General features: G+C 56.5%; 106 protein-coding genes, 1 tRNA gene, 2 rRNA genes and 9 pseudogenes (1 of these 118 running past the window's edge). 48 read left to right on the top strand and 70 right to left on the bottom strand.

Annotated features, from left to right (window positions below):
* A protein-coding gene (hemH, locus tag ACR3FC_RS10585; protein WP_480474782.1) for a ferrochelatase crosses the window boundary here: on the top strand, nt 1-922 show its 3' portion. 128 nt of this gene lie to the left of the window's left edge; 922 of the gene's 1,050 nt are visible here — the last part of the coding sequence; the start codon falls outside the window, past its left edge; it ends in the stop codon at nt 920-922.
* Between the two features lie 161 nt (nt 923-1,083).
* Here the strand turns inward: hemH and ACR3FC_RS10580 are convergent, their stop codons facing one another.
* Nucleotides 1,084-1,266: a hypothetical protein gene (locus tag ACR3FC_RS10580; protein WP_480474781.1), complete on the bottom strand. Its 183-nt coding sequence runs from the start codon at nt 1,264-1,266 to the stop codon at nt 1,084-1,086.
* A gap of 139 nt (nt 1,267-1,405) precedes the next feature.
* Nucleotides 1,406-2,005: a L,D-transpeptidase gene (locus tag ACR3FC_RS10575; protein WP_480474779.1), complete on the bottom strand. Its 600-nt coding sequence runs from the start codon at nt 2,003-2,005 to the stop codon at nt 1,406-1,408.
* A 169-nt stretch (nt 2,006-2,174) separates the two neighbouring features.
* Here ACR3FC_RS10575 and dalA point away from each other — a divergent pair, with 169 nt between their 5' ends.
* A complete protein-coding gene (dalA, locus tag ACR3FC_RS10570; protein ID WP_209507204.1) occupies nt 2,175-2,690 on the top strand; it encodes a divisome-associated lipoprotein DalA in 516 nt (171 codons plus the stop codon).
* A 53-nt stretch (nt 2,691-2,743) separates the two neighbouring features.
* On the opposite strand, the gene ACR3FC_RS10565 is transcribed toward dalA, so the two are convergent.
* The 7 genes from ACR3FC_RS10565 to ACR3FC_RS10535 form a co-directional block, all read right to left on the bottom strand.
* Nucleotides 2,744-3,208, bottom strand: a complete 465-nt coding sequence (locus ACR3FC_RS10565) for a PTS sugar transporter subunit IIA (protein WP_267363095.1) — start codon at nt 3,206-3,208, stop codon at nt 2,744-2,746.
* 57 nt (nt 3,209-3,265) lie between these two features.
* Nucleotides 3,266-3,829, bottom strand: a complete 564-nt coding sequence (hpf, locus tag ACR3FC_RS10560; protein WP_480474777.1) for a ribosome hibernation-promoting factor, HPF/YfiA family — start codon at nt 3,827-3,829, stop codon at nt 3,266-3,268.
* A gap of 252 nt (nt 3,830-4,081) precedes the next feature.
* Complete coding sequence (lptB, locus tag ACR3FC_RS10555) at nt 4,082-4,840, bottom strand: LPS export ABC transporter ATP-binding protein (RefSeq protein WP_480474775.1); 759 nt, start codon at nt 4,838-4,840, stop codon at nt 4,082-4,084.
* A complete protein-coding gene (locus ACR3FC_RS10550) occupies nt 4,840-5,331 on the bottom strand; it encodes an LptA/OstA family protein (RefSeq protein ID WP_480474773.1) in 492 nt (163 codons plus the stop codon). Before ACR3FC_RS10550 ends, lptB begins: the two co-directional genes overlap by 1 nt.
* Nucleotides 5,332-5,334: 3 nt before the next feature.
* Nucleotides 5,335-5,934, bottom strand: coding sequence for an LPS export ABC transporter periplasmic protein LptC (gene lptC / locus ACR3FC_RS10545; protein WP_267363092.1), 600 nt, complete (start codon nt 5,932-5,934; stop codon nt 5,335-5,337).
* Nucleotides 5,935-5,945: 11 nt separating this feature from the next.
* A complete protein-coding gene (locus tag ACR3FC_RS10540) occupies nt 5,946-6,914 on the bottom strand; it encodes a KpsF/GutQ family sugar-phosphate isomerase (RefSeq protein ID WP_480474771.1) in 969 nt (322 codons plus the stop codon).
* Entirely contained in the window at nt 6,911-7,525 is a 615-nt protein-coding gene (locus ACR3FC_RS10535) for a ribonuclease D (RefSeq protein WP_480474769.1), read from the bottom strand. Before ACR3FC_RS10535 ends, ACR3FC_RS10540 begins: the two co-directional genes overlap by 4 nt.
* 133 nt (nt 7,526-7,658) lie before the next feature.
* Here ACR3FC_RS10535 and ACR3FC_RS10530 point away from each other — a divergent pair, with 133 nt between their 5' ends.
* The 8 genes from ACR3FC_RS10530 (at nt 7,659) to ACR3FC_RS10495 (ending at nt 14,823) form a co-directional block, all read left to right on the top strand.
* Nucleotides 7,659-7,916 (top strand): metal-sensing transcriptional repressor, encoded by a 258-nt coding sequence (locus tag ACR3FC_RS10530; protein WP_480474768.1) that lies wholly within the window; start codon nt 7,659-7,661, stop codon nt 7,914-7,916.
* Nucleotides 7,917-7,919: 3 nt separating this feature from the next.
* Nucleotides 7,920-9,239 (top strand): MFS transporter, encoded by a 1,320-nt coding sequence (locus tag ACR3FC_RS10525; RefSeq protein ID WP_480474767.1) that lies wholly within the window; start codon nt 7,920-7,922, stop codon nt 9,237-9,239.
* A gap of 52 nt (nt 9,240-9,291) precedes the next feature.
* The gene (locus ACR3FC_RS10520) at nt 9,292-9,720 is read left to right on the top strand and encodes an Lrp/AsnC family transcriptional regulator (RefSeq protein WP_480474766.1); all 429 of its coding nucleotides are present in this window, start codon (nt 9,292-9,294) and stop codon (nt 9,718-9,720) included.
* 102 nt (nt 9,721-9,822) lie between these two features.
* Entirely contained in the window at nt 9,823-10,491 is a 669-nt protein-coding gene (locus ACR3FC_RS10515) for a transglycosylase SLT domain-containing protein (RefSeq protein WP_480474765.1), read from the top strand.
* Nucleotides 10,492-10,560: 69 nt separating this feature from the next.
* On the top strand, nt 10,561-12,588 hold the full coding sequence (gene flhA, locus ACR3FC_RS10510) for a flagellar biosynthesis protein FlhA (protein ID WP_480476880.1): 2,028 nt from the start codon (nt 10,561-10,563) through the stop codon (nt 12,586-12,588).
* The gene (locus ACR3FC_RS10505) at nt 12,585-13,358 is read left to right on the top strand and encodes a flagellar biosynthetic protein FliR (RefSeq protein ID WP_480474763.1); all 774 of its coding nucleotides are present in this window, start codon (nt 12,585-12,587) and stop codon (nt 13,356-13,358) included. Before flhA ends, ACR3FC_RS10505 begins: the two co-directional genes overlap by 4 nt.
* Nucleotides 13,355-14,443: an EscU/YscU/HrcU family type III secretion system export apparatus switch protein gene (locus ACR3FC_RS10500; protein ID WP_480474762.1), complete on the top strand. Its 1,089-nt coding sequence runs from the start codon at nt 13,355-13,357 to the stop codon at nt 14,441-14,443. The genes ACR3FC_RS10505 and ACR3FC_RS10500 overlap by 4 nt, the downstream gene beginning before the upstream one ends.
* Complete coding sequence (locus tag ACR3FC_RS10495; RefSeq protein ID WP_480474760.1) at nt 14,440-14,823, top strand: hypothetical protein; 384 nt, start codon at nt 14,440-14,442, stop codon at nt 14,821-14,823. Before ACR3FC_RS10500 ends, ACR3FC_RS10495 begins: the two co-directional genes overlap by 4 nt.
* A 34-nt stretch (nt 14,824-14,857) precedes the next feature.
* On the opposite strand, the gene ACR3FC_RS10490 is transcribed toward ACR3FC_RS10495, so the two are convergent.
* The 9 genes from ACR3FC_RS10490 to ACR3FC_RS10450 are packed head-to-tail and all read right to left on the bottom strand — an operon-like array spanning nt 14,858 to nt 19,396.
* Complete coding sequence (locus ACR3FC_RS10490) at nt 14,858-15,358, bottom strand: flagellar basal body-associated protein FliL (protein ID WP_480474759.1); 501 nt, start codon at nt 15,356-15,358, stop codon at nt 14,858-14,860.
* 9 nt (nt 15,359-15,367) lie between these two features.
* Nucleotides 15,368-16,099, bottom strand: a complete 732-nt coding sequence (gene flgH / locus ACR3FC_RS10485) for a flagellar basal body L-ring protein FlgH (RefSeq protein ID WP_480474757.1) — start codon at nt 16,097-16,099, stop codon at nt 15,368-15,370.
* Nucleotides 16,099-16,515 (bottom strand): flagellar basal body P-ring formation chaperone FlgA, encoded by a 417-nt coding sequence (gene flgA / locus ACR3FC_RS10480; protein WP_480474755.1) that lies wholly within the window; start codon nt 16,513-16,515, stop codon nt 16,099-16,101. The genes flgH and flgA overlap by 1 nt, the downstream gene beginning before the upstream one ends.
* Entirely contained in the window at nt 16,515-17,300 is a 786-nt protein-coding gene (gene flgG / locus ACR3FC_RS10475; protein WP_480474753.1) for a flagellar basal-body rod protein FlgG, read from the bottom strand. The genes flgA and flgG overlap by 1 nt, the downstream gene beginning before the upstream one ends.
* A gap of 21 nt (nt 17,301-17,321) precedes the next feature.
* Nucleotides 17,322-18,032 (bottom strand): flagellar hook-basal body complex protein, encoded by a 711-nt coding sequence (locus tag ACR3FC_RS10470; protein WP_480474751.1) that lies wholly within the window; start codon nt 18,030-18,032, stop codon nt 17,322-17,324.
* Nucleotides 18,032-18,304, bottom strand: coding sequence for a flagellar biosynthetic protein FliQ (locus tag ACR3FC_RS10465; RefSeq protein ID WP_480474749.1), 273 nt, complete (start codon nt 18,302-18,304; stop codon nt 18,032-18,034). The genes ACR3FC_RS10470 and ACR3FC_RS10465 overlap by 1 nt, the downstream gene beginning before the upstream one ends.
* Before the next feature lie 4 nt (nt 18,305-18,308).
* Nucleotides 18,309-18,599 (bottom strand): flagellar hook-basal body complex protein FliE, encoded by a 291-nt coding sequence (gene fliE, locus ACR3FC_RS10460; RefSeq protein WP_480474747.1) that lies wholly within the window; start codon nt 18,597-18,599, stop codon nt 18,309-18,311.
* Nucleotides 18,600-18,610: 11 nt separating this feature from the next.
* A complete protein-coding gene (gene flgC / locus ACR3FC_RS10455) occupies nt 18,611-18,997 on the bottom strand; it encodes a flagellar basal body rod protein FlgC (RefSeq protein WP_480474745.1) in 387 nt (128 codons plus the stop codon).
* A 12-nt stretch (nt 18,998-19,009) separates the two neighbouring features.
* Nucleotides 19,010-19,396, bottom strand: coding sequence for a FlgB family protein (locus tag ACR3FC_RS10450; protein ID WP_480474743.1), 387 nt, complete (start codon nt 19,394-19,396; stop codon nt 19,010-19,012).
* A gap of 87 nt (nt 19,397-19,483) precedes the next feature.
* Between ACR3FC_RS10450 and ACR3FC_RS10445 the strand changes: the two genes are divergently transcribed.
* The 6 genes from ACR3FC_RS10445 (at nt 19,484) to ACR3FC_RS10420 (ending at nt 26,722) form a co-directional block, all read left to right on the top strand.
* Entirely contained in the window at nt 19,484-20,821 is a 1,338-nt protein-coding gene (locus ACR3FC_RS10445; RefSeq protein ID WP_480474742.1) for a FliI/YscN family ATPase, read from the top strand.
* A gap of 88 nt (nt 20,822-20,909) precedes the next feature.
* Nucleotides 20,910-21,749: an OmpA/MotB family protein gene (locus ACR3FC_RS10440; RefSeq protein WP_480474740.1), complete on the top strand. Its 840-nt coding sequence runs from the start codon at nt 20,910-20,912 to the stop codon at nt 21,747-21,749.
* Between the two features lie 91 nt (nt 21,750-21,840).
* Nucleotides 21,841-23,136, top strand: coding sequence for a flagellar hook protein FlgE (locus tag ACR3FC_RS10435; RefSeq protein WP_480474739.1), 1,296 nt, complete (start codon nt 21,841-21,843; stop codon nt 23,134-23,136).
* A gap of 33 nt (nt 23,137-23,169) precedes the next feature.
* Nucleotides 23,170-24,621 carry a flagellar hook-associated protein FlgK gene (flgK, locus tag ACR3FC_RS10430; RefSeq protein ID WP_480474737.1) on the top strand — a complete coding sequence of 484 codons (1,452 nt, stop codon included), beginning with the start codon at nt 23,170-23,172 and terminating at the stop codon, nt 24,619-24,621.
* 2 nt (nt 24,622-24,623) lie between these two features.
* Entirely contained in the window at nt 24,624-25,631 is a 1,008-nt protein-coding gene (locus ACR3FC_RS10425) for a flagellin (RefSeq protein ID WP_480474734.1), read from the top strand.
* Entirely contained in the window at nt 25,628-26,722 is a 1,095-nt protein-coding gene (locus ACR3FC_RS10420; protein ID WP_480474732.1) for a flagellar basal body P-ring protein FlgI, read from the top strand. The genes ACR3FC_RS10425 and ACR3FC_RS10420 overlap by 4 nt, the downstream gene beginning before the upstream one ends.
* 53 nt (nt 26,723-26,775) lie before the next feature.
* On the opposite strand, the gene ACR3FC_RS10415 is transcribed toward ACR3FC_RS10420, so the two are convergent.
* From ACR3FC_RS10415 to ACR3FC_RS10380, 8 genes are read right to left on the bottom strand one after another with little or no spacing between them, the layout of a single operon-like run.
* Nucleotides 26,776-27,420 (bottom strand): DUF1523 family protein, encoded by a 645-nt coding sequence (locus ACR3FC_RS10415; protein ID WP_480474730.1) that lies wholly within the window; start codon nt 27,418-27,420, stop codon nt 26,776-26,778.
* A 10-nt stretch (nt 27,421-27,430) separates the two neighbouring features.
* On the bottom strand, nt 27,431-27,697 hold the full coding sequence (locus tag ACR3FC_RS10410; RefSeq protein WP_480474728.1) for a hypothetical protein: 267 nt from the start codon (nt 27,695-27,697) through the stop codon (nt 27,431-27,433).
* A gap of 1 nt (nt 27,698) precedes the next feature.
* Nucleotides 27,699-29,036: a DUF6638 family protein gene (locus ACR3FC_RS10405; protein ID WP_480474726.1), complete on the bottom strand. Its 1,338-nt coding sequence runs from the start codon at nt 29,034-29,036 to the stop codon at nt 27,699-27,701.
* The gene (locus ACR3FC_RS10400; RefSeq protein ID WP_480474724.1) at nt 29,033-29,842 is read right to left on the bottom strand and encodes a hypothetical protein; all 810 of its coding nucleotides are present in this window, start codon (nt 29,840-29,842) and stop codon (nt 29,033-29,035) included. The genes ACR3FC_RS10405 and ACR3FC_RS10400 overlap by 4 nt, the downstream gene beginning before the upstream one ends.
* The gene (locus ACR3FC_RS10395) at nt 29,839-31,770 is read right to left on the bottom strand and encodes an AAA family ATPase (RefSeq protein ID WP_480474722.1); all 1,932 of its coding nucleotides are present in this window, start codon (nt 31,768-31,770) and stop codon (nt 29,839-29,841) included. Before ACR3FC_RS10395 ends, ACR3FC_RS10400 begins: the two co-directional genes overlap by 4 nt.
* A 55-nt stretch (nt 31,771-31,825) precedes the next feature.
* Nucleotides 31,826-32,947, bottom strand: a complete 1,122-nt coding sequence (locus ACR3FC_RS10390; RefSeq protein WP_480474721.1) for a hypothetical protein — start codon at nt 32,945-32,947, stop codon at nt 31,826-31,828.
* A complete protein-coding gene (locus tag ACR3FC_RS10385) occupies nt 32,947-33,249 on the bottom strand; it encodes a hypothetical protein (protein WP_480474719.1) in 303 nt (100 codons plus the stop codon). Before ACR3FC_RS10385 ends, ACR3FC_RS10390 begins: the two co-directional genes overlap by 1 nt.
* Nucleotides 33,250-33,263: 14 nt before the next feature.
* The gene (locus ACR3FC_RS10380) at nt 33,264-34,346 is read right to left on the bottom strand and encodes a hypothetical protein (protein ID WP_480474717.1); all 1,083 of its coding nucleotides are present in this window, start codon (nt 34,344-34,346) and stop codon (nt 33,264-33,266) included.
* 286 nt (nt 34,347-34,632) lie between these two features.
* Between ACR3FC_RS10380 and ACR3FC_RS10375 the strand changes: the two genes are divergently transcribed.
* On the top strand, nt 34,633-36,108 hold the full coding sequence (locus ACR3FC_RS10375) for an NAD-dependent succinate-semialdehyde dehydrogenase (protein ID WP_480474715.1): 1,476 nt from the start codon (nt 34,633-34,635) through the stop codon (nt 36,106-36,108).
* Between the two features lie 170 nt (nt 36,109-36,278).
* On the opposite strand, the gene ACR3FC_RS10370 is transcribed toward ACR3FC_RS10375, so the two are convergent.
* The 7 genes from ACR3FC_RS10370 to ACR3FC_RS10340 all read right to left on the bottom strand — a co-directional run bounded on the left by ACR3FC_RS10370 (nt 36,279) and on the right by ACR3FC_RS10340 (nt 43,598).
* Nucleotides 36,279-37,205 (bottom strand): DMT family transporter, encoded by a 927-nt coding sequence (locus ACR3FC_RS10370; protein ID WP_480474713.1) that lies wholly within the window; start codon nt 37,203-37,205, stop codon nt 36,279-36,281.
* 171 nt (nt 37,206-37,376) lie between these two features.
* On the bottom strand, nt 37,377-37,844 hold the full coding sequence (locus ACR3FC_RS10365) for an Hsp20 family protein (RefSeq protein WP_480474711.1): 468 nt from the start codon (nt 37,842-37,844) through the stop codon (nt 37,377-37,379).
* 122 nt (nt 37,845-37,966) lie between these two features.
* Nucleotides 37,967-38,782, bottom strand: coding sequence for a trypsin-like serine peptidase (locus ACR3FC_RS10360; protein ID WP_480474709.1), 816 nt, complete (start codon nt 38,780-38,782; stop codon nt 37,967-37,969).
* Complete coding sequence (locus ACR3FC_RS10355) at nt 38,779-39,570, bottom strand: trypsin-like serine peptidase (RefSeq protein WP_480474708.1); 792 nt, start codon at nt 39,568-39,570, stop codon at nt 38,779-38,781. Before ACR3FC_RS10355 ends, ACR3FC_RS10360 begins: the two co-directional genes overlap by 4 nt.
* A 120-nt stretch (nt 39,571-39,690) precedes the next feature.
* Complete coding sequence (gene glcF / locus ACR3FC_RS10350; protein WP_480474707.1) at nt 39,691-41,004, bottom strand: glycolate oxidase subunit GlcF; 1,314 nt, start codon at nt 41,002-41,004, stop codon at nt 39,691-39,693.
* Between the two features lie 4 nt (nt 41,005-41,008).
* A complete protein-coding gene (gene glcE / locus ACR3FC_RS10345) occupies nt 41,009-42,109 on the bottom strand; it encodes a glycolate oxidase subunit GlcE (RefSeq protein ID WP_480474706.1) in 1,101 nt (366 codons plus the stop codon).
* Nucleotides 42,110-42,158: 49 nt separating this feature from the next.
* A complete protein-coding gene (locus ACR3FC_RS10340; RefSeq protein WP_480474705.1) occupies nt 42,159-43,598 on the bottom strand; it encodes an FAD-linked oxidase C-terminal domain-containing protein in 1,440 nt (479 codons plus the stop codon).
* A gap of 80 nt (nt 43,599-43,678) precedes the next feature.
* On the opposite strand from ACR3FC_RS10340, the gene ACR3FC_RS10335 reads away from it, so the two are divergent.
* Together ACR3FC_RS10335 and ACR3FC_RS10330 are read left to right on the top strand one after the other, a co-directional pair.
* The gene (locus ACR3FC_RS10335; protein ID WP_480476878.1) at nt 43,679-44,389 is read left to right on the top strand and encodes a DUF599 domain-containing protein; all 711 of its coding nucleotides are present in this window, start codon (nt 43,679-43,681) and stop codon (nt 44,387-44,389) included.
* A gap of 35 nt (nt 44,390-44,424) precedes the next feature.
* On the top strand, nt 44,425-44,772 hold the full coding sequence (locus tag ACR3FC_RS10330; RefSeq protein WP_480476876.1) for a hypothetical protein: 348 nt from the start codon (nt 44,425-44,427) through the stop codon (nt 44,770-44,772).
* A 3-nt stretch (nt 44,773-44,775) separates the two neighbouring features.
* On the opposite strand, the gene ACR3FC_RS10325 is transcribed toward ACR3FC_RS10330, so the two are convergent.
* From ACR3FC_RS10325 to ACR3FC_RS10310, 4 genes are all read right to left on the bottom strand, one after another.
* Nucleotides 44,776-45,261 carry a flavodoxin family protein gene (locus ACR3FC_RS10325; protein ID WP_480474704.1) on the bottom strand — a complete coding sequence of 162 codons (486 nt, stop codon included), beginning with the start codon at nt 45,259-45,261 and terminating at the stop codon, nt 44,776-44,778.
* A gap of 1 nt (nt 45,262) precedes the next feature.
* On the bottom strand, nt 45,263-45,733 hold the full coding sequence (gene rlmH / locus ACR3FC_RS10320) for a 23S rRNA (pseudouridine(1915)-N(3))-methyltransferase RlmH (protein WP_480474703.1): 471 nt from the start codon (nt 45,731-45,733) through the stop codon (nt 45,263-45,265).
* 44 nt (nt 45,734-45,777) lie between these two features.
* Nucleotides 45,778-46,137 (bottom strand): ribosome silencing factor, encoded by a 360-nt coding sequence (rsfS, locus tag ACR3FC_RS10315; protein WP_209599225.1) that lies wholly within the window; start codon nt 46,135-46,137, stop codon nt 45,778-45,780.
* Nucleotides 46,138-46,301: 164 nt separating this feature from the next.
* Entirely contained in the window at nt 46,302-47,654 is a 1,353-nt protein-coding gene (locus tag ACR3FC_RS10310; protein ID WP_480474701.1) for a mechanosensitive ion channel family protein, read from the bottom strand.
* A gap of 103 nt (nt 47,655-47,757) precedes the next feature.
* On the opposite strand from ACR3FC_RS10310, the gene ACR3FC_RS10305 reads away from it, so the two are divergent.
* The 4 genes from ACR3FC_RS10305 to leuD are packed head-to-tail and all read left to right on the top strand — an operon-like array spanning nt 47,758 to nt 50,539.
* The gene (locus ACR3FC_RS10305) at nt 47,758-47,865 is read left to right on the top strand and encodes an isopropylmalate isomerase (protein ID WP_209507277.1); all 108 of its coding nucleotides are present in this window, start codon (nt 47,758-47,760) and stop codon (nt 47,863-47,865) included.
* Between the two features lie 43 nt (nt 47,866-47,908).
* Nucleotides 47,909-49,312: a 3-isopropylmalate dehydratase large subunit gene (gene leuC / locus ACR3FC_RS10300; protein WP_480474700.1), complete on the top strand. Its 1,404-nt coding sequence runs from the start codon at nt 47,909-47,911 to the stop codon at nt 49,310-49,312.
* A 37-nt stretch (nt 49,313-49,349) separates the two neighbouring features.
* Nucleotides 49,350-49,892: an HdeD family acid-resistance protein gene (locus tag ACR3FC_RS10295; protein ID WP_209507240.1), complete on the top strand. Its 543-nt coding sequence runs from the start codon at nt 49,350-49,352 to the stop codon at nt 49,890-49,892.
* Between the two features lie 41 nt (nt 49,893-49,933).
* Nucleotides 49,934-50,539 (top strand): 3-isopropylmalate dehydratase small subunit, encoded by a 606-nt coding sequence (leuD, locus tag ACR3FC_RS10290; RefSeq protein WP_480474698.1) that lies wholly within the window; start codon nt 49,934-49,936, stop codon nt 50,537-50,539.
* 24 nt (nt 50,540-50,563) lie between these two features.
* Here leuD and ACR3FC_RS10285 read toward each other — a convergent pair whose 3' ends face one another.
* Entirely contained in the window at nt 50,564-50,767 is a 204-nt protein-coding gene (locus tag ACR3FC_RS10285) for a hypothetical protein (RefSeq protein ID WP_480474697.1), read from the bottom strand.
* 105 nt (nt 50,768-50,872) lie between these two features.
* Here ACR3FC_RS10285 and ACR3FC_RS10280 point away from each other — a divergent pair, with 105 nt between their 5' ends.
* On the top strand, nt 50,873-51,703 hold the full coding sequence (locus tag ACR3FC_RS10280) for a hypothetical protein (RefSeq protein ID WP_480474695.1): 831 nt from the start codon (nt 50,873-50,875) through the stop codon (nt 51,701-51,703).
* Nucleotides 51,700-52,728: an endonuclease/exonuclease/phosphatase family protein gene (locus ACR3FC_RS10275; RefSeq protein ID WP_480474693.1), complete on the top strand. Its 1,029-nt coding sequence runs from the start codon at nt 51,700-51,702 to the stop codon at nt 52,726-52,728. The genes ACR3FC_RS10280 and ACR3FC_RS10275 overlap by 4 nt, the downstream gene beginning before the upstream one ends.
* Here ACR3FC_RS10275 and ACR3FC_RS10270 read toward each other — a convergent pair.
* A complete protein-coding gene (locus tag ACR3FC_RS10270) occupies nt 52,725-53,627 on the bottom strand; it encodes a Rossmann-fold NAD(P)-binding domain-containing protein (RefSeq protein ID WP_480474692.1) in 903 nt (300 codons plus the stop codon). The genes ACR3FC_RS10275 and ACR3FC_RS10270 overlap by 4 nt on opposite strands.
* A gap of 84 nt (nt 53,628-53,711) precedes the next feature.
* Here ACR3FC_RS10270 and ACR3FC_RS10265 point away from each other — a divergent pair, with 84 nt between their 5' ends.
* Nucleotides 53,712-54,605 (top strand): LysR family transcriptional regulator, encoded by an 894-nt coding sequence (locus tag ACR3FC_RS10265; protein ID WP_480474690.1) that lies wholly within the window; start codon nt 53,712-53,714, stop codon nt 54,603-54,605.
* Nucleotides 54,606-54,608: 3 nt separating this feature from the next.
* On the opposite strand, the gene ACR3FC_RS10260 is transcribed toward ACR3FC_RS10265, so the two are convergent.
* Nucleotides 54,609-55,136, bottom strand: coding sequence for a redoxin domain-containing protein (locus ACR3FC_RS10260; protein ID WP_480474688.1), 528 nt, complete (start codon nt 55,134-55,136; stop codon nt 54,609-54,611).
* Between the two features lie 91 nt (nt 55,137-55,227).
* On the opposite strand from ACR3FC_RS10260, the gene leuB reads away from it, so the two are divergent.
* Nucleotides 55,228-56,331 (top strand): 3-isopropylmalate dehydrogenase, encoded by a 1,104-nt coding sequence (gene leuB, locus ACR3FC_RS10255; RefSeq protein ID WP_209507247.1) that lies wholly within the window; start codon nt 55,228-55,230, stop codon nt 56,329-56,331.
* 70 nt (nt 56,332-56,401) lie between these two features.
* Here the strand turns inward: leuB and ACR3FC_RS10250 are convergent, their stop codons facing one another.
* On the bottom strand, nt 56,402-58,576 hold the full coding sequence (locus ACR3FC_RS10250) for a transglycosylase domain-containing protein (protein WP_480474687.1): 2,175 nt from the start codon (nt 58,574-58,576) through the stop codon (nt 56,402-56,404).
* 259 nt (nt 58,577-58,835) lie between these two features.
* Between ACR3FC_RS10250 and ACR3FC_RS10245 the strand changes: the two genes are divergently transcribed.
* Together ACR3FC_RS10245 and ACR3FC_RS10240 are read left to right on the top strand one after the other, a co-directional pair.
* A complete protein-coding gene (locus ACR3FC_RS10245; RefSeq protein ID WP_117871083.1) occupies nt 58,836-59,174 on the top strand; it encodes a P-II family nitrogen regulator in 339 nt (112 codons plus the stop codon).
* Nucleotides 59,175-59,207: 33 nt separating this feature from the next.
* Entirely contained in the window at nt 59,208-60,533 is a 1,326-nt protein-coding gene (locus tag ACR3FC_RS10240) for an ammonium transporter (protein WP_480474686.1), read from the top strand.
* 72 nt (nt 60,534-60,605) lie between these two features.
* On the opposite strand, the gene ACR3FC_RS10235 is transcribed toward ACR3FC_RS10240, so the two are convergent.
* The 4 genes from ACR3FC_RS10235 to ACR3FC_RS10220 all read right to left on the bottom strand — a co-directional run bounded on the left by ACR3FC_RS10235 (nt 60,606) and on the right by ACR3FC_RS10220 (nt 63,567).
* Nucleotides 60,606-61,790, bottom strand: a complete 1,185-nt coding sequence (locus tag ACR3FC_RS10235) for an amino acid aminotransferase (RefSeq protein WP_480474685.1) — start codon at nt 61,788-61,790, stop codon at nt 60,606-60,608.
* Entirely contained in the window at nt 61,790-62,644 is an 855-nt protein-coding gene (gene sseA, locus ACR3FC_RS10230; RefSeq protein ID WP_480474684.1) for a 3-mercaptopyruvate sulfurtransferase, read from the bottom strand. The genes ACR3FC_RS10235 and sseA overlap by 1 nt, the downstream gene beginning before the upstream one ends.
* A gap of 93 nt (nt 62,645-62,737) precedes the next feature.
* Nucleotides 62,738-63,007: a CBU_0592 family membrane protein gene (locus tag ACR3FC_RS10225; protein ID WP_480474683.1), complete on the bottom strand. Its 270-nt coding sequence runs from the start codon at nt 63,005-63,007 to the stop codon at nt 62,738-62,740.
* Nucleotides 63,004-63,567, bottom strand: a complete 564-nt coding sequence (locus ACR3FC_RS10220; RefSeq protein WP_480474682.1) for a helix-turn-helix domain-containing protein — start codon at nt 63,565-63,567, stop codon at nt 63,004-63,006. Before ACR3FC_RS10220 ends, ACR3FC_RS10225 begins: the two co-directional genes overlap by 4 nt.
* A gap of 108 nt (nt 63,568-63,675) precedes the next feature.
* Between ACR3FC_RS10220 and ilvD the strand changes: the two genes are divergently transcribed.
* Entirely contained in the window at nt 63,676-65,508 is a 1,833-nt protein-coding gene (gene ilvD, locus ACR3FC_RS10215) for a dihydroxy-acid dehydratase (protein ID WP_480474681.1), read from the top strand.
* A gap of 128 nt (nt 65,509-65,636) precedes the next feature.
* Here the strand turns inward: ilvD and ACR3FC_RS10210 are convergent, their stop codons facing one another.
* On the bottom strand, nt 65,637-66,455 hold the full coding sequence (locus tag ACR3FC_RS10210; protein ID WP_209599235.1) for a sulfotransferase family protein: 819 nt from the start codon (nt 66,453-66,455) through the stop codon (nt 65,637-65,639).
* Nucleotides 66,456-66,598: 143 nt separating this feature from the next.
* On the opposite strand from ACR3FC_RS10210, the gene ACR3FC_RS10205 reads away from it, so the two are divergent.
* Nucleotides 66,599-68,176, top strand: coding sequence for a DUF5928 domain-containing protein (locus tag ACR3FC_RS10205; RefSeq protein WP_480474680.1), 1,578 nt, complete (start codon nt 66,599-66,601; stop codon nt 68,174-68,176).
* Nucleotides 68,177-68,494: 318 nt separating this feature from the next.
* Nucleotides 68,495-72,094, top strand: a complete 3,600-nt coding sequence (locus tag ACR3FC_RS10200) for a flavoprotein (protein WP_480474679.1) — start codon at nt 68,495-68,497, stop codon at nt 72,092-72,094.
* On the opposite strand, the gene ACR3FC_RS10195 is transcribed toward ACR3FC_RS10200, so the two are convergent.
* From ACR3FC_RS10195 to ACR3FC_RS10185, 3 genes are all read right to left on the bottom strand, one after another.
* Entirely contained in the window at nt 72,091-73,254 is a 1,164-nt protein-coding gene (locus ACR3FC_RS10195; protein WP_480474678.1) for a hypothetical protein, read from the bottom strand. The two genes, ACR3FC_RS10200 and ACR3FC_RS10195, sit on opposite strands and share 4 nt — an antisense overlap.
* A 20-nt stretch (nt 73,255-73,274) precedes the next feature.
* Complete coding sequence (locus ACR3FC_RS10190; RefSeq protein WP_480474677.1) at nt 73,275-76,550, bottom strand: ATP-binding protein; 3,276 nt, start codon at nt 76,548-76,550, stop codon at nt 73,275-73,277.
* A gap of 96 nt (nt 76,551-76,646) precedes the next feature.
* On the bottom strand, nt 76,647-77,552 hold the full coding sequence (locus ACR3FC_RS10185) for a LysR family transcriptional regulator (RefSeq protein ID WP_480474676.1): 906 nt from the start codon (nt 77,550-77,552) through the stop codon (nt 76,647-76,649).
* Nucleotides 77,553-77,655: 103 nt separating this feature from the next.
* On the opposite strand from ACR3FC_RS10185, the gene ACR3FC_RS10180 reads away from it, so the two are divergent.
* From ACR3FC_RS10180 to ACR3FC_RS10160, 5 genes are read left to right on the top strand one after another with little or no spacing between them, the layout of a single operon-like run.
* Nucleotides 77,656-79,098, top strand: coding sequence for an aldehyde dehydrogenase family protein (locus ACR3FC_RS10180; protein ID WP_480474675.1), 1,443 nt, complete (start codon nt 77,656-77,658; stop codon nt 79,096-79,098).
* Nucleotides 79,098-80,072, top strand: a complete 975-nt coding sequence (locus ACR3FC_RS10175; protein ID WP_480474674.1) for a membrane dipeptidase — start codon at nt 79,098-79,100, stop codon at nt 80,070-80,072. The genes ACR3FC_RS10180 and ACR3FC_RS10175 overlap by 1 nt, the downstream gene beginning before the upstream one ends.
* Nucleotides 80,073-80,076: 4 nt before the next feature.
* Nucleotides 80,077-81,765 (top strand): hypothetical protein, encoded by a 1,689-nt coding sequence (locus ACR3FC_RS10170; RefSeq protein WP_480474673.1) that lies wholly within the window; start codon nt 80,077-80,079, stop codon nt 81,763-81,765.
* A complete protein-coding gene (locus ACR3FC_RS10165; RefSeq protein WP_480474671.1) occupies nt 81,762-82,391 on the top strand; it encodes a DUF3726 domain-containing protein in 630 nt (209 codons plus the stop codon). Before ACR3FC_RS10170 ends, ACR3FC_RS10165 begins: the two co-directional genes overlap by 4 nt.
* Nucleotides 82,392-82,402: 11 nt before the next feature.
* Nucleotides 82,403-83,422, top strand: a complete 1,020-nt coding sequence (locus tag ACR3FC_RS10160; protein WP_480474670.1) for an Ldh family oxidoreductase — start codon at nt 82,403-82,405, stop codon at nt 83,420-83,422.
* 41 nt (nt 83,423-83,463) lie between these two features.
* Here ACR3FC_RS10160 and ACR3FC_RS10155 read toward each other — a convergent pair whose 3' ends face one another.
* Nucleotides 83,464-84,771 (bottom strand): aminotransferase class I/II-fold pyridoxal phosphate-dependent enzyme, encoded by a 1,308-nt coding sequence (locus ACR3FC_RS10155; RefSeq protein WP_480474668.1) that lies wholly within the window; start codon nt 84,769-84,771, stop codon nt 83,464-83,466.
* A 90-nt stretch (nt 84,772-84,861) separates the two neighbouring features.
* On the opposite strand from ACR3FC_RS10155, the gene ACR3FC_RS10150 reads away from it, so the two are divergent.
* Nucleotides 84,862-85,746 (top strand): LysR family transcriptional regulator, encoded by an 885-nt coding sequence (locus ACR3FC_RS10150; RefSeq protein ID WP_480474667.1) that lies wholly within the window; start codon nt 84,862-84,864, stop codon nt 85,744-85,746.
* Between the two features lie 409 nt (nt 85,747-86,155).
* Here the strand turns inward: ACR3FC_RS10150 and ACR3FC_RS10145 are convergent, their stop codons facing one another.
* From ACR3FC_RS10145 to ACR3FC_RS10110, 8 genes are all read right to left on the bottom strand, one after another.
* On the bottom strand, nt 86,156-87,673 hold the full coding sequence (locus tag ACR3FC_RS10145; RefSeq protein ID WP_480474665.1) for an aldehyde dehydrogenase family protein: 1,518 nt from the start codon (nt 87,671-87,673) through the stop codon (nt 86,156-86,158).
* Nucleotides 87,674-87,707: 34 nt separating this feature from the next.
* Nucleotides 87,708-88,052 (bottom strand): cupin domain-containing protein, encoded by a 345-nt coding sequence (locus ACR3FC_RS10140; RefSeq protein ID WP_480474664.1) that lies wholly within the window; start codon nt 88,050-88,052, stop codon nt 87,708-87,710.
* Nucleotides 88,049-88,414, bottom strand: coding sequence for a cupin domain-containing protein (locus ACR3FC_RS10135; RefSeq protein WP_480474662.1), 366 nt, complete (start codon nt 88,412-88,414; stop codon nt 88,049-88,051). Before ACR3FC_RS10135 ends, ACR3FC_RS10140 begins: the two co-directional genes overlap by 4 nt.
* On the bottom strand, nt 88,411-89,697 hold the full coding sequence (locus ACR3FC_RS10130; RefSeq protein WP_480474660.1) for a glycosyltransferase: 1,287 nt from the start codon (nt 89,695-89,697) through the stop codon (nt 88,411-88,413). Before ACR3FC_RS10130 ends, ACR3FC_RS10135 begins: the two co-directional genes overlap by 4 nt.
* A 24-nt stretch (nt 89,698-89,721) precedes the next feature.
* Nucleotides 89,722-90,735, bottom strand: a complete 1,014-nt coding sequence (locus ACR3FC_RS10125) for an ABC transporter ATP-binding protein (RefSeq protein ID WP_480474658.1) — start codon at nt 90,733-90,735, stop codon at nt 89,722-89,724.
* Between the two features lie 44 nt (nt 90,736-90,779).
* A complete protein-coding gene (locus tag ACR3FC_RS10120) occupies nt 90,780-91,562 on the bottom strand; it encodes an ABC transporter permease (RefSeq protein ID WP_480474656.1) in 783 nt (260 codons plus the stop codon).
* Nucleotides 91,562-92,416, bottom strand: a complete 855-nt coding sequence (locus tag ACR3FC_RS10115) for an ABC transporter permease (protein WP_480474654.1) — start codon at nt 92,414-92,416, stop codon at nt 91,562-91,564. Before ACR3FC_RS10115 ends, ACR3FC_RS10120 begins: the two co-directional genes overlap by 1 nt.
* A gap of 78 nt (nt 92,417-92,494) precedes the next feature.
* Nucleotides 92,495-93,565 (bottom strand): polyamine ABC transporter substrate-binding protein, encoded by a 1,071-nt coding sequence (locus ACR3FC_RS10110; RefSeq protein WP_480474652.1) that lies wholly within the window; start codon nt 93,563-93,565, stop codon nt 92,495-92,497.
* Between the two features lie 178 nt (nt 93,566-93,743).
* Here ACR3FC_RS10110 and ACR3FC_RS10105 point away from each other — a divergent pair, with 178 nt between their 5' ends.
* From ACR3FC_RS10105 to ACR3FC_RS10080, 6 genes and pseudogenes are all read left to right on the top strand, one after another.
* On the top strand, nt 93,744-94,667 hold the full coding sequence (locus ACR3FC_RS10105; RefSeq protein WP_480474650.1) for a GntR family transcriptional regulator: 924 nt from the start codon (nt 93,744-93,746) through the stop codon (nt 94,665-94,667).
* Nucleotides 94,668-94,674: 7 nt separating this feature from the next.
* The gene (locus ACR3FC_RS10100) at nt 94,675-95,964 is read left to right on the top strand and encodes a nucleotide disphospho-sugar-binding domain-containing protein (protein WP_480474648.1); all 1,290 of its coding nucleotides are present in this window, start codon (nt 94,675-94,677) and stop codon (nt 95,962-95,964) included.
* Nucleotides 95,965-96,142: 178 nt separating this feature from the next.
* Nucleotides 96,143-96,304 (top strand): annotated as a pseudogene (locus ACR3FC_RS10095) (transposase); the annotation flags it as partial.
* Between the two features lie 52 nt (nt 96,305-96,356).
* Nucleotides 96,357-97,007 (top strand): annotated as a pseudogene (locus ACR3FC_RS10090) (IS3 family transposase); the annotation flags it as partial.
* Between the two features lie 116 nt (nt 97,008-97,123).
* Nucleotides 97,124-98,208, top strand: a pseudogene (locus tag ACR3FC_RS10085) (Mu transposase domain-containing protein).
* Nucleotides 98,141-98,866: pseudogene (locus ACR3FC_RS10080) on the top strand (ATP-binding protein). The pseudogenes ACR3FC_RS10085 and ACR3FC_RS10080 overlap by 68 nt, the downstream one beginning before the upstream one ends.
* A gap of 115 nt (nt 98,867-98,981) precedes the next feature.
* On the opposite strand, the pseudogene ACR3FC_RS10075 reads toward ACR3FC_RS10080, so the two are convergent.
* The 3 genes and pseudogenes from ACR3FC_RS10075 to ACR3FC_RS10065 form a co-directional block, all read right to left on the bottom strand.
* Nucleotides 98,982-99,143: pseudogene (locus tag ACR3FC_RS10075) on the bottom strand (transposase); the annotation flags it as partial.
* A gap of 168 nt (nt 99,144-99,311) precedes the next feature.
* Nucleotides 99,312-101,339 (bottom strand): oxidoreductase, encoded by a 2,028-nt coding sequence (locus ACR3FC_RS10070; RefSeq protein ID WP_480474646.1) that lies wholly within the window; start codon nt 101,337-101,339, stop codon nt 99,312-99,314.
* A 266-nt stretch (nt 101,340-101,605) separates the two neighbouring features.
* Nucleotides 101,606-102,220: pseudogene (locus tag ACR3FC_RS10065) on the bottom strand (DMT family transporter); the annotation flags it as partial.
* An 85-nt stretch (nt 102,221-102,305) separates the two neighbouring features.
* Here ACR3FC_RS10065 and ACR3FC_RS10060 point away from each other — a divergent pair.
* Nucleotides 102,306-103,656 (top strand): annotated as a pseudogene (locus ACR3FC_RS10060) (IS3 family transposase).
* Nucleotides 103,657-103,718: 62 nt separating this feature from the next.
* Here ACR3FC_RS10060 and ACR3FC_RS10055 read toward each other — a convergent pair.
* From ACR3FC_RS10055 to ACR3FC_RS10035, 5 genes and pseudogenes are all read right to left on the bottom strand, one after another.
* Nucleotides 103,719-104,171, bottom strand: a pseudogene (locus ACR3FC_RS10055) (IS6 family transposase); the annotation flags it as partial.
* Between the two features lie 241 nt (nt 104,172-104,412).
* The gene (locus ACR3FC_RS10050) at nt 104,413-104,904 is read right to left on the bottom strand and encodes a VOC family protein (protein WP_480474644.1); all 492 of its coding nucleotides are present in this window, start codon (nt 104,902-104,904) and stop codon (nt 104,413-104,415) included.
* Between the two features lie 9 nt (nt 104,905-104,913).
* Nucleotides 104,914-105,264: a nuclear transport factor 2 family protein gene (locus ACR3FC_RS10045; RefSeq protein WP_480474642.1), complete on the bottom strand. Its 351-nt coding sequence runs from the start codon at nt 105,262-105,264 to the stop codon at nt 104,914-104,916.
* A gap of 30 nt (nt 105,265-105,294) precedes the next feature.
* Nucleotides 105,295-105,603: a putative quinol monooxygenase gene (locus tag ACR3FC_RS10040; RefSeq protein WP_480474640.1), complete on the bottom strand. Its 309-nt coding sequence runs from the start codon at nt 105,601-105,603 to the stop codon at nt 105,295-105,297.
* Between the two features lie 77 nt (nt 105,604-105,680).
* The gene (locus ACR3FC_RS10035; protein WP_480474638.1) at nt 105,681-106,538 is read right to left on the bottom strand and encodes a helix-turn-helix domain-containing protein; all 858 of its coding nucleotides are present in this window, start codon (nt 106,536-106,538) and stop codon (nt 105,681-105,683) included.
* A gap of 99 nt (nt 106,539-106,637) precedes the next feature.
* Between ACR3FC_RS10035 and ACR3FC_RS10030 the strand changes: the two genes are divergently transcribed.
* From ACR3FC_RS10030 to ACR3FC_RS10020, 3 genes are all read left to right on the top strand, one after another.
* Nucleotides 106,638-107,219, top strand: a complete 582-nt coding sequence (locus ACR3FC_RS10030) for a TetR/AcrR family transcriptional regulator (protein WP_480474636.1) — start codon at nt 106,638-106,640, stop codon at nt 107,217-107,219.
* Nucleotides 107,220-107,326: 107 nt separating this feature from the next.
* Nucleotides 107,327-107,872 (top strand): thioredoxin family protein, encoded by a 546-nt coding sequence (locus ACR3FC_RS10025; protein ID WP_480474634.1) that lies wholly within the window; start codon nt 107,327-107,329, stop codon nt 107,870-107,872.
* Nucleotides 107,873-107,889: 17 nt separating this feature from the next.
* Entirely contained in the window at nt 107,890-108,570 is a 681-nt protein-coding gene (locus ACR3FC_RS10020) for a glutathione S-transferase family protein (RefSeq protein WP_480474632.1), read from the top strand.
* A gap of 93 nt (nt 108,571-108,663) precedes the next feature.
* Here ACR3FC_RS10020 and ACR3FC_RS10015 read toward each other — a convergent pair.
* The 4 genes and pseudogenes from ACR3FC_RS10015 to ACR3FC_RS10000 form a co-directional block, all read right to left on the bottom strand.
* A pseudogene (locus ACR3FC_RS10015) lies at nt 108,664-109,864 on the bottom strand (IS3 family transposase).
* An 825-nt stretch (nt 109,865-110,689) separates the two neighbouring features.
* Nucleotides 110,690-110,766 (bottom strand) — tRNA-Met (locus ACR3FC_RS10010).
* 120 nt (nt 110,767-110,886) lie between these two features.
* Nucleotides 110,887-111,001: ribosomal RNA gene (gene rrf / locus ACR3FC_RS10005) — 5S ribosomal RNA — on the bottom strand.
* Between the two features lie 182 nt (nt 111,002-111,183).
* Nucleotides 111,184-114,012: ribosomal RNA gene (locus ACR3FC_RS10000) — 23S ribosomal RNA — on the bottom strand.
* Nucleotides 114,013-114,166 lie beyond the last annotated feature (154 nt).

Genomic DNA, 114,166 nt, shown 5'->3' with positions numbered 1-114,166 from the left:
TCTGAATGAGTTTTTGTCGGATCAGCGCGTCATCGATTATCCGAAGTGGAGATGGCAGCCGATTCTGCAGGCGATCATCCTGACTAAACGGCCATTCAGTTCCGGCGAGGCATACAAATCAATCTGGAATCAGGAAAAGGGCGAAAGCCCGCTGATGACCATCACCAAGGACCAGGCTGCCAAGCTGAGCCAGGCCATGCACGCACGATACGGTGATCAGGTCATGGTCGATTTCTGTATGCGTTACGGCAACCCGTCGACCAAATCCAAAGTGCGCGAGATGGTAGCGGCAGGGTGCGATCGCATCTTGTTCTTTCCGCTTTACCCTCAATACGCTGGCGCAACGACGGCCACCGCCAACGACCAGTTCTTTCGCGCGCTGATGGACGAAGCCTGGCAGCCCGCCACGCGAACCGTTCCGGCCTATTTCGATGAACCTATTTATATCGATGCGCTGGCACAGTCAGTTGAACGTGCATACGAGGCTATGGAAACAAAACCCGACATTCTGGTCTGCTCATATCATGGGATGCCCGAGCGGTATTTGCAGCAGGGCGATCCCTATCACTGTCAGTGTGCTAAAACGACGAGGCTGTTAAAGGAGCGATTGGGCTGGACGGATGATCAATTGGTATCGACCTTCCAGTCGCGCTTTGGCCCCGAAGAATGGTTGAAACCTTACACTGTGGATCACGTGGCCGACCTGGCGAAGCTAGGCAAAAAGAACATTGCTGTTATTGCCCCGGCGTTTTCTGCGGACTGCATCGAAACGCTGGAAGAGATTAACGAAGAAATCAAAGAGAGCTTCGAAGAAGCAGGCGGCGAGACGTTTACCTATATTCCATGCCTTAACGATGACGGCGCCCATATCGCGGCACTTGGAAAGGTGATCGAAGACAATCTGCGCGGGTGGCTGGCGTAAAGCGTTTCCAGAACACAAGCCGCATTTCTCATGAGAACGTCAGGCTCGGCTTGATACTGGCGCGTCAGTATCCCTTCGGCGCGCAACAGGCTTGAAGACCTGTTGGAATTAAAAAAGGCGGTGGATTGCTCCACCGCCTTTTTCATGAATTCCGTGTCGGATTAGCTTGCAGCAACAGCAGCAGCAACAACGACCAGCAGGATCAGCGGCAGCAGAATGCCCTGCGACGAACCCTGAGTTTCTTCAACAACAACAGGTGCTTCAACAACCGGCTCATTCAGGTTGCCAGCATATGCAGTCGAAGCTGCTGCAGTCAGAGCTGCGGCGAGAACGAGTTTCTTCATATTAACCTCCAGAATTTGCACGGTTCCAATATCCGGAGCCGCACATCTAAGACTTACCTCGTAGTTTTTTCTAATCAGCATTAGAGCGGGAATGCAATTGCAACTTGACCTGTAAGCGGCTTCGCACATGAAAATGTCGTCATATTAGCAACACTTGCGTGCCAACCTTTGCCATCGAAAACAGCTCGGCGATGTCTTCGTTGAAAAGGCCGATACATCCATTCGACGATCTGCGACCAATTTTACGCGTATCATGGGTGCCGTGAATGCGATAATACTTCCAGCTCAGATATAAAGCGTGCGTTCCCAATGGGTTATCAGGACCCGGAGGAATATAGTCCGGCCATTCCGGATTTCGCTTTTTCATCGACGGCGTCGGAGACCAGCTCGGGCCTTCGACCTTGCGGATCACACTGGTGCGCCCGCGCCGGGTAAGGTCTTCGGTCAGCGGAACCGACGACGGGTACAATTTGTACACCGATTGATCATCCGACCAATAATGCAGCGCTCTTGAGACGGTATCGACCAATATGGCGCCATTTCTGGTGTTCGAGAAATACGGTTGCCAATCCAATGCCCGGAACCCGGATACGTTGCGGCGAACCGCTGGTTCGCTCTCGGGCGCGGGACGTAGCGGGTCGCCTGGGATATATTGCGCCAGTGCAGGTGTCGCCAGAGTGGCGGTAGCCCCTGCTAGAAATCCCCTGCGGGTAGGCGAAAGAATGCGCTTTTTGACCATGACAACGGGTCCTGTGTTTTGGTGAAGTCTGAAATCAGAGGCATTCTATGGCCAGAATGCTTCAGTCGCAAACCAAACCGGCAGAATCACGCAAGTTGTGGCCATTGCGCGTTTGCTCAGAACAAGCAGGCACGCTATGCCCTGTTGTGATACAATAATCAGGTCGAACATGACGCGCATCGTTTCTTTACTGTTGATTTGCTTTGTCGCGCTTGCGGCATGTACCAACACTGGCTCAACCACCCTGGGGTCTGATGGTCGCCCATTGCCGACCGTATATAAGATCCGCGGCAATCCGGAAAAGCTGCAGTTCCGCATGCTAGATTCGGTCAATGCCTTGCGTCAGGCCCAGGGATTGCAGCCCGTACAGCTGAACGCGCAGCTGAACGCAGCGGCGGCGACTCATTCGAAGGATATGTCGCGGCAGAACCGGCCCTGGCACTTTGGTTCAGACGGTTCATCACCGATCGACCGGGCAGCGCGTGTTGGCTATTTCGGCACGTTTCTGGGGGAAGCCATTTCCGAAACTTATGAGACCGAGACTGAAACGCTTGCCGCCTGGATGCAGGAACCCGGACCGAGGGCTGTCATAATGGACGCCAAAGCCACCCAAATGGGATTCGCCTGGCATCAGGAAGGCGGTGGTAAAATCTGGTGGACGCTGGAAATGGGAACCGGCGGCTGATCCGGCCAAACGGAAAGAAAAAAGCCCCCGGTTTTCGGGGGCTTTTTTGTTAATCAGGCGGCTTGCATAGACTGCGCCTCAGTCAGGATCGCATAGAGCTTTACCGGATCAGGGTTCGCCCGGAGCTTGGTGCAAACCGAAGTATCCCGCAATGTGCGAGACACCAGTGCCAGAGCTTTGAGGTGATCAACGCCCGCCTCTTCCGGTGCAAACAACGCGAAGGCAATGTCCACAGGCTGGCGATCAACCGAACCGAAATCGATCGGCTTCTCAAGCATGACAAAAACACCTGAAACCGAATCAAGATCGGGCAGGCGCGCATGTGGCAACGCCACACCATGGCCGACACCGGTCGGTCCAAGGCTTTCCCGCTCCAGCAGGAAATCAACCGCTTCCTGAGGATCGATACCCAGCGTCGCCGCGGCGACGTCACCGATTTCCTGAAACAGCCGCTTCTTGCTGGAAGCCGCGGACAAAACACGCACCGCTTCGGGCTTCAGTATGCTCGAAAGCTCCATGATCACGCTCCATGGCACGCACCCGCATCAGCGGGCGCGGCCCCGTATCCTTGCCTGTTACGGATCAATCCAGCCGATATTACCGTCATCGCGACGATAAACGACATTCAATCCGTCCTTGTTTTCATTTCTGAACACCAGTACTGGCGCACCGGCAAGTTCCATTTGCATAACGGCCTCTCCGACGCTCAAAGATGGGATTTTTGTTTCCATCTCGGCCACAATCATTGGCTGAAGCGATTCGGGTTCATCGGCCGACTCCGATTCGTTAGAAGCGAGGATATAAGAGGACGCCCCAAAGAGTTCAACCGGTTCGACCCGATCCTTGTGGTGGTCCTTCAGGCGACGCTTGTAACGACGCAACTGTTTTTCCATTTTATCACAGCATGCCTCAAATGCCGCGTAGATCTCGGTTGCATGGGCTTTGGCCTGAGCCGTCAGGCCAGTGGACAGGTGCACTGTTGTCTCGCATACATATTCATGCGCCGAACGGGAAAAGACGACGTTTGCATCCGTAGGCCGCTGCGCATATTTGCCCACGACCTCATTCAGTTCGGTCTGCACGTGTGTCTGTAACGCCGCACCGATGTCGATCTGTTTTCCGCTGATTTGGTAACGCATGTGATCTCCTTCACAATTCACACCCATTCTGACGCCGCGAAACGCGACGAGCTTGTTTTTATCGGGTGGGGGGTCGAGACATTTTCCGCGGTTGCCTTGTTTCCAGCCCTTCGAAGAAGGGACATCGAGATCCAGACTGGAGCCGGGTAAATGCCATAAGCCAATTGAGGCAAGAGACGAGGGAAGAGTCAATCAAAACAGATGTGTATATACGCGATTTCCGCCATGCAATTGGCACAACTCCGCGCAAGATTATGAAATGCGGAAATTCTCGCCCAGATAGACGCGGCGCACATTCTCGTTTTCGACAACCTCATCAGGTGTGCCGGACATCAAAACCTGACCGTCATGCAGGATATAGGCCCGGTCGACAATTTCCAGCGTTTCCCTGACGTTGTGATCGGTAATCAGCACACCAATACCGCGTTTTTTCAGATCCGCGACCAGATGGCGAATATCCCCGACACTGATCGGGTCAACGCCTGCAAACGGTTCATCCAGCAGCAGGTATTTGGGGTCTGCGGCCAAACAGCGCGCGATCTCGACCCGGCGGCGCTCGCCGCCTGACAACGCTAATGCCGGGGCCCGGCGCAAGTGTTCGATCGAGAAGTCCGACAGCAGCTCTTCCAAACGCTCTTTGCGCTTATGCGCATGAGAGACCGTGATATCCAGAACGGCAGCAATGTTGTCCTCGACGCTCATGCCGCGAAAGATCGACATCTCCTGCGGTAGATAGCCGATCCCCATCCGCGCCCGCCGGTACATCGGCAAAGTAGTCACATTCTGGCCGTCTATCGTGACTTTTCCCGCCTCGGGGAATACAAGTCCCGCAACTGAATAAAACGTTGTGGTCTTACCTGACCCGTTCGGCCCCAGCAGCGCTACCACTTCGGACCGGCCCAACGTCATCGAGACATCGCGGATCACCGTCTTTTTTTTGTAGGACTTCCGCAGTTTTTCGATGCGCAGCCCGGAACTGCCCTCGGTCAGTTTCAGGTCGGGACGCGCCATCAGTTGTTTCCCTGCTGCAAGATCGTTTTGACCCGCCCGGTCATGGTCGCAGTGCCCGTAGTCAGGTTGGCGTTCATCTGATCGCCACTGATGATGCTGGGGCCCTGTGTCAGCAGGACATTGCCCTTCATGACAATCTCACCCGAACCGATCTTGTATTCAGCCCAGTCGCCTTCCGCTGCATCCGGCGGGCTGACCAGAACCACATTCTCGGTCGCTTCCATTCGCTCGATCGCCGAGCGTTCCTGATTGTAGATAACCAGCACACGTTCGGCTGTCAGGCGCATGTCACCCTGCACGACGATAACGTTCCCAATGAACTCGGCCGATCCGTCCTCTTGATTGACGTTCAGGGTTTCCGATGTCACCTCGACCGGTAGGCTCGGATCGGCATTCGCGGACCCAAAAGCCACCTGCGCCTCTTGCGCAGTCACGGGCGCGGCGCCCGCGATCAAGGCGAGGCACAAAGGAACAAATCGAAAATCGAACACAAGTTATCTTTCTGCTTTTTCAGGCTCGTATACCAGCTTCACACCATCTGTAAAAACAATATGGACCGGCCCGTCCGTTTTTTCAGTGCCAAAGGTCATACGCCCCGCGGAAAAGTTACCGATCGGACCGGTTCCGTTCACCTGCCCCGGCGTATCGCCCCGGACTTCGTCCAACGAGGTATTGAGCAGATCCGTCGTAACCTTGAGCCCATCCGCCGTGGTGATGACCACGTCACCAACAAAGGTAGCTGTTCCACTATCCGGACGGATCAGGCCGGAATTCGAATCCAGCGTAATTGTGCCGCCATTGAGCAGCCCAAATCGGCCGCGAAACTCGGACGCGGTCGGAACCGACGCCTCGGTGCCCTGCGTGGCTTGCACCGCCTCGATATGCACGGTCTCTCCCTTGCGGGTCGTTCCGCGGTAATCCGGCCGCGTTACCACCTGTTGTGCCAGTCTCTCATCAATGTCTTTCTGCGCGAAAGGCACGGAAACGTTTGTTTCGATGCTGCGGGACAGCAGGAATACCGTGGACAACATCACAATAGCCGCAAGCGGCAACAGCACCTTCAGGAACTGCACCATGCGGGAATATCTGTCCACTTCAGCCTCCCTCAGCCCAGACCGACGCGCAGGCAATCGTGGATGTGAAGCAGCCCCAAAGCCTGACCTGATGTCGCCTCGTCAACCACGAAGAGCGAGGTGATCTTACGGTCATTCATGATTGCTACCGCTTCTTCCGCCAACGCACCCGGGGATATGGTTGTGGGGTTGGGGGTCATGACCTGCTCGGTCGTTTTGTTCAGCAGCCCATCCATGTGGCGCCGCAAGTCACCGTCTGTAATGATCCCGGCCAACTGACCCTGCGGGTCCGTTACACCAGCAACACCAAACCCCTTCTGGCTGATTTCGATCAGCGCATCGCTCATCGGAGTATGCGCCGCAACCAGAGGCAGGGCCTCTCCGACATGCATCAAATCCTGTACCGTACTCAATTGCGCACCCAGTTTGCCGCCGGGATGGAAGGCGCGGAAATCCTCGGGTCGGAAATCGCGGTATTTCATAAGGGCAATCGCCAATGCATCGCCCATGGCAAGGGTCAGCGTCGTGGAAATCGACGGCACCATACCATAGCCACAAGCCTCGCCCATCGACGGGATCAGAAGATGTACGTCGGCCTGTTTCATCAATGTGCTGTCAGGTTTGCTGGACAATCCGATCAGCGGAATGCCAAAGCGGCGCGTAAAGGCCAGCAGATTAGCAAGTTCCGGTGCCTCTCCCGAATTCGAGATCGCGAGAACCACATCACCTTTGGAGACCATGCCCAAATCCCCATGGCTGGCCTCTGCCGGATGCACGAAATAGGCAGGCGTTCCGGTGCTGGCCAGCGTGGCCGCAATCTTGTGACCTATGTGGCCTGACTTGCCGATACCGCTGATGATGATGCGCCCGGTGGCCTGAAGGATCAGTTGCACCGCTTCGGCAAAATGCTTGTCCAAACTGTCGGCAAGGACGTCCAGCGCGCGGGCTTCGTCTATGACCACCTGACGGGCGGTTCTCAGGAATGCTTCGGTATCGGTCATGAGTGCGCAAAGATATCCGTTTCGGGCCAACCGGCAAGGTCCAGTTTCGCACGCATCGGCAGGAAGTCAAAACAGGCCTGCGCCATTTCAGTCCGGTCCTCGCGAACCAGACGAATGTTTAGCGCATCGCGCAGCTGATGCAGATAGAGTACGTCTGACGCAGCATAATCCAATTGAGCGTCTGTAAGTGAGACTGCGCCCCAGTCGCTCATCTGTTGCTGTTTGGAAATATCGACACCGATGAGTTCCTGACACAGGTTCTTGAGCCCGTGCCGGTCGGTATAGGTCCGCACCAGGCGGCTGGCGATCTTGGTGCAATAGACCGGCGCGGCCAGAGCACCAAAGGTATGGTACAGGGCGGCGATGTCGAAGCGCCCGAAATGGAACAGCTTCAGTACGTCAGGGTTTTCCAGCATGGCACATAGGTTCGGCGCCTCTGTCTGGCCTTTTTCCACCTGCACGATATGGCTGTTGCCGTCTCCACCCGACATCTGAATCACACACAAGCGGTCACGATGTGGGTTCAGACCCATGGTTTCACAGTCAATGGCCACAACGGGGCCCAGATCCAACCCGTCCGGCAGGTCGTTTTTGTACAAATGGTTCGCCACCCGATTATTCCTTTGTGCGATATCGCCTCCGAGATAGGCGGTTTGGTCCATAAACTCAACGCCGTCCAAAAGTCACGGGCAGATCCCCGCAACAGGATTGACAATATCCTCATGGGGGGGATAGGGATACATCATGACAAATTTACCCCGCGAGTCGCATCCGCATATCACGGCAAGGCTGAAACGGGCCCACGGGCATCTGGCAAAGGTCATTGCCATGCTTGAAGGTCAGGCGCCCTGTTCAGACATCGCCCAACAGCTGTTTGCCGTTGAAAAAGCGGTCACCAACGCCAAGCGCGCCTTGATCCATGATCACATCGACCATTGCCTGTCTTCTGATGGCGATAGCGGCGGGATCGAGGATTTTAAAGCCATCACGAAATACCTCTGAACCATGCTGAGCATTCTAAAAAACCGGACCTACCGCCACCTGTTTGCCGCCCAAATCGTCGCCCTGACCGGAACCGGGCTGGCCACAGTCGCGCTTGGGCTGCTGGCCTTTGATCTGGCCGGAGACGCTGCTGGCCTTGTGCTGGGCACCGCGCTGACAATCAAGATGGTGGCCTATGTCACCGTGGCCCCCCTGGCCGCCGCTTTTGCCGAACGGCTGGACCGTCGGAAAATGCTGGTTTTTCTGGACCTGATCCGCGCCGCAGTCGCCGTATGCCTGCCTTTCGTGACCGAGGTCTGGCAAATCTATGTGCTGATCTTCGTGCTCCAATCCGCCTCGGCCGGGTTCACGCCCGCCTTTCAGGCGACGATCCCGGACGTCTTACCAGATGAAAACGAGTATACCCGCGCTTTGTCTCTGTCACGTCTGGCCTACGACATGGAAAGCCTGCTGAGCCCGATGTTTGCCGCGGCACTTCTGTTGCTGGTCAGCTTCAACAGCCTGTTCTGGGGCACAGCGCTGGGGTTTGTTGCCTCGGCATTTCTGGTTGTCTCGGTCGCCCTGCCCTCGCCCAAGCCCAGCAAACCACGCGGAATCTATGACCGCACTACACGCGGAATTCGCATCTACCTGAAAACGCCCCGGCTGCGTGGGCTGCTTGCACTCAATTGGAGCGCGGCAGCGCTGAGTTCGATGGTGATCGTCAACACAGTGGTCATCGTGCGGGCCACGCTTGGCCTGTCCGAAAGCGCCGTGGCCATTGCACTGGCCGGATTTGGGGGCGGGTCGATGCTTGCGGCGTTCACTCTGCCCCGCCTGCTGGATCGGATCGAGGATCGCAAGGTTATGCTGTCCGGAGCCATTCTTGCGTCGGGCGCTATGGCCGTCGCCTCGGTTCTGACCGCGACGATCCCGCTTACGCTGGGTGTCCTTGCCGTTTTTTGGGCCTTTACCGGCTTTGGGTATTCTACAACCCTTACGCCTTCGGGTCGTTTGTTGACCCGTTCGGCCCATCCTGAAGACCGCCCCGCTGTCTTTGCTGCACAGTTTACTCTGTCGCATGGCTGCTGGTTGGTGCTTTATCCGCTGGCTGGGTGGATAATGACCGTCTATGGACCGACTGTCGCGCTCGGCAGTATGTCTATTCTGTCCATGACGGGTGTGATTGTAGCAGTCAGCCTTTGGCCGCGTGACGATCAGGAACCGGTTGTTCACAATCACCCCGATCTGCCGACCGATCATCCGCATCTGGCCGGGGTAGGCCCGCACGCGCACCCGATCATTATCGATGATCTGCACCCACGCATGCCGCGTGAGCCTTGAGAAAGGGCGTCAATCTGATCTAAACCCGGACTTGCCGCAAACCGGAGCCCCAATGGACCAGCTTGACCGTCGTATTATCGCCGCCCTGCAAGCCAATGCACGTGCCTCGACCACGCAGATCGCGGCCTCGCTGGGTGTGGCCCGCACGACTGTGCATGAACGGATCAGTCGGCTGGAACATCGCGGCGTAATCACGGGATACACCGTGCGCCTTGGGTCCACGGAAGACACGCCTAAAGTGCAGGTCATCGTTATGCTGGAAGTGCAGCAGAAGGAAACCAACCGAATCCTTAAACGGCTCGAGGCCTATCCCGAGGTCAAACTGTGCCTGTCGATCAATGGCGAATTCGATCTGATGCTGACCGCAGATGCCCCGAGGCTGGAGGATCTGGACATTCTGGTGGACGATCTGGCGAAGATCCCTGGCGTCCTGCGCACCAATACAAGCGTTGTTTTCGGGCGCAGGATCGACCGAAATTGAGGCCGCGATAACCCTCTGTAAACCGATCGGTGTCTAGCTTGGCCGGGAACACCAGAATCCCGGACCGGCAGAATGCCAATTCACAGAATACCGATTGCTTTCATGATACTGCATGTGCTGTTGGCGCAGGCGGGTACCGCCATGCACAATGTGCCAACAGGCGGGCTTTGTGATCAGGCCGCGCGCCGTGCATCACTGTCCGAAGATGTTCCGCTGGATGTACTGCGCGCCATAACACGCGTTGAAACCGGGCGAACAGTTGGCGGAATGTTGCAGCCCTGGCCCTGGACTATAAATGTCGAAGGCCAGGGGTATTGGTTCAAGTCCGAGGCCGAGGCCAAGGCCTATGTTTTCGATATTTTCAAAGCGGGCTCTCGTAGCTTTGACGTCGGGTGTTTTCAGGTCAATTATCGATGGCATGGCAATGCCTTCCGCTCGATCGATTCGATGTTCGATCCGGATGAAAATGCGACCTATGCTGCCCGCTTCCTGAAAGACCTTTATTTCGAGCTTGGTTCGTGGTCGGCTGCGGCCGGGGCCTACCATTCCCGCACGAATGCTCTGGCCAAGGCTTATCGTGGTCGGTTCCAGACAGTGATGGCCCAGTTGGACAACCCGTCCTCGTACGGGTTTTCTGGTAAGTCACTCGATCCATTCACAAGGGCCGCAGCGCCCTTGATTGCGATGCTAGTGGCCACACCCGCCACCACTGCCCTGGGCTCTCTGGTCCCGACCAATAGCACAACAACTGCATTCATCCCTTTCAATTAGGATACCTGCGTGCCCCAGTTTGACATCCGGCCCCTGTTTTCACCTACTGTCCTGTTGGCAGTGGCGCTGATGACCGTCATCGTCATGATGATCCTGCCCATGCCCGCCTGGGTGCTGGACGTCGGGCTAGCCGCCTCTTTCGCGCTTGCCATCCTGATTTTCACGCTGACGCTGTTCATCGAGCGTCCGTTGGATTTCTCATCCTTCCCAACGATTCTTTTGGCATCGCTGATGTTGCGCCTGTCGTTGAACGTCTCGTCAACCAAACTGATCATCGGTCAGGGGCATACCGGACCCAACGCAGCGGGTGACGTGATCGAAGGGTTCGCCAATTTCGTCATGGGCGGCAGCATCTTTCTGGGTCTTGTTGTATTCGGCGTGCTGCTGATCGTGAATTTCATGGTCATCACCAAAGGGGCCGCCCGTATGGCCGAGGTCGGTGCGCGCTTTGCCTTGGACGGGATGCCGGGCAAGCAACTTGCCATCGACAGCGACATGTCAGCCGGGGCCATCGACCATCAGCAAGCCAAGGATCGGCGGGAACGCGAACAGCAGGAGACAACGTTCTTCGGCTCGCTCGACGGTGCGTCGAAATTTGTCAAAGGTGATGCCGTTGCCGGTCTTCTGATCACTCTTTTGAACCTTGTTATGGGTTTGGTCATGGGGGTGATCGTGCACGGAATGCCGGTGTCTTCGGCGTTCGAGACATATGCAATCCTGACCGTCGGTGATGGTCTGGTCTCGCAGATCCCCGCTGTTATCATCTCGATTGCCTCTGCATTGCTGCTGGCGCGCGGCGGAACACAGGGTGCCACTGACAATGCCATTTTCTCCCAACTCGGGCGGCATCCGGCGGCGCTGTCTACCGTGGCAGTTCTGATGGTCCTGTTTGCGCTGGTGCCCGGCCTGCCTTTCCTGCCGTTCATCCTCGGTGCAGCTGTGCTTGGATATGCGGCCTACAGAATTCGGAAAAAGCAGAAAGAAACGGACCCGTCATTGCATTCGCAGGCGACCGAAACCGAGGTGCCTTTCTCGCAGGCTATTGGTGATATTCTGGATCTGGATGACGTGCACCTTGAATTCGCACCTGATCTGGTAAGTCTGGTGCTGAATCCCGGGACCGGGTTGGATGCCCGCATCGCCAATATGCGCACCTACGTGGCGTCCACCTTCGGATTGATCCTGCCCGAAATTCGTCTGACTGATCGAGCCGACCTGCCAACCGGAACCTATGTGATCAAGGTTCAGGGGGTCGAACAGGCGCGCGGCGTTCTGAACCCCGATCTGGTTCTGGCTCTGGTTCAGGACGGGTTCGATCTGTTGCCCGAAGGCAACGACGTGACAGAGCCGGTTTACGGCGCGCCTGCCCGTTGGATCCTGCCCAAACATCAGGAGGACGCGGCGTTGAACGGGGCCACCATAGTCTCACCGCCCGAGATCCTGGCAACGCATCTGCTTGAAATTATCAAACAAAACTTTTCACGCCTGCTGACCTTGAAATCCCTGCGCCGCCTCTTGACCGAAATGACCCGCCTGAGCGACCCGGTACGGGCTGAGGCAAACCGCAAGCTTCTGGATGAATTGATCCCCGACAAAGTTCCGATCGACACATTGCACGCCGTTCTACGACTACTTTTGGAGGAACGGGTTTCGATCCGGAACATGGCCCTGATCCTTGAAAGTGTGGCCCAGGCACGGCTGACAACCACCCAACCCGAAACCATTTGCGAATTGGTGCGCCAGCGTCTCGGATTTCAGCTGGTCGCAGACATGAAGCGCGAAGACGGTTCAATCCCGCTTATCCAACTGGCTCCCGAATGGGAGGAAACGTTCACCACCTATCAGGTCGACGCGCCCAGCGCCGGGTTGGATGTCGCACTGCCGCCGAACCTGTTTAACAAGCTGGCCGACGGCATGGTCAGCAGTATCGCCAGATCTGCTGATAACGGTCTGTTTCCTGCAGTCGTGACCTCGACCCGGCGACGCCGATTGTTGCGTACGATCATGTATGCGCGCGGCATTTCAAACCCGGTTCTTTCTTTTGAGGAGATCGGATTGGAAGCCAAACCCGCGCTGGTAGGAACTGTTCCCGCGTGATCGCTTTGCCGCCAGAGTTGTTGACGCAGCTGGCCGAACCGCTCTGGCAGGTCTTTGCGGTGTTTCTGCGCGTCTCTGCTTTGGTTTCACTGCTGCCCGCTTTCGGCGAGCGCAGCATTCCAACACGGATGAAACTGGGGATTTCCGTCGCCTTTACCCTGATCATTTTTCCGGCAACCCAACCTTTCGACCTGTCCCCCAGCCTCAGGACGCTGGGACGGTTGGTTGGGACAGAAATCCTGATTGGACTGGCGCTTGGAACAGGGTTGCGGCTGTTTGTTTTGGCGCTGCAAACCGCCGGATCCATTGCCGCGCAATCCACGTCATTGTCGCAATTGCTGGGTGCAGCGGCCGCTGATCCTGTTCCGGCGATGGGATATCTGCTGACGATCGCGGGGATAACGCTTGCCGTCATCATGGGCTTGCACGTTCGGGCCGCGCAATTCCTGATCCAGAGTTATGCCTTATTCCCCATGGGGTTGGCACCAAGCTCGGCAGGCTTGTCCCATTGGGGTGTGCAACAAATCTCACGCAGCTTTGGGTTGGCCTTCTCGCTGGCAACGCCATTCGTTATCGCCTCGTTGATCTACAATCTTGCACTTGGGGTTATCAACCGGGCCATGCCGCAATTGATGGTCGCCTTTGTGGGCGCGCCAGCAATAACATTTGCCGGGCTGTTTCTGCTGTTTGCGGGCGCACCATTGATCGTCTCTGTTTGGTCTGACGCGCTGATTGCCTTCTTCATGAACCCGATCGGAGGCCAGCGATGAGCGGTGCCGATGACGACAGCGACAAGTCATACGAGCCGACGCCACAAAAGCTTCAGAAAGCTCGTGAAAAGGGTGAGGTTCCCAAGTCCAACGACTTGTCGGTTGTTGCGGCATATACCGGGCTGCTGGTCGCATTGTTGGCAGCAGGGCAGTACCCCGTCACGCAGTTGGGGAATCTGTTCATGGTCCTGATAGACCAATCCGACCAGATTGCGAACCTTCTGAACACCGGGCCTGCGACAGCGACGGTTGCCGGAATTCTGAGCGGCGCATTGCCACCCATTGCCGTGCTTTTCTGCCTGCCCGCGGTGGCCGTTCTGTTAAACCTGATTGCCCAGCGCTCACTGGTATTCGCCCCCAGCAAACTGAAGCCAAAGCTTTCGCGGATATCCCTTGTTTCGAATGCCAAAAATAAGTTCGGGCGCGGTGGCTTGTTCGAGTTCGCCAAGAGTACAACCAAACTGGCGATTTACAGCCTGTGCCTCGCACTTTTCATCAAATCGAACTTGGTTGAAATTCTGTCTGCCAGCGCGGCCTCTGCAAAGTCATCCATACTGCTGATGATGAACCTGTTGTTTCGCTTCCTGTTCATTGTGGTTGCCATCGCCCTGGGCATCGGCGTTATCGACTTTCTGTGGCAATACGCCGAGCACATGCGCAAGAACCGCATGTCGCGCAAAGAGATCCAGGATGAAACTAAGGACGCCGAAGGCGACCCGTATGTAAAGCAATACCGCCGTCAACGTGCGCAGGAAATCGCCTCGAGCCAGACGATGGCAGACGTTCCGGGCGCGGATGTTGTTATCGTAAACCCCACCCATTTTGCCGTTGCGCTGAAGTGGTCGAGGGCTACAGGCAGCGCACCTGTTTGTGTCGCCAAGGGTGTGGATGCAGTGGCCGCTTCCATCCGTTCCGCTGCAGCTCAGGCTGGCGTTCCAATCCATTCGGACCCCCCGACGGCGCGTGCGCTTCACGCAACTGTCGACATCGGGCAGGAGATCGCCGAAGAACATTATCGCCCTGTTGCCGCTGCAATCAGGTTCGCCGAAGCGATGCGAAAACGTGCAAAAGAGCAGATCCGATGAAGGACACTCAGCTAAGCGGGCTGGAAAAAATAGCCGACGTGACTTTCCAGAAGCAGTTTCAGACACTCCGCCCGATCCTCGAGGCCGAGGCCAGAATTCAGCACCAATTGGCGAAACTGGATCATCAGCTTGACCAGATGCGCAAAGCCAGCGGTTTAATCGAAGGATATCAGATATCGGGGGCCGACATTCTTTGGAATGGCTGGGAATCTGCCACGCGCCGCGCGTTGAATATGCGACTTGCCCAAACACGCGCTCAGAAACTTGCCGGTGTGGAAGCGCTCAGAATTGCATTTGGCCACAAACAAGCTATCGCAACCCTGCGGGAGCAGCAGCTGAAAAGCCATCGGCAGGCCGTTGTGCGAAAGCAAACCCGTTAATGCTGGCCGGATCCGCGCCGTGAAGCGACCTTCGTCAGGTATCTTGACGGTTCACGCTCATGATCAGCACTTTTGAAACATCTTCGCCCAGTTCTTTTTTCGCCACTTCCAACAAGGACTTACGCAAGACATCCAGATTCCGGGATTCTGTGAACGTCCCATCAAATCCCCCGGTATTTGCGTGATCAAACAGAACCTGAAGAAAGCCATCCCGCAGCTTGGGCTCAATGGAATAAAAAGTTTCTTCAATTGCTGTGTTCGCCTCAAGGCTGAGGGACAAAGTGACCATCGCTTCGATTTCGTCATCCCCAACCACCGGAACGACAAAATGTTTGGTCAACTTTAGATACCCATAGGCTGGCTTTTTTTCCTTGGACTTTTCAGACTTCTCGTGACCGGCCTTCTCTTCTTTTGCCACTTCTTTTTCGGCGGCTGTTTTGTCGGGCTTGCCCGAAGGTGACAGAAACAGCCCGGCACCGACACCCGCACCCAGGCCGACAATCAGGAAAACGACTGGAACCAATTTTGCAATCACGGTCGCACCTCAGAACGGCAAGAGTGAGTCAAGAACTTGCTGGCCGTATCGGGGTTGCTGAACATCCGTAATCTGACCTCTTCCACCATAAGACACTCGCGCCGAGGCGATCTTGTCGTAGGTAACTTCGTTTTGACGCGAGATATCCTGAGGACGCACATACCCGGCCACCAAAAGCTCGCGCAGCTCAAAATTGACCCGCAGTTCCTGCGAGCCGGAAATCGAAAGAACCCCGTTCGGCAGAACATCTAGGACCGTCGCGGCGACACGTAGCGTCAGTTTCTCGTTTCGCCTCACAGATCCCCGCCCGGAGCTTGAGGAATCCGCTTCGATTGACACAGCATCATCCAGCGATGCCCCGTCTGGTAGGTGCTTTTGTACGCGCTGGGGCAAGCCAAAGAGGCCAGGAACCTCAAGGTTTTCCGAGCCTGACCTGGACCGTCTGGTGTTGTTTGATATCTCAGCTTTTTCATCCAGCTCGATGACCACTGTCAGTATGTCACCTTTCTTGATCGCCCGCTGGTCGCCCAGCAACGATTGCTGCCCTCCGCTCCATAGAGATGAGCGGTCAACAGTGCGTTGTGGTTGCGTGTGCAAGGGCAGACCCGGCCACAGCATGGCAACCTGCTCGGGAGACTCTTCGCTTGGTGTAAAACTCGGCGGCTTGCCAAGATGATCCAGACGGCCACACGCGGCCAAAGACAAAGCTATAAGTAGAAGAGTTTTCGACAGTCCGGTCATCACTTAACCTCGACTTGACCATCCGCGCGGATTTGGCCGGTTACTGTTGTTCTGGACGACAGGTTCATGACCCGGATGCGGTCCCCGGCAGCACCGCGTCCCAAGGCGCGGCCTTCCGCAGTTATCGACAAGGCTTGGCGGTCGAATATCAGGACGACCAGATCGTTGCGGTCAACGATGGCGGGGGGTCTTGCATCAGTGATTCGGATCGGCCGGCCTGGATAAAGTGCCACCCGCGCCTCTTGCCCGATCAGAAAATCAGGGTCAGCCACTGCGCCGGGGACATCCGTCGGGCTTGTTCTCAAATCCGCTGCGGAAATGATTTCCTTGGCCCGGATCGTGCGTGTTGGAACCACAATGTCAGCCTGCGCTGCAATTGGAGCCAGTAGTGCCAAGTATATGCCGAGTCCTCGCATCATCGCACCTGCGTTGTCGCGCTCATCATTTGATCCACTGCCGAGATGACTTTGGCATTCATCTCATAGCCGCGCTGCGCCTCGATAAGTTCGGTTACCTCGCGCACTGCATCGACTGAGCTGTCTTCTAGATAACCCTGCCGCAATGTGCCCAACCCATCACTTCCCGGAGTTCCCAGCACCGGGGCACCAGATGCCTCGGTCTCCTTGAACAGATTGCCGCCAATGGCTTCCAGCCCCTTGGCGTTCGAAAAGCTGGCAAGGACAAACTCACCCAGCAACTGCCCCTCGGGAGAGTCGTCGAAATATGCGTAGACCTCGCCCGCGGCATTGATTGAAATTGACCTTGCGTCGTCGGGAACGGTGAGTTCCGGCGAAACCGCATAACCGTCGGAGGTGACAATCAGACCCTCTGCCGACCGCTTGAGGCTGCCGTCACGTGTATACGCGGACTGACCGCTGGGCAGCGTGACTTCCAGATATCCGCGCCCCTCGATCGCCACATCCAGATCACTGCCGGTGGCTGACAAAGCACCTTGTTCCAGTTGCACGGTAACAGCTGCGGGCCGCACGCCAAGACCAAGTTGAATACCCGTTGGCAATACTGTTCCGTCCGAGGCGTTTACAGTTCCGGCGCGCGCCATCTGTTGATAATGCAAATCGGCAAATTCGGCCCGGCGGGCGTTGTAGCCGGTGGTGTTCATGTTTGCCAGGTTGTTCGAAATCGTCTCGACCCGCATCTGTTGCGCGGTCATTCCGGTGGCGGCAATTTTCAGGGCTCGCATGTCAAACTCTCCTTATACCGTTCAGCGCATCAGCGCCTTGAGCGCCCCGCGCACGCGTTCGTCTTCGCTGTCAAGAAAACTTTGCCCCAGCTCATACGCGCGCTGGATTTCCACCAAGCGGGTCACCTGCTGAATGGCATTGACGTTTGAACCTTCGAGAAAGCGATGCAAAACAACGGGTTCATCAACCGGGTCTATCGCACCGTTGGCACGAAACCGCGTATTTCCTTCGCGGACCAGCTCCTGCGGATCAGTAACATTGAAAACGCCCAACTGGCCCAGAAACTGGCCGTTGACACTCAACGTTCCATCACTGCCGACATCAATCGAAGCTGCATCGGGCGGGATAAAGACAGGGGCACCGTTGGCATCCAGAACGCGTGCGCCATCCATCGCAACCAGATCGCCTTCGGCGTTTGGCGAGAAGCTGCCCGCGCGCGTCAAACGGTTACCATCCGGGGTTTCAACCATGAAAAACCCGTCCCCTTCGAGGGCGAAATCAAACTGCCCTCCGGTTTCCGTAAGAACGCCTTGTTGCAACGATGTGTTACGCGCCTCTGCCCGGCTCATGGAGAGGGACGGATTGTTCGGCATGTCCCGCACGTATTCCGAAAACACCAGCCCTTGCTGGCGATATCCGGTCGTGTTGGCGTTTGCGATGTTATTCGCCACCAGCCGCATTTCATTCATCAGCCCGGACTGGCGGGACAGGGTGACGTAAGCCGTGTCCATCAGCGGCCTCCTGCAATCAAGGGAACAAGCGTTCCGGTAAAAAACGCAACAAGGGTCTGAGTCATGAACCCCATCGAAATCCAGAACACGACGACAATGGCGATCAATTTGGGAACGAAAGTCAGGGTCATCTCTTGAATCGAGGTCAGCGCCTGGAACAGACCGACAATCAGGCCAGAAACCAGCGCCACGGCAAGGATCGGGACGGATGTGATGACCGCAACCCACAACGCCTGACGAACGATGTCATAAAAAAGCCCTTCGCTGAGCATCGGGTCAGACCGGCATTCTTAGGATTTCCTGATAGGCTTCGACCACTTTGTTGCGGACGATCACCGCGGTTTCTACCGCCAGTTCAGTCTGGGCCAGCGCCTGAACAAGTGCATGGGGATCAGCCTGACCGATCATCGCAGACTGAGATATCTGTTCGCTGTGTCTCAGCGTGGTTGCAAAGTCCTGAAAGGTCGCCCTCAATCCTTGTGCCGCCCCGCTATGATCGGGATCGGCCTGTGTGGCAGAGCGTGCGCCGGCATAATTCTGCGCGGCGTTGAGTGATCGGATATCCATTCTGGTTGTCCTTATTTTCTGAGCAATTCCATCAGCGACGACGACATCTGCCGCGTCTGATCAAACATCTTTAGATTGGCCTCATAACTGCGCTGGGCTTCCCGGGCGTCCGCGATTTCAATCATCAAATCGACGTTGGAGCCTTGGTAGTGACCACTTTCATCTGCCAACGGATGACCGGGGTCGTAGATGCGGCTCAGCGAACGCTGATCAAGCGTCACGAGGCCGGCCTGTACCATGTCCCCACCGTTCTTCTGCACGGTTTCAAAGGGTACAGTCTTGCGCCGATAGCCGGGCGTGTCTGCGTTCGAGATGTTTTCGGACACATGCCGCAACCGTGCGGATTGCGCGCGCAGGGCACTGGCTGACGCAGCAAGGGAATGGGAAAAATCGCTCATACCTGCCGCCCCTTATCCGCGACCCAAACTGGTGCGCAGAACGTCCATCGAGGATTTGTAAATCGCCAGCGCTCGGTCATGTTGTCGTTTGACATCGACCGATTTCAGCATCTCTTCCTCAAGCGACACGCCATTGCCATTGGGATCGCCTGATGGGACAGCTTCAACCTCAGCCCAGTTTTGCGCACCCATACTGCCGTGCAGATGGCCCGGCCGCGTGGCTTCCATGGTCACGTCATGCCCGGTGGTTTCGAAAGCTTTCTGAAAGGCCTCGATATCGCGCGGTTGATAGCCCGGCGTATCCGCATTGGCCATGTTTCGCGCAATGATCGCCTGCCGTTGCCCTGCATGGGTTGCCATTGCGTACGCTGTCTTAAAGACGTTCAGGTCATAGAACATCGGGGCTTCTCCCTCGATCAATTTCAATCAAGGCTTAACCCCGATTCCTTTAGAAACCGTTTTCAGAACTCAGTTGGAGACCCCACGATGTCTGATCTCGACCCGGTACTTCTGAAACACGAGCTCGACAGGATGACCGCAGTCCGTCACGTGGGGCTGGTCACCGGCGTCGCACAGGGTCTGATCGAGATCGGTGGATTGAACACGCATGCCCGGGTCGGGGATTTGCTGACATTGCGGCGGCGCGTCGGGTCCGATCTTGCGGGCGAGGTGCTTCATGTCAGTGCTGGCCATATCAAAATGCTTCCCAATGCGGCGCCCGACGGCGTTAGCCTGGGGGATCGCGTCTACCTTGACCCATCACCGGATTTTGCACCAGGATTGCACTGGCTTGGACGAGTAATCGACCCCTTTGGCAGACCCTTGGATGGAAAGCCGTTGCTGAGCGGCCCGCAGACACGCGATATCATACAGGCCCCTCCACCAGCCGTGGCGCGCAAACCGTTGGGGCAGAGGATGGGCACCGGTTTGTCGGTTCTCAACACTGTGTTGCCCGTCGTGCGCGGTCAGCGGGTGGGGTTGTACGCCGGGTCGGGTGTCGGAAAATCGACCCTGCTTTCCACACTGGCTAGGTCCATGCAGGCCGATGTCGTCGTAGTCGCGCTTATTGGCGAACGCGGACGCGAGGTGAATGAATTTGTCGCGCAGGCCATTGGCCCCGAAGCCATGAAACGCACGATCGTGGTGGCTGCCACCTCTGACCAGTCGGCGTTGGCGCGCAGGCGGTGCGCCTGGTCGGCCATGTCGATGGCTGAGTATCTGCGGGATCTGGGGCTGAACGTTCTTTTTTTGGCTGATTCTGTGACCCGCTTTGCCGAAGCGCATCGTGAAATTGCTGTTTCTATGGGGGAATCGCCGTCTTTGCGGGGATATCCACCCTCAGTCACACCCCTGATCGCCAGTCTTTGCGAACGCGCAGGCCCCGGAACCCAGGAACAGGGGGATATTACCGCAGTGTTCAGCGTTTTGGTGGCCGGTTCGGACATGGATGAACCCATCGCTGACATTCTGCGCGGCGTTTTGGACGGGCACATTGTGCTGAGCCGTAACATCGCCGAACGGGGACGTTTCCCGGCCATTGACGTCAGCAGATCAGTGTCGCGGAGCCTGCCAGGAGCCGCATCCGAGGCCGAGAACCAGATGATCACCGAAACCCGAAAACTCGTGGGCAGTTACGAGCAGTCCGAAGTGATGATCAAGGCCGGGCTGTATGCCGAAGGGTCTGACCCGCTGCTGGATCAGGCTGTTCGCATCCATGAGGAACTGGACGCCTTTTTTGCCAAACCAGAGTCTGAGGGAATCGAAAACAGTTTTGATCGCCTGTCATTGATACTGCGCCGTGCATCAATCAGCTTGCCACGCTAGGCGGAACTCTGAACAGTTTTAAGTATTAAGGCCACCTTAAGACCTGCTCTGCTAGGCAGATAGTCGGGTGATAATATAGGTGGTGGAGATGGGTGCGCAGACCAATGCGGCGCCAATCATCATCAAGAAGAAGCGTGTATCGGGTGGTGATGGTCACCACGGCGGGGCGTGGAAAGTTGCATATGCCGACTTTGTCACGGCCATGATGGCCTTCTTCATGTTGATGTGGCTGCTGAACGCGACAACTGAACAGCAACGCAAAGGATTGGCGGATTACTTCGCCCCGACAATCCCTCTGAGCCCCGAATCCGGCGGCGGAGACGGTGCCTTTGGCGGCGACAGTATGTTGTCGGAAAAGACGTTGCTGCGGGATGGTGCCGGGGCCAGCACCAAACACGCAACTGAATCCCGTCAGGCGCGCGGATCAACCGGTGTGAACGCCAACGGTGGTGGCAAAGGTGACACCGAAGACTTCTCGACGCTTGAAGCTCAGCTTTTGGGGCGAACCGGTGAAAGCGAGGTGTCAGATAAGCTTCTCAGGCATATCGTGACACGCGTCACCGACGAAGGATTCGTCGTTGAGCTATTCGATACGGATACCCAGCCATTGTTCGAATCCGGTTCCGAGAAACCAACCGGGATCATGCGGGCGCTTGCTTTGATCATAGCGCGTTCTTCGGATCTGGTGACCAACCCGATTGCAGTCACAGGCCATGTCAGCGCATCTCCTGTTGTGCAGGTTCGTAATACCGCCTGGGATCTGTCCACTGCCCGGGCGCAATCAGTCCGCCAGCTGTTACAGGACAAAGGCGTGGCGGCAAGCCGTATGGATCGCATCACAGGTCATGCTGACAGAAAACTCTTCACCGACAATCCGATGGCAGTTCGGAACAACCGAATCGAAGTGATACTTCTGCGTCGACCCTAAAGGATAGAACGCATTTTACCTGTTAGCGCGCTGTTAAGGGGCAGCGCGTTACCTGTTGCATCGAAGCTTGACGCAACAGAAGGGCGCGCCAATGACCATTTCCTCTTCGCTGAATGCCGGTGTGGCAGCGTTGAAGGCCAACGCCAACAGGCTGGCCACGATTTCCGACAATATCGCAAACTCTTCTACCTACGGATACAAACGGGTGGAAACTGACTTTCATTCGATGGTCACGTCTGGTCAGGGTGGCAGTTATTCGGCAGGGGGCGTGCGCACGACCAGCCAGCGCATGATTGACCAGCGCGGATCACTGGTGACCACCAGCAACTCTACCGATTTGGCAGTGCGCGGACGCGGCATGTTGCCGGTGCGATCCAGCTCGCAGGTCGGCTCAAATTCCAACGAGATGTTGCTGACGACCACAGGTTCCTTCCGGACCAATGACGAAGGATATCTGGTGACCGAATCCGGCCTTGTTCTATTGGGATGGCGTGCTGCGGCAGACGGGTCCATCCCGCCCGTTCCACGCGACACGCCCGCCGCGCTTGAACCAATTCAGTTGAGCGTCAATCAGTTGTCCGGTGCCCCGACGACAAAGATGAACCTGCGTATGAACCTTCCCGCAACGGCAACAGATGCGGGTGCGCCAGGTGACACACAGCCTTTGTCGGTCGAGTATTTCGACAATCTCGGAAAATCCGAAAGTATTGATATCCAACTGATCCCGACCGTTCCGGCAACCGGCAGCAGCAATGAATGGACCATGGTTCTACGCGACTCGGCATCTGGCGGCGCGGTTATCGGGGAATATACTTTGACCTTTACCGACAACCGAACAGCCGGGGGCACTCTGGCCAGCGTCACTCCTGTATCCGGCGGCGCTTACGATCCGGCAACCGGCAGTGTCATGGTCAACGTCGCTGGCGGCCCGATGGAGGTCAATATCGGGCTGATCGGCGATGCCGATGGCATTACTCAGCTATCCGATACATTCGCTCCGGTTTCAATCACGCGGGATGGCTCTGCCGTTGGTACGATGACCAGCGTTCAGGTCGATGAAAGTGGCTATGTCTATGCATTCTACGATACCGGTGTCAGCCGCCGAATGTTCCAGATCCCGCTGGCCGATGTTCCCAATCCCAACGGCCTGACGGCACTGGACAGTCAAACCTACGCGCCATCCCGCGAAAGCGGCACGTTCTTTCTGTGGAACGCGGGCGAAGGTCCAACCGGAGATATCGTTTCTTTCGCGCGCGAGGAATCCACCACGGATGTGGCAACCGAGCTGACATCACTGATCCAGACACAGCGCGCCTATTCATCCAGCGCCACGGTGATCCAGACGGTGGACGAGATGCTTCAGGAAACGACCAACTTGAAGCGCTGATCCAGGCACTGACCAAAGGAAAGGAGCGGCCTCATGAATATGTCGACAGCACTCAATAACGCATTGGGCGGGCTGACAGCGGCCAGTCGCGGGGCCGCTGTGGTGTCGGGGAATATCGCGAATGCCCTGACACCGGGCTATGCGCGCAGGTCCCTTGAACTGGCGACAAGCCCCATATCTGGCAATGGCGTGCGTACGGTTGGGGTGATCCGGCATCAGGATCCGGTTCTGACGGCCAACAGACGATCGTCAGACGCCGAGCTTGCCTTTCAATCCGCCATCTCAGATTTCCGTTCACGGTTCGAAAACCTTGTGGGAACAGCAGACGGCACGCCATCCCTTGCCAGCCGTATGTCTGCCTTGGAAAACAACTTCATCACCGCAGCCAGTCTCCCCGACTCGATCGAAAGACTTGATCAAGTGGCGCGCGCGGCGAGCGATCTTGCGGCAGAGCTGAATGCGGCTTCCGAAGGTGTGCGACAGGCACGCTCGGACGCGGACCGCAAGATAGGCGCTCAGATCGAAAGCCTGAACCTGGTTCTGAAAGACATCGAAATTTTGAACGCAAAGATTCCGGCCATTCAGAATTCCGGCGGAGATATCGGGGCCTTGCTGGATCAACGGCAAGTCCTGATCGATCAGGTCAATACCCTGATCCCGGTCAACGTTGTGCCACGCGCCAACGATCAGGTATCCCTCTATTCAGACGGCGGGTTGATACTTTTGGAGGGTAAGGCGTCCGAGTTCACCTTTTCCACGACCGGTGAAACGAAACCCCACATGACGGTTGCAAATGGTCTGCTGTCCGGATTGTCAATGAACGGCAATCCGGTGCGCACCAGCGGGGACACTGCGCAAATCCGCGGTGGCGCATTGGCAGCGCAGTTTTCGGTCCGTGATGAATTGGCGGTTGAGGCACAGTTGCAGCTTGACACCGTTGCCCGCGATCTTATCGAACGATTTGAAACGCCGGGCTTGGATCCCACGGCACTTGCGACAGATCCCGGTATGTTCACGGACAACGGAAATCGGTTCGACCCGATAACCATTGTCGGGCTGTCATCGCGCATTTCGCTGAATTCGGTTGCAGACCCCGACAACGGCGGCGACAGCTGGAAGCTCCGCGCCGGGCTGGGTGCCGCAACACCGGGCGATCCCGGACAAGCGTCGCAACTGCGTGCTTTCGGTGCCATTCTGAATGATGCGCGCACCGTACCTGGCGGGCTGTTTGGCACTGGAAACATGCGCGCCGCCGAGTTGACCGAGGCGCTTATATCGAAAGCCGGGGCGCAATCTCAAGCCGCGGAGCGGCGGAAGGCATTTGCCAGCAACAGCCAACAACAAATGTCACAGATTGAGGCCGAACAGGGCGTCGATACGGATCAGGAACTACAGCGCCTCATGCAGATCGAACAGACATACGCAGCAAACGCACGTGTCATCTCGGTTGTCGATGAGCTTATGGAAACGCTTCTGAGGTTATGAGCATGAACTTGACTGCCATCGGCGATCTGGCGCGCGGTATGACCCTTCGCACTCGCGCCACTGAAATCAAAACACAGATTGAAACCCTCTCTTACGAGATGTCCACCGGCAAAGTGCAGGACATATCTGACCGGCTTGGCGGAGATTACTCTCAGATCCTGGATTTGGACCGTTCGCTTGCCAGACTCGACGCCTTTGGCATCGCCACAGCCGAAATGGCCCTGTTCACGGATGCCATGCAGTTGAGCCTGAAGACATTTGGAGATTCGGTTGGCGAAATAACCGCGTCTCTGTTGGCCTACGGGACGGCCAATCAGCCTGTAAATCATGCACAGGCGTCAGATCATGCCAGGAATGAGCTCGACACGATGGTATCGGCATTGAACACGCGGGTTGGTGGACGCAGTCTGTTTTCGGGTACAGCCACGGATGTCTCGCCACTGCCATCGACTGACACGCTGTTGGCTGCGTTGAAGACACAACTGACGGGGGCCATGACCGTCTCCGACATACGCCTGGCTGCCGATACATGGTTCAATAGCCCTGCCGGGTTTGACGCCATGATTTATCAGGGTGCGAACACCACGCTCTCTCCTATGCAGATCTCGGAAAATGAAAGCGTTACGCTGCCACTCACGGCAACCGACCCAGCATTCAAGGCAGCCCTGAGGGATGTTGCCGTAGCAGCAATAGCCACAGACAATACTTTGGCTCTTTCTTCCGATCAGCGCACTGCATTGTTCACACAGCTGGGCGTCGATCTGGCCAACGCACAGGATGCCACAGTAAACCTGCAGGCCCAGGTCGGCAGCGCCGAGGCCCGCATCGAACAGGCCGCCACGCGAAATTCGATGGCCCGAACCAGTCTGGAATTCAGCCGGAACGTGCTGATCGCAGCAGATCCTTATGAAACAGCGGCGAAATTGCAAACGGTGCAGTTTCAGTTGGAAAGCCTCTATTCGGTAACCGTTCGCAATGCGAACCTTTCGCTGGTGAATTTCCTGAGATGAGGGCGCTGATACTTCTTCTGATCCTTCTTCCCGGTATGGCCTGGGCGGGGGCAATCCGCCTCAAGGACCTCGTCGATTTCGACGGTGTCCGAGGTAATGATCTTGTGGGTTATGGCCTGGTTGTCGGTTTGAACGGAACCGGTGACGGATTGCGCAACTCCCCTTTCACCGAAGAGATCATGTCCAACATCTTGGAGCGTTTGGGTGTCAACGTAACGGGCGAGGATTTCCGGCCTAAGAACGTGGCAGCCGTGTTGGTGACAGCCAGTCTGCCGCCTTTTGCCAGAGTCGGCGGCCAAATCGATGTAACGGTTTCGGCGATAGGCGATTCAAACAGCCTATTGGGTGGGACGCTGGTTATGACCCCACTTAACGCAGCAGACGGGCAAATCTATGCGGTTGCACAAGGCACAATCCTTGCAGGTGGCGTTTCCGCTGAAGGAGAGGCCGCGTCGGTCGTGCGCGGGGTGCCAACCTCGGGTGTGATCCCGTCCGGCGCGCGTGTTGAGCGTGAAATTGAGTTCGACTTGTCAACTCTGACCCAAATGCGCCTGGCATTGAGAGAACCCGATTTCACCACGGCCGCGCGTATCGAATTCGCCATAAATACCGAGTTCAACAGAGCTGTGGCAATCATGCGCGATTCAGGCACGGTTGAGCTCAACATTGCTGCAACTCAGGCAGTATCAACGGCCCATGCCATCGGGCGTATCGAGAATATTCTGGTCGAGCCGGAAGCAAAAGCGCGTGTGGTGGTCGATCAGCGGTCCGGCACTATCGTTATGGGGCAGGAAGTCCGGATATCGCGTGTGGCTGTCTCTCAGGGTAATCTGACCCTGACAGTTCAGGAAGCGCCGATTGCCGTGCAACCCAACCCGTTTGCCAAGGGCGAAACAGTAATCGTGCCGCGCACTATTGCGGGGATCGAAGAGGAAGAAGGAACTGGCCTTGCCGAAATCCCCGAAGCTACGACCCTGTCCGAGGTTGTCGCAGGCCTGAACGCGCTGGGGGTGTCGCCCCAGGATATGATCGACATCTTGAAAACCATCAAGGCGGCGGGTGCCTTGCACGCAGAATTTGTCGTCAGGTAGCCGGCATCTCTGGCCCAACGGGCGTGCTGAGAACATGCCCGCGACGTTAAGGCCTATTTCGACTTCCAGCTGTCCAGCCAGCGCTGAAATCTGTTTCGGCGTTCTTCAATCGCGTCGCCGGCAGCATAAAAGCCGTCTTCCACATTCTCAATCATCGGATCAATTCGGGCCTTCCGGAACCTGCGCCAGCGCACCCAAACCGCCCAGACCAGCGCGGCAAAAATTGTCAGGAAAATGATGTTGAACCAGGGAATGACCTGCGCATCCGGCCCTTCCACATGTTTGATGAAAATGGCGTTGGGAAAGATCGACATGAACTCGTTGCGCCACCCGTAATGGGTCACGACCACCCATTTCGGGTTTTCCTTGGTCGATTTCGCATCATTGGCTTCGGTGTAAAGGTTCGCCGTGTCGAACTTGAAGTAGGGTGGCCACCCCCACCCGGTGTCTTCGTTTCGGTACACGATCGGCTTGCCATTTTCGCGCACGGCCTGAATGAATTGCACATCCCGGTTGGACAGGCTGGTGGACTGGTCTTCGGGTTCAGACCAGAAAATCCGTGTCCAGTCGTTCAGATCCTGCCGCTCTTCGTAGGTGTTTACGATACGCACAACGTCGTGTTGCGGAAGCGAGTATTGCAGGACCGCAGCGATCATTCCCCAGAAAATGATGATGAACGCCCATTTTACGTAGGCCATGCCTAAACCCTCACATGTAATTCACGATGTAGATCAGCGCGCCAATCGCCACCCATGGCACAATATAGACACCCAGGATCAGTTTGCGCCGGAACGAATTGTCATACACATGCAATCCGCGTTCGACAAAAGCGTCCTTGTTGCCCGACTTGCCCTTCTCGTCCCACCAGCTTTCCAGTTTACGACGGCGTATCCCGCGCGAGTAGAAAGACAGCGCGACATAGGCGATCGTTTGGATCACCAACAAGATCAGCAAAAGGCGCAATAACCCGAACATCTCAGCCTTTCCTTACCGAACCCCACGGACCGACCCGCGCGATTATGTCATCGCTGACCCGGTCTTCTCCGCTCATATCCGGCTCATGGCCGAACAGCGCGGCACGGGCCCCTTGCTTGTCCACCTGATACTCGCGCGCGAGGAAGTCGGCAACATAGGCTTTCTTGCTCTCGGGCCATCTGGAATAGGTGCTATAGAACAGCTCTTTGTGGCAAATGAACATCTGGCGCGGGTCCAGCGGGGCCAGTTCGGCCAGCAGCATGTTCACCAGATCACGGTTCGGCGTGTCAGCGGCGCGCAAAGTGTAAAAATAAGCCGGATGATCGGACGTGATACGCGGCCACGGCCCCCCGTCGGTTGCCCAGCGCAAAAGTTGCGCAAGGCCGTGATAGGCTTCGGGCAAGCGATCCGAGTGATTGCGCGCCAACCGCCGCATATCGCTTCGGTCCAGCCCGGTCAGGTCGACATCCGCATCCGCCGCCGCGTCGACAGTCAGGAAATCCATCTTCTGCTGCAGGATTGCGGCGGCATCCACGCCGCGCGCCTTGACGATGGGTTCGACCAGATCATTGTAATCCAGAAACTTTGCAACCTGGTTCCGCTGCGACGGGTCAAAAACGTATTTGATCGGCAAATCGTCAGGCTTGTCACCCATACAGATCGCCGCCGGGTGATCCAGGTCCGGGAACAGGTACAGCCCGCCGAAATGCGCCGTCCAGAAGTTGCGTTGCTCAAAATCCGTGTGGCGCAGATGGACGGGGTTGCGCGTAACGTCGCCGGTCTCCTTGGCGGTCTCGATCATCCTGGCGATCAGCACATCGTCGAACCAGGCGTCCTCGGCGGTTTTGAACTGTTCGACCATGCCCGCCAGCTGCTGCGCCTTGCGCAAGGTGCCGCCTGCGGTGTCGGCCTCAATCTCGATTTTGCGCAGGTTAAACAAATCACGGGGACTGCTGAGCTTGAAGACCGAGTTCACCAGCTCTCCGGCCACCGCATCAGTGGCGGTCAGGGCAAACAACTGCGCCTCATTCATCTCGATGAATTCGCGCAGGATATCGCGCGAGGTCGAGAACTTGACGTTCAGCAAAGGCGCGCGTTTCTGCTCGGTCGTCAGCAGGATGAACTGTCGGTTGACACCATTCGGGTTGAGGTAAAGCGGATCGTCCAGCTCAATCCCCACCTCTGGCGAATAGCCCGAGATATCGACATGGAAATCCGTTAGCGCCGTTGTCTTGCCCGCCAGATGCTGCAGCGCGCGATTATACCGCTCAACCAGAGCCGGGCTGGAGATGTGGACGAGGTTGCCGAACATCAGGCCTTTTTCGATAAGGCGGATCATTGGCTTCTTTCCAGTTTCGTACCCAAACTATTTGAAAAACTCTCTATGAGGCTAAATTCACTCGCAAGTTGCTTAGCCAAGCTGGTTTGGTTAAGGGCTGTTCGGTATTCCTTAAGTAGTTGATACATTTCGTCTAGCTGGGGACATACGATTGGAATTCTGTTGGATTGGCTGTCAACAAGGTTCTCAAGTGCATCATCGATTACAGCCAAAATCTTGTGAACACTCGCCGCTTTCATTCCTTGGCCCGACGAGAATTGGACGCTTGCGTGGTCATGCAGGATAAGGTCAGTCGCGCCGTTGCTTCCGAATTCTATCCTTTGATTTTGCGCAAGCGCGTCTAACGCTACGCTCTTAAGAACGCCAAGCAACTCATCTGCTTGCTTCGCCCAGTATTCTTCGTGCAGAATCTTCTGCTCTTTCAGCAACTCCTCACTTTGTGCCCGCAGAATCTGAACTTGTGCGTCCTGAGCCTCAGCCATTTTCTTGAATTCTTCTCGAGACAGTTCCAATTCCATTCGCTGCGCCGAAAGCTCAGCACTTTGAAGCCAGACTGTCACAATGATCCACACAAACGCCATCGCTCCAGCGAATCCAGCCAATGTATCGCCTACTTCGTTTGGCTTGGCTGAGAGGAAGTAATGCCACTTTGAAACTCCACATTCATTCAGCCCTGCGTCACTTTCGATGCATGTTGGCAAGCCGGAAGTCCAAACTCCTAACCCCACGATTGCGAATGTAGCCAACAAACCCCAAACAATAGGATTACTGAAGCTCCAGGCGCTAGTGGTTCGCTTCTCGGTCACTTCTTCCCCTCCAGATACCGCCGCTTGGCCTCTTCCATCCGACCCATCTCACGCACCGCGTTTTCGATGGCTACCTCGTCGCTCTTGTCGGCATAGCGGAATTCGCTGTCGGCGTAGCGGTTGATCTCCTGCATCACCATTTCCACCGTGATCGGCTGGCGCAGGTCCTCGATCATCGCTTTCTTGGTGTCGTAGTCGCGGAACAGGAACAGGTCGGGGTTCTCCATCCATTCGTCGGGCAGTTCGAAATCCATCGCGCGGACCTTGACCGCGTCGGTGATGTTCTTGATCGCGCGGCCCGTGAACCGCTCATCCGCCTGCTGGATCGCCTTGAGGTAGGTGCCCAGTTTGGCGATTGTGTCCATCTGGCCGATATCGCCGGACACCCGGTCATAGACCTGCAACAAAGCATCCTCATGCGGGCGGGAATGGCTTTCGAAACTGGCGGCGACGGCCTTTTTGATTTCCTGCGCGGCATAGGCCTCGTGTTCGCCCAGCGGAATGTCGTGGCTGCGGCCCATCAACAGGTGCAAGATGTCGATGTAGTCCTCACGCGTTTGCGGCCCGTCCACCAGAAACCGCGCTCCCGCCCGCTGGCGCAGGGCGTCGTCCACATTCTCGGGGTAGTTCGAGAACATGCCAAAGGTGCAGTTGCCGCGCACGACGGTGTTGGCACCGGCAAAGCTCTCCATCAGAACGGCGGTGATTTCCAGCTGCCCGGCCGAGGACTGCCGGTCGCCGCGCTTGCCCGCCAACTGGTCGATATCGTCGATGGTGCCGAAGCCGATGACCGAGGGGTCGATGATCGTGTTGATAAAGGCTTTGGCGTTTTGGCCGGATTTGCCCTGATAGCTGTCGATATTGTCGGTGCTCAGGTTCTGATAGCGGAACGGGTATCCTGCGTTATGGCAATACTCGTTGATCAGCCCGGCCATCATCTGGATCAGCGTGGTCTTACCGGTGCCCGGTTTGCCGTCACCCATGAAGGTAAAGATGAACCCGCCAAGTTCGGCAAACGGGTTCAGGCGGCGGTCGAAATCATAGGCCATCACCATCTTGGCCAGCTTCATCGCCTGATATTTGGCGATATGGTTGCCGACCACTTCGTTCGGCTTCTTGAACGTCATGGTGAGCGTGGTGGATTTGGCCTTTGAAGCGGGCTCGAACCCCCGGATCGTCAGATCGTCGGCTTCTATATGCCAGGCTGCGTTCTGGAACGGGGCCAGGTAACCTGCGGACCCTGCGCGCAGGGCTGACTTCTCCATCAGTTGCTCGGCATAGGCACTGGTGGCGGCGATCAGATGGGCATCGTCCGAGGCGTATTTGGCCAGCGTCTGGTCCAGTTCCCACAACGCGCCGTGCAGGGCAAGTTGGCCGTTGTCGGTCAGGACCTCTTCGATCTCACCAATATCAACCGTGGTCTCACCCAGATGCGAGGATAACAGATAGGCCAGCGCATTGCCGAACGTGTGCAACGTGATCAGCGCTTCGGCTGTCAGAACCTCCGAAAACTCGGTCTTCCGCGCGGCAGGCAGATCCCCGGCAAGGTTCGCGCGTTTCAGATCGGCAAGCGGGGTCTGTTCCGCATAAGTATCGGCCACGGCCAAAGCGATTGCGATGGCGCGGCGGATCGCCTGTTGTACAGTTGCCTGCGGCGGCGAAACCAAGGCGTCACCATCGTCCGAGGCTTCGATCCTCTCAACCAGATGCACCCCGTCTGCGCGCACGGTCCGGCGTGTCACCAACCCCGGTGTCGTCGAGCGAAACCGCCGACCAGTCGAAACACCTGGTGAGCGTTCAACGGTGGTTTCCACGGCTTTGGCGATCCGCGGCGCATGTTCGAACCCATTCAGCAAAGCGGTCGCTGCCGGATAATGCTTGCGAATATCGTCTTCGCGCAATTCCATCTGATCTGACGTCAAACTCATCTAAAAAACCGCCCTTGCTTCATCTTTTCAAAAATACTCTCGCCGAAGGCGAAAATTAGTACCTCAAAACCTGCCCCGCATTGCTGACGACGAACTTGCGCACATCTGCAAATCCCGGCGGGTTGCGTTCGGCCAGCACCTGAAACGGGCGCTGTGGCAGGATGATTGACCGTTGGGTGCGGGTGGCTCCCGTCTCGGCCCCCTGCCCGCCGAAAGGATCCAGCGCAAAAACCTCGCGCTCGACAGTTGAAAACCAGCCAGCGCGTTCCTCGATGACCTCTTCGCTGTGCAACTCTTCGGTAGTCCAGGCCAGCGCCCAATCCTGACCTTGCGGAGATTGCGCATCCTCCAGCACCTGCCGCAAGGGGCCGGATTGTTCGGTAAAGGCCGAAGAATACATCGGACCCACATGAATGCGGCGCAGGTGTTTGGGGTGCAGGTCGTTGAAATCCTGATCAAAGCCCTTGGCGATCGTCACCAGTTTCAGCCCGCCCAAGGATTGCGCCATCAGATGCGCCTGCACTTCGGGCCAGCGGCGTTGATCCTTGGGCAGGGCGGTTTTGCCTGTGTCCTCCAGCTGCATCAGATAGATGACGGGCAGGTTGATCTGGCTGTCATAGACCGCCCAGTGGATCATGAACTTGCGCCGTTCGCCTACATTCCCGATCCAGTGGCACTCAGGATCGTTGCGGGCCCAGAACAGCTGACCCTTCAGCAACTCTTCGTAGTAGAGCCGTTGAGACAGCGCAAATTGCAGTTTGGTGGGGATTTCCCGGTCACCGATGATCGTGCGGACCATGTCGGTTTTCAGGTCATCTTCCGAGGGCATATTCGCCAGATGCACCTGCGCCTGCTGCGCGTCATTGGCCATGGTCAGCAACTCGGCCGCCACCGGAAACCCGCTGTCGCGCTTGTCCATTGCAAGGCTGCCAAAGAACCGCCCCGTATCGCGCCCGACCAGCAGGTATTTCATGCTGAGCGCGCGAAAGGTGTAGAGCAACCCCGAAAGGTAACGCGACACAATCCGCACCTCTTGCTTCGAGATCGCGCCCTCGGCCTCCATCGTTGCCGCCACGCGCAGGAGGTGGACGGTGATCACCTCGAATTTGCGGAAATAGCGGCGCGAGGCGAAGGTGTCGGTCAGGCCGACATGGTCTTGGGTGGCGTCATTCACCATTAGTCTCCACCGTCTCCATCACCATCGGCATCCCCTGAATGAAACCCATCTGCCTCGTTGTGAAAGGCGATTTCAGCAGAAACCGGATCCTCTTTCCGATAGAGACGATAAACCACGTGCCCTACAGCAATGAACACAGCAAAGCCCAATATTGGAAACCAAATAGACTCTGTGATCCAGTAGAGTACGACACCAATGCCGATTGCGAACCATCGCATGATCATCGCGGTCTCAACCCAATCGGGTAGCTCGATATCCTTGCGCGTTGGTCGGTAGGAGGTGCCTTTGCCGCTGTCTTTCATTGCGACTGCGCCCTTCAAGAGCCCCCATACAAATTCTTATCATGCTTCTCGACAATCGAGGCAAATCGGCGCGCGAACCGCTCATCCGCCTTGGCCTTTTTCTCCAGCACGTCGCGGGCAAAGACCATGTGGTCCTCATGCGCCTCAAGCATGTCGGCCATTTTCTGGTTGGTCGCGGTACCAATAGCAGCCATTGCCGTCTGAGCCTCCTGGTCGGTTTGCACACCGATCTCGTTGATGCGATGGGCCACATCCTGCTGCTGCGCGGTTTTCAGCGATTTTGTCAGGGCGTCATACAGCACCACGCGCTGCTGCGTGTCTGTTTGCAGCTTGTTGATCAGCACCATCTGTGTCGCCGCCTGGTTCTGGAGTGAATCGACCCAAGTTTTACCCTTTTCGATATAACGCTCCAGTGTCTGAGACTTGGCCAACTTGACCTGCTCTTCCTGAACCTTGGCGTTGTTTTGCTTGTTCAGCTCGGCCAGCTGCGTTTCCAGCCGGGTCCGCGCGGCGGCGTCCTGTTCGACACTGATCTTGTTCTCCAGCGTGATAATCGCCGGGTCCATGCCCTGAATCTCGGCCCGCAGCGCTTCCAGTTCGGCCACGGTTGCCTCGCGATCGTCCAGCGTGTCTGTCAGGTTGTCTTCGACCTTTACACGTTGCTCTTCCAGCACGGTCAGCTGCCCTTGCAGCAGCTTCACGATCACATCGGATTTGGCGATCAGGTCCTGCAATTTGTCGTCGATATTGGCCGTGCGCATCCGCTCTTGCCGCAGCGACTCGGATTTACCCTTGGAAAAGATGCCAACAAACGATTCCCACCCGGTTTTCGAGCGCATCTCGTCGAAATCCTTGGAAAACGCGTTGGTAACATCGTCCAGACCCATGATCAGCTCGGCGATGTTGGCGTTCATCACCTCAGTGTGGGCGTGAACATCCTCGAGCGTGGCATTTTCGATGTCGATATCGGCCTCGGCCGTTCCAATCTTGGCCCGCGCCGCTTCGATGCGCGAGGTCAGCCCCTCAATCTGCGACTGGCTTTCGCGCACTTTCGTTTGCGTTTCTTTGATGAGCGCTTCGAATTGCTGGTTCGACATCTCTGCTGTCCTTTTTTTCTTTAATTACCCAATAAGATAGGAAATGTTACGGTCATTTACATCCCCTTGAGTCCAAAAATCACGCAAACTCTGGCAAACTTGGGGTGGAAAGAAAAGCCGCGTGATCGCAACCTGACGTAGAACTCAACGCTGCGACTATGCTGCAACGATTAGGTCCGAAAATAATTTGATCAAAACTGGGCTGATCGACCTGTATCAGTGGCCATAGACAAAGCCTTCAACACCTGATTGGGTGCGCCAACTCAATTTCTGCGCGGAGAATGACATGCTGGACGCAACGACTGATCTAAAATCAATTCTGAAGAACCCAGGCCTGCTTGTAACCAAAGCCTATATCGGCGGTCAGTGGGTGGATGGTGACAACGGAACGTTCGACGTGACCAACCCGGCCCGGGGCGATGTGGTGGCCAAAGTGGCCGATGTCAGCCGCGCGCAGGTTGCCGGAGCAATCGCACAGGCCGAAGCCGCGCAAAAGGAATGGGCCAAGCTGACCGGCAAGGAACGTGCCGTGATCCTGCGGCGCTGGTTCGACCTGATGATGGAGAACGCCGAAGATCTGGGCAAGATCCTGACCGCAGAACAGGGTAAACCGCTGGCTGAGGCCATCGGCGAAATCGGCTATGGCGCGTCCTTCATCGAGTTTTTCGGTGAAGAAGCCAAGCGAGTGTATGGCGAGACCATCCCGGGACATCAGCGCGACAAGCGGATCATGGTGCTGAAACAGCCCATTGGTGTGGCGGCTTCGATCACACCCTGGAACTTTCCAAACGCCATGATCACGCGCAAGGCAGGGCCGGCGCTGGCGGCGGGGTGTGCCTTTGTTGCCCGCCCGGCGGCAGAAACACCACTGTCCGCGCTGGTTCTGGCGCTTCTTGCGGAACAAGCCGGCGTGCCAGCTGGTGTCTTCAACGTGGTGCCTTCATCCCAGGCCAGCGAGATCGGCAAGGAGTTCTGCGAAAACCCCGGTGTGCGCAAGTTGACCTTTACCGGCTCGACCGAGGTGGGGCGTATCCTGCTGCGGCAAGCTGCTGATCAGGTCATGAAATGCTCGATGGAACTGGGCGGCAATGCACCCTTTATCGTGTTTGATGACGCCGATCTGGATGCAGCCGTCGAAGGCGCGATGCTGTGCAAATTCCGCAATAACGGCCAGACCTGTGTCTGCGCCAACCGCATCTATGTACAGGCCGGTGTTTACGACGCGTTCGCTGCCAAACTGAAAGCGGCAGTTGAAGCCCTGAAAATCGGCGACGGTCTGACTGAGGGCACCACAACCGGCCCGCTGATCAATGCCGATGCGGTCGCCAAGGTGGAAGAGCATATCAGGGATGTCACGGACAAGGGCGGCACCGTTCTGACCGGCGGATTGCCTCACGGTCTGGGCGGTACGTTCTTTCAGCCGACCATTGTGACCGGCGTGACTCAGGACATGATGGTGGCGCAGGATGAAACCTTTGGCCCGCTGGCACCGCTGTTCAAGTTCGAGAATGAAGATGACGTGATCGCCATGGCGAATGACACGATCTTTGGACTGGCCTCGTATTTCTATGCAAAGGACCTGAGCCGCGTCTACAAAGTGGCCGAGGCGCTGGAATATGGCATTGTCGGCGTGAACACCGGCATCATCTCGACTGAGCTGGGCCCGTTCGGCGGTGTCAAGCAATCCGGTCTGGGCCGAGAAGGCAGCCATCACGGCATGGAAGACTATCTTGAGATGAAATACGTCTGCATGTCGGTCTGATCTGGCGGGCCATCGCCTTGGGGCGGTGGCCATTCTGCCCGCAGGCGAGGCGTTGTTCGGGTCAAACGAACCGGTGGCGGCTGGGAAATAAGCTTATTTCACCAAGCATGAATTCCCCACGCGCAAGCATCGCAGGAACTTTTCGTATGGGGCTCGATCCGATCCCAAACTTACGTCTTTTCGTTTTTCGCTATCACGGTCGTTACGGTGCGCGTCACCCGACTTCTGGTTATCGCAATCGCACCCAAGACCAAAGCACAGGCTATGGCTTGCGCAGTTGTGATCGCTTCTCCAAACGCAAAGAACCCGACTGCAAACATCGTGGGCAATTCAATGCTTCCGACAACCGCAGTTTGAGAAGCGCCGATCAGCGGCGAACAGATCGTGTAGACAAGCTGTGGCACAAGTGCCGTGACCAATCCAATTCCAATGATCAGAACCCAATCGGACTGACCTTCAGTAAGCAGCGTGGAAACGTCTGCATTCAGCATCAAAGGCAAAAGCCCAAGTACCGATCCCAGAGACACCGAGGCGATACGTGCAAGTGGCGCAATTCGGGACAACCTGTGGACCAGAACAGAAATCCCGAAGCCAAAACCAAATGGCGCCGCCAGCGAGATTAAAAGCGTAGGAATGTGCTCGACCGGAACGGATGCTGGCGAGCCTGCTATGATGGCAGCCAGAATTATGAGACCAGAAGCAAGAATCGCACGCCTTGTGGGAGTATCGGCGAACAAAGCCCACGCAATGATCAACGTGAAAACCGGATATGTCATATAGAGCACGCCCACAGTCGATGCGGGCAATGTCTTTAGGGCTGTGACATATCCGATCCAGCCAAGCCCCATCACCACTCCGACCGCAAGACCCCAACAAATCTCGCGCCAGGCTGTTCGATGTACGACGAGAACTGGCAATAACAAAACCGCCGGAACGATGTAGCGGTAGAATGCGACCGCGAAAGGTGCGACGCCCTGCTCGGTCAGCCCCCTGCTGAAATAGGGAACAAGCCCGAAACAAATTGAAGCGAAAAGAACGCCAACAACCGCAAGCGGTTGAGGAATAGCCGGTCTAGTCTGCGTGGATGTCGTCGACATCTGCAAGTTCTAGCACAGGTTCGCGATTAGTGTAGCGGAGTTTACCGGGCCCACGCTTTGATATGCAAAGGCGTTTTCATCAAAAAAACAACGCCCCGCGTCTGGAGGAACGCGGGGCGCGGGTGTTGCGGCAGTCCGGGAGGAGGAGACTGCCGCTAGGCTTTCAAAGCCTCAGTTCACGGCCTTGGCGTCAACCACATCTTTTTCGATGGCTTTAGCCGAGGTAATTTCGATCCGGCGCGGTTTCAGTGCCTCGGGCACTTCGCGCTTCAGGTCGATGTTCAGCATTCCGTTCTCATGGCTTGCACCGGTGACACGGACGTGATCGGCCAGCGCAAAGCGACGCTCGAACGCGCGGGTTGCGATGCCGCGATGCAGATAGCTGCGGCTCTTGTCCTCAGATGCCTTCTTACCGGCAACAACCAGCGCGTTTTCTTTCACTTCAACGGACAAGTCGCTTTCTGAAAAACCGGCGACGGCCACCGAGATACGGTAAGTGTCGACATCAGTTTTTTCGATGTTGTAGGGTGGATAGCTTGGCTGTGCCACATCATTGGTCAGAACGCGATCCATCATGTCGGCGATCTGGTCAAAGCCAATGGTGGCGCGGTGCAGCGGTGCAAAATCAAATGTACGCATGTGTCATATCCTCATTTTTGAGCGATTCACGATCTGGCCCTCCGGCTGGACGGGCCAATGTTGATGACGGACCCCGTTGTGGCGATCCGATATCAGTGACATGGGAAGCGATTTGACCGAGTTCAACCCCCGCCGGAGCTGATGAATTTCGCGCCAGACCCTGACGCACCGGACCCAGCCTGTAACCGGCGGATCGTAGCTGTTGGTTTTGGCGCATCGCGCCGCATGATGGACTTGAGCTCGGCCACTATTCCGTCAAGCTCCATGCCGAACCCCACCTTTCTGCGACCGTTGGTGCCTACCGCTGAAACCACGGACAAAACCTGCCAGCGCGAACCGTTTTTTACCAGAATGGCGGATCCGGAAGACCCGAAGGTGACGTCGCAATCAAATGTGATCAGGCCCTGCCTGCGATCCAATACGCGGCACGACCTTTCGCGCGTGATCGCCTCGGATCGTCCGCGCCCATACGAGGCTATGCTGATCTCGTTTCCCGAAACTCGCCCGCTGTGCAACACGAAAGGATCGGCAATCGAATACGGGATGGGCTCATTCAGCCGCATCAGGGCGACATCCATCCGAACACCTTCGTGCGAAAGCGGGTTATTTGAAGCGTAGCCGGGCAGAACCGCAATCTGCGTGACCTGACGTTCGGCCAACGCGTTGCCGTTGCTCAGACCCGCACGAAACGTGATGTCTTTGGGCGCGTATGTTTCCCCGGTACGGCGGTCCACAGCACAATGGGCAGCGGTCAGCACCATGTCCTGCGCGATCAGCGTACCTGTGCAATAGGACTCTTCGCGCACATCCAGCCGCCCGATTGCTTCCCAACCATAAAGGTCATCCCGGTCTGTCAGCTTGCGTTTGTTGGCTTGCGCATGGGATGCGGTCGCCAGAACACTCAGGCCCAAAAGCAAAATTAATAAGACCTTGGTCATGGCCTGACAAACCTTGCACCGACGTTCTTGCCGGTACTTGAACCGGAGGTCGACAATCCAAATCCATGCCCGGCAGACAGCTCGTCGCGCAGCAGTTGCAGCGAATGTTCAACCGCAGTGCCGATCGCAACGCTCTGGCCATCCATGCTGGCCTTTGCCGCCACAACCGACACGATTTGAGGGCGCGCGCCTGTAAAGGAAAAAACCGGTGCCCCTGAAGATCCGAAATCGACGTCGCAGGACATGATCATAACGCCTGCCTGCCGGTTCATGACCGAACAAACCTGTTGCAACGAAGGTGCTTCCGACCGGTCATGCGCATATGACACCACACCCACCTCCGCACCCCGGCGGGGCTGATCTCCTGATTCAAACGGAATGACCGATGTGTTGCGGATCGGCTGCCAAAGCTCGATCAGGGCGACATCCGCGCCGACACGGTCCGTCGACGACTCGGCACTGAATTGATAATCCGGGTGAATTACAGCTTGTCTTGCCGTTCGATAAGCCAGAGCGCGGCCCAGCCGCCACCCAGCCAGAAATTCGATATCGGACGGGTTCACCCGCTGCCCGGACACCTTGTCGAACAGGCAGTGCGCAGCTGTCAGCACAAGGGTCGGCGACACAAGCGTTCCGGTGCAAAACCCTTTTCCGGCAATATCCAGACGCCCGACAGCCATCCATTCGCGCCCGGAATCCGAGGTCTCCAGGCTTTCCAGCCTGGTGTCCTGTGCTGTAGCCGCCATCGGCAAAGCACAAAGCACAATCGCCTTAATCCATTTGCGCACTCGGATCTCCGGGGACTCACTCTGAAGCTTTTGTCCTACGTGTCACGTTGGGCAAAAATAGGGCGATCGGACCCCAGGTGAATTTCCTGAGGAAATGATGCGGGGCGGCATCAGAGTGGCTTATCGCAAAATAGGAACAGAATCTCCTGCCCGTTGCAAGGCGGGTGGCTTTGGCCCCCCTGTCGCCCAATCCAGCAGCTCGACCGTATGAACGACTGGAACTTGGGTGCCGGACCCGATCTGTATCATGCAGCCGATATTGCCTGCGGCGATGATGTCGGGTTTCTTGACCTCCAGTGTCTTTATTTTACGCTGCTTCAACTGACCCGAGATTTCCGGCTGCATGAGGTTGTAAGTCCCTGCACTACCGCAGCACAAATGGCTGTCGGCGGGCTCGACCACTTTGAACCCGGCACGTTTCAGCAGGTCTTTGGGATAGGTCTTGATCTTCTGCCCATGTTGCAGTGAACAGGCTGCGTGATACGCAACAGTAAGGTCCTGATCACGCCCTTCGGGCAAATTCAGTTGCATAACCAGCTCACTGATATCCATCGCAATACCCGAGACCCGCGCAGCATCATCCGAGAGCGTGTCGTTCCGGAACATATGCCCGTAATCCTTGACCGTCGTCCCACAGCCCGAGGTATTGATCACGATGGCGTCCAATCCGTCGCCGTCCATCTCGCGAATCCAGGCCCTGATATTGGCGATTGCGGCTGCATGGCTGTCTTTCACCTTGCCCATGTGATGGGTCAGTGCTCCACAACATCCAGCACCCTCAGCCACCACAACCTCACATCCAAGCCGGGTCAGCAGACGGATCGTGGCGTCATTAATGTCGGTATTCAGCGCTTTCTGCGCGCATCCCGTCATCAGGGCCACCCGCTTTTTCCGCTCGCCTTCGGGCGCAAAGTTTTGTGGATCATCGTTGCGGCTGACCGGTGGAATGTTCATTGGCGCCATGTCCAGCATGGCACGCAACCGGGCATCTGGCATCAAGAACCGGAACGGGCGACCCAGTTTAGCCCCGATCAAGGCCCAGCGAAAGCGCATCGGATAGGGCAGGATCCGCGCCAGAACCCAACGCAAAATGCGATCCGTCAAAGGGCGCTTGTAATTCGCCTCGATATATTCACGCGCGTGATCGACCAGATGCATGTAGTGCACACCTGATGGGCAAGTGGTCATGCAAGCCAGGCAGGACAGGCACCGGTCGATATGTTTGACCGTCTTTTCATCGGGCTGCCGCTCGTTTTCGAGCATATCCTTGATCAGATAGATGCGCCCGCGCGGGCTGTCCAACTCGTCGCCAAGAACCTGATAGGTCGGACATGTTGCCGTGCAGAATCCACAATGGACGCAATTTCGCAGAATTTCGTTCGCGCGTTTAGTTGCCGGGTCTTGCAACTGCCGTTCTGTGAATGATGTCTGCATAAACCTATCCCATCAGCCCCGGATTAAACAAACCACGTGGGTCAAACTTCGCGCGCAATCCCTTTGTCAGGGTCGAGACGGCCGCGTTCTCCGGTTGAAAGCGCCCCAGTCGCGCGACCGTTTTTGCATCCGCTCGCACAAGTGTCGCGTGGCCGGAAAACACTCCAAGCCGCACGCGCAGATCCGTACCTTTCGGGACGCGCAGCCAGACAAGCCCGCCGCCCCAGTCAAAAAGCAACTGATCCGCTTCAGCACGCGCTGAAACTTCGGCCGCATCTCCGGGTTTAACTGAAAGCCGCCAGACATCCCCGTCCTGCCCCTGAAACGGATGAGCATCGCGGATACCAGCCCAAAGCGTGTCTGCATCCGCTTCCTCTGAAATCTCACCAAACCGGGACAGTTCAGCCGTCAACCTGCCTGTACGATATGCGACCGCATCCGTGAAGCCTTCGACCCTAAGCAGGGCTTTCCCGGCGTCGGGATCATACGCAGCCCCGGTTATCTCGAACGGCGATCTCAGTGCAGCGGACAACACCCGAACCGCAGTTCCAGCATCCCGAACCGCAACAGATAATGTTGCCGCCCGTTCCGGTTTGGGCAGCACCTTCAGCGAGACCTCGGTCAAAACCCCTAAAGTACCCCAGGACCCGCCCATCAATTTGACCAGATCGTACCCGGTGACGTTCTTCATCACGCGGCCACCGTTCTTGATCACCTGCCCGCGCCCATCGACATAGCGCACCCCCAGCAGAAAATCCCGGCAGGCCCCGGCCTGAATCCGTCGCGGGCCCGAAATATTGGCCGCGACGACACCGCCAATGGTCGGTTCACCCTGTGTTCCCAGCAAACCGCGATGGTCCATCGGCTCAAATGCGAGGTGCTGGCCCTCTGCTTCCAGCGCCGCCGTGATCTCGGCCAAAGGCGTCCCTGCCCGTGCAACAAGGGTCAGCGCCCCGGGTTCATATAGCGTGATACCGCGCAAAGCTCCGGTTTCGATTTCTGCATGCGGACCGAAAATTCCACGCGTCCCGCCTCCGACAATGCGTACAGGGTTTTCCAACCCGGCCACCAGCTTTGCCAGATCGGCCTCAGTCTCAGGTCTCATTGGCTTCATCTTTTCCAAAATACTCCGGGGGCAAGGGGGCAGCGCCCCCTTATTCTGCAGCCATACGCCGCGGCTCCGACACGTCGAGCGGAAACACTTTGGCCGCGTTCAGCAGCCATTTAGGATCGAAAACGTCCTTAACCGCCATCTGCGCCTCAAGGTCGGCAGGTGAATATTGATGAGACATCAGATCCCGCTTTTCGATCCCCACACCATGTTCCCCAGTCAGACAGCCACCCTCGTCAACACACAGCTTCAGAATCTCTGCCCCAAAAGCTTCGCATTTTTCCAGATCGCCGGGTTTGTTGGCATCGAACAAGATCAGCGGATGCATATTTCCGTCGCCCGCGTGGAACACATTTCCGACCGGCAACCCAAACTCCTCACTCAGCTCTCCGATGCGACGCAGAACGGTTGGTAGGGCTGACACCGGGATCGTGCCATCCAGACACATATAATCGTTCAATTGTCCCATGGCACCGAATGCAGATTTCCGACCCAACCAGATCTTAGCGCTTTCCTCAGCCGACTGGCTTTCGCGCAATTCAACCGGGTCATGGCGTTTTGCTATCTCGATGATTTTCGAAAGCTGAAAATCTATTTCAGCGTCAGACCCCTCCACTTCGACGATCAGCAGCGCGTTGCAATCGGGATACCCGGCATGGGCAAAGTTTTCGCAGGCCCTGATGCACAATGTATCCATGAACTCGATCGCGACCGGCAATATGCCCGATTGGATGATGTCCGAGACACACTGCCCCGCAACCTCATTGTCATTAAAACCTATCAGGACCGGTCGTGCGCCCTCGGGCTTGCGAAGAATACGCAGCGTGGCCTCGGTCACCACACCCAGTTGACCTTCGGACCCACAGATGACGCCCAACAGATCCAGACCTGGTGCATCCAGATGCGCACCACCGATTTCGACAACGCTACCGTCCATCATGACCATGGTCACGCCCAACAGGTTGTTTGTTGTCACCCCATATTTGAGGCAATGCGCACCGCCCGAGTTCATCGCGATATTGCCAGCAATGGCACAGGCCAGCTGCGAAGACGGATCAGGGGCGTAGAAGAAATCCTCCTCTTCGACCGCGCCGGTAACGCTCAGATTGGTGCGACCCGTCTGTACTCTGATGAAGCGGTTGTCGTAGTCGATTTCCAACACCTCATTCATCCGTGCGACGCCCAGAATGACGCAATCCGACGTGGGCAAGGCTCCACCGGCCAATGAAGTGCCCGCGCCGCGCGGCACCACAGGCACGTTTTCGTCATGACAAATGCGCAGAACGTCCGAAACCTGCTGTGTGCTTGACGGCAGCACGGCCAGCATCGGCGGGCATTTATAGGCTGTCAAAGCGTCACACTCGTAAGCGCGGGTTTCGGCGGGGTCATGGATGATCGCATCTTCGGGCAGAACCCGCGACAGCCGCGCAACAAGCGCAGATTTCCGGCTCAGAACATCCGGGCTTGGCTTTGGCATCTCCATGGCATCACTCCTTTTGGTAAAATAATATTACCAATTTCTTACTATGGCAAGTTCCCATGCCCGGCCTTACTGTCGCGGCCATGACCTGGATCGAACGCGCCGCTCTTTTTGCCCCTTTGGACTATGCATCACTGCTTCTGCTGCTGGGTGCGTGGCTGTGGATCGGGTGGAAAATCGAACATCCGTCGCCGCAGAGACAATCCGTAGCCCTCATGATGGACGATTACCGGCGCGACTGGATGCGCGAGATGGTGACCCGCCAACCGCGCATGTTCGACGCGCAAGTCGTGGCGGCCATGCGGCAGGGCAGTACATTTTTCGCGTCGACCACGATGATTGCCATCGGGGGCGGGCTGGCCCTGCTGGGCAACACTGAAAGACTGGCAGGCGTCGCAATCGACCTTGCCATCGGCAGTGTTCCGGCAATGGTCTGGGAGATCAAGATCCTTTTCGTCGTATTGCTGCTGGCCAACGCATTTCTGAAATATGTGTGGGCGCACCGCCTTTTCGGGTATTGCGCCGTGTTGATGGCTGCAGTTCCCAATGACCCCGAAGACCCGCAAACCTATCCCCGCGCCGGTCAGGCGGCCGAGATCTGTGTCACCGCAGCGCGCAGCTTCAACCGAGGCCTGCGCGCCACCTATTTTGCATTGGCATCGCTGGCGTGGTTTCTTGGACCTGTCGCGCTCATTTTGGGCACAGCGGTCACGTTTGGCGTCTTGTATCGGCGCGAGTTCGCCTCACATTCCCGGGAAATACTGATGGCCCGAGCCGCCAGCACGGATACGTGATACCGATGCGCTACCTCACTGGCTACACTGGTGCGATGCGATACTTTATTCTCTGTGCCTTAATGGCCAGCCCTGCCCTTGCCGACCCGCCAACAATCGAGCAGGTCCGCACTAGTGCGAACGGCGATACATGGCGGTTCGATGTAACGATCCGGCATTCCGATACGGGTTGGGATCATTACGCCGACGGCTGGCGTGTTCAGGATATGGATGGAAACGAATTGGGAATGCGCGTGCTGGTCCATCCACACGAAACCGAACAACCCTTTACCCGCTCTTTGGGTGGGGTGGTCATTCCAAAAGGCCAGAACCAGGTGCAAATTCAGGCACGGTGCATCGTCGATGGATGGAATGGAGGCACCACGGTTGTCAAACTGGATTGACCCTCAGAAAATACCTATGGCCAGACCCGCACCCAAAGCGGCTCCTGTCTCGCGGCATTGATCCAGCTGGTCTTGCGGGATTGTCTTTTCGGCCAATATGGCCTCGGGCGATTGCGCATGGGTGCAAATGATCAGCGGAGGCTGAACAGCTTTCAATCGCCAACCGGTGGCTATCCGTGCGATCTGACGGGCGGCGTTTTCGCCATCTGATCCTGCGCAAATCATCTGCACATAGGGTCGGCCTTCTAGTCTTCCCAGCACCGGGTAGTAGCAGCGGTCGAAGAATTCCTTCATCAGACCCGAAATTGCCGCCAGATTTTCTGGCGCGCAAAAGATGTAGCCATCGGCAGCCAGCAGATCTTCCGGCCCGGCTTGATTGGCTGGAATAAGCTTTGTGTCAGCCTCACCTCGCGCTGCTTCGGCCGCCGCTTCGGCCATCTGCCGGGCACCGCCTGTGCGAGAGTGATAAACGATCAGAAGCTGCGCCATGTCAGACCCGGTGGTAGGGGCCACCTGACAGAATGGTCGCGGCCCGGTAAAGTTGCTCGGCCAGCATCACACGGACCAGCATATGGGGCCAGACCATCGACCCGAATGAAATGGAAAAATCCGCCTCGGCCCGCAGAACTGGGTCGATTCCATCCGCGCCACCGATAACAAATGCCAGGTCCTGCCGGCCCGCGTCGCGCCAATCACCCAGCTTCTTCGCGAAATCGGGCGAGGACATGACCCGCCCCCGTTCATCCAGCGTGCACAACACTGCCCCTTTGGGTAGGGCCTTGCGCAGCAGCGCGGCCTCGGCTGCCATGCCTGCGTTTTTCTTGTCTTCAACCTCGATCACCTGCGCAGGCCCAAGGCCCAGCGCACGGCCGGTCCGGTCAAATCGTGTCTGGTAATCGTCAAGCAGTGTCTTCTCGGGTCCGGCGCGCAATCGCCCGACCGCAACTATGCTGATACGCATATCTCTCTCGCCTCCGGCCTGTTAATGCAGGCCGGGATGGCGCCTCAGTTCGCCGAGGCGCTGCCGCCCTGAGGCAGCCACATCTTTTCCAGCTGATAGAATTCACGCACTTCGGGGCGGAAGATATGGACGATGACGTCGCCCGTATCGATCAGCACCCAGTCGCCGGTGTCCTTGCCTTCGACCTTCGAGGTGAAACCGAATTCCTGCTTGATGCGATCCGTCAGCTTTTCCGCCATGGCCGAAACCTGACGGGTCGACCGACCCGAGGCAATCACCATGTGATCCGCAACCGATGATTTGCCCTGCAGGTTGATCTGCACGACGTCTTCGGCCTTGTCATCGGAAAGTGAGGAAAGGATTCGTTCAAGCAGCTTGTCGCTGATTGACTGAGAGTGGGCCATTATGTTGACCCCATCATCGGCGGGCAAACCCGCCTGTGTATGTAGAGACAGGACATAGTCCTCCTTTGCTGCGCGCCGTGAAACCCCGGCGCCGGGGTACTAATAAGGTAGCAAGGGGAATGCAACATTTCAATGAATGCACGCTGCAGGGCGTACACAGACGCTTACTCTGTGATGATCTGTTGCGCAGTTGCGCCGTCCGACAACAGCCGGACTTCGCGCTGCGGGAAGGGGATCGAGATACCTTCTTCCTTAAATGCGTCCCAGAGCGCCAGATAGACGTTGCCCCGGATATTGGTCAGCCCCTTTGTCGGGTCGCTGATCCAGAACCTCAGCACATAGTCCACGCTGCTGTCACCAAATCCGGTGATGTGGCAAACCGGTTCATGTTTGCCGCCGCTCAGGACCCGGGCAACCGCCTTCACCGCCCTGATTGCCGTCGCGCGCACTTTATGCGGATCGTCGTCATAGCTGGTACCAAAATCCAGATCCAACCTTACGAACCGGTCGGAATGAGACCAGTTCACCACCTGGTTGGTAATCAGATCTTCGTTTGGGATAAGGTATTCGCGCCCGTCCCGTGTTACGACCGACACGTATCGCGCGCCCAGCGCATTGATCCAACCGAACGTGTCCCCCAACGAGATTACGTCGCCCGGCTTGATCGAGCGGTCCATCAGGATGATGATCCCCGATATCAAGTTCGACACCACTTTTTGCAAACCGAACCCGATACCCACGCCGATGGCGCCAGACAAAAGCGCGATGCCGGTCAGGTCGAACCCCAACGTTCGGATCGCAGCCATAAAGACCGCCCCGTAAAGCAGAACCTGTACGCCTTTTGACAATAGCACCTGCATGGACGGGGTTATGTCGTCATTGCTTTGCAATGCGCGTTCGGCCGCGCGCGTGCCGATACGGGCCAGTGTCAGCAGGATACCAATCAGCAATGTGGCTTTGAGAATACCAAGGGCCGAAATATGCAGATCCCCGATGGAAATCGCCACTCCGTCAAGAAAACCCGCGACGTCATCCGTCAGATTCAGTGCGACTAGCGTTGCGTAGATCCACATTGCCCACTTGAAAATTCGGCGAAGCGTGCGGTTTTGGACCAGCCTCGCGACCAGTGCTATTGCCAGCCATGCCGCCGCCAGCGTAGCTATCACCCCGATGATATAGCTGCGCGACGGCCAGGTGAGCTGCTGCATGATCAGATACAATGCCCACGAAAGCAGGATGAAATAGACCAGCGCCAACCGCCGCATCAACTGTACCAGAACCCGGAGCCGCCATTTCGGCCATCCCGTGCGTGAACGGGCCCAGGCATCCCATCTAGACTGGGTCAGGAATTTCATCAGCAAAGCCAGCGCCCACAGCAACAGGATGATGAGCAGTTGATATTGTCGCCAGCCCGGCGTGACGATCAGATCAAGCAGCTTTGCAAATTGCGCGGAAAAAGCCGCAACCATGTTGTTATAGAGGTCAGTCAGCGTACTTGGGATCAGGTCTTGGTTCATGCACGTCTCCTGCGGGCCAGCTTGAACAGCAATGCGGGGTGATGCAAGCCTGACACCGGTTTTGAACCTTGATTGCCGGAAGGGCGCGGTATATCTGAACCGCATGAGACTCAATGTGGCCCAACTTCAGAATCTGGAAGATCGCGCGCGCTTGCGTGAACGGTTCTTTGGCGCTGCCCGCACGGTTCTGGCGCGCCTATCCGTCGCCTGAGCCAACTCGCCAGCTATTTCTCATTACATACGGGAGAGGACCAATGTCCCCCAAGACACTCTATGACAAGATCTGGGATGCCCATGTCGCGCACGAAGCCGATGATGGAACCTGCCTGCTTTATATCGACCGCCATCTGGTGCACGAAGTCACCAGCCCGCAGGCTTTTGAAGGGCTGCGCATGGCAGGCCGCAAGGTGCGCGCGCCGGAAAAGACCATCGCCGTACCGGACCACAACGTGCCGACCACGCCGGACCGCGTGAACGGGATCGAAAACCCGGAATCGCGCATTCAGGTCGAAGCACTGGACAAGAACGCCAAGGATTTCGGCATTCACTACTACCCGGTGAATGACGTGCGCCAGGGCATTGTCCACATCGTTGGCCCGGAACAGGGCTGGACCCTGCCGGGTATGACCGTTGTCTGCGGCGACAGCCACACAGCGACCCATGGTGCATTCGGCGCGCTGGCTCACGGTATCGGAACGTCTGAGGTTGAGCATGTTCTGGCAACGCAAACGCTGATCCAGAAGAAGTCCAAGAACATGAAGGTGGAAATCACCGGTAAGTTGCAACCGGGCGTGACCGCCAAGGACATTACTCTGGCTGTGATCGGTGAGACCGGCACTGCTGGCGGTACCGGCTATGTCATCGAGTATTGCGGCGAAGCAATCCGTGATCTGTCAATGGAAGGTCGCATGACCGTCTGCAACATGGCAATCGAAGGCGGTGCTCGTGCCGGTCTGATCGCGCCGGATGAAACAACGTTCGACTACGTCAAAGGCCGCCCGCACGCGCCGAAAGGCGCGCAGTGGGAAGCGGCTCTGACATGGTGGAAAACGCTCTTTACTGATGAAGGCGCGCATTTCGACAAGGTCATCACCCTGCGCGGCGAAGACATCGCGCCGGTCGTGACCTGGGGCACCAGCCCCGAGGACGTTCTGCCGATCACCGCAACCGTCCCGAACCCCGAAGATTTCGAAGGTGGCAAAGTCGACGCGGCCCGCCGCTCCATCGAATATATGGGGCTGAAAGCCGGCCAGAAGCTGAGCGAAGTTGAGATCGACACCGTCTTTATCGGCTCGTGCACCAACGGCCGGATCGAGGACCTGCGAGCCGCCGCCGAGATTCTGAAAGGCAAAAAGATCAAGGACGGCATACGCGCCATGGTCGTTCCAGGTTCGGGTCTGGTCCGCGCGCAGGCCGAAGAAGAAGGTCTGGCGGATATCTTCAAAGAAGCCGGTTTCGAGTGGCGTCTGGCAGGATGTTCGATGTGTCTGGCGATGAATCCCGACCAGTTGCAACCGGGTGAACGCTGCGCCGCGACTTCGAACCGCAACTTCGAGGGCCGTCAAGGCCGGGGCGGGCGTACCCACCTGCTGAGCCCGGCAATGGCCGCCGCAGCGGCAATAACAGGACGGCTGACAGACGTCCGTGAAATGATGTAAGCTGCCCTCATAACTGGATATTTGAGGGATTGAAGACATGAGTGACTGGACAAAATGGCTATTGCTTGGACTTCTGTCCATCGTGTTCGGCATTTTTGTGCTGGGCGCGCCGGTCGTGGCATCAATTACCGTGACGGTGGTCACAGGTGTATTGCTGCTGATTTCCGGCGCATTGCAGGTTGTAGGCGGCTTCACAGTCGAAGGGACCGGCAACAAGATACTGTCACTTATCATGGGTGTCGTGATGCTGTTTCTGGGCTGGTCCTTTCTGGATCACCCACTGCAAGGAACGCTGACGCTGGCAACCGTCTGCCTGATCCTGTTCATGGCTGGCGGCATTGCCCGCGTGATCCTGTCGTTCCAGATGCGCGGAACACAGTATTTCTGGGCGACGCTGGTCTCGGGCATCATGTCAATTGTTCTGGCGATCCTGATCTGGCGCTTTGCCGCGATGGATCCTTCGGTGCTGCTGCAATTGCTGGGCATCCTGCTGGGGATCGAGATGATCTTTAACGGGCTCGGCCTTGTCTTCATGGCGTTCTTCGTCAAGGACGCACCAAAAGAAACGAAACAAGCTTAACGCAGGGTCTGGGCGCGGCCCTCTCCCGCAGGAGTGTGAACATGGATAAGTTTGAAAAAGTCCACGGGGTGGCCGCCCCAATGCCGCTGATCAATATCGACACCGATATGATCATCCCGAAAGTGCACCTGAAAACCATCAAACGGTCCGGCCTGGGCATCGTTCTGTTCGACGAGATGCGCTATCACGATGACGGTCAGGAGAATGAAGAATTCGTCCTGAACAAGCCCGCCTATCGCGAGGCCGAGATTCTGGTTGCAGGCGACAACTTCGGCTGTGGGTCCTCGCGCGAACACGCGCCCTGGGCGATCAAGGATTTCGGCATCAAGGTCGTGATCTCGACCAGTTTTGCCGACATCTTCTTCAACAACTGTTTCAAGAACGGCATTCTGCCGATCGTTGTCGGGGCAGAACACCACGCGATCCTGATGGATGATGCGCATAAAGGCGAAAACGCCCGCATGACCGTACATCTGGAAGATCAGCAGATCACCACATCGGACGGCGTCGTGATCGATTTCGAAATCGATCCTCACCGCAAGCACTGCCTGCTGAATGGTCTAGACGATATCGGGCTGACGATGGAAAAAGATCATCACATCGACAAGTTCGAGGATCACGCCAGTCAGGCCCGTCCCTGGGTGTGATTCTGGGGGCGAATCTGTGGATACTCAACCTGACGGGGTCGCCAAGGCGGCCCCGCTCGCATTCTTGGGGTTGATTTTTTGAAAACCACAACATGTGGGTATCAATTTGAGATACACGTCGGATTTGCGTCGAAAATGATGCAATACCGCACCAGTTGCGCCATCTTTTTGCCCGAAATCACGTGTTTTCTGCACCTCGGCTTGAGCAAAATGCCGCTTATCGTTCATGTTGGCGCTAAAGAGGCAACCGTCAACGTCAGACGAAGCGACGGGCACAAGTTGGAAACAAGTCGACAAAGATCGGCTGATCCGGTTTGAAAAAGGGTTCGGATAGTGATTGCGCGCACAACAGGGGCGGCTATACGCGGTATACTTGTTGCACTTATGGTGCTGACACCTGCGTTGTACCTGCCTGTCTCATCTACGAACGGGACCGAGATACTGGTCTTTCTCGCGATCCTCGCGTTTATCCTGACCTTTGCCGAGTACAATTCCGCATTTCCCAGCTTTATCGAATTCCGCGACGCGCCCCCGGTCAATCGCCTTCGGTTTGTCGGCCTGATGTCGATGGTCACCTTTCTGACGCTGATCTGCAAAAACGCCTTTGAACCAACGCAGCTGACCACATTCTCTTATTCGGTTGGCCTGGCTGTCGCAAATGTGGTGGACTTCCCCTATTCTCCGGTGCGCCTCATCGTGCTGATGTTACCCCCGGATGCCAGCCACGCCTTGATCGAACTGGTCCGCATCACGGCCAGCGTGGCTTATGTTGCGGCTTTGGTCACGATTGTCAGCTTTGCCTATGCGGTCAGGGTTCGGGGATGGCCAACCGGCAATGGCGCCTTCAATGTGTGGACTAACTTGCCGCTGTTTGACCCGACCAAAGGGGGTGATGTCGTTACGCGCCTTCAAAGGGATGGCCGCCTGAACATCTGTATCGGCATTCTGCTGCCATTCCTCATTCCGGCGATCATCAAGTTGATGAGCAGTGTGATCGCCCCGATCTCCCTCGGGAATCCACAGACCTTGATCTGGACCATGAGCGCATGGGCCTTCCTGCCCGCCAGCATGATCATGCGCGGCATGGCGACCCTCAGGATCGCGGGTTTGATCATGGAAAAACGCCGCGCCTATTCGACCAGCGAGTCAACACAGACCGCATGATCCGCATCTTGTGTCTGCTATGGCTGCCCTTTGCGGCACAGGCAGAAGTCGTGCGCATTGCCACCTATAATACCGAGCTTAGCAGAAATGGTCCCGGTTTGTTGCTTCGCGACATTCAACGCGATGACGCGCAGGTTCTGGCCGTTGTCGACGTTATTGCGTCGGCGCGCCCTGACATAATCGCCCTTCAGGGTATCGACTGGGATCTGAACAATACCGCTGTAATCGCCCTGATTGGGAAACTGCGCAACGCGGGGCTTGATTATGGATATTACCTTGCCACACAACCCAATGCCGGCCTGGAAACCTCGCTTGATCTGGACGGTGATGGCAAGACCCAAGGCCCCGGCGACGCGCAAGGCTGGGGGCAGTTCACCGGTCAGGGTGGGTTGGCGGTGTTGTCGCGATACGAAATTATCACCGCCGAGATTCAGGATTATTCCGAGCTGTTGTGGCGGAGTTTACCGGGCGCCACCCTGCCTAGAGTAAACGGGCAACCCTTCCCGTCTGACACGGCACATCAGATACAACGCCTGTCTTCGACCGCACACTGGGTTGTACCGATCGAAACCCCTTATGGGCGGCTCAACTTGATGACCTTTCAAGCGACGCCACCCGTTTTCGATGGGCCCGAGGATCGAAATGGCTTGCGCAATCAGGATGAGATCCGGCTCTGGTCCGTTTTACTGAACGGTGAACTGGGGCCAGTCCCCGAAAGTCCCTTTTTGATCGCCGGCGATGCCAACCTTGACCCAACGCGTGGGGAGGGCCGTAAACAGGCCATTCAGTCCCTTCTGGCCCATCCCCGTCTGCAAGACCCGCTGCCGAAAGACCCGTCAGGCTCGACCTCAACGGTCGCATGGAAGGCCACGGGTGAAATGCGCGTGGATTACGTTTTGCCGTCCGCCGACCTGCGCATTTCGGACGCCGGTGTGACGTGGCCGGAAGAAGGCACCAAGCTATACGAATCCGCCCTGCGCGCCAGCAGGCACCGATTGGTCTGGGTTGACGTCACCCTGCCTTAAGGCGTGACCGTCTCTCCGTTCGCATAGGGCAAAGCCACAAGGCTGGGAGAGATCGCAGAACGCAATGCATCATCCAGATCTGTCTGATACACAGATCCCAACAACTCGGTCAGGTACGATCCGTCCAACTGGTGCGGCACCTGCCACAGATACCGCATTTCAATCAGGTGTGAGGACATGCGCCAGAATGGTCGCGCCAGCTGCAATGGCCACCATTGCATAGGCTTCACGAATATGTCCCTTCCAGTCACTCTCGACAAAGACTGCGCGATCTCAGTTCCGGTCAGAGTATAGCCAGCGAAAGGAACATCGCAGAACCGCGGCAGATCCTTTCGGATTTCACACAGCGCGACGGCAGCTTGGGCCAGATCAGGCAGATAGGCCCAGGCGTGCAAAGCTTCTGGATCTCCGGGATACACGAATTGATTGCGCGACAGATGCTTGATCATGACCTGATCGAACCAGTTTCCAGATGCCTCGGTGTCAATGAAATCACCCGCACGCAGAAGGATCGTTCTGACGGTTGAAGCGCGATACGCCTCCTCCATCTCGATCCGGATACGGCCAAGCGGATTGGTGGCCAAGTGCGGTGTAAGGCCGGACCATGGGCCTTGCGTGCCCGGTCCAAAAACGTAGACGTTTCCGGGAACCAGTACGGTGGCTCCGGTCTCGGACGCGGCGTCTATCACACGTCTGGTCAGGTCGGGCATTTCACGCGACCAATCAGGATAGAGCGGGTTCCACCCGTTTACGATGACATCCACCCCTTTTGCCGCCTGGGAAAGAGAACCGGACCCGCGACGGAATGTCTGCACGGCCCAGCCTGCATTCCGAAACGCCTTTGCAGCATTGCGCCCAAACCGGCCCGATGCGCCGAGTATCAGTGCAGTTTGTGTCATTGATGCCTCCTGTTTCAGACCAATCTATCCATTCAATGCACGTATTGAATTGCCGAGAAATGCAGAATGTGTATTCAATTTTGAATGGACAAAGCACTGACACATGCGGATTGGTCTCTGATCCAGAGCTTTCTGGCCGTGGCCGAAACGGGGTCCCTGTCCGCCGCTGCACGGCACCTTGATCGCAGCCAGCCCACATTGGGACGACAAGTACAAAGCCTTGAGACCGAACTGGGCGTATCCTTGTTCGACCGGCACGCGCGCGGCCTGAAACTGAGCGTGGCAGGGTCCCAGCTTTTGCCGATGGCGCAGCAAATGCACAGCGCCATGACTGCATTCAGCCTTGCCGCCGCAGGGCAGTCGCAGCAACTTGAAGGCTCGGTCCGCATCACCGCTTCGGTCTTCGCGTCGCATCACCTGCTGCCACCGATTCTGGCGTATATCCGAAGGCAGGAACCCGCCATTCAACTTGAGCTGGTCGCCACAGACACCACGGAAAACCTGTTATACCGCGAGGCGGATATTGCCGTTCGCATGTATCGCCCGGCGCAGATGGATATCATTTCGCGATATCTGGGGGAGGTGCCGCTATGCTTTTGCGCGGCCAAGTCCTATCTCGACCGTAGGGGACGCCCCAATACACCCGAAGAACTTTTTTCCCACGACCTAGTGGGGTTTGACGCCAATCAGGAAATCATCAAGGCCATGCGCGAAAAAGGGTGGCCCGCAAGCCGCAACAGTTTTGCGACCCGCTGCGATCTGCAAAGCGCCTATTGGGAACTGATCCGCGCGGGATGCGGCATTGGCTTCAGCCAGGTCCAGATGGCCGAAGCCGACCCGGATGTCGAAATCTTGCCGCTGGATGTTGAAATCCCGGTTCTGCCCGTGTGGTTGGCTGCGCCGCAGGCCATGCGCCAGACCCCGCGTATCCGCAGGGTCTGGGATTTGTTGGCAGAAGGGCTCAAAGCCTCTCTTTGAGCGTCAAAGTGGGCCGGTATAAGTTCCACGCGCGGGATAGTTGTTGCCCAAAGTGAACTTCAGACCACCCGCGATATCCGACATCGACGGACGTCCAAAAGGCGTGGTCTGTTGCCACGCAAAATAAAGCGTCCGGTCAGGTGCGATGTAAAAATGTCCGGGTTCCGCAAACAGGTCTGGTTCGGCACTGCCTTCGCGCTTGGTCGAGATGTTCAGCCCCCAACCCTCCCGCGCCTCAGACAGGGGCAGGCTGTGGCCTACGCGCAAGCGGGAAACATTGGCTTTTGCGGCGGTTTCAGCGGCACGTTCGGCGGTATCGGTGGTGATCATGATAATCTCGACACCCAGCGCCGCGAAATCGTCCAGCGCCGCCTCGGCCTCGGTCATCTGTCTGATGCAGATCGGACAATGCAATCCGCGATATTGAATCACCAGCGTTCCGTTTTCGCCCTTGTTGGTCTCAAGGTCGAAACTGCCATGGGCGACGGTTTCAATTTTCAGTGCAGGAACCGGATTTCCAGGTGTCAGCATGTATTTTCCTTGTGTTTTGACAGGTCTGTCTCATTGACCCGATGCTGCGCAGACGCTAGGGCCTGTGCAACAAAACGCAAGGAGACCCTTCATGCCCAACCCCTCGCTCCTCATCCTGCCCGGAGACGGAATTGGCCCAGAAGTTATGGCCGAAGTGCGCAGAATCATCGATTGGTTCGGTGCCAATCGTGGTCTTCAATTTGACGTGAGCGAGGATCTGGTGGGCGGTGCCGCTTATGACGCCCACGGCAAGCCTCTCTCCGATGAGACCATGGCAAAGGCGCAAGAGGTTGACGCGGTTTTGCTGGGCGCTGTCGGCGGTCCGAAATACGACGATCTGGATTTCAGCCTGAAGCCCGAGCGTGGCCTGCTGCGCCTGCGCAAGGAAATGGACCTGTATTCGAACCTGCGCCCCGCGCAGTGTTTTGACGCGCTTGCCGATTTCTCGTCGCTAAAGAAAGACATCGTTGCCGGTCTCGACATCATGATCGTCCGCGAACTGACGTCGGGCGTCTATTTCGGTGAGCCGCGCGGCATCTTCGAGGAAGGCAACGAACGCGTCGGCATCAACACCCAGCGTTACACCGAATCCGAGATCGAACGTGCCGCGCGCTCGGCTTTTGAACTGGCAATGCGCCGCAACAAAAAGCTGTGCTCGATGGAAAAAGCCAACGTGATGGAATCGGGCATCCTGTGGCGCGAAGTCGTCACCCGCGTCGCAGCGGACTACCCCGAAGTTGAGCTGAGCCATATGTACGCCGACAACGGCGCGATGCAGCTTGTGCGCGCTCCGAAACAGTTTGATGTGATCCTGACCGACAACCTGTTCGGTGACATCCTGTCCGACTGCGCCGCGATGCTGACCGGGTCGCTGGGCATGTTGCCTTCGGCCTCTCTTGGCGCGCCGATGGCCAATGGTCGACCCAAGGCAATGTATGAACCCGTCCACGGCTCGGCCCCGGACATCGCGGGTCAGGGCAAAGCCAACCCGATCGCCTGTATCCTGAGCTTTGCCATGGCCCTGCGCTACAGCTTTGATCAGGGCGAAGAAGCGGATCGTCTGGAGGCCGCGATCGAGAAAGTACTGGCCGATGGTGTACGCACCGGCGACCTGCTCGCAGATGAGGGCGTTCAGCCCGTATCAACCACTGAAATGGGCGACGCGATCCTTGCGGCCTTGGATGCCAGCGTCTGAAACACGCAATCAGCGAAATGGCAAAAAGGCGGTGCCCAGTGCACCGCCTTTTTTTCCATCAAAGAAGGCTCTAGTTTCCGCCAAAAATATTCTTCAGCAGATTGTTGATGTCCTCGGCAAAACCTCCGCGCTTTCGACGCGGCTGTGGCTGTGCGACCTGAACCGGCGGTGCTGGTGCCATCATCGGCAAGGGTGTCGGTGTCATCCCTTCGGTGACACGCAGCATGGTTTCTCTCCAGATTTCCGCGGGCAAACCGCCGCCGGTCACACCAGACAGGGGCGTGTTGTCGTCATAGCCCATCCAAACACCGGTTACATAGTCCGCAGTAAACCCGATGAACCACGCATCCCGCGCCGCTTGGGTCGTGCCTGTTTTGCCCGCGACCTGCCAGCCAGGCAACTTTGCCCGTCCACCTGTGCCTTCGGACACTACACGTTCCATCATCCATGTCAGCTGCTTGGCGGCCGCGTCGTTGATCACCCGTTCACCGATACCGGTTGTCGTGACCATGACAGGTGCTTCATCACCCAGCAGCTTCAGCTCGGTCAGGCCATAAGGTTCGACGGCAGAGCCACCGTTCAGAATACCTGCATAAGCCCCCGTCATCTCAATCAGCGTGCTTTCCGACGCGCCCAGCGCCAGGGCAGGCCCTTGCGCCAGATCGCTGGCAATCCCAAAACCACTGGCCACCGTGCGGACGTTATCCAAGCCAGATATCTCAGCAACTTTCACCGCCGGAATGTTCAGCGAGTTCTTCAACGCATCCGCCAGTGACACCCGCCCGTAGTACTTGTTGGTGTAGTTCTTGGGGCACCATTGTCCGGACCCGGGAATGTCCACGCAGTAAGGTTCATCCATCACCGTATCCAGCGGGGAATAGCCGAGTTCCAGCGCGGTGGCATAGACAAAAGGTTTGAAGGACGAACCGGTTTGGCGCTTGGCGATGGTGGCCCTGTTGAACACCCCGGCAACCCGTGTTTCTCGGCCGCCGACCATGGCTCTTACCGCTCCGTCCGCGGACATGACCACGATGGCCGCCTGCGCCTTGGAACCTTCCCGCACCTTTTCCTGAAAGATGAATTGCAAAGCCTCTTCCGCCGATCGCTGAATCCGCTGATCCAAAGTCGTCTGGATTACAACATCTTCGGTTGTGTTGTCGCCAAAATAACTGGGAAGTTCCGAAACAACCCAATCTGCGAAGTAACCGCCCGCTCGGGCAGCTGCCGCTTCAGACAGTTGCGCCGGTCGCGTACGCGCTTCGCTGGCCTGTGCGGCGGTCAGATATCCCTGATCCTCCATCAGACCGATCACCAGCCGCGCCCGATCCTGAGACCGTTGCAGGTTGTTGGTCGGTGCATAGCGTGTAGGCGCAACCAGCAGACCAGCCAGCATCGCGGCCTCTGCGGGCGAAACCTCGGCGGCGGATTTTCCAAAGTAGCGCTGGCTTGCGGCTTCGAACCCACGCGCGCCTGCGCCAAGAAAGGCACGGTTCAGGTAGATCGTCAAAACCTCGTCCTTGGAGTATTTCACCTCCATTGCCAGCGCATAGACGGCTTCCTTAGCCTTGCGCCACAAGGAACCCTGACGGCAGTCGGCCTCATACGCGGCCTCGGAATCCCAATCGCTGGGATCATAGGGAACACCCAGACACAGCAGTTTCGCGGTCTGTTGCGTGATGGTCGACCCGCCATGCCCGGACAGAGGCCCGCGCCCTTCGCTCAGGTTGATGCTGACCGCGCTGGCGACGCCACGCGGGCTGACCCCGAAATGCCGGTAAAATCGCTTGTCTTCAGTTGCGATGACTGCGTTCTTGAGATGCGGAGACACGGTATCGGCCGTGATCACGCCACCAAACTGATCGCCACGCCAGGCAAAGACCTTGCCGTCACGATCCAGCAAGGTCACGGAACCCCGCGCGCGCCCATCCAGCAAGGCATCGACATCCGGCAACGTGGCGTAAACGATACCCACCGCCAGCGCGAGCAGCATGGCCGAAATCGCACCGACACGCCAGGTCAATTCCCAGATCAACCGCCAGATCCATCGGAACAAACGGCGAAAGATACCACCGCCTTTACCCCCTGATGACTTGCGGGTTTTCCTGCGCGTGGTTTTGCGCGTGGTCGGTTTGCGCACCGTCGATTTCTTGCCCGCCGTGCTTTTGGTCGCAGCCAGTTTTCGGCCCTTCGAAGGGTACCGTTTATCCGCGACCAATGTCGGCTTGCGGCGCTTGGACTCAGTCATGCTCAAACTCTGCCCGGTTATACTTTTTGGTCACCATACCTCGACAACCGCAGTATGTAGAGGTCCGAATTTCCGGAATTTCCCCTCTCTATAGCGCTCATTTATTGGGCACAATGCCCAAGTTGTGCAAAAAATGTGCAACTTTACATTACTTCCCGGCAGGTTTTGACCCCGAAAGCGTTTCTTACTGCGTCGCGGCGCGCTTTTTTTCTGCAGGTGCAAACAAGCCGGTCCCACCGGACAACCAGAGGGGAAAGACGTGAAACTGATCATTGCGACAATCAAGCCGTTCAAGCTGGAGGAGGTGCGCGAAGCTCTGACCGAGGCTGGCGTGCGCGGCATGATGGTAACCGAGATCAAGGGCTTCGGCTCGCAGTCCGGTCACACCGAAATCTATCGTGGGGCCGAATATGCGGTGAACTTCGTGCCCAAAATCAAGCTTGAGATCGTGGTGCCTGCGACAATGGCCGACCAGATCGTCGAGACCATCACCAAAACCGCCAAGACCGGCAAGATCGGTGACGGCAAGATTTTTGTCCTCGATGTCGAACAGGCGCTGCGTGTGCGTACCGGGGAAACCAACGAGGACGCGCTGTAAGCGCGCCCATTCACAATCATTCGAGGACTGACAATGAACCTGATGAAATCTCTCATCCCTGCCGCCGCCATTGTTGCGCTGCCGCAGATGGGTCTTGCGCAAGAGGCCGCTGCAACCGGCGAAGCGGCACAGCACACCCAGTATATCTTTACCACGCTGCTGTTTCTGATGGCGGGCTTTCTTGTTTTCTTCATGGCCGCAGGTTTTGCCATGCTGGAAGGCGGTCTGGTACGATCCAAGAACGTTGCCATGCAGATGATCAAGAACGTAGCATTGTTTTCATTTGCCGCAATCATGTACTGGCTGATCGGGTTCAATCTGATGTATCCCGGCGACGGCTGGTCCATCACGGGCTGGCTTGGCCCGTTCTTCTCGACCACAACGCTTGATGCGGTTGGTGTTGCGCCGGCGGATGCGGCACTGGACTATGCTTCGGTCGGTTCGGACTTCTTCTTCCAGCTTGTGTTCGTGGCCGCGACTGCGTCCATCGTGTCGGGCGCCGTGGCGGAACGGATCAAGCTTTGGCCCTTTCTGATCTTCGTCATCGTGCTGACAGGCATCATGTACCCGATTTCCGGTTCGTGGAAATGGGGTGGCGGCTGGTTGGATGCCAAGGGCTTCTCGGACTTTGCCGGTTCGACCATCGTACACTCGGTCGGTGGCTGGGCTGCGCTGGCAGGGGCCCTTATCTTAGGCCCGCGGATCGGCAAGTACAAAGATGGCAAAGTTCACCCAATGCCCGGCTCTAACCTGGCGCTGGCAACACTGGGGACGTTCATCCTGTGGCTGGGCTGGTTCGGGTTCAACGGCGGCTCGCAACTGGCGATGGGAACAGTGGGCGATGTATCGGACGTGTCACGCATCTTCGCCAACACCAACATGGCGGCTGCTTCGGGCTCGGTTGCAGCGCTGGTCCTGACCCAGGTTCTGTACAAGAAGCCCGACCTGACGATGGTGCTGAACGGCGCACTGGCGGGTCTGGTCTCGATCACGGCCGAACCGCTGGCCCCGACCCTGTTCGGTGCCCTGTGGATCGGTGCCGTGGGTGGTATCATCGTGGTCTTCGCGGTCCCGATGCTGGACAAGTTCAAGATCGATGATGTTGTCGGTGCCATCCCGGTTCACCTGTTCTGTGGCATCTGGGGTACCATCGCCGTCGTCTTCTACGGTGACGCGAGTCTGGGCGCGCAGCTACTGGGCATCGCCGCATACGGCGTTTTCACCTTTGTCGGCGCACTGTTCCTGTGGACGATACTGAAATCCACCGTCGGCATCCGTGTCAGCGAAGAGGATGAGATCAACGGCCTCGACATGGCTGAACTGGGAATGGAAGCATATCCCGAATTCTCGAAAGGCTAAGCCTTGCCTTCACCTGACAAAAAAACCCGGGCGTTCGCGCCCGGGTTTTCGTTTCGAATGTCGCGTCGGCATCTAAACCCCGACATCCACAATTGCTTTGGCCAAAATCGGCACAGTCACTGCGTTCAGCCCGGCAATGTTCAGTCGACTGTCACCGACCATGTAGATACCGTGTTCAACGCGCAGTTTCTCGACCAGTTCCGGTGCCGCCCCAAGGCGTGAGAACATGCCGCGGTGCTGGGCGATGAACCCAAACCGGTCGGATCCGGCCAGACGCTGCAACTCGTCAGCCAGTTGCTGGCGCAGGCCCAGCATGGAGAGGCGAACCTCTTCCAGCTCAGTTGCCCAGTCTGCCCGCAACGCCTCATCCATAAGAATGGTCGTCACCACGCGCGCGCCGTGGTCCGGCGGGAAGGAGTAGTTCTGGCGATTCAAAAACGCCAGCGTGGCCTGATTCAATGCGGTTTCAGCCGCGTTGTCACTGACGGCCATCAGCAACCCGGTGCGCTCACGATAGACGCCGAAATTCTTCGAACATGACGCCGCAATCAGGCATTCCTTGACCGATGAGGCCACCAGCCGCACGCCTTGCGCATCCTCTTCCAGACCGTCACCGAAACCCTGATAGGCAATGTCGATCATCGCAACGAGGCCCAGCGCATTGATCAGGTTCACGACCTCCTGCCATTGCACCATGTTCAGATTGGCACCGGTCGGATTATGGCAGCAGCCATGCAGCAAAACCACGTCACCCGCTTTGGCGGTTTTCAGGTCTGCGATCAGCCCGTCGAAATCGACGCCCCGGGTCTCTTCATCGAAGTAACGATACTGAACCGTTTCCATCCCCAGATAATTCAGGATCGACAGGTGGTTGGGCCAGGTCGGGTTCGACACAAACACGCGTGCCGAAGAGTTCGCCATCCGGATCAACTCGAACGCCTGACGGCAGGCACCGGTGCCTCCGGGTGTCGCCACTGCGGCGATGTTGCCGCGTGGCACAGAAGTACCCAAGATCAATCCGATCATCGCATCCGCATAGGCCGGATCACCGGCCAGACCGGTATAGGCCTTGGTTTCCTGCTCTTCCCAGATACGCTGTTCGGCGGCTTTCACCGCGCGCATCACCGGCGTCACGCCTTCGGCATTCTTGTAGACACCAACACCCAGATCGATTTTCTGATCGCGCGGGTCTTCGCGGTACATCTGCATCAGCGCCAGAATCTTGTCGGCAGGCTGCGGTTTCAGGTTCTCGAACATCAGTTCTCTCCGGTTGCGACGGGCAGGGTCGGGAAGGCACCCCATTCAGCCCAGGAGCCGTCATAAAGCGAGTGGTCTTTCTTGCCCATGCGTTCCAACGCAAGGCTGAGAATCGCGGCCGTGACGCCCGAACCGCAAGAGGTGATCGCCGGCTTCGACAGATCGACGCCTGCAGCCTCGAATATGGCGCGGCAGTCCTCGGGCGACTTCATTGTTCCGCTGGCGTTCAACAACTGCCCAAAGGGCACATTGCGCGAGCCCGGAATATGGCCCGAACGCAGCCCTTCGCGCGGCTCGGGTGCGGTTCCGGCAAATCGGTCGGCCGAGCGGGCATCGATGATTTCGTGATCCGCCAGCTTGGCGGCGGAGGAAACTTGCGTGACGTCCCGGACAAGTTGGTTTTGCACGCGAACGGTCATGTGGCGGTCGCGAATGACCGGAGGCAGATCCTCGATCTCGCGCCCCTCGGCCTGCCATTTTGGCAAACCCCCATCCAGAACCGCGATGTTTTCCTGACCCATCAGACGGAACAGCCACCAAACGCGCGCTGCGGACATCAGCCCGGCACCATCATAAACCACAACCTGATGACCATCACCGACACCCATGGCCCGCAGGCGTGACATGAATTTTTCGACCGGTGGCGCCATATGAGGCAAGTCGGAACGGTGGTCTGATATCTCATCAATATCAAAGAACCGTGCTCCGGGGATATGCCCGGCATCATATTCGGCCTTGGCATCACGGTTTTGCGCCGGCAAATACCACGACCCGTCCAGAATCCGCAGATCCGGGTCTTTCATATGCGCGGCCAGCCATTCGGTGGATACGAGGGTTTTTGGATCGTCCTGCATCAAAGCCTCCCCTAAGCGAGCTTGGGGTTTCCCTATACCCCGTGGCATGGGCGTTCAAGGCTGGATAGCGCTAGCGCTTGTTGACCTCAGGAATTATCGCGCCTTGCGCAGGCGGAAATGCTGGATGATGCCGATGACACTGATCAAAATCCAGAACCCTTCGATCAACATCGAGGCCAGATTGAAATTCTCAAGCAGCGAAAAGACGATCAGGACAGACCCCAGCAGGTTGATCATCGGAAAGGCCAGATCATCGGAATTCATCATCCGCATCTGCGTTGCGAAATACGCGGCCACCACGATCAGCGCCCCGAATGAGCCGAAGGCATCCACGATGGTAAGAGTGTCAAAAATGGCAGTCATGAAGGTGCCTTACCGATTTCAGGAGTTTCTGTGTGTTGGGAATAGTGATGCATATTCAGAAACGCAGCCCCTTGCGAACCAGCACGATACCCGTGCGGCAGGTCCGCAGCAAAGCGCAACCCCTGCCCGGCCTGCAACGGCACCCATTCCTCGCCACGCAGGATTTCCAAAGTGCCGCTGAGGACAAATACTTCCTCGGTCACCCCGGCGGCATGAGCCGGGGATTCGTGGCTTTGGTTCGCGGCAAGGTTCACATGAAAGGTCTCGGCACCCAGCGCGGGATCGAAGGGAAAGACAATCTTGACCTCGATACTGCCGGGAAAGGTTACAGTCTGAAAGACCGATGGATCGCCCAGAGTCGTGTCGATCAACCCGCTGAGCGGTATCTGAAAGCCCTTGGCGATTTTCCAAAGCGTCGCGATCGTTGGGCTTGATTCGCCGCGTTCAATCTGGCCCAGCATGGCTTTGCTGACACCGGTCATCTCGGCGACTCTGGACAGGCTCAACCCCGAGGCTGCCCGCACATCCCGTAATTTCAGCGTAATGTCGTCCATAGCCATACCCGCGCTCTGCGATTTACCTTGTACGTTATAACGCACATGTGCTACGTGCGCTATAACGTACGAACCCCGAATTATGCAACCCGAGGCAACAGGGAAAACAGCATCATGCCATTGTACCGATCCAGAACCTCTACCCATGGCCGCAATATGGCTGGCGCACGCGGCCTTTGGCGGGCCACAGGTATGGGTGATGACGATTTCGGCAAACCTATCATCGCCATCGTCAACTCGTTCACCCAGTTTGTGCCGGGTCACGTGCATCTGAAGGACCTGGGCCAGATGGTCGCGCGCGAGGTCGAAGCCGCAGGTGGTGTGGCGAAAGAGTTCAACACGATCGCTGTGGATGACGGCATCGCCATGGGCCATGACGGGATGCTGTATTCGCTGCCCTCACGCGAAGTGATAGCCGATTCGGTCGAATATATGGTCAACGCCCATTGTGCGGACGCGATGGTCTGCATTTCGAACTGCGACAAGATTACCCCGGGTATGCTGATGGCCGCCATGCGTCTGAACATCCCCGCCATTTTCGTCTCGGGCGGTCCGATGGAGGCCGGCAAGATCGATATTGCCGATCTGGAAGCCAAGAAGATTGACCTTGTGGACGCGATGGTCGCCGCCGCAGATGACAAGTTCACTGACGAACAGGTTCAGCACATCGAAGAAAACGCTTGCCCCACTTGTGGCTCATGCTCGGGCATGTTCACCGCGAACTCGATGAATTGTCTGGCCGAAGCGCTGGGCCTAGCCCTGCCGGGCAATGGGTCGACTCTGGCGACACACGCAGACCGCAAAGAGCTGTTCCTTGAGGCTGGCCGCCGCATCGTCGAGATCACCAAGCGCCATTACGATCTGGACGAAAAAGGCTTTCTGCCCCGTGAGATTGCCACCTTTGAAGCGTTCGAAAACGCCATGAGCCTTGATATCGCCATGGGTGGATCGACCAACACGGTGCTGCACCTGCTGGCCATCGCGCATGAGGGTGAAGTTGACTTCACCATGGCCGATATGGACCGCCTCAGCCGTCGTGTTCCCTGCCTCTGCAAAGTCGCGCCCAATATCGAGAATGTGCATATGGAAGACGTCCACCGTGCCGGTGGTATCTTCTCGATTCTGGGTGAGCTCAGCCGCGCGGGCCTGCTGCACAACGAATGCAGCACAGTGCATTCGGCCACGATGGGCGAGGCGATTGCCAACTGGGACATCACCATCGCCAACAACCCCAAGGCACAGGAACTGTTCAAGGCCGCCCCCGGCGGTGTGCGTACCACACAGGCATTCAGCCAGTCGAACCGGTTCAAGGAACTGGACACCGATCGCCAAGGCGGCGTGATCCGGTCCAAGGAACACGCATTCAGTCAGGATGGCGGTCTGGCGGTTCTGTTCGGCAACATTGCCCGCGACGGCTGTATCGTGAAAACCGCTGGTGTGGATGCCAATATCCTGCAATTCACCGGCTCGGCCTACGTATGCGAAAGCCAGGATCAGGCTGTTAGCGACATTCTCACCGGCAAGGTGAAAGAGGGCGACGTGGTGGTGATCCGCTATGAAGGCCCGCGTGGCGGTCCGGGGATGCAGGAAATGCTGTACCCAACGTCTTACCTGAAGTCGAAGGGTCTTGGCAAAGCCTGCGCCCTGCTGACCGACGGGCGGTTTTCGGGCGGCACTTCCGGTCTGTCGATCGGCCATGTCTCGCCCGAGGCGGCCGAAGGCGGAGAGATTGGTCTGGTACAGAATGGCGACACGATTGAAATCGACATCCCCAACCGCTCGATCAATCTGGCCGTCTCAGATGAAGAGCTTGCGGCCCGGCGCGAAGCACAGGACGCAAAGGGCTGGGTGCCTGCTGCGCCGCGTAAACGCAAGGTGTCTACTGCGCTGAAGGCCTATGCGAAACTGACCACCAGCGCGGCAAAAGGAGCCGTGCGTCAGGTCTAAACTGATAGATTACCGGTCTGCTGACGCGGCAGACCGGTAAGTCGATCATGCACAGGCGCACCCGGGCGCAACCAGATTAAATGTTTCGCAAGAAACGTTGACGATGGACGGGTCATCCTGCCTAAGGATCAATCGCCCAGTTTGGCGTGAATTTCATCCAGATCGATTTCGCCAATCGGCATCTTGTTGGCCGGGTTTTCGAAATCGTATTTGAACAGCTCAAAATCCTGCTTGTAGATCTCATAGACCAGATGCATCGACAGGTCGTCGAAATAGTCTTCAACCGGATGCGCGCGCTTGGGTCCGTGGCCTTCGGATTCGTTGAACCGGGGTATTTCGGACAGCGAAACAGAATGCTTCAGCTTGGTATTGTCCAAGACACCCTGCATCCCGTCGTTGAACGCTTCGGTCCAGAAGATCCGATCATAACGACCACCGTTCACGATGAAGGTCGACACGTGACCAGACATGGCTGACCAGTGAATGTCCGGGTCCATCGGACGCCGCCAGCGGATGGTATCACGCGCAAACAGCAGGAACCGGCGAAAGCTGGCGATCTGGTCAAACTCTCCCTTTCCATCGTCTCCGCCGACCTCGATCCCGTAATTGTAGATCAGCGTCGGCACCAGATTGCCACGATACCGTTTGCCGTTGCGCTGGATCCCGCAGATCTTGTCGAAAAACGAGCTCAGAATACGCGTGTATGGGTTGCGCACACAGGTAAAGGAATACGAGGCATGATCGCGCACATTTTTGGAAATCAGATCCTGGCTCTGATCAAAGGCCCATTTGTGCATGCCATCCTTGGCGTCATGGATGTCACCGTCAAAGAACTGGCCGTGATCCGAATAATACATGATCTGCCCAATGGTCGAGCAGGCGCATTTGGGCACGACGCGGTACACCATGCTTTCGCTCTCGGTCATCCAGGTACCGGGAAAACCCATCTGCTGTGCCTCCTACGCTGGTCTGGTCTCAAACCGATATGCCAGCTTTTGATAACAAGGAACCAAAATTATTCTGTTTATTCAATCGCTCATCCTCAGTATCACGGTTGAAACCGGGCAGAAACGGAAATTACCTAACCTCGATGGCGAAGATTGCCTATATATTGCTATGCCATAAAGACCCTGATGCAATCATTGCACAGGCCGAACAGCTGACCGCTGCGGGCGATTGCATGGCCATCCACTTTGACGCCCGTGCCAGCGCCGAAGGCTACGGGCGCATTCGTTCCGCGCTGGATCAAAATCCGAACGTGACCTTTGCTAAAAGGCGCATCAAATGCGGCTGGGGAGAATGGTCGCTGGTGCAGGCCACGCTGAACGCCTTGCAGGCCGCCGTCGAAACCTTCCCCCGCGCCACGCATTTTTACATGCTGTCCGGTGATTGCATGGCGATCAAAACGGCAGAATACACCCATCGGTTTCTGGATGATCACGACAAGGATTTCATCGAAAGCCACGACTTTTTCGAAAGCGACTGGATCAAGACCGGCATGAAAGAAGACCGGCTGATCTATCGCCATTATTTCAATGAACGCACCCAGCCAAAACTGTTCTACACCGCCTATGAAACGCAGAGGCGTTTTGGGCTGACGCGGCAGATTCCCGAAGACCTTCAGGTTATGATCGGCAGCCAATGGTGGTGTCTTCGCCGCCGAACGGTCGAGATGATTCTGGACTTCCTGCGACAGCGCAGGGACGTGATCCGGTTTTTTGCAACCACCTGGATACCCGATGAAACCTTCTTTCAAACGCTGGTACGCCACCTGATCCCGAAGGGTGAAATCGAAAACCGTACACCGACATTTCTGATGTTTTCGGATTATGGAATGCCCGTCACGTTCTACAACGATCACTATGACATGCTTCTGGGTCAGAACTATTTGTTTGCCCGCAAGATCAGCCCAGAGGCGCATGAGCTGAAAGAGCGTCTCGGCTCACTTTATGCGAGTGAGGGCATCGACTTTCCCATCTCGAACGAGGGGCGTAGCCTTTATGCGTTTCTGGCTGGCCGGGGGCGCATCGGGCGCCGGTTCAGGCAACGCTTCTGGGAGGCTGGAAGTGTTCTGGGCCCCGACCGAGAGCTGTTTGTGATCGTGTGCAAAAAGTGGCATGTCGCCAAAAGGCTGGTCGATCAGATCGCGTCTGAAACAGATATCCCCTGCGTCGAATACCTGTTTAACGAAGGGGATACCCAACTGCCTGATCTGGGCGGTATTGAAACGACGCTGACCAAGCGCTCGCGCCATCGGCGGGCCGTTGTACGAATGCTTTTCGAAAGTTTCGGATCAGACCAGTTGGTTCTGTGCCTCGACCCGGCCAATCTGGACGTTGTTCAGGATTTCAGCGGTGATCAGGCCAAAACCCATGTGCTTGAGATCGAATGCGAATACTCGGACGAATACCTGATTGGCCACGCGCGGCGCGTCGGATTGGCGGGTGACAACAGCCCGGTTGAGACTGTTTCCCATCTGCTGCCGACACTTCGCAACGACCTGAGTTACGAGTCCCAACAAATCCGCGCCGCCGGTTTGGACAATTACCTGCGACTGCGGGAAACCGCCCAGCGCGCCGAAAACATAGCTGTCATATCCGAATTTCTTGGGGTGGACAAAGAAAAGGCCGACGCGGTGATGCGGCTGGACTACCTGTTCGCCGACTAAACGGAAAGTCAGCCTGACATCCGACAGCTTTTCGGCCCCCTTTGCTGCATTGGGTGCACCGCATATTTGCCTGTCGGAAAGGACAGCCTAAAACCCAACATCACTGCCATCGTGATTTTTATTCAAAAATCGGATACTGTGCAGCCAATTGGGCCAATTTGCTTATACTTTTTCTCTTTGGCAGGCCGGCCCTGGCCAGTGAAAGGCAAAAACAGACGCGTCCTTAATTCTGAATGACGGGTATCTGCGCATCGAAAACCCGAAAGCCCCTGCTGGCCGCAATTAGACATTTGAAACGCAACTCCGGGGGGAACAGTTGTGCTTATAGATCAAATTGAAACATCCAGATCATATATCCCAAATGACGCAGACTGGAACCTGATATACAAGGTTCTGCCGGGCGAGGCCAAGATTGCCGACCCGTCAGTCATTAACCGTCATTTCGAATGTGTCGAGGTGACCGACAATACGGTTCTGCCAGCAAGCGGCATGTATGTTGTTCTGCGCGGTGTGGTTCAGCTGCGGCAGAATGGTAATCCTTTGGCCAGCGCGGATGTCGGTGACTATTTCTATGAAGAGCACCTTCAGATATCAGACATTCCCGTCAGCCTCGAAGCGCTCGCGCTGGACGGATCGCGGGTCGCTTTTCTGTCCAGCGACAACTGGCGGCAATTACCAGAGGAGATCCGGCAGCCCTGCTTCGCCACGATGTTCGGTGATCTGGTCAGTGTTCAATTGCAGAACTTCCAGCAGCCGATCAATTGCTGCAGCGTGACGGCTGCCGCCCTCAGCATGTCCGCGTTAGGCTTCAGTTGCGAAGTGAACGACATTTTCCGTGAATGCGCGCTGCCTTCGTCTTTCGTCGTAAATGACGGTATCTCACTGGGTGAGCTGTTTGACGTCGCCTGCACTTACATTCATTCGCAGGGCCTGCGGGACAGTGTTCAGGTTCAGGCCTATTTCATGGACGAGGACACGACAAACGTGCAGCTGTTGCTGGATGCGATTGACGAATCCAACCGGCTGGGTGGTGACAATGATATTCTGGTGGCGAATTTTCAGGTCGGCGTCGCCCATGGCAAAGCGAATATGCCGGGCGGGCATTTTGCCGTCATCGCCAAGTGCAACCCAAGCACTGGGCTGGTGCACATGATGGATGTACATCCTGAAAAATACGGCAAGCTTTGGGTTACAACCGCAGACCGGCTTTGGAAGGCGATGTCGGACCGGGACGGAACCTCGATGCGGTCGCGTGGCATTTTGCGCTTCTCGGCGCGTGCCGCGGTCAAGACGCATCTGAAGACATTCAAGCAACGATGCAACTATGTCGACAGCACGCTCTATCTGGCAAAAGACCCCAAGAAACGGCGCAACCTGTTCCGCCGCGCCACTCCGAACATGAACTCCTTAGGTGTGTTGGTGGAAAGCCTGGCCATTCACGGCGATGACAAGGTGGACGAAGACGAGCTGCTGCGGGCCACCGAAGCCTCTTTCACGGATGTTGTCTCACGGGTGGCCACGGCCGCGGACATGCACAACATGGCCCAGAAATATCTGAACGCGGCTGAAAACATACACCTGAGCAGTTCACTTCGCAGTTTCGGAACGCGCGAGGACACATCGATCCTTACCCCCGAAGACTGGTTCAAGATGCAACTACAGGGCCTGGACGCCAACACGGACCGTCACCTGATGATCAATATCGACTTTAATCGGGTAACCGGGATCGAAGCCATCCGCCCGCCGGTAAACGTTTACCGGGAAACCGCGTTGCTCGAAGAATTCTGGTGCCTGTGTATCGCATATGATGAAGCAGCCGACCTTGTGACGATCGTCGACATGAGCCCCGCAACGTCACAGGTCTGGCAAGCCCCTCGTGGCAACATCTTCCGCGGCCTGCGCGATCTGGAGGACCCGGCTTTGCTGGTGATCGAAACAGTTGAGCCGCCCGAAGATCCCGGCGATGTCGCCAGCATTATCCGGAACAACCCCATGGTTCTGTTTTATGAAGATGAAGACCCGTGGTCCTACATGCTCAGAAGTGTTCTTTCGAACATCGGTGCGACCAGCGTAAAGCAGGTGGATGTGGGCGGTCGCGACCCCAACGCGATAAAGATGCGACGTCAGCTGATATCTTTAGGTGAAAAACCCAAAGTTCCCTACCTGTTTTTCCAAGGCCAGTGCATCAGCAAAGGCGAAAAGCTGGAAGACATTGTGGACATGATCAAGGCAGGTCACCTTCAGGACCGCATGATCGAAGCAGGTCTTCCCGTTTCTAAGCTTGAAGAGACACCCAGCCTGAATAAGAACATGTTCGGCTATCCCAAAGGTGTGATGAACGAGGTAAGCAGCGGCAAACGCAACGTGCTGCTTTGTGCCTGCGGGTCATCGGCGGCAGACAAGATACCAGAACTTGTTGAGCGCATCGTCGACGCCGGACACAATGTCAAACTGATCCCTTCCACTTCGGCTGAAAAGTTCTTTCGGGACTTCGGCGCTGAACGGATCGACGCCAAGATCACCCATAACGACTATTACCGCGACGATGATGAATGGAATTTCCGTTACATGGAATTCGACATGCCGGTGCGTGCGTCGCATCTGGCGCTGTGTGACTGGGCCGATTGCGTGATCGTCGCACCCATCACCTGCAACACCATGGGAAAGGTGGCAAACGGGATCGCCGATAACCTTCTGACCTCTGTCTTTGTGGCGTGGCAGTACCAGAAGAAGCCCGTGATCCTGTGCCCGGCCTGTAACACGAATATGTGGAACAACATCACCACCCAGAACAATGTCGCAAGGCTGAAGACACTGGGCATCGATTTCATAGGCCCTCGGGAGGGCCGCCTGTCCAACGGCCGGATGGGGATTGGTATGATGGCCACGCCCGACCAGATCATGGAAGCACTGGGCGAGGCATTCGAAGAACTGGACGACCAGAAATACCGCGTGTGCAAATGGGCCCGAGAGGCTGCCGCCGCTGATGATATCAATGAATGGAAACGTGTGTTCCGCGCCATCGATGAAGGTGTCGTGGGCATCAATATCGTGGACGAGGCCCACGGCGATTCATTGCTGCATTATGCGGCCGGTGGCGAAGGCGAATTGAACGAAGGCGGTCACGATCTGGGCAAGCCAGACTATGAAGCGGCACAGGATTTGATTGACCGCGATATCGACGTCAATATCGTCAACGACCACGGTTTCACGGCATTGCATGTGGCTGTGATGAACAAAGCCCCAAGGATGGTCGACATCCTGTTGCGCGCCAAAGGCATGGATGCAACCTCATGCATTGAATTTGTTCAGGGCATGGATATCCCGCCCGAAATCCGGACCATGCTGGATGCTTGGGCGCAGGATCACAACCTTAAGATAAAAGATGCGGAACAGGGCCGTGACGAAACCTTTGTTGCCATCCAGGAACCCACCTATCTGTATTTCACATACGGCTCCCTGAAACAGGGGTTCCCGAACCATGAGGCACACAACCGGGTTTTGAATGACTTTGTCGGGCCTGCCCGCACGCGGCAACCAATGCCCCTGATCGTTCCAAATGAACCGTTCTGCGACAATCCGAACTGTGGCTTCCTGCACCGAATGGCGACCCTTGTCGATCAGCAGGGCATGGGCAAACAAGTAAGCGGAGAGGTTTACCGGGTGACGGAATCGGGCCTGCACGAGCTGGATAAGCTGGAAGGTTATCATGGTCAGGGCTCGTCCAAGAACGTCTATATCCGCAAAAAGATCAACGTGATCTTGGATGGGGTGATGAAACCCGCCTACGCCTATGTGATCGCCGATCCTGAAAAGTACATGCAAAACTGGCGTGACGGAAAATCAGATGTTATCAGCGACTACACGCTGGATATGGCGCAGGGTGAACCCAAGCCCGGATTCGAGCCGGCTATCTAGTTTTCCGCTGTGCTGACTGGTGGCGGTTTCGGGCTTTCCTTGGAACTGAGATTATAGGCCGTGATCACCACCATACAAAGCAGGACGAACGGCCAGAACCCGGCCTTGGGAATAAGGTTGTCCCGATAGTGGATGATCCGCAACGACGTCTCAACGTCGGACGCAAACAGGTATGTATTGACCGAAACTGCCAGCAGCATGAAGTACATCAGGAAAAAGAACGACTCCATATAGATCACAGGAGAACCTGCGAACCCTTCACGCAGCTGCACATGGGCCAACAGGATCACGAAAAACAGAACCGAGCAGGTTCCGATTACACTGGACGTGCTGAAGTCATGCCGATCGGCCAGCCCCTCGCGGCGCGTGACGGTCATCAGCGCCCCAAACAGCAGCATTGTCACGACAAGCAGCGGGACCATGTGCACGATGAACGCGTTTGCGAAATTGCGTTTGATGACAAAGTTATAATGCAGCTCGGGCATGTTGGTTTGATAGGCGTTCTGAGCGATGCCCAACGTCGTATCCAGGCTTGACAACTTATAGTCGAAATAGGTGTTCTCACGTTCCCACGTACCCATCACGATCTGACTGTCGATGCCGAAAATATCATCCGGGCCGGTCGCGGAATAAGCCTCAAAGTCAGGAACCAGCGCAACATTGATGTCAAAAGATGCGGGCCAGAAGCGCACCCAGACCGTTTTGTGATCAAAGGGGTAGCGGGTGTAGTCAAAACTCTGCCGAAGGGTTTGTTCAAAATACCACCCGATCAGCAACCCATCTTGTTGCGGCAGCCGATAGGCCTCTTCGATCAGTCCGTTTGCTGTATCGACCGCTTCCGGCAGAAGGAAACCGATCTCACCCTCGGCCGGACGGATCTCATCATGAACACCTGTGATGTAGCGCTGCCAGACGTAACCGGTGACCTGCACGTCGCTGGCACCAAGAAAGCTGAATGATTTTAAGAAGATCCCCGTTTTAACGCGGTAATCCGGCACGGCATCCAGTTTTTCCAGATACGCGTCCACTGATGCCTGATCCGGAAGTTGAGTGGGATCACCCTCAAAATGATTCAGTTCGATCCAAAGTTTGAGCAAGAGACCCCCAAGCCCAAGGGTCAACAAGCCAGAAATCAGCCACACCTTTCTTTCAACGCTCATTCAGCCTCCTGCCGTGTCACCTAATCAGCCAGAAACCCCACTGAACCCAGAAGGGATTGCGTGATACCCATAGCGGCAAACTGCGTTGCCAGATCGGCATACCCCCCGTGTTGTATTGGCGGAGTGTTCTGCTGTCCGCTTTCAGCCAAAAGTCGTATTTGACAAATGGATAAATCGACCATTGGCAAAGGCTCGGTAGTCGTGAAGGCTGCAAGCCCATCCGCATATTCAATTGCTGCGTCCCAATCGCCGCGCGCCAGCATGACGGCGCAGGCGTCCGAGTAAAAGTGAAGGTGACTGTGACCCACACATCCCTCGGAAATGATCTCAGACCCCAGGTTCAACAAGCGCGTTTGCTCATCAGGGTTGGACTCGGCCATTGCCAGGGCCGACAAGGCCTTGGGCCCTACAAAGTTCCGCCCATGTTCAAGCGCGATTTCAACCGCGCGACGACCTGTTTCCCGACCGTGGTCCAACTTTCCGGCATAAACCTGCGTTCGCGCCAGATGTTCAAGGGCCTGCGCCTCTAGGCGTTTTGCACCGACGCGTTCCGCAATTTCAGCTGAAACACTGAACGCTTCCAGTGCCTGATCAAGGTTGCCCAAAAAGGTCTCGGCCACGCCAAGGCAGGTCTGTGCAACGCATTCCGGAACAAAGGCAAAATACGTTTGCGAGACTTCGATGGCCTCAATGGCGTCCGCCTTGCCCTGTGCTACGTCCCCGGTGTAACTGCGCGCGACGCTGAGATTGTGCAGATTGGCGGCCAGATCGCGGACCAGCCCTTTTTCGCGCGCTCGTTCAACAGCTTGCATATAAAAGCCTGTCGCTGTCTTCATGGTGGCTTTCATGAAGTTTGCATCACCAAATCCGCTTAGCGCCCCAACCTCGAGGCGGGCAGATCCAAGTTTGCGGGCAAGCGTCAGGGCGCGTTCATTGGCGCTTAGCGCTTCCTTGTCCCGACCCAGAGGGAAAAAGACATTACCGCGCACATAATTGATCTGCGCCACATCCCGCTCTGACCCGCAACGCTCGGCGGCGGTTTCAGCCATATCGAGTGCCTCCAGCGCGTCCTGATACAGGCTGGCTTGCCGCGCAGCCTGCGCGAGCCCGATATGCGCGCGGCTGATTTGCTCATCGGTTTCGGCAACGCGAGCAGCTTCCTGAAATTCTCGCAGTGCGTCGCCAGACAGACCCTGAAGCCTGTGCGTCTCAGCCCGAGCGCAAAGCAGATCGAACCGGACACCTGCGGGGGACGGCAGTTCCAGAGCGCGTTCGATCAATGGGCTGGCATCGCCAAATCTGAAGGCCTGGATCAGTTTCTCCGCCGCGTCCAGATACGCCTGTGCGGCGTTATTCGCCCCAGCCCGGTCCAGATGCTGCGCGCATAGGGTCGCATCGCGATCCTCGAACCACTTGGCGGCCTGTCTGTGCAGGCGCGCACGCTCGGATTTGACCAACGTTGCATAGGATCCATCCCGGATCAGCGCATGGGCAAACATGAGGTCAGGCCCTGCCTCTCGGACCAGCGCGGATCGGATCAGGCTGGTCGTATCCAGATGCCCTTCACCCAGAATGAAGTTCAGCACTTCTGCCGAGAACCGTTGCCCCAGTACCGATGCTGCCTGAATGGCGGCGCGGCTGGTTCGATCCAGTGTATCCAGTCGGGACTGAACGATCCCCTGAATACTGCCGGGCACGCTTTGTTGGGTAAGTACATCTGTATTGCGCAACAACTGTTCAAGAAACAGCGGATTGCCCCCGGCGCGTTTGACACAGGTTTCCAGCAACTCGGGGTCGATGGCCGTGAATTCTTCGACCAACAGTCTGGCCTGTTCCTCGCCCATCGGCGCCAGTTCCATCTTGGACACCGGCGCGCCATCGGTTGCCATTTGCCAGTCCCGGTCAATCGGGTCGCCTTCAGCCCGGCTGGTCATCATCAACACGCAAGGGATATTCCGCGTCGCCGCCGCAATATGAGAGCAGGTCACCAGGATCTCGGGCGAGGCCCAGTGGATGTCCTCGATCTGGATCAGCAGGGGGGCTTCCCGGCTGCTGGCCGACAGCAACTCTTCAATGACCTGCCGCCTTCCGCGCAAGCGGGTCTTGTTGTCCATCACCGCAAACACCTCGGCCAGACCGGAGTCCTGCTCCAGCTCAAGCAGCGCGTTGAGGTGCGCGGCGTTCGCGGGGCTCACCCAGCCCCTGGCGATTGCGTCCCTGGCCGCTGCGGCACCCGTTTTCGCGCCATCCGACGGGTCAAGACCCAGAATGCTGCGGGCGACCATCTGAATGGCTGAATGCCCTTCGCGCGCGCCGAAATCCATCACGACACCGTTGTGGATCGTGTAGGACTGTCCGGATGCCAGTTCAGCGACTTGCTCGGACAAATGGGTTTTCCCGATCCCGGGCTCACCCAGAATCACATGGACTTCGCCCTTGCCGTGACGTTTGCATCGGTCAAATGTGGCCGAGAACACCGACAACTCCCGCTCGCGCCCGATGAACTTATGACGCCGTGTGCGAATGTTCCGGGCCAATCGATCCAGACGCCAAATTTCAACGGGATCATTCAGCCCTTTGATGGCCTTCACACCAAGGGATTCGCCAACGAATAGCGGTCCCAACGCGCGCTGAATGTCATGTGAAACCAGAGTCTCGCCGCCTGCGGAAATATCCGTCAGACGGGACGCCAGATTTACCCCATCCCCTGTGACAGTGTATTCTGTATGCGACTGACTTCCGGTCGTACTGGCAATGACCTGACCTGACGCAATACCGATGTGGCAGGAAAGCGGTGGTGACAAAGTCGGTAGAACTGCATGTATCTCGGCGGCAGCACGCGCCGCCCTTTCGGTGTCATTGGTATGTGAAATCGGCGCTCCGAAAACGGCCATAACCGCATCGCCGATATGCTTGTCTATACGACCACCATACTTTTCGACGACATTGTCCACTTTGCTGAAGAATTGATTCAGCAGCGCATGCAGATCTTCTGCATCCAGCTCACTGGATAGTTTCGTGAATGCGGTAAGATCGGCAAACATCACTGTAACCTGTCGGCGCGCGGGCTCGAGCTGTGCAGCAGGTTCAGGCTCTGCTGATGTTTGGCTGGTATCAATCTGTTCGATGGCGCGCAGCAGCCGCCGCCGATCACCGACGGCCGTCACCCCAATTTCGATCAAATCCTCGGCCGTCAAATCAGGCAGGATGGAGAAATCGATTTTGTTGTCTGCGAAGGCCTGCGCGTACTCGTTTAATCCAATTGCGCTCAGCCAGCCTCTAAGGTCCTGAGACATGTTGCCCCTCTGAAGTCCCCCGCTTCATCCTGGAACCTAGCATGTGAGCCGCTTCGAGTCTGCTAGAACCTAATTAATTTGTGTTTTTGAGCAGGGTTAATCCAAAACTGGCTCCTGCACCAAGCCAGTGTTTCCGAAACCGCTCGACAGGATATACGAACAGCAGGCCTGGGTGATCTCGCGGAAGCGGGCTCTTTCCCGACGGTAAAGATATACCTCTCGCTTGTCCGGCAAATCTGAAATCGGGCGAAAGGCGACCGCGTCCGGGATGAATTGCGCGACGGTCTGCGGCAGGACCGTGATCCACTGGCCTGCCCTGACCGTTGTGATCAGCGAGTGCGTGTTGTGAATAGTAACCTCGGCCCGGTCGAGAATTTTTTTGAACGAGGATGATTCAATTATGTCGCACAAGGCGTTTCGCACGAAGGGTGCCGCCATCAGGTCACGGATTTCGGGCGGTTTGGCCTGTGTCATAAGCGGATGATCAGAAGCTGCAACGAGTCCGAACTGATCCTGAAACAGAGGCTCGGTACTGACCCCGTTCAGGGGATGATGGCCGGATGCAATGCCGATATCCGCCTTATCCCCGGCAACGGCGTCCAGAACCTGTTGCGAATCCCCGTCTCGCAACTCGATCTTCAATCCGGGAAAGCGTGATGCCATATGTCCCAGCAAGGCGGGAAAGACCAAAGCTCCCACAGACGGTACGGATACGATACGGATCAACCCATGTTCCGCCTGCGCCGCCATTTCTATGTTCAGAACAGTCTGATCAAAATCGCGCACCTGTTTGAGCGCAAGGTCCAGAACCTGCTGACCCAGCGGCGACAGGTGATTTTTCCGTTCACCTTCAAACAGTTTCTTGCCCAGATGATCTTCAAACTGTTTCAGCATCATTGAGACGGCGGATTGTGTCCGACCCAGACGGCTGGCAGCCTCGGCAAGGTTTCCGGTTTGGGCCACGGTACAAAAACACCGCAGCATCTCGACTTTCATCGCCATACTTCAAACTTTCTGAAGTTTACTAAAGTTATTTGAGTTTGACTGATGTTAGTTGAAAGTTCCATCCTTACCCAAATCGAAATTTGCGAATTTGGGGCCTGACGTGACCAAACTGAACCTGATTGCCGGCGAATGGCTGGCGGGCGAAAGCGAAATTGAAAACCGCAATCCTTCGGATTTAAGCGATCTGGTTGGCATGTTCACACAGGCCAGCGCCGATCAGCTTGAGGCGACTCTGGATCAGGCGCGCGTCGCGCAGACCGAATGGGCTGCCTACGGGTTGGAGCGCAAACAGGCCGTCCTGAACGCCATCGGCAACGAGTTGATGGCCCGCGCCGAAGAACTGGGTACATTGCTGAGCCGCGAGGAAGGCAAGCCGCTGGCCGAAGGCAAGGGTGAGGTTTACCGGGCCGGTCAGTTCTTCACTTATTACGCCGCCGAGTGTCTGCGCCAGATCGGTGAAAACGCCGATTCCGTACGCCCCGATATCGAAGTGGATGTGCGCCGCGAAGCCGTTGGCGTTGTCGCAATCATCAGCCCGTGGAACTTCCCCACTGCAACGGCCTCGTGGAAGATTGCCCCGGCGCTGTGCTATGGCAACGCGGTTGTGTGGAAACCCGCCAACATCACCCCCGCCTCGGCTGTGGCCCTGACTGAAATCATCGAACGGCAGGATATCCCGAAAGGTCTGTTCAGCCTTGTGATGGGCTCGGGCCGTTCGGTTGGGCAACGTCTGGTGGAAAGCCCCAAGGTCAATGCGATTTCCTTCACCGGATCGGTGCCCGTAGGCAAAGGTATCGCCGCCGCAGCAATCCAGAACCTGACCAAAGTGCAAATGGAGATGGGGTCCAAAAACGCGCTGGCCGTGATGGACGACGCCGATCTGGATCTGGCGGTGACGCTGGCTCTGGGCGGGGCCTTTGGTGGCACCGGTCAGAAATGCACCGCCTCGTCGCGTCTTGTGGTTCACGCGGGCATCCATGATGCCTTTGTCGAGAAACTGGTTGCCGGTGCGCAGGCAATGAAAGTGGGTCACGCGCTGGAAGCGGGCGTGCAGATGGGTCCCGTCGTCAGTCAGCAGCAATTGAATGAAAACCTCACCTATGTCGACTTGGGCAAATCCGAAGGGGCCGAGCTGGCCTGTGGCGGTCAGCGCCTGGAGATGCCCCATGACGGGTTCTACATGTCGCCGGGCGTGTTCCTGAACACCACCAACGACATGCGCATCAATCGCGAAGAAATGTTCGCACCGCTTACATCCGTCATCAAGGTCGGCAGCTATGACGAGGCGCTGAGCGTGGTCAACGACACCAATTTTGGCCTGACCTCAGGCATCGTGACCAAATCACTGGCCCGCGCCACCCATTTCCGCCGCAACGCGCGCACCGGCGTGGTGACGGTTAACCTGCCCACCGCTGGCACCGATTACCACGTACCATTCGGTGGCCGGGGCGACAGCTCGTACGGACCGCGCGAACAAGGCAAGGCGGCAGCCGAGTTCTATACAACCGTCAAAACCGCCTATATCAGCGCAGGCCCGGTCTGATGCGGATCGACGGCCTGCAATATACCAACTGGTCGGAGAAGATCTTCCGCCAGCTGCGCGAAGGGGGCGTGGACGCGATCCATGTCACCATCTCCTATCATGAGAACTTTCGCGAAACGGTTCTGAATTTCGAGAAATGGAACCGTTGGTTCGAGCAGTACCCAGATCTGATCATGAAGGGCCGGTGGGCCAGCGATATAGACTCAGCCCGTAAAACGGGCCGGACCGCAGTGTTTTTCGGGTTTCAGAACCCGTCGCCCATTGAAGACGATATCGGGCTGGTTGAAATTCTGCACGATTTGGGCGCGCGGTTCATGCAACTGACCTATAACAACCAATCCCTGCTTGCGACCGGTTGTTATGAGGCCGAAGACACCGGCATAACCAGAATGGGCAAGCAGGTGATCAAAGAGATGAACCGCGTGGGCCTTGTGGTGGATATGAGCCATTCGGCAGACCGGTCCACAATCGAAGCGGCTGAGATTTCGGACCGGCCCATCGCAATCACACATGCCAATCCGCACGAATGGTCCCCGGCCCTGCGCAACAAGCGAGATGATGTCATCCGCGCCGTGACTGAAAACGGTGGGATGCTGGGTTTTTCGGTCTACCCTCACCACCTGAAGGACAAGTCCGACTGCACTCTGGAGAGCTTTTGCGCGATGATCGCCCGCACTGCGGACAAATATGGGGCCGAACATCTGGGGATCGGCACTGACCTGTGCCAGGATCAGCCTGACAGCATCGTTGAATGGATGCGTGTGGGGCGGTGGACAAAAGAAATCGACTATGGCGAAGGCTCGGCCTCGGCCCCGGGGTTTCCACCAATGCCGGGCTGGTTTCAGGACAACCGAGACTTTGGAAACATCGAACAAGGGTTACGCGCGACCGGCCTGAACGATGACGAAGTGGCCGGGATCATGGGCAGGAACTGGTATCGGTTCTTTGCCGAGAACTTCGTCCCACAAAGGTAACCAAATGGAACCACACGCGCAGACAGAGATCGCCAGACGTGACCCCGCTATGGTCATGCGACTGTCACGACTGGGATCACTACACCAATGTCGGCTCAGCTTTATGCGGCAACTGACACGCCGCATGGCCGATGAAAACTGGAGATTTTCGCGCCCTGCATTTGAAATTGACGACAAAGGTGTCGGGCATGCGGTCTATACCGCGCAAGGCCCCGATCGCGCCTATTCGCTGGTCGCCTTTGCCCATGACCTGCCTGCCGATCAACGGTCAGACCGGGTTATTGCCGAAGCGTGGGACGCCACCTTTGCGCTGTTCGATGGCATCCCCACGCCAGAAGACATTGATCGCCTGTCCCTGAACGTACCGCTGCAAGAGGCAGGGCGTGTCAGCGAAACCGAATTGTCACTGTCACGCGCCAACCGTTCCGTGCGACTCTGGGCTCATGTGGTGGATCGTCTGGCTGCGGGCCAGCAACCGGACCTGGAACAGATTTATCAGGTCGGCTATCTGATGAGGACCACGGCTGTTTACGGGTCGGGCAAATTCGGCGCTGCGGATCGTGAGAAAACGGCGGACCGGAATGAGGTCAGTGGTCCCTTCCAGATCGAAATGCTGTCAGTCTATCTGACCCGAGTTTTTGTACGCGATCTGGTGCAATATATGGCGCAGGTCAAAGGCGGGGATCAGACCTCTGCGCTTAATCCTGAAATCGCACGCTGGCTGGGCATCGGAAATTCCACAGGACTGGGAATGGCGCCGTTCATCGTGAACCATCCCGTTCTGTTCAACAACTGGATCATGGCGCGGGAAGAGGCCATCTCGCGCGTGCGGTCAATTGAGACAGCAACCGAAAAAGACGCGCGTGTCTTTCGCGACGTTTTCGCGCGCAGCAAACAGTCAATCACGTGGTGGCAATCTAAACACCCGATACAGGTTGAAAAACTCGCTGCGCTAAAGGACGACCTGAATTCAATCAGCGCATTTCTGGCTACGGACGACCTGACACAAGACCATCCGTGGGATCGAATGATCCGATGGTCGGAAACTGCGCTCAGCGAAGAAGGCCAGGAGTTGCTGGCCTCGCTGATCCTTGAGCCTTACGGAGATGTCGTGGACGGGCTGTCCAGCTGCATGGCGGACACAAATGCGGCTGCACAGGTGATTGATGGAGCGATGCGGGTATCCGATGTGCGCGACTTGATCCGCCAAAGCTTTGACTGGGCGCTGGACCTTGATTGGAGTGATCCGAAAAACTGCGCGCGGGCCTGGTACGTTTCCGAAGAGAAACTGGAACCCCGACTGGGTGAACGGTTTGAAGAACCGATTGCAGACTATGAACAACCGCTCGCGCCCGCGCGTGATGCGGCACTGGCTTTCAAGGCTTTGCAAGAGTGGCCGGATGATGCGCCGATAGCAGAGTTTCTTATGCGCCACCCTGAGCACCGCCACACCTTACGCCGCGCACAAATCAGCCGTGTCGCGCCATATGGTGAGATCCATGACAACACAATCGGCGCGAATGTGATGCCCATCGATATGTTGCGCGCAAAACTATCCTTCTTTGGCGCAACGCATTTCGACCCTCGTTCAGATCGCTGGGTCCGCATCTGCATGTATGCCGGCGCCCCCTACCCCGATGAGCTAAATACCGCGAACGCAGATTTGTGGGTTTATCCGGAGGTTGCGCAATGACCTTTTCATTGAACGAAGTCGAAGCAACAGCCAAACGCGCAACCCGTGGCGCCGGATATGCCTGGGGCGTGGCGGAAGAGGCTGCGAAAGCCACCCGGTGGCTAAGCGCCCAAGGGTTCGACGGGCCCGCCATTCTGGCCCAACTGCTTAAACGTGAATATGCGCCCTGTCTGGAACGCCACATTCCTGTGCTTCAGAACGGAGTATGGGTTGGCCAACAAGACCTGTGCCCCCTGATGACCGGAGCTGCGATATCGGATTCACCGACCGTCCTGTCCCAAGGCACCATTTCGATTTCAAATCTCGCGGCACCGCTGCTGTTGCTGCCCTTTGTCGCTGCGGGGGCCAAAAAACTGGGAACGACAGTAAAAGTCACCTTTGACGGGTATGCTGCGATAACTGATGGTGTTCATTTAAGCTGCGCAGACTGCAATTTAGACCGCGCTGATCATGTTGAGATAACTGAGGGCGGCCACATTCAAAACAGTCGTCCTCTGCAAAGCCGTGCCGCTCCAAATGCAGAGGTGTGGCGGATCCTCAACTCCATGGCGCACCGTACATATGCCCCTGCAACCGAAGAATCCCGACTGCTTGGCGCTGGTTCCGGCCTGTCGGACAATGACTGAAGGATCATCAGATGACCGAGACCCAAACCTTGTCGCTTGCCGAAATCGAAAAGCTGTCCTTCACCGCGTTGGTTGCCGCTGGCACAAGTGAAGAAAACGCGCGCCCTCTGGCCGTGGCCACGGCGGCAACCGAAGCGGATGGGGTGGCCAGCCACGGCCTGGCTTATATCCCGATTTACTGTGAACATGTACAATGCGGGAAGGTCGACGGTCAGGCAGTACCGACGCTGGAAACCCCGCGCCCCGGCCTTATCCGTGTAGACGCTGCGACCGGGTTCGCACATGCAGCCATTGACCTGGGCTTCGAAGCATTGATCACGGCGGCACGCGAACAGGGCATCGCGGCCCTTGCGATCACCAACAGCTACAATTGCGGTGTGTTGGGTTATCACACGTATCGACTGGCACAGGCGGGTCTGGTTGGTCTTGGATTCACCAATGCACCTGCATCCATTGCACCTTCGGGCGGATCGAAGCCCGTTGTCGGCACCAACCCGTTCTCTGTTGCGGTACCGGGTACAGACGGACTACCCGCGTTGCTGATCGACCAGAGCGCCAGCACCATCGCCAAAAGCGAAGTGATGAAACACGCCAGAGAAGGCAAAGCCATTCCGGTCGGCTGGGCGCTGGACCCGGATGGAAACCCGACAACAGACCCGAATGTCGGTCTGAAAGGAAGCATGGCCCCATCCGGCGGATACAAAGGTGTGGGTATCGCTTTGCTGACTGAAATCATGGCGGCAGCTTTGACGGGGTCTACACTTGGGCTGCATGCCTCTCCGTTCTCGGGGACGGTCGGGGGTCCACCGAAAACCGGGCAGTTCTTCATCGCTATTGACCCTGCGGTTTCGTCAAATGGACTGTTTTCAAACGCAATTTCGGACTTGGTCGCGTCGATCAGAAATCAGGACGGCGCGCACCTGCCCGGAGATGGGCGCCGTGCATGTCGCCTTGCGGCGGGTCAAAAAGGTGTCGCCGTCAACTCAGCTACATTGGCCAGAATTGACGCGATTATTCAGGAAAACAGTTAAGAGCAGCCACCAGACCGGGCGGATGTGGTGGCCGTTTGCGCCTAGTTCACGAAATGCAGCGTGTCGAATTCACTGCGCCAGACAGAGACTTCCGAAGCGACAGGCTCGCCGTCCAGTCCTCGCCTGATCAAATCGGCGAGGCGATCAGCATCTCGAGAGGTCATGCCCCAGCGAACCAATTCAGGAGTGCCAATCCGCAACCCATTCAAGTCCCCTTCAACCGGCTTGACAGGCAATCCGATGCCGCACGCAAGGAACCCGCTTTCGCGGAGTTTCTTTGATGCGGCCTGCCCTCCGCCATAGGGATCTGCCAGAACTGCGAATTGATGCGAATTGGTGAAGCCTTCCGCACCCGCATAAACGCGAACGCCCCGCGCATCCAACGCGGCGGCAAGTGCTTTTGACAGTGCAATCATCTCGTTTGCGTACACCTGGCCAAAATCTATCCAATCCAGCATCGTAACCGCAAGCGCGGCCGTTTTGGCGGCATCGAAATTGGCCGTCATCCCGGGAAAAGCAATGGCATCCAATGCTTTGGCGATGTCGACATCATTCGACACGATCAATCCACCTGCTGGTCCACCAAGGCTTTTATAGGTGCTCATGGTCATGAAATGCGCGCCCTCATTCAGCGGGTTCGACCATGCACGCCCCGCGATTATCCCGCACTGATGCGCGGCATCGAACATGACTTTCGCGCCAACTTCGTCCGCAATGGCCCGCACCTCGGCAACAGGGTGTTCAAAAAGGTTCAGACTTCCGCCGATCGTAATCAGCTTGGGGCGCTCAACCCGCGCCAGATCGCGCAGCTGGTCCAGATCGACGGTGTAACCTTTTGTGTTTACCGGAGCCTCGATCGTGCGCAGCCCGAACAGCCCTGCACAGCCCGCAGTATGATGGGTCACATGGCCGCCGATCGTTGCAGGCGGAGCGATGATTGTATCCCCTGGCTTACAGGTCGCCATGAAACCATAAAGATTTGCAATTGCGCCCGACGGCACGCGAACCTCTGCAAACCGGGCATCAAAGACCTCTGCGCAAAGCTCGGCCGCGATGACTTCGATTTCTTCGATTGCTTCCAGCCCCATTTCATATTTGTCACCGGGATAGCCCAGCGATGGCCGGGATCCGATACCCGACGACAAAAGCGCCTCGGCCTTGGGGTTCATGACATTTGTCGCGGGGTTGAGGTTGAAACACTCTTTCTCGTGAATGCGGCGGTTTTTCTCTGCCAGATGCGCGATCCGGCCCAGTAGGTCGCCGGACGATGCTGATGCTGTCTTTGTTGAGATACTCTGAACCAGCGTTTCGCTTGCGGCGGGCACCCAGTCTCTATATGCAAGTGTCATCTGACATCCTCCTTTTTCTTCCACTGTGGCCGCTGCTGCGTGACTTCGCAAAGCAGAATTGTTATTTCTTGGCGTAGAAAAACTAAGGCTATGATGATGAGCGTTTCCCCAAAGCGCCCCAAAGGGCCCCCACTGAACGCAATGCGCGCTTTCGAGGCGGCGGCGCGCCACATCAGCTTTGTCGCCGCGGCCGAAGAGTTGAACGTCACACCGGGCGCCATCTCGCAACACATCAAAACGCTGGAAGGCTGGGCCGGTGCACCCCTTTTCCGACGCAACGCACAAGGCGTAGAACTCACGCCCGAGGGGCAATCGCTGGTTGCTGGATTTACCCGGGCTTTTGACCAATTGGCCGACGCGACCCAGGCGCTGCGCAACCTTAAACCCAATGCAGATTTTCATATCGCTGCCTTGCCGGCCATTGCTCAACTCTGGCTCCCCAAAAGGCTACGCCAGATCCGATCTCATTTTCCCGACATCAGTTTTTCCGTCACAGCGCTGGAAGCGCCGCCGAGCCTTGGGCGCGAACTGTTCGACCTGTCAATCTTCTTCGCTCCACCGAACGACACGGCAAATCAGGTGGTTGTTTGCCCGGACGAGATCGTGCCGGTTTGTGCCCCGACGCTTAAGGACCAAATATGCCGCGCAAACGGTTTTCGGGATTTACCGTTGCTGCACGATCTGGTGTGGAGTGAAGATTGGACCAAATGGGCCCAGCACTCTGGCTATGACCTGCATAATGCCAAAGGTGGTGCTCAATTCTCCCTCTACAGTCTGGCCGTAGAGGAAGCCAAGGCGGGCGCAGGAATACTGATGGGACACCTGTGCCTGATCGAAGACGCCCTGGCCACGGGCGAGCTGATCGTTGCGCATACCAAGTCGTTTCAAACCAACCGAGGACTGGTGATTCAATTGCCACAACGCACGCGCAGAAGACCGGAAACGGACCAGATTGTCGCCTGGTTGTCCAGTTGACCGAAGCCACTGACTTTCGGGTTATGAGGCTGACGAGATGAGGACGTTAAGCAATTGATCGAGTGGATCAATTGTAGTCTGAACGGCCTGTGTTGAGATTATTCGACCTGGTTGCGGGAGCCGGATTTGGCCTATGTCGAATGTCAGAGGAACTATTAATCTAACGGACCAACTGTACACATTCCCGGTTGTTTAGATAAATGACCTTATTGGGACGGATGGCAGACCCACAGTAGAAAAGCGCTGAAGATGTCTTGCGGATTTTCCAGCCATTGGCCCGCTTGTGCCGGAGCGCCGCGGACTGCCCGAACCGGACATTCTTAAATAGACTTTGCAGTTCCGGTTGGCGCGACTATCCTCCCGTTAGCTCATCATCCTTTGTAGAGTCGATCACGTCGCACCGATCACCCTAACCGGTGTGCTTTCTCCCGCCTTGTACGTCATCTGAATAGAACCAGTCATCGGGATATGGATACCACCAGTCCGCCTCCTTCGCCTTCGGGTCGATCACGACCATCTTGGATCGCCTGAATGCCTCGAGTCCCTGAAGGCCTAGCGTGCGTCCAAGTCCGGAATTCTTGATGCCGCCAAAAGGCAAAGCATCGTTGTCCACCAGCGGGTTGTTGACCCAAACCATCCCCACCTGTAGTTCATTCACCCCCTGAAATGCCTCCTCCAAGTCGCTGGTAAACAGGCATCCGCCAAGGCCGAACTGCGACGCGTTTGCCAGTTCAAGTGCTTGGTCAAAGTCGCTAACCCGAATGACCGAAGCGACCGGCCCAAAGACCTCTTCCTGAGTTAGCAACATGTCCGCCGTCACGCCGGTCAGGATCGTTGGTTCGAAAAACCAACCTGGCCCTACGTCATCCGGGATACAGCCTCCTACCTCAACCACCGCGCCTTTCTCCGTTGCATCGCGTACCAGCCGCACGACCTTATCTCGCGCTTCCTTGGAGGCCAGAGGTCCAATTTCCGCCACCCCCATGCCGTCGCCGATGCGCAGTTTCCGGGTTCTGGCCACGAACTCGTCGACAAAATCGTCATATACATCTTCGACCACAAAAATCCGTTCAGACGATGTGCAAACCTGACCCGACTGCAAAAAGGCAGCAGTCACTGCTCCGGCAGCAGCGACCGCGATGTCGGCGTGTTTACTGACGATAAGTGGATCGCTCCCGCCAGCCTCGATAATTGCCGGTTTTAAACTCTCTGCTGCGGCCACTGCGACTGCACGACCTGTCGGCACGGACCCTGTAAAGGCGACCACATGGGTTTTGGGGCTGGCAATCAACTGTTTACCCACGTCTGCCCCGCCCGGCACGCAAGCAATAAGATCTTGTGGCAGCGCCTGAAAAAACTCCATGAACGCCATCGTGCACAAAGTTCCTGCGGGTGAGGCTTTCAACACAACACCGTTACCTGCCGCAAGTGATGCGGCCATCGACCAGCAGCCAAGAATGAGGGGGAAATTATATGGAACCACATGCACGGACACGCCGTAGGGCTCGTATGTCTGATACTGAAAAGATCCAGTTTGCATGGTGCCCGCGATCTTGCCCGCGTCATTGCGCGCCATCTCGGCATAGTACCGGAAAACCGGCGGGATATTCGCAATCTCGCCGATCGATTCAGGGTAAGGTTTGCCCGTTTCCAATGTCATCAAACGGGCGACCTCAGTCATGTCGCCGCTTTCGATCTCGTTGGCGATCTGATGCAATACCCGCGCGCGAGACTTGCAGTCCGTTGCAGACCATTTCCTTTGCGCCGCATTGACCCGATCCAGAACCTGGTCCACGATCTGCGGCGACGGTTCACCAAAAACCCCGACGGGCTGCAAGGTAGACGGGTTGACCAGCGTGGTCCCACTACCCTCCAATAGGACATGCCTAGGGTTTAGGTAGTAGCTGGATTTGAACGGGTCACGCATTGGGCAGCCCCCTTGTTTAACAGGCATTGCGCCGTTAGCGGATCATGTACACTTTCTTGACCGTCTCGTGGACAGTGCATACGCCTTTCCAGTCCTGCGGAAAAAAGGCCGCCGTATCGGGCGTAATCTCAATTACCTCTCCGTTTTCATGGACATAGGTACAGCGGCCTTCCAGAAAGTGGCAGAACTCGTCCTTGGTGACGTGACATTCCCACTTACCGGGAGTGCAGACCCAAAGGCCGCATTCGGACCGGCCGTCAGGCCCCTTGTGGATCAGCTTTCCCGACGTGCGGGATTGCCCTTCAATCATCGTCGGGATTACCCCCCAATCGACAAGGTCAGTCTGCTGGAGCGGGTTTTGCATACTTGGCGTGGTCATGATTCAGGTTCGCGATCCGTTAGGTAGTAAGTGTTGCGCAATGTTTCCACGACCGTGCATTCCCCTACCCAACCGGCGGGGAATAGTACGGCCGTTCCGGGCGTAACTTCGATGCTTTCGCCTGCATCCGACCGATACACCGCGCGGCCCTGCACAAAATAGCAAAACTCGTCACGCGGGATCGTTAGGCGCCAACGGCCTGGAGTACAGACCCATGCGCCGATCTCCGGCCGATTGTCCGGGCCTTTGTGAACCAGCAAGCCCGATGAATGCGACTGGCCTTCAATCATGTCCGGCTGTAACCCCCAGTCCGTAAGGTCGGTGCGGGTCGAGATTTCGGAAAGATGCGGGGCGCTGCTCATTCCGCGGCTTTCAGGATGTCGTCGAGAATGCCAGCTGCCTTGGTCGGACCATGCCGTGACTGCATGTGAGCAGAGGTTGCCGCCATCTTCGCCTGCATTCCTGGATCGTTGATACATTTGTCGAGTGCAAAAGCCAATTCATCATCGGTCCAGTCGTATCGGTGAAACCCGAACCCGTGGCCTGTTTCCTGAACACGAGTGGCGTTATCGTGGCCGTCCCAGACATAGGGCATGATGATTGCTGCTTTGCCGAAATACAGGCACTCGGTGAACGAGTTGTTACCGCCATGATGTATCACCGCGTCAACCTGTGGAATTACCGAAGGCTGGGGATACCAGCTCTGTATGTGCACGTTGTCGGGAATGTCTGTGTATTCGTCCATGTAATCCCCGACATTTACGAGCGCCCGGTAGGGCAACTTGGAAATGGTCGAAATGATCCTCTTTAGCAGGTCGGTGTCACCTGCGCCAAGCGACCCGAAAGATACATAGAGAAGTGGTTTGTCATTGTTGGACTTAAACGTTGGCACCTCAAAGGGTTCTTCTTCGCGTACGCAACCTTCGAGATACTGGAACCTGTTCGGGTCCAGTGGGTTCTGCCGTTCGTACTTTGCCGGCTCGGGATAAAGCAGAAGGTTCATTGTGGGCGACGCTTCGAAAAACTCTCCGATCGGATAGGCGTCTTCGTTGCATCTGGCCAGGAACGCATTGTAGTCGTCGTGGATCGGCTTGATCACCTCGTGGAACTTTGCCTCATAGGCCTCCATGCCCTCGCGGTCATCCACCCGGCAGCCCGATAAGTGCGGCGGCACAATCGGGTCTGGGATTTCGTTTTCGGAACATGAGATGATCCGCACCCACGGTACGCCGAACTGCTTGATGGCTGGGAACATAATGACATTATCCACGCAGATCATATCTGGTTTGATTTTTGCCAGTACCTCGGGCAGATCTTTTTGCGCCCATTTTGCGCTGTCGACGATCGCCTCCCAGCAATCCTTTACGTAGTTATCGATCTGGTCAATCGGGCTTTTGCGAAAATTTGGGATGTGACCGTTGATGAAATCTTCCCAGAACTTTGCCATCGCCTCGGGTTCCATCGGCTCGGACAGGGCAACAGGATGCGCCTCAAACCCATAACCTTCATATACCTCGACAAAGCCGGGATCGCTTAGAAATACGGCCTTATGGCCCAGTTTCTCGCAGGCCTGCGCGATGCCAACCGAATTCAGCGCAGGGCCAAAGGCAGCTTCGGGGAAGAAGGCGATGGTTTTCTGTGACATTGTAGGTCTCCGGTTAGATTTGGCTTAGCAGTTGGGCAGGATGCGGGAATGTTTGGCGTCCCATACGCAGTGGACATCCTTACCCGGCTGGATACTTTCACGGTCGGCTTGGCTAGCGGGCACACGGGCGGAAAGGATGCTCCTCCCGCCGCGAACGCGTACATGCACACCCAGGTCTGACCCGTGATAGGCGACTTCTTCGACAATGCCGGGAAGGCAGTTGCGTTCATCTTGAGGGGCGGTCTGCATCAGGCTTACCCGTTCCGGGCGCACAGCAATTGTGGCAGCACCGCGCAGCTCGGAAACACCCCTCAGCATTCCCACCCCGTCGACATCGACACCGCCGTCGACGGCGTTTCCATCCAGAAAGTTCATCACGCCGATAAAATCTGCAACAAAGCGCGATCCGGGTTGTTCGTAGAGCTCGTGAGGAGTACCGACCTGCGCCAGCTTACCGTCATGCAAGACCGCGATCCGGTCGGCCATAACCAGGGCCTCTTCCTGGTCATGGGTCACAATCAGAAATGTAATCCCTACCTCGTGCTGCAACCGTTTGAGCTCCAGCTGCATCTCTTCTCGCAGTTTCTTGTCCAGAGCTGAAAGGGGCTCATCCAGCAACAGGACCTTTGGCCTTTTGATCAGCGCGCGCGCCAAAGCAACCCGCTGTCGCTGCCCACCGGAAAGCTGATCCGGCTTGCGCCCGGCGAAGCCCGAAAGTTTCGCACTTTCGAGAACCTCGGCCACTCGCGTTGCAATTTCGTCCTTGGGCAATTTCTCCATTTCTAACCCATAGGCGATGTTTTTTTCGACGCTCATGTGCGGAAACAAGGCATAGGACTGGAACATCAGGTTCAGGGGCCGCCTGCTGGGGCGTATATTTGTCACGTCCTGCCCGGCAACGATTACCTGTCCTTCCTGTGGTGTTTCGAACCCGGCCAGCGTCCGCAGCAGTGTGGTCTTGCCGCAACCCGATGGGCCCAGAAGTGCAAAAAATTCGTTGTCGCGAATATCCAGCGAAACGTTGTCAATCGCAGTCACCAAACCGTATCTCTTGGTTATATTCCTGAGTTGAATCGCTTGGCTCATCGGCTGAAAACCTCTTTGTCGGCACGCTGCGCGAAGAAGACCAGCGTGAACGATACAAACATGACGATGGTAGCCATCGCATTGATTTCCGGCGTTACGCCAAAGCGGATCATTGCGTAAATCTGCATCGGCAATGTGGTCGAGGATTGCCCGGCACCGGCGGTGAAAAAGGCAATAATGAATTCGTCCACAGACAGGGTGAAAGACAACAGCGCCCCGGCGATAACCCCCGGCGCGATGGCGGGCAGCAGAATGCGACGAAAGGTGGTGAATTCGCTGGCCCCAAGGTCGGCACTGGCCTCAAGTATCGAATGGTCGAAATTGCGCATCCGCGTTCGCACCACGGCGACAACGAACGCAATGTTGAACACGACATGGCTCAGAATGATCGAATGAAGCCCGAGCGTCATGTTGAGCAGAGTGAAAAAGGACAACAGCGCGATGGCCAAAACTATGTCCGGGATGATCATCGGCGCGAACAGAACCGCGTCTAGAACCGAAGAATTACGCCGTGTCTCGACACCGACCGCCAAAAGCGTGCCGATTGTTGTCGCCAGAACGGTCGAGATTAAGGCCACGATTAGCGTGTTGCGCGCCGCCGACAGTATTGGATCCGCGGCAAACAACTTGCCGTACCATTCCAACGAAAACCCGGTCCATACAGTTGGAAGTCCGGCCCGGTTAAAGCTTAGCGCCATGAGCACAAGGATCGGCACATAGAGAAAGGTATAAAACAATACCAGGTGCAGCTTCAGGCCCATGTTGGATCGGCCCCGCATCAGTCCTGCCCTCTCTGTCCCGCTGCACGATTGGCCAATACCGCCTGTGCGAACAAAAGCCCCATCATAATCGCAATCAGGAACATCGACAGCGTTGCTCCGAACGGCCAGTCGCGGGCGCTCAGGAACTGGTCATAGATCAGGTTTCCAACCATCTGAAGTCGCCCGCCACCAAGCAAATCGGGCGTTATGAAATTGCCGATCGACAGCACAAAAACAAAAACACCACCTGCCGCGATGCCGGGAACGGTCTGTGGCAGTATCACCCGGTAGAAAGTGATCCAAGCGGGCGCTCCAAGATCTTCCGAGGCTTCTATGGTTTCGACATTTATGCGGTTCAGCGATGAATAGATCGCCAGAACCACAAAGGGTGTGTAGTTGTAGACAAGTCCAACGATCACCGCGAAATTGTTATAAAGCAGAGACAGCGGCTCATCGATCAAGCCTGCCCTCTGGAGAGTATTATTGATCAAGCCCTCGCGGTTCAGCATCACGATCCAGGCGTAAGTGCGGATTAGGTAGTTGGACCAGAACGGCAGGATCACCAAGATCAGCAAACCGATCTGCCAACGGCGCGGTGCCAGCGTGATGGCATAGGCCGCCGGATAGGCGATAAGGATCGCGATTATGGTGGCCAGAAATGCAATCTTGGCCGAGCGCAGGAAGATTCCGAGGTATAGTGGGTCGGCGGCCCGCACAAAATTTTCAAACGTAAAGACGTAGTCGATGCCGCCATAGATACCGCGTTCAAAGAACGCATAGGTGAAAATAAGACCACACGGCACCACCATAAGAAGCGCAAGCCAACCCAGGCCCGGCCCCAGCAAGATCACCGATTTCAGTCGATTGGTCATATACTTGGCAATCTGTGGAGTGATATCGTATCGGCCCGACCCTTTGTTCGGGTCGGGTTTTGCTCAGGGTTTGATCACTTATTGTGCGGCCATAATTTCGGTCACGGTACGTGCAAAGGGTTTCTGGCCATTGCCGAGATCGCGCAACTGCTCGTACTTGGTAAGGTCTGCGGGCGACATTCCCATGTTCGGGAAGGTTTCGATCAAGGACGGGTCCAGCGCCGCCATCGCAGCCTTGTTCGGCGTTTTGTAAAGGATATTACTGGCAACCCAGACACCGACATCCGCGCCCAAGACATAGTTCACAAAGGCATGCGCCGCGTCTTTGTTTTCAGATGCATCCGTGATGACTAGCGCATCTACCCACAGATCCGATCCTTCTGATGGGATCGTATACTTGATGTCTGCGTTCTCACCGATGCCGTAGTTACACCAGCCATCCCAGGCGTGAACCATCGTTGCCTCGCCCGATACCAACTTCAGATAAAAAGTTGCATCGTCGTAGGCCAGCAGATCCTGCTTCGCCGCAACCAGCAGGTCCTTTGCAGCCGCCAACGTCTCATCCGACGTATCGTTCAGCGACTTTCCGAGGGCTAGCGCGGCAGCTCCCATCAGCCAACGATCCGTCGAGAGCATTGTCACTTTGCCTTTCAGGTCGTCAGAGGGTTTGAGCAGATCATTCCACGAAGTCGGTTCTGCCATCAGGTCTGACCGGTAGCATAAGCCCGTCGTGCCCCAAGCGTATGGCATTGAATAGTTGTTGCCCGGATCATGAGCCAGTTCTTTAGCTTCGTCATACAAGTTGGACGCATTCGGAACCTTATCGTGGTCGATAGCAGCCACCAGCCCCAAGTTGTTTAATGCTTCGGCAAATGGCGACGAGACGAAAAGAACGTCATAGCCCTTGCCCCCACCGGCTACGACTTTGCCCATGATTTCTTCGTTGGTGCCATGCACCGAAAGCTCGGCCTCGATACCGGTTTCCTTGGTGAAATTCTCCAGCAGGTCCGGCGGCATGTAACCGTCCCAGTTCGAGATCACGATTTTTTCTGCTTGGGCCGCTCCGGCGAATACGCTGAGAGCGCAGACCGCCCCGGCTGTGAGCCAAGCAAATGGCAAACGGAACGAATTGGTGAACTTGTTGGTCATGTCTTCCTCCCTTGACATCCGCGCTCGCTTCTGGGGCGAGATATGTGATGCAATCACGGTATTTTTTGATTAAATAAAACTCAACAATTTTTTGAATCATTTTTGTGTGGCCCGATGAAGACATTTAAAGTACCGTTTTTATTGTATATTAATTAAGAATGACGAAAGCCGCCTTGTTATGTCGCCAAGCAAACACTTGAAACTTGCTCAAAAAATACTGGACGTTGCGATGGATCTCGACTTGCATCAGGGCGACAGGCTGGTGGAAAAAACCCTTGCTGATTCGTGCAGCGTCTCTCGCACTCCAGTTAGATCCGCATTGAGGCTACTGGAAAAAGAGGGGATGGCACGCAAAGCGGCAGAAGGTGGGTTTGTCCTAGAATGCGAACCCGAAAAGGGGCATTCGATACTAAACCAGCATTCGGTTGGAGCAGGTGCCGATCTCGCTGGTGACATCCTACGAGATCGCGGAGCCCGACGCCTGGACGGCGCCATCAATGTCACAGACCTGATCCGGCGATATTCAGTTTCACGCAGCGCTGCACAGCGTGCGCTCGAAGCTCTCCTAGCCCAAGGCGTGATTCAGAAAGCCGAAGGCCAATCCTGGGTGTTTACTCGCATGCCAGGAGACCGTTCAGGACGGATTGAGAGCTACGAATTTCGTCTAATACTGGAACCGCAGGCCATTCTGTCCGACGGTTTCAAGTTGGACACCAAGCGCGCCGATCTGGTCCGCACCCAAACCGAAGCGCTTCTGGCGCAGTCGGAAAACTCCTTCAACAGCCAGGAATTCCAAGACGCGGATCTTGCCTTTCACAAGCTTATCGCTCGTTCGTCCGGCAACCAGTATCTAGCTTCTGCTCTCATTGCCCACCATGGGTTGCGCCACCTGCCAGGCGGATCGTTCGGTATGATCGACTTTCGGATGAGGCAGGCGCTTGAGGAACATCTGCGCATACTTGATTTCATCGAGCAGGGTCATTTCGATCTTGCGGCGGATCAGATGAGGGTTCATTTGCGGCTTTCAATGAACCAAAGACCCAGCGTCGCCAATCGTGGCGCGCCGGCGCTTGTCCAAGCGACCCGCGGGTCAATCCGATGAGTGAATGATGAACCGCGAGGAAGCACCTTTAATCGCTTTTTTCCCTGAAGCTAGTTTTGGGGCTGCACTGAATTGTGTGGGGATCGCTCAGGAGCTTCGCGCAATGGGCGCACTCCCCGTTTTCCTGACCCACGGTGGCTTTGGTGGCGTATTCGCAGATTACGGTTTTGACGAGTTCGCCGTCCCAGTTCAATCAAAGTTGACAGAAGAGGAAACCCAGACCTATTGGCAGGAATTCCTGAGTCATCACCTACCGCATTTTAGCATGCTCCCAACTGACCAACTGGCCACCTATGTAGAGCCCGTTTGGAGCGCAATCGTCGAGACTGCGGAATCGGTTGAGCAGGGGTTGGAAACGGCGCTAGAGCGGATCAACCCGGATGTCGTCGTTCTCGACAACGTCATCATGTTCCCAGCCATCGTACGATCCGAGCGCCCATGGGTCAGGGTCATTTCATGCGCGGAAACCGAGTTGCCAGACAACTGCCTACCGCCGTACCTGTCCGGCCTGCCGGCATCTGACGTGGCCGGGTGCGCGGCATTCCGGGACCAGTACCTGGAGACCCTTGGCCCAATTCATGCTCGCTACAACAAATTTCGCCAGGATCGGGGACTTGAGCTATTGCCTAATGGTGAGTTCCTAGAAACATCACCGCATCAAAACCTTCTTTTGGCGCCATCGATAATTCGCCACGATCGTGATCAGGCGCTGAGTCCTGGACAATTCACCTTCCTCGAAGGCTGCGTACGCCAAGAAGGTCCCTACCGTGTACCTCAGATGCCCCGTAACGACGGGCCTCTGGTGTATGTGAGTTTTGGTAGCCTGGGTGCTATGGATGTCACATTCTTTGAAAGCCTGTTCGACGTATTCAAGACAATGGACATGAGGTTTCTGGTCAATGTCGGGGCCCAGATCGATGCCTATTCCAGAGTACCAGACAATGTTCATCTGCAGGAATGGTTCCCGCAGCCTTCCGTGGTTGAACAATGCGATCTGTTTATTCACCACGGCGGTAACAACAGCTTTTGCGAAGCGCTGTATTTCGGGGCCCCGTCGCTGATCCTCCCCTATTGCTGGGACGGGCACGATAACGCCCAGCGAGCAGTTGAAACCAGTGTCGGACTCAGGTTAAATCGGTGGGATTGGACGCCGGAGCAGTTGGAGAATGCGATTAACCGACTACTTGGGGACGCGGAGCTAAAGGCCCGGCTGGCTGCGAACTCAGAGTTCATGCGGTTGAGAAAGTCGGTTCAGTTAGCTGCTCAGAAAATTCTGGATTGTGTAAAACCTAACTGAATCTAGTTTTGTCCCGTCGGTCATCCGTTTTGTAATTAAGGATGGAAGGGAACATCGCAACGAACTCTTAATCACTGAACCTAAAGTGTAGGTTTTGGGCTTATTCTGGCGAAAAACTATTCGTTGATTGACGCACAAATCGCTGATTCAATTTCCGTACTGAACGGGGGAATGAGCGATGAAGGGGCCAAGGCAGCAAACACAAGGGTCACTGTTCTACGAATTCTCGATTGAGGATCATGTTCCGCAAGACCATATTCTTCGAGGTATAGACCGGTTCGTCGAACTGTCTGATATCCGTCGGCACCTTGCTCCGTTCTACAATTCGACTAGCCGACCGTTGAACCGCTCCGGGTTTTCCGGAGGCTCCAAATCGAGGAAGGATTGGAGCCATGGAAAGAGACAACAGAGCGAACCGCTATTCACCTGAGACGCGCGCAAGGGCCGTGCGGATGGAGCTTAACAATCAAGGCAGCTATGAGAGTCAGGCGGCAGCGATCAAGGCGATTGCGCCGAAGATCGGCTGTGGCCGGGACACATTGCGGCGTTGGGTTCAGCAGGAGGAAACTGACCTTGGCCACCGGGATGGTGTGACGTCGGAAGAGCGGACCAGGATCATGAAACTGGAACGCGAAGTGCGGGAGCTGCGTCAGGCCAATGAGATCCTAAAAAAGGCCAGCGCGTATCTTGCTCAGGCTGAGCTCGACCGCCCACTGAAACGATGATCGGGTTAATCCACTGCCCGGCTAGGCATTGCGGGACGCAATGTCCCGAGAGGGGGCGATCACCGGGCCGAGTATTGGGTCGAGCCGATCTGCCGGGTTTTGCCGATCGCCCCTTCGACCTTCTACGACCATCTGGCCGTTGTCCGTGATCCGGATCGTGCATCTGATCGCGCCAAACGGGATGCCGTCCTGCGGTGCGAAGTGCACAGGGTGTGGGATCAGAACTTCAAGGTCTACGGGGTGCGCATGGTCTGGCATCAGATGCGCCGCGAAAGCTTCGATGTGGAACGCTGCACGGTGGAACGGCTGATGCGACAGTTTGTGAACCGGCATGCAAAATTGACCCCTGTATTGGGGTAATCGGCGTCCAAAAGTGCCCCCCCTGATATTTCTGTTCAGAAGCTTCCTCGAAGATATGAGGGAGCGATTTGGGGATGTTGGTTGTGGAAACGATTGCGAAGATCAGGCGGGCGTATTTCATCCAGAGGAGGTCGATCAAGCAGATGAGCCGGGAGCTTCGGGTATCGCGGAATACGGTGCGCAAGGTGGTGCGATCCGGAGCGACGGAGTTCAGTTATGACCGGTCCACGCAGCCCCGCCCCAAGATTGATCCCTGGCGGTCTGATCTGGATGAGATGTTGGCGGAGAACGCCCGGCAACCGAAACGCCAACGTCTGACCCTTTTTCGGATTTACGAGGACCTGCGCAACCGTGGTTTTGATGGCAGCTATGACGCGGTGCGGCGCTATGCGGCCCGTTGATCGAAGGCAACGCGGGAAGCGTCTGCGGCGGCCTATGTGCCGCTCAGCTTCGATCCCGGCGAAGCTTATCAGTTCGACTGGAGCCATGAGATCGTCATCCTCGACGGCGCGACCGTGACGGTGAAGGTTGCGCATGTCCGCCTGAGCCACAGCCGGATGCCGTTTGTGCGGGCCTATGCGAAGGCGAACAAACATCCGGAGCTGCGGGACAAGATCATCTGGGAGGTGTTCGAAGAAGAGCGTCCGAGCCTTGTTCCCTATGTCGGCCCATTCGATGGATTCCATGCGGTTCCGGCCTCGGTATCAAAGACCTGCCTCGTGCGGTTCGACAAGAACCGATACTCGGTTGATGCTCGTGCCGTGGGACGGCCGGTGGAGATCAGGGCGTATGCCGACCGGCTGGAATGTTGGCAGGATGGCCGGATTGTCGGCAGCCATCCCCGGGCGTTCGGGCGGGACAAGATCATCTTTGATCCCTTGCACTACATACCTGTTCTGGCCCGCAAACCCGGCGCTCTGCGCAACGGGACACCCTTCAAGGAATGGGACCTGCCGGTGTAGTTCTGAACATCTTGGCCCGACACAGCGAGCCGCCACCGCCCCTGACAATCACCACCCCGGACGCCCTGCGGCTGGCCTGCGAACCCATTGCCGACTGCAACCGATATGACAGCTTGAGGAGAACACAGAATGGAACGCTCAGACGTGATCGACGCGATGGGAAAACTGAAGCTCTACGGGATGCGCGCCGCTTATGACGAGGTCCTGACCACGGCCGTCAAGCGCCAGCACGAGCCCCAGCAGATCATCGGCGACCTTCTGACCGCCGAGATCCGCGAGAAGCAGGCACGGTCGGTCAAATACCAGATGACCATCGCCAAGCTGCCGCTCGCCAGGGAACTGGAAGAGTTCGACTTCGAAGCTGCCGAGGTCAATGAGGCCCTGATCCGTGACTTGGCCACCGGCGACTTCCTCGACCACCAGCGCAATCTCGTCCTGATTGGCGGTACAGGCACCGGCAAAACCCATCTCGCGTCAGCATCGCCCGTGCCTGTATCCGGGCCGGACGCCGGGGTCGGTTTTTCAATGTCGTCGACCTGGTGAACAAGCTTGATGCAGAAGCCCCGCAGAACGCCAGGGGCGAACCGCAGACCTCTTCTCCCGTCTCGACTTCCTGATCCTCGATGAATTGGGCTATCTGCCCTTCGCCCAGACGGGGGCCAACTCCTGTTCCACCTGATCAGTAAACTCTACGACCGAATCTCGATCATCGTCCCCACCAACCTGGCCTTCGGCGAATGGTCCAGCGTGTTCGGCGATGCCAAGATGACAACCGCGCTGCTCGACAGGCTTACCCACCACTGCGAGATCGTCGAAACCGGCAACGAAAGCTGGCGCTTCAAGAACCGAGCATAACGCCAATCCGAAACACCGCAGGCCTGCCGCCGCGGCGCTATGTGAGGGCTACGCAGCCCCGGGCCAGCTCAGCATAAAGGGGGGCAATATTGGATGCCGATAGGGGGTCAGCTTTGAATGCCGATTGACAGTCACGCCACCGCAACCCATTGCGATTGATGAAGATAATCCCGCTCAGCACCCTCTTGCCATCGACCCGCGGCTTGCCATGCGACCGCGGGAAGAAAGGGGAAAGTCTGGCCATCTGCTCGTCAGTCCGCCAGAAAAGGTCGCTCATATCACCGCTCCGTTTTTCGAACCGTGAATCATGCAGCTCTTTGAAAATCAACGAATCCTGAGCCTAGGGCCGTTCGATACCTATGAAAGTGGATGCTTTCCTGTCATAAGTTGAGCCAGAACTGATAGTCCGCTCCCATCCTTAATCGGCAGAGCGGCTTGGTTTCTTTCAGATCTGTGCACAAACACGCAAGGCATCGAGAATTGCGGCGTGCATATTTCGGCTTGTAACCGCGTCGCCAATGCGGGCCAAATAGAACTGACCGCTCCGATTGGTATCACGAAATGGAAGCATCCCGCCAATGAGCGCTTGGTGTTCAACCTGCCCAAGGTTGCACGAGATTAGTTTGAGGTCGTGATAGAGTTCGGCCATAGGGGACAGACCATGTTCAACGACCACATGATCTACAAGACGTTCAATGACGCCCCCCGTCAACGAATGACGTAGGCTGGCAAGAACCCGATCGCCTTCGTGCGAAAGGCAGGTGAGCTCCTGGAGGCAAGTGAAGGCGACTCCATTAGCGGCCAGATCGCGTAATGCGACAGCAGAGGTCGTTGGGCCAAGGTCATGCAGAAGAGCCCGATCTGGGGTCACCAGATTGACACTGCAACCGTTACCAGCCAGCACGTCAGCCGTGACGGCCGCAGGGTGGTCGCCGATCTCGTCAAACAATAGCACCTCGCCCGAGATACGCACCTCACCGGACAACACGTCCCAACTGGAGATTGCCAGGTCACCGCCGGGGATGGTTAAGGTACCGGGCCAACCACCTGTCGCAATGATCACGACATCAGGGACTTCGGACAGCACATCTTCGGCTTCGGCATAGGTGTTCAGGCGGATATTGACCCCAAGCACCGTCACTTCTGAAATCAACCAGTCAGCAACGCCCCAGACCTGCCTGCGCGTCATCCCCTTGGCGGCCAGACCCAACTGTCCGCCCAGACGATCCGACGCCTCGAACAACACCACGTCGTGGCCACGCAGGGCACAAATCCGCGCGGCCTCCAGCCCTCCGGGCCCGCCACCGACGATAACCACTTTTTTGCGAGTGTCGCTGGGGATGATGATATGAGGCAAGGTCTGCTCACGTCCCGTCGCAGCATTGTGTCCGCACACGGCAGGTTTGCCCTGATTGACACGGTCCACGCAGTAGCCCAAGCCGACACAAGGGCGGATACGCTCTTCTTCCCCGCGTGCGAGTTTTTCCACCAAATAGGGGTCGGCTATCTGTGCGCGGGTCATGCCCACCAGATCGACATGGCCGCCAGATACCGCGTGACGGGCCGTGGCAATATCCGCAATCCCTCCTGCGTGAAGGATCGGTAGATCGACCGCATCACGTATGCGTCCGGCCACGGTGACGTGCGGGGCCGCAGGCAACCCCATGGGGCGCACCCACTCGGCCAGACCAAGATCATCGTAGGGTGCGCCGGCAAGGATATTGAGAAGGTCGACATGGCCGGAATTTTCCAGCATCCGGGCGGCGGCTATGCAATCTTCGGCACTCAGCCCTCCTTCGGTTTGTTCATCGCCGGTGATGCGCATCGACAGGATGAACTCGGGGCCGACTTCAGCGCGCACCGCGTCAAGCACCTGCAGGCTCAGGCACATGCGGTTCTCCAACGTCCCGCCATAGTCATCGTCGCGCTTGTTGGTAAGTGGGGACAGGAATTGCCCCAGAAGGTGTGAGTGGGACAGAAGCTCGATCCCGTCGAACCCGCCCTGCTGACAGCGTCGCGCGGCAGCTGCGAAATCGCGGATCACCCGGTCGATATCCTCTTGTTCCATTACTTTTGGAAAGGCGCGGTGCGCGCGCTCTCGGATACCGGACGGAGCCAGAACCGGAAGCCAATACCCATCATCCCAGGCTGTGCGCCGCCCCATATGGGTGATCTGGCACATGATGGCGGCACCATGTTCGTGTACGCCATCCGTCAGTTTCCGGAACCATGGGATAATACTGTCATCGCCGGCATAGAGCTGGCCAAACACTGATGGGCTGTCAGGGGCGATATTGGTTGACCCGCCGACCATGGTCAGGGCGACTCCGCCCTTGGCCTTTTCTTCGTGGTACAATCTGTAACGGTCCCGGGGATGGCCATCTTCGACAAAATTCGGTGCATGGGAAGTGCTTACGATACGATTGCGCAAAGTGAGATGTTTCAATTGAAACGGATCAAGTAGGTTTGCCACTTTCGTATCCCTTAGGCCAAATCTGTTGACAGAGAACCGTTCAAGGTCGGGCCCTCTGGTCAGATTTCACGCCCGATGAAGTTTGTTTTCGAAAGTATTTTACATGGGAAGCAACACGCAAGAATTCGCAGCTTCCGACATAGCTGTGTGAAAAGGCGACCCGGCCAAGAGACTTCTATGTGGAAAACTCGTTGAGCAGAGACGGGGACCTGATAGGTGCCTCTCAATCCACCAGGGTCAGCTAAGGGCCACGAGCACGTGTAGTCTTAGATTGGAGGTGCTGCGCGCTCAGTGACCAACTGTCTAGCTATAACCCTTTCGCGATGGATCATGTACAGCCCGGCACTGATGATGATGGCAATACCAAGCAGGCTAAGCATGTTAGGGAAGTCATTGAAGACAAGATAGCCAAACAGGGCCGCTACCGGCAGCTCAAAGTACTGCAGGGGAGCCAATGTAGCCGAAGGTGCAAAGGAAAGGGCATAGGTCATCATCAGGTGGCTCACCGTTGCGAAAAAGCCCGCCCCCAGAAGCCACAACAGCGCGAGGCCTGCCGGCCAGACAGGATCGAACAGCTCGGAGCCGGAACCTTGGGCAGCTATCAGTACGGGAATGCAAAACAGACTGGCAATCAGGCCAGTGTGGAATTGCAGAGCCACGGGGTGCATCCGGCGTGACAATCCCCGCGTCACAAGAATGTAGAAAGCAAAGGCGACCGCGGTACCAAGAGGGATTATGGCAACAGCGCCAAAGGCCGCGAAGCTGGGCTGGATAACGAACAAAACCCCAACAAATCCCACAAGAGCCGCTCCCACTCGACGAGGGCCGACATCCTCGCCAAGATAATACTTGTCGACCAACAGGACAATGAACGGGGCCAGTGTCTGACGTCAGCGCCTACCGGAAAGATTTAGGGGTTTGAGCAACGGAGGATTTCTGGTTCATCGAAGCCATTATGGAGCGAAGATGAACCAGAAGTCCGGAACATCGAAGGACGCCGCTGACAAGTTGGTCAGCGGCATCAAACGCAAGACCCGCAAACAGTAATCGGCCGAGGAAAAGAACAGGATTGTCCTGGCTGGCCTGCGGGGCGAAGAGAACATCGCCGCGCTATGCCGCCGCGAGGGCATTGCCGAGAGCCTGTACTATTCCTGGTCGAAGGAGTTCCTTGAAGCTGGGAAGAACCGGCTGGTCGGTGACACCGCCCGCCAGGCGACGGCACCTGAGGTCAAGGATCTGCGATCTGAAGCATTGGCCCTAAAGGAAGTCGTTGCTGAGCTGACGCTCGAGAACCGACTGCTCAAAAAAAGCATGATCGGGGATGGGGAGGACGACGCATGAGATACCCCGCCTCAGAGAAGCTTGAGATCATCCGCACGGTGGAAGCTTTGCACCTGCCGGTCAGGCAGACGCTGTCGATGCTCGGTATCCCCAGAGCACCTACTACGATTGGTATGCGCGGTGGGTCGAAGGCGGCGTTGATGCACTGGCAGACCGATCTCCCCGACCGAAGTCGGTGTGGAACCGCATCCCGGACGACATCCGCGAGGACGTTGTCGAGTTTGCCCTGGAGCACGAAGACCTGACGCCACGCGAGTTGGCGGTCAAATACACTGATGAGAAGCGCTACTTTGTCTCGGAGTCATCCGTGTACCGCTTCCTCAGCGCCGAGGATCTGATCACCGCACCGGCTCATGTGGTGATCTGTGCCGCGGACGAGTTCAGGGACAAGACAGTGCGCCCCAACGAGCTCTGGCAGACCGACTTTACCTATCTCAAGGTCATCGGCTGGGGTTGGTTCTATTTGTCCACGATCCTCGACGACTACAGCCGTTACATCATCGCGTGGAAACTCTGTACGACGATGAAGGCAGCCGATGTGATCGACACGCTGGAGCTGGCGTTGGAAGCATCAGGGTGTAATCAGGCCGGGGTCGTCCAGAAGCCACGATTGCTCCGTGATAATGGTTCATCCTACGTCGCTGCCGACCTGGCCGACTACCTTGATGCCAAAGGCATGGATCATGTTCGCGGCGCACCGCATCACCCGCAGACCCAGGGCAAGATCGAGCGGTGGCATCAGACGATGAAGAACCGTGTTCTTCTGGAGAACTACTACTTGCCTGGGGACCTCGAACGACAAATCGGCACCTTCGTCGACCACTATAACAACCATCGCTACCACGAGAGCCTGGCCAACCTGACCCCGGCCGACGTCTATTACGCCAAGGGTGCGAAGATCCTGAAAATGAGAGAGGAGATCAAGAAACAGACATTCCGAAAACGTAGGTTGCAGCACCAATCCGCTGCCGCTTAAACTCAAACAGAAACCGAACCAGAGCCTCCGTTACGAAAACACCAACCCATTCCGAAAAACTCTGACAACGGACACTTGTTGATGGCCTTGATTCCGGCGGTGTTGGCACCGTTCTTGTCGATGACGGTCTTGCTCGGGATTCCATTTGAAGACAGAGCTTTGGCAAAGAACCTGACGGCAGCTTGACGGTTCTTGCGCTCGGACAGCATGAAATCAAGGGTATTTCCTGCCTTGTCGACGGCCCTGTAAAGGTACATCCAATTGACGCGAACACGAATATAGGTCTCGCCCATGCACCAGGAGTTCAGCGTTGGGCGTTTCTTCGATTGCGCTCTTGCTGCGATCATGGTGAATACTTCACAACCCACCTGTTGAGAGTGGCATGGTCCACCTGAACGCCGCGTTCTACCAGGATTTCTTCTAAGTCCCGATACGACACCGTGTATCGCAGATAGAAGTACACAGCATACAAAAACTGCATCCTTGGGGAAAAGACAGCCCTTCAATGAGATCATGCTCAAAAAAACCTATTCGAAAACTATTCGACGAGTACAAACCTCAGATCACGCATGCACGTCACCTAAACCCCAGAGTTTGCGACACATCCCCGAAACGAGCACATGGAAGGCGCAGAATTCAACAGATCATTTTTGTCAATGCTTCGAATACCCCACCATTCCGCATTTCTTCCAGTTAAGCATCTCAGATTACATACCAAAAGAGCCCACCCGCTGGGCAGGCTCCCTTGCTTTAGCGTTAGTCCTGCCCCCAGTGCGCGACTGAAGCAGGATCAAACCACTGTCCGCCAGCACGGGGAAAGTTCTCCGGGTTTATTTCCGGCAGTGGTTCTTCGCTGTTCGAGTTGAAATTCAGTTCGATCTGAACTCCGTTCGGATCGTACATGAACATCTGCACCAGTGTCAGCGAAGGAATGCGCCGTTCCCGGTAGTCTACACCAAGACGCTGACAGCGTTCGCGCATTTCCTGAAAACCATGCACAGAGAATGCAAAATGGTCGATGCAGCCAGTCCCTTCCGGTGCTGATCCATCATTGTTCAATGCCGCGTCACCGGTATAGAGGTGGATCGGCACTTCTCCAACCGAAGTGTTGAGTTTCAGCCAAAACCCAGGAAACTCGAATGGCGGACGAGGAGCTTCTTCCATACCAAGAACTTCGGTATAGAAACGCATTGTCGCATTAGGCTTCTGGGTCTTGATCGAAATATGGAACACGCCTGTGACTTGCATCGGAACACCTCAGATCCCTGTGCGGATCAACGGCGCATAAGCCGTTTGAACGCGGATCATTCCGTCCTGGAAGACAAATGTATCAACGCCCGATGTCACGTTATGAGTGGGCGACTTCGCGCTCCACTCGATATAAAGCGTGTCCTGTTCGTAAATCTCCTTGTGCAGGCCCCATTCCGCCTCTGGCAGGTGGGCCAGCAACTTGGTGAAGAACTCGTGAATCTCCGCCTTTCCCTTGTAGACGCGTTCGCCGGTCACGACCACGGACTCATCGGTATAGTCGGCGACGATTCCGTCGACATCGCGCCCACCAAGGGTTTCCAGGTGGTGCATGAATATCTCTTTCGGTGTACGAGACATCTGTAGTTTCCTCCCTTTTTTCGCTTACGTTCAGAGGCTTGAGTTGACCGGATCCAAATTGAGCGTGTGCAGTTCGAACCCATCGACCAGGTCGTCCATGACCGCTTTGAACCCTTCGAGATGCGGCGTTTCCATATGTGCTTCCCAAAGAGGTTTGCTGGCCCATTGCTCGGTGAAGACATAAGTCAAACGGTCGTCCGAAACGTTCATCTCATATCGGATGCAACCTTCTTCGGCCCGGGTCGGTGCGACCAGGTCGACCAGAAGATGGTACAACTCATCCGCTTTTTCCGGCTTTGCCTTGACGATGGCGATGACGACGAGAACATCGTTGCTCATTCGTATTTCTCCTTAAGAGCCAATGTTGAGTTCTCAAGGCTAATAAAGTTGAGATGGGCAGTCTTTAGCTGTTTGCGTCAGAGATTTGCCATTTTGCTGCGATATTGGCTGGGTGACATACCGTGTTGCGCCGAAAACGAGCGCGAAAACTGTGCTTGACTGGAATAACCCAACTCGTCACTGATTTCGGCGCAGGTTTTTTTGGAAACCAATAACAGACGCTCCGCTTCTTTCAGCGTCCGAGCCCTGATCATATCGGCCGGAGAACAGCCAGCCCGCTTCTGTACAATCCGCAAAAGCCTGCTTCGACTGACGGACAACGTATTCGCATAATCCTGCACACCCCATCGCAAGTGGTGTTTACGTTCCAGAAGCGTCAGGAAAGCGCCAAACAGATCCGGCCTAGTCTGCCTTCTTTGAGCGGCTGGCTTTCGCATATTCTGTTCAGAGGCCACACAATCAAGAAACAGCCGCCATTGCTGCTGCTGTAACGGTTGACGGCGTTGCGCGCGGCTCTCATCCTCCTCCGTGATCCAGTTCATCAGCGACAGCAGATGCCCGCGCAGACGTCGCGGTAAGGCAAGGGCGAAAACCTCGTTGTCCGAAAGAACGGGCATGTGAAAACCGAGATGCAAAGGGACGCGGGCCACAAACCCATCGAGTTCCCGACGGTCAGTCCAGCCATGCACAACACCGGGCGGCAACGTTAGAACCGTACCGGGGTCAAGTTGGTGATCTGTGCCCTCTATAGAACAGGTTCCGCCACCATCGCTCAGAAGAAACAGTTCAAAATAATCATGCCTGTGAAGTTCATTCGGCCGATAGTGTGCATCCCGGAAGGCCGCTGCCAGCCTCTGCGCCAGCGGACGCGTCGCAAAATGGCTTGCTGCATGCGCCTTCAGCTTGTGCAGCGGAATGATGTTTGGCCTAGTCATGCAACACCTCCCTTCAAAGATTTCCCGCCAATATACTATTGATTGTACCGATCAGTCAAAATATTGTCGGATAACCACTACTGTTCCGGAGTTCGCTCAATGCCCTGGCAGAAAAATTTCGACGAAGAACAAGCCGTGGACAAAGCAACCGCTCTGTTTTGGAAACACGGTTATGACGCGACATCGATTTCCGACCTTGTTGAAGGCACGGGTATCAACAAAGGCAGCCTTTACAATGCGTTTGGCGGCAAGAGAGAGCTGTTCTTGCGGGCTCTGCTTAAATACGACCGCCAAAACAGGCGCGCAGGGCTGACGCGCCTGTCGGTGGAAAACACCCCTCGCAATGCTATTATTGCGCTAATGAATGGCACTGTGAAAGATACGCTCGCCGACACCCAGAAACGCGGTTGCTTTCTGGTGAATACGCTTGTCGAACTTCCGACTCATGGGGATGACGTGCGCAATGTGGTGATGAACGGCCTGCATGACCTCGAAGATTTCTTTTTACAGAATTTTCGGGCGGGGCAAGTGACAGGTGAAATATCGTCTGAGGTCGACGCCGAGGCCGCGTCCAAAGCGCTGATGGGTGCCGTGCTGGCCATGCGCGTTATGGGCCGAGGCGATTTCACCCAGGAAACACTGCAAGCCGTCGCAGATCAGGCAAAACGTTTGCTCGACTGATCATCGGGAACTTGATTTGACCGATCGTTTTAGACTTTACTTGTTTATACCGATCGTTCTAAAACTGCGAAAACCTGTTCCACTCCAGCATAAGGAGTATTTCCGCGATGCTACTTGATACCCCCATCTGTGAATTCGGTTGGAAAGCTCCAGCCTTTACCCTGCCGGACCCCCAGGGGGAATTACACAGCCTTTCCGATCACCTGACCCCCAAAGGGCTGCTGGTCGCATTCATTTGCAACCATTGCCCCTATGTACAAGCCATTGCCAAACGACTTGCGGAAGACACATCCGTGCTGATGGATAACGGGATCGGTGTTTTGGCCGTGATGTCGAATGATTTCAGCTATGCCCCCTCAGACGCCCCCCCCATGATGACGAAATTCGCAGCACATTTCGGGTTCCGCTTTCCCTATCTGGTCGACGAGGATCAAAGTGTCGCCAAAGCATATGATGCGGTCTGCACTCCTGATTTCTTTGGCTTCAACGGCAAGGGCGAACTGCAATATCGCGGTCGGATTGACAGCGCGATGATGGGTGATCCGACTGGTCGCAACCCCGAACTTTTGGATGCCATGCTGATGATCGCCAGGACCGGACAGGGACCACGCCGGCAAACGCCCAGCATGGGTTGCTCAATCAAGTGGCGATGACAGGCTAAGGACGGAAAATGATTGATCTTTATACTTGGGCAACTCCAAACGGCTGGAAAATCTCCTGCACCCTCGAAGAACTCGGCCTGCCCTACCAGGTCCACCCAATCGACATCACGACCGGCATTCAAAAAGAGCCGGACTTTGTCGCGATCAATCCCAATGGTCGCATCCCTGCGATTGTCGACAACGACAATGGTGGTTTCCAGATTTTCGAATCCGGAGCGATTATGGTTTATCTGGCCGAAAAGGCCGGAAAACTGATGCCGACCGACGTAAAGGGACGTTCAGAAGTGCTGCAGTGGCTGATGTTCCAGGTTGGCGGGTTGGGGCCAATGCAGGGTCAGGCGAATGTTTTCTACCGCTACTTCCCCGAGAAGGTACCAGTGGCGATCAAGCGTTATCAGGATGAAACCCGGCGGCTGCTGGAAATTCTCGACAAGAGATTGGCAGATAACGATTATCTGGCAGGAGATTTCTCCATCGCCGATATCGCTCATTGGAGCTGGGCGCGCATACATGACTGGGCTGGCGTTCGCGCGGACGACCTGAACAATCTGCAACGCTGGATTTCAGCCATTGCTGTGCGCGAAGGATGTTCCAAAGGTGTTCAGGTCCCGCATGCCACACAATATCATTTGCCTGACAGCGTCAAAGAAGAAACCCTCACTGCGACACGGTCAATTTTTGCAAAGTGACGACAAAGGAGACCGGGCTGCCATTTGGTGTTCGGCCTGGTTTCCGATCCAACCAAGTGCTTTGCCCTGACCTGCCCCCCGAGGCTCCCTCATTCATAACGTGAGTCTGCGGGTCTGGCTTTCATATTCCTCGGTTTCGGTCTGGGCAAGCGCGCCGGGCGCGGAGCCCTCAAATTGCTCAAGCGTCCGGCGCGCTTCTGCGGGTGTTTGGTTTCCTAGCGATGAGTGTGGCCTGACGTTGTTGTAATCGTACCGCCATAGCACCAGCTTGCGCCGGGCATCGTCCAGACTTTCGAACATCTCTTCATTCAGCAGCTCGTCGCGCAGGCTGCCATTGAACGACTCGATGAAGGCATTCTGCTGGGGTTTGCCAGGATCGATGTAGTGCCAGTCCACGCCGTTTTCGTTCGCCCATTTCAGGATCGCCCGGCTGGTGAACTCTGTTCCATTATCACTGACAATGCTAGTTGGCTTGCCATAGAGACGCACAAGCGCGTCCAACTTCCGCGCGACACGGGCACCCGAGATGCTGGTATCGGCCATCAGACACAGGTTCTCGCGGCAGCAATCGTCGTTCACCGCCAGAATGCGGAACCGGCGTGATGCCCCGAATGTGTCCGACAGGAAGTCCAGGGACGAGCGTTCACCTGGCCTCAGCGCCACTGGCATCGGTGTTCGAGACCCACGCGCCCGTTTGCGGCCCCGTCGTCGCCTGGCGCCCAGTTTCTCCTCAGTGTAAAGCCGATACAGCTTCTTGTGGTTCACGATTATTCCTTTGCGTTCCAGCATCACGCCGATCCGCCGATAGCCAAACCGGCGGCGCTTGGCAGCGACGGCCTTCATCTCCTTGCGTATCTCGGGATTGTCCGGCGGGCGTTCACGCCTGACAGTTTTGGGATCGACACCCCCTCACGGGACATTGCTTCGCAATGCCCTGCCGGGCAGTGGACAAGTCGGCAGGCCCGGCGTTGCGAGATGTCATGATCCCGCATCGCCCTCAGCGCTGCCTCTCGCCGCTCATTCGGCGTCGTCAGCTCTTTCCCAGCAGATCCTTCAGAACAGCATTGTCCAGCATCGTATCGGCCAGCAGGCGCTTGAGCCTGGCATTCTCGTCTTCCATCGCCCTCAGCTTCGCGACGTCAGACACTTCCATGCCGCCATACTTCGATTTGTATTTGTAGAACGTGCCCTGGCTGAGGCCGTGCTTGCGGCACACCTCGGCCGTCGACATCCCGGCTTCCTGTTCTTTGATCATCCCGATGATCTGCGCCTCGGTAAAACGGCTCTTTCGCATTCGTTTGCTCCTTCAAAAGGTTGAGCAAACTCTACATCTGAACGAGGGAAATTTCGGGGGGCAGGTCAGAGGTTCCATTGTTCTCGCAGTCATTACACATTTTCTTTCTCAAGCGAGATCTCAAGCGATCGAAGTCGAGAGAGAAAAGCGAGAAAATTACCTTAAGCTTATGGAATCTCTAAAATCTTTTGTTTCCAAAAAGGACAACGATACGCTTATGCAGTTGTATTTTCAAACATGGGTGGTTGGATCTAGCGAGGTTGTCCAAAGTTGTAGTGACTTGTTGCAAAAAAACAAAAATGAGCCCTCCCAATTCGGATGAAGTAAACAAAAGTGTTAACAAGTTGATTGAAGCAATGTGGCGCGACTTGGGATGGAGTTCAATTGGCAATGCCGAATTTGACGCATTCACAGAAAACCAACTATTGACGCCTGATCACTTTCAGAGCACCTCAACTCCAATTTTTGCCCCGTTGCTGAACGCAATCGGATAAGCCTATGGAAAGCCTACGAAGTAACACTTGAATTTACTTAGGAAGTAGTCGCGAACCAACAAAACAACATTCGTTTGGACCGCTGGACCTGGTCGACCGGATTCTAACAAGGCGTCTACGTTTCATTCGGCCGACAGCACTGACGGTGGAGGCGTGTTGGTTTTCATGTTGGGGTAAGAGTCGGCTTCAGGGAGCGTCAGAATGGGTGCGCTTTGATAGCTGATCTTTGCTCTCTGGCGTAGCACCGTTGTAGCACCGGGTAAGGATGTCCTAAACGCGGAAAGCCCTGCGTTATGCAAGGCTAAGTGTTTGATATCTGACTAGGAAGTATTGGTTGCGGGAGTAGGATTTGAACCTACGACCTTCAGGTTATGAGCCTGACGAGCTACCGGGCTGCTCCATCCCGCGACACTTTTGATGACCTACCGCTTACGCTACTTGAGGTCTTTTTTGGTCTACCGCCTATTCGGCTGCTTGAGACCGGGTAGTGTTCTTATCATCGTGTTGAGAGATTGGGGATTTTACTAGGTTTGGCGGTGACCTACTCTCCCGGGGCTTAAGCCCAAGTACCATTGGCGCGGCAGTGCTTAACTTCCGGGTTCGGGATGGGACCGGGTGTTTCACTTGCGCTATGACCACCAAACCGAGGAAAATCCCCGTCGCTCTTTTTGCTTTGCAAAAAGGCGACGCGCAGGAGGCAGCGTATTCGCGAAGCGGATGCGCGTTCCTGCACGGTTGTTATGTCAATCAACAGTGTCGCTTGGCGCGACACAGCTATCCAACTCAAGGTGTGTATGTCTTTGATTTGTCTTTCCATTACTGGATCAAATCAAGCCTATCGGGCGATTAGTACCGGTCAACTGAACGCATTACTGCGCTTACATCTCCGGCCTATTGACGTGGTGGTCTTCCACGGCCCTCAGGGAGACCTTGTTTTGAGGGGGGCTTCCCGCTTAGATGCCTTCAGCGGTTATCCTGTCCGATCATAGCTACCCAGCACTGCCGTTGGCACGACAACTGGTCCACCAGTGGATCGTTCACCCCGGTCCTCTCGTACTAGGGGCAACTCCTCTCAAGTCTCCTACACCCACGGCAGATAGGGACCGAACTGTCTCACGACGTTCTAAACCCAGCTCACGTACCTCTTTAAACGGCGAACAGCCGTACCCTTGGGACCTGCTCCAGCCCCAGGATGAGATGAGCCGACATCGAGGTGCCAAACACTGCCGTCGATATGGACTCTTGGGCAGTATCAGCCTGTTATCCCCGGCGTACCTTTTATCCGTTGAGCGATGGCCCTTCCACTCGGGACCACCGGATCACTATGGCCGTCTTTCGACTCTGCTCGACTTGTCAGTCTTGCAGTCAGGCTGGCTTCTGCCATTGCACTCAACGAGCGATTTCCGACCGCTCTGAGCCAACCTTCGCGCGCCTCCGTTACGCTTTAGGAGGCGACCGCCCCAGTCAAACTACCCGCCACGCAGGGTCCCGGATCCGGATAACGGACCGCGGTTAGACATCAAGAGTGCGAAGGGTGGTATCTCAAGGGAGGCTCCACAGGGACTTGCGTTCCTGCTTCAAAGCCTACCACCTATCCTGCACATCACAATCCTGATGCCAGTGCGAAGCTGTAGTAAAGGTGCACGGGGTCTTTCCGTCTAACCGCGGGAAGCCTGCATCTTGACAGGCAATTCAATTTCGCTGAGTCGATGTTGGAGACAGCGGGGAAGTCGTTACGCCATTCGTGCAGGTCGGAACTTACCCGACAAGGAATTTCGCTACCTTAGGACCGTTATAGTTACGGCCGCCGTTTACCTGGGCTTCAATTCAAGGCTCTCACCTCTCCTTTAACCTTCAGGCACCGGGCAGGCGTCAGACCCTATACGTCGTCTTGCGACTTCGCAGAGCCCTGTGTTTTTAATAAACAGTCGCCACCCCCTGGTTTGTGCCCCCAGCCCCTAGTTGCCTAGGAACCGGGCCTCCTTCTCGCGAACTTACGGAGGTATTTTGCCGAGTTCCTTCAACATCGTTCTCTCAAGCGCCTTGGTATGCTCTACCAGTCCACCTGTGTCGGTTTAGGGTACGGTCTGATGGAGGGCTATTTCCAGGAACCACTCAGCAGCCCAATCAATCCGATAAGATTGAACTACACCTGTGATCCGTCACATCCTCCTGGCCTAGGAATATTAACCTAGTTCCCATCGCCTACGCCTTTCGGCCTCGGCTTAGGGGCCGGCTTACCCTGCTCAGATTAGCTTTAAGCAGGAACCCTTGGACTTTCGGCGAGAGTGTCTCTCACACTCTTTGTCGCTACTCATGTCATCATTCTCACTAGTGATCTCTCCACCGGATCCCTCACAGGCCGGCTTCATCGAAAAGACTCGATCCTCCAAGGTGCCCCGAAAGACACTAAAGAGGATAAGTCTTATGTCACACTACGCTCTGCTACCATGCCTTACGGCATCCTAAGCTTCGGCTCATGGCTTGAGCCCCGTTACATCTTCGCCGCAGGACAACTTATTTAGACCAGTGAGCTGTTACGCTATCTTTAAAGGATGGCTGCTTCTAAGCCAACCTCCTGGTTGTTTTGGTCGTCCCACCTGCTTTCCCACTTAGCCATGAATTGGGGGCCTTAGCTGTAGGTCAGGGTTGTTTCCCTCTCCACTACGGACGTTAGCATCCGCAGTGTGTCTGCCATCTAGTACTCCCGGGTATTCGGAGTTTGGTTAGGATCAGTAAGCCTGTGGGGCCCCATTACCCATCCAGTGCTCTACCCCCCGGGGTATTCGGATGACGCTCTACCTAAATAGATTTCGCAGAGAACCAGCTATCTCCGAGTTTGATTGGCCTTTCACCCCTAGGCACAGCTCATCCCGATCCTTTTCAACGGATGTGGGTTCGGTCCTCCAGTAAGTGTTACCTTACCTTCAACCTGGCCATGCCTAGATCACTCGGTTTCGGGTCTGATCCCACGAACTCATTCGCCCTATTAAGACTCGCTTTCGCTACGCCTACACCTAACGGCTTAAGCTTGCTCGTGAGACCAAGTCGATGACCCATTATACAAAAGGTACGCCGTCACCCCGCAAGGAGGCTCCGACTGATTGTAGGCGTTCGGTTTCAGGTACTGTTTCACTCCCCTCGTCGGGGTGCTTTTCACCTTTCCCTCACGGTACTGGTTCGCTATCGGTCAGCAAGGAGTACTTAGCCTTCGAAGGTGGTCCTCCGATCTTCAGACAGAATTTCACGTGTTCCGCCCTACTTAATACGTCCGATCATGCTTCATATACGGGACTGTCACCCTCTATGGTCCTGCTTCCCAACAGGTTCTATTCACACTCACGGCTCGGCTGGTCCCCGTTCGCTCGCCACTACTAGGGGAGTATCAATTGATTTCCTTTCCTCCGGGTACTTAGATGTTTCAGTTCCCCGGGTTTGCTCTTAAAACCCTATGTATTCAGGTCTTAAGTACCTGTTCATGCTCATTATTGATCAGCTGTGCCAACAATAACAAACATTCAGGTGGGTTGCCCCATTCAGAAATCCATGGATCAAAGCTTATTCTCAGCTCCCCATGGCTTATCGCAGAGTATCACGTCTTTCATCGCCTCTTGCTGCCAAGGCATTCACCAAACGCCCTTCTCGCGCTTGATTTGATCCAGAAAAAGAAAGACATAACATCTTGCGCTACCGCCTATTCGGCTACTTGAGCGCGTGAAGCCTTTCGACCTTTCGGCCTGCAGGCTTCGACTATGTCGATCGTGATCACCCAGCTGGTAACTAAAGGCGATCGTTCTTCTGAACCAAA

This window comes from Ruegeria sp. AF3, assembly GCF_056536285.1.
This window is presented reverse-complemented; position numbering and strand designations above follow the sequence as displayed.

Bases quoted from the DNA above. Each gene is read 5' to 3' on its own strand.
- ACR3FC_RS10530 (WP_480474768.1), top strand. From the start codon at position 7,659: ATGACAAATTTACCCCGCGAGTCGCATCCGCATATCACGGCAAGGCTG.
- ACR3FC_RS10270 (WP_480474692.1), bottom strand. From the start codon at position 53,627: ATGACACAAACTGCACTGATACTCGGCGCATCGGGCCGGTTTGGGCGC.
- ACR3FC_RS10285 (WP_480474697.1), bottom strand. From the start codon at position 50,767: ATGAACGATAAGCGGCATTTTGCTCAAGCCGAGGTGCAGAAAACACGT.
- ACR3FC_RS10540 (WP_480474771.1), bottom strand. From the start codon at position 6,914: ATGACCGATACCGAAGCATTCCTGAGAACCGCCCGTCAGGTGGTCATA.
- ACR3FC_RS10335 (WP_480476878.1), top strand. From the start codon at position 43,679: ATGACCTGGATCGAACGCGCCGCTCTTTTTGCCCCTTTGGACTATGCA.
- ACR3FC_RS10045 (WP_480474642.1), bottom strand. From the start codon at position 105,264: ATGTCTCGTACACCGAAAGAGATATTCATGCACCACCTGGAAACCCTT.
- flgA (WP_480474755.1), bottom strand. From the start codon at position 16,515: ATGCGAGGACTCGGCATATACTTGGCACTACTGGCTCCAATTGCAGCG.
- ACR3FC_RS10575 (WP_480474779.1), bottom strand. From the start codon at position 2,005: ATGGTCAAAAAGCGCATTCTTTCGCCTACCCGCAGGGGATTTCTAGCA.
- flgK (WP_480474737.1), top strand. From the start codon at position 23,170: ATGAATATGTCGACAGCACTCAATAACGCATTGGGCGGGCTGACAGCG.
- flgG (WP_480474753.1), bottom strand. From the start codon at position 17,300: ATGCGAGCCCTGAAAATTGCCGCCACCGGAATGACCGCGCAACAGATG.
- glcF (WP_480474707.1), bottom strand. From the start codon at position 41,004: ATGCAGACATCATTCACAGAACGGCAGTTGCAAGACCCGGCAACTAAA.
- ACR3FC_RS10040 (WP_480474640.1), bottom strand. From the start codon at position 105,603: ATGAGCAACGATGTTCTCGTCGTCATCGCCATCGTCAAGGCAAAGCCG.
- ACR3FC_RS10425 (WP_480474734.1), top strand. From the start codon at position 24,624: ATGAACTTGACTGCCATCGGCGATCTGGCGCGCGGTATGACCCTTCGC.
- ACR3FC_RS10210 (WP_209599235.1), bottom strand. From the start codon at position 66,455: ATGGGTTTTCCCGGTACCTGGATGACCGAGAGCGAAAGCATGGTGTAC.
- ACR3FC_RS10235 (WP_480474685.1), bottom strand. From the start codon at position 61,790: ATGTTCGAGAACCTGAAACCGCAGCCTGCCGACAAGATTCTGGCGCTG.
- flgH (WP_480474757.1), bottom strand. From the start codon at position 16,099: ATGACCGGACTGTCGAAAACTCTTCTACTTATAGCTTTGTCTTTGGCC.
- ACR3FC_RS10415 (WP_480474730.1), bottom strand. From the start codon at position 27,420: ATGGCCTACGTAAAATGGGCGTTCATCATCATTTTCTGGGGAATGATC.
- leuB (WP_209507247.1), top strand. From the start codon at position 55,228: ATGCCCAACCCCTCGCTCCTCATCCTGCCCGGAGACGGAATTGGCCCA.
- ACR3FC_RS10305 (WP_209507277.1), top strand. From the start codon at position 47,758: ATGAGACTCAATGTGGCCCAACTTCAGAATCTGGAAGATCGCGCGCGC.
- ACR3FC_RS10175 (WP_480474674.1), top strand. From the start codon at position 79,098: ATGCGGATCGACGGCCTGCAATATACCAACTGGTCGGAGAAGATCTTC.
- ACR3FC_RS10375 (WP_480474715.1), top strand. From the start codon at position 34,633: ATGCTGGACGCAACGACTGATCTAAAATCAATTCTGAAGAACCCAGGC.
- ACR3FC_RS10520 (WP_480474766.1), top strand. From the start codon at position 9,292: ATGGACCAGCTTGACCGTCGTATTATCGCCGCCCTGCAAGCCAATGCA.
- ACR3FC_RS10030 (WP_480474636.1), top strand. From the start codon at position 106,638: ATGCCCTGGCAGAAAAATTTCGACGAAGAACAAGCCGTGGACAAAGCA.
- ACR3FC_RS10115 (WP_480474654.1), bottom strand. From the start codon at position 92,416: ATGACCAATCGACTGAAATCGGTGATCTTGCTGGGGCCGGGCCTGGGT.
- ACR3FC_RS10565 (WP_267363095.1), bottom strand. From the start codon at position 3,208: ATGGAGCTTTCGAGCATACTGAAGCCCGAAGCGGTGCGTGTTTTGTCC.
- ACR3FC_RS10135 (WP_480474662.1), bottom strand. From the start codon at position 88,414: ATGAGCAGCGCCCCGCATCTTTCCGAAATCTCGACCCGCACCGACCTT.
- ACR3FC_RS10145 (WP_480474665.1), bottom strand. From the start codon at position 87,673: ATGCGTGACCCGTTCAAATCCAGCTACTACCTAAACCCTAGGCATGTC.
- ACR3FC_RS10110 (WP_480474652.1), bottom strand. From the start codon at position 93,565: ATGACCAACAAGTTCACCAATTCGTTCCGTTTGCCATTTGCTTGGCTC.
- dalA (WP_209507204.1), top strand. From the start codon at position 2,175: ATGACGCGCATCGTTTCTTTACTGTTGATTTGCTTTGTCGCGCTTGCG.
- ACR3FC_RS10380 (WP_480474717.1), bottom strand. From the start codon at position 34,346: ATGTCGAACCAGCAATTCGAAGCGCTCATCAAAGAAACGCAAACGAAA.
- ACR3FC_RS10120 (WP_480474656.1), bottom strand. From the start codon at position 91,562: ATGCGGGGCCGATCCAACATGGGCCTGAAGCTGCACCTGGTATTGTTT.
- ilvD (WP_480474681.1), top strand. From the start codon at position 63,676: ATGCCATTGTACCGATCCAGAACCTCTACCCATGGCCGCAATATGGCT.
- leuC (WP_480474700.1), top strand. From the start codon at position 47,909: ATGTCCCCCAAGACACTCTATGACAAGATCTGGGATGCCCATGTCGCG.
- ACR3FC_RS10265 (WP_480474690.1), top strand. From the start codon at position 53,712: ATGGACAAAGCACTGACACATGCGGATTGGTCTCTGATCCAGAGCTTT.
- ACR3FC_RS10170 (WP_480474673.1), top strand. From the start codon at position 80,077: ATGGAACCACACGCGCAGACAGAGATCGCCAGACGTGACCCCGCTATG.
- flgC (WP_480474745.1), bottom strand. From the start codon at position 18,997: ATGAGCGATTTTTCCCATTCCCTTGCTGCGTCAGCCAGTGCCCTGCGC.
- ACR3FC_RS10435 (WP_480474739.1), top strand. From the start codon at position 21,841: ATGACCATTTCCTCTTCGCTGAATGCCGGTGTGGCAGCGTTGAAGGCC.
- fliE (WP_480474747.1), bottom strand. From the start codon at position 18,599: ATGGATATCCGATCACTCAACGCCGCGCAGAATTATGCCGGCGCACGC.
- sseA (WP_480474684.1), bottom strand. From the start codon at position 62,644: ATGCAGGACGATCCAAAAACCCTCGTATCCACCGAATGGCTGGCCGCG.
- ACR3FC_RS10325 (WP_480474704.1), bottom strand. From the start codon at position 45,261: ATGGCGCAGCTTCTGATCGTTTATCACTCTCGCACAGGCGGTGCCCGG.
- ACR3FC_RS10370 (WP_480474713.1), bottom strand. From the start codon at position 37,205: ATGTCGACGACATCCACGCAGACTAGACCGGCTATTCCTCAACCGCTT.
- rsfS (WP_209599225.1), bottom strand. From the start codon at position 46,137: ATGGCCCACTCTCAGTCAATCAGCGACAAGCTGCTTGAACGAATCCTT.
- ACR3FC_RS10140 (WP_480474664.1), bottom strand. From the start codon at position 88,052: ATGACCACGCCAAGTATGCAAAACCCGCTCCAGCAGACTGACCTTGTC.
- ACR3FC_RS10295 (WP_209507240.1), top strand. From the start codon at position 49,350: ATGAGTGACTGGACAAAATGGCTATTGCTTGGACTTCTGTCCATCGTG.
- flhA (WP_480476880.1), top strand. From the start codon at position 10,561: ATGACCGTCATCGTCATGATGATCCTGCCCATGCCCGCCTGGGTGCTG.
- ACR3FC_RS10390 (WP_480474721.1), bottom strand. From the start codon at position 32,947: ATGGTGAATGACGCCACCCAAGACCATGTCGGCCTGACCGACACCTTC.
- ACR3FC_RS10360 (WP_480474709.1), bottom strand. From the start codon at position 38,782: ATGACCAAGGTCTTATTAATTTTGCTTTTGGGCCTGAGTGTTCTGGCG.
- ACR3FC_RS10515 (WP_480474765.1), top strand. From the start codon at position 9,823: ATGATACTGCATGTGCTGTTGGCGCAGGCGGGTACCGCCATGCACAAT.
- rlmH (WP_480474703.1), bottom strand. From the start codon at position 45,733: ATGCGTATCAGCATAGTTGCGGTCGGGCGATTGCGCGCCGGACCCGAG.
- ACR3FC_RS10395 (WP_480474722.1), bottom strand. From the start codon at position 31,770: ATGAGTTTGACGTCAGATCAGATGGAATTGCGCGAAGACGATATTCGC.
- leuD (WP_480474698.1), top strand. From the start codon at position 49,934: ATGGATAAGTTTGAAAAAGTCCACGGGGTGGCCGCCCCAATGCCGCTG.
- ACR3FC_RS10500 (WP_480474762.1), top strand. From the start codon at position 13,355: ATGAGCGGTGCCGATGACGACAGCGACAAGTCATACGAGCCGACGCCA.
- ACR3FC_RS10250 (WP_480474687.1), bottom strand. From the start codon at position 58,576: ATGACTGAGTCCAAGCGCCGCAAGCCGACATTGGTCGCGGATAAACGG.
- ACR3FC_RS10340 (WP_480474705.1), bottom strand. From the start codon at position 43,598: ATGGAGATGCCAAAGCCAAGCCCGGATGTTCTGAGCCGGAAATCTGCG.
- ACR3FC_RS10190 (WP_480474677.1), bottom strand. From the start codon at position 76,550: ATGTCTCAGGACCTTAGAGGCTGGCTGAGCGCAATTGGATTAAACGAG.
- ACR3FC_RS10225 (WP_480474683.1), bottom strand. From the start codon at position 63,007: ATGACTGCCATTTTTGACACTCTTACCATCGTGGATGCCTTCGGCTCA.
- ACR3FC_RS10410 (WP_480474728.1), bottom strand. From the start codon at position 27,697: ATGTTCGGGTTATTGCGCCTTTTGCTGATCTTGTTGGTGATCCAAACG.
- ACR3FC_RS10495 (WP_480474760.1), top strand. From the start codon at position 14,440: ATGAAGGACACTCAGCTAAGCGGGCTGGAAAAAATAGCCGACGTGACT.
- ACR3FC_RS10165 (WP_480474671.1), top strand. From the start codon at position 81,762: ATGACCTTTTCATTGAACGAAGTCGAAGCAACAGCCAAACGCGCAACC.
- ACR3FC_RS10160 (WP_480474670.1), top strand. From the start codon at position 82,403: ATGACCGAGACCCAAACCTTGTCGCTTGCCGAAATCGAAAAGCTGTCC.
- ACR3FC_RS10330 (WP_480476876.1), top strand. From the start codon at position 44,425: ATGCGATACTTTATTCTCTGTGCCTTAATGGCCAGCCCTGCCCTTGCC.
- ACR3FC_RS10445 (WP_480474742.1), top strand. From the start codon at position 19,484: ATGTCTGATCTCGACCCGGTACTTCTGAAACACGAGCTCGACAGGATG.
- ACR3FC_RS10025 (WP_480474634.1), top strand. From the start codon at position 107,327: ATGCTACTTGATACCCCCATCTGTGAATTCGGTTGGAAAGCTCCAGCC.
- ACR3FC_RS10365 (WP_480474711.1), bottom strand. From the start codon at position 37,844: ATGCGTACATTTGATTTTGCACCGCTGCACCGCGCCACCATTGGCTTT.
- ACR3FC_RS10465 (WP_480474749.1), bottom strand. From the start codon at position 18,304: ATGCTCAGCGAAGGGCTTTTTTATGACATCGTTCGTCAGGCGTTGTGG.
- ACR3FC_RS10150 (WP_480474667.1), top strand. From the start codon at position 84,862: ATGATGATGAGCGTTTCCCCAAAGCGCCCCAAAGGGCCCCCACTGAAC.
- ACR3FC_RS10275 (WP_480474693.1), top strand. From the start codon at position 51,700: ATGATCCGCATCTTGTGTCTGCTATGGCTGCCCTTTGCGGCACAGGCA.
- ACR3FC_RS10205 (WP_480474680.1), top strand. From the start codon at position 66,599: ATGGCGAAGATTGCCTATATATTGCTATGCCATAAAGACCCTGATGCA.
- ACR3FC_RS10020 (WP_480474632.1), top strand. From the start codon at position 107,890: ATGATTGATCTTTATACTTGGGCAACTCCAAACGGCTGGAAAATCTCC.
- ACR3FC_RS10220 (WP_480474682.1), bottom strand. From the start codon at position 63,567: ATGGCTATGGACGACATTACGCTGAAATTACGGGATGTGCGGGCAGCC.
- ACR3FC_RS10385 (WP_480474719.1), bottom strand. From the start codon at position 33,249: ATGAAAGACAGCGGCAAAGGCACCTCCTACCGACCAACGCGCAAGGAT.
- ACR3FC_RS10185 (WP_480474676.1), bottom strand. From the start codon at position 77,552: ATGGCGATGAAAGTCGAGATGCTGCGGTGTTTTTGTACCGTGGCCCAA.
- ACR3FC_RS10580 (WP_480474781.1), bottom strand. From the start codon at position 1,266: ATGAAGAAACTCGTTCTCGCCGCAGCTCTGACTGCAGCAGCTTCGACT.
- hpf (WP_480474777.1), bottom strand. From the start codon at position 3,829: ATGCGTTACCAAATCAGCGGAAAACAGATCGACATCGGTGCGGCGTTA.
- ACR3FC_RS10050 (WP_480474644.1), bottom strand. From the start codon at position 104,904: ATGCAAGTCACAGGCGTGTTCCATATTTCGATCAAGACCCAGAAGCCT.
- ACR3FC_RS10420 (WP_480474732.1), top strand. From the start codon at position 25,628: ATGAGGGCGCTGATACTTCTTCTGATCCTTCTTCCCGGTATGGCCTGG.
- ACR3FC_RS10470 (WP_480474751.1), bottom strand. From the start codon at position 18,032: ATGGACACGGCTTACGTCACCCTGTCCCGCCAGTCCGGGCTGATGAAT.
- ACR3FC_RS10440 (WP_480474740.1), top strand. From the start codon at position 20,910: ATGGGTGCGCAGACCAATGCGGCGCCAATCATCATCAAGAAGAAGCGT.
- ACR3FC_RS10405 (WP_480474726.1), bottom strand. From the start codon at position 29,036: ATGATCCGCCTTATCGAAAAAGGCCTGATGTTCGGCAACCTCGTCCAC.
- ACR3FC_RS10525 (WP_480474767.1), top strand. From the start codon at position 7,920: ATGCTGAGCATTCTAAAAAACCGGACCTACCGCCACCTGTTTGCCGCC.
- ACR3FC_RS10100 (WP_480474648.1), top strand. From the start codon at position 94,675: ATGAACCGCGAGGAAGCACCTTTAATCGCTTTTTTCCCTGAAGCTAGT.
- ACR3FC_RS10195 (WP_480474678.1), bottom strand. From the start codon at position 73,254: ATGAGCGTTGAAAGAAAGGTGTGGCTGATTTCTGGCTTGTTGACCCTT.
- ACR3FC_RS10310 (WP_480474701.1), bottom strand. From the start codon at position 47,654: ATGAACCAAGACCTGATCCCAAGTACGCTGACTGACCTCTATAACAAC.
- ACR3FC_RS10035 (WP_480474638.1), bottom strand. From the start codon at position 106,538: ATGACTAGGCCAAACATCATTCCGCTGCACAAGCTGAAGGCGCATGCA.
- ACR3FC_RS10260 (WP_480474688.1), bottom strand. From the start codon at position 55,136: ATGCTGACACCTGGAAATCCGGTTCCTGCACTGAAAATTGAAACCGTC.
- ACR3FC_RS10130 (WP_480474660.1), bottom strand. From the start codon at position 89,697: ATGTCACAGAAAACCATCGCCTTCTTCCCCGAAGCTGCCTTTGGCCCT.
- ACR3FC_RS10105 (WP_480474650.1), top strand. From the start codon at position 93,744: ATGTCGCCAAGCAAACACTTGAAACTTGCTCAAAAAATACTGGACGTT.
- glcE (WP_480474706.1), bottom strand. From the start codon at position 42,109: ATGAGACCTGAGACTGAGGCCGATCTGGCAAAGCTGGTGGCCGGGTTG.
- lptB (WP_480474775.1), bottom strand. From the start codon at position 4,840: ATGGCGCGTCCCGACCTGAAACTGACCGAGGGCAGTTCCGGGCTGCGC.
- ACR3FC_RS10155 (WP_480474668.1), bottom strand. From the start codon at position 84,771: ATGACACTTGCATATAGAGACTGGGTGCCCGCCGCAAGCGAAACGCTG.
- ACR3FC_RS10450 (WP_480474743.1), bottom strand. From the start codon at position 19,396: ATGTTCTATGACCTGAACGTCTTTAAGACAGCGTACGCAATGGCAACC.
- ACR3FC_RS10240 (WP_480474686.1), top strand. From the start codon at position 59,208: ATGAACCTGATGAAATCTCTCATCCCTGCCGCCGCCATTGTTGCGCTG.